This window comes from Streptomyces sp. NPDC002742, from assembly GCF_042888885.1.
Taxonomy (GTDB): Bacteria; Actinomycetota; Actinomycetes; order Streptomycetales; family Streptomycetaceae; genus Streptomyces.
Window position 1 is genome coordinate 1 of the sequence record NZ_JBIAQF010000008.1, and the last position, 88,908, is coordinate 88,908.

Here is an 88,908-nt window from a genome sequence, read left to right on the forward strand (position 1 = left end):
GACGATGTCCTGGCTGACCGGCTACCGCCGGCTCAACCACCGCTATGAGCGCAACCCCCGCAACTACCTGGCCTTTCTCGGCCTTGCCGCAGCCATCTGCTGCTACAAGCGACTCCTCAAACTCACCACATAGGACACCGTCTAAGGGCTGTCCCGGTGCGCGCCACGAGTCGCGACGCGCCCCGCGCTCGACATCCCGGCACGTGAAGGAGCGCGGCCCGCACCGAAGTACGGGCCGCGCCGTCTCGCAGGCCCGGGGGACCTCACAGTCGGCCCTCAGGCCCACGGAGCCTCACTTGTCCCCCAGATCCCGGAAGCCTCAGCCGCCCCCCAGGCCCAGCGGGGCGCACGGACCCCTCAGGCCCACGGCCACTCCGCGTCCCGCACCGACTCCAGAAGCGGCACCATCCTGAAAGCCGCGTCGGAGAGCCCGCCGAAGGTGTGCCTGTTGCCCTTTCCGGACGGGCCGTGGCCCGCGCGGTAGCCGGCGAGGTTCCAGGTGTAGACCGGTACGTGCGCCGGGACCTGCTCGGTCGGGTCGCCGTAGTGGCTGTACGAGGCCTGCTCGTCGGTGACGATGAGGACCCGGTCGTGCTTCTTGTAGTGCTCGCGGACCGCCTCGCTCGTATTGGTACCGCCCAGGTCGCCGAACCGGCCGAGGACCTTGAGCACCGACTCGCCCCCGCTGAACTCCACCCGCTTGCTGGTGGAGCCGAACTCGACGAGATCCGCGTCCGCCGCCCGCAGCGCGAGCGCCGTGCCGAAGATCGCCGCAGCGTCGGCCCGGTTGAGCTCGGAGCGCTCCGACAGCCGCGAGTAGAACATCGAACCCGAACGGTCCACGAGCACCAGGGTCCGGCCGGGCAGCGCGGGCACGTTGGCCAGCGAGTGGCCGAGTGCCTGCTCCAGCGGGTACGACCAGCGCAGCGACGGCGCGTGCTGGTAGGCCGCGAGGTAGCGGAACGGGAACTGCCGCGAACGCGCGACCTCCGCCGGGTCGCTGATCTTCGCGGCGACCTGCGCCGCCACCTCGTCGCTGACGCCCGCCTCGTCGAAGTTGCGCAGGTTGCGGACGAGCGCCATCGCGCCCATGGAAGGTATGACGGCCTCCCATGCCGCCTTGTCCATCGGCCCCTGCAGCCAGCCGGCCAGCGCCTCCCAGGTCATGCCGGCGTCCGCCAGTCGCCGGGCTCCCTGCGCGCCGGTGACGACCTTGCGCCGCTTGGCGGGGCGCAGCGCCATCAGATCGCGGTGGGCGACGACCATGGGCAGCGACTTGGGGACGACGGCCGTGTCCGGGTTGTGGCGCCGGTCCAGCGCGTACTGGAACAGGTCGCCCTGCCACGGCTTGGCGGGGTCCGGCGCCGCGTGCACGAGGTTGAGGATGTCGCCGAAGCGGTAGCCCTTGGACGCGGTGTCGTACTTCAGCAGCGACTTGCCGCTGTAGAGACGTCGTACCGCGTCGGCGATGCCCCGCTTGACGGGCTTGGGCACGTTGCGGCCGTACTGGGAGGTCCAGTAGGCGAGCAGCTCGCCCGGCTCGTCCGGACGGCGCAGCACGGAGGCGATGACCTGCCGGTTGGCGGGGCCGTCCGTGGCGCCCGCGTCCAGGCGTGCCTTCACGTACTCGGCGGCGCCCACGAGCGCGGCGGTGCGCAGGTTGCCCTCGCCGCGGAGCCAGCCGAGCAGGGCGGCGGTCCAGGACGGGTCGGCGACGGCGAGCTCGCGCACCAGCGCGGCGAACCGGTCGTCGCGGGCCGCGCCGGACTCGTAGAAGGTCTGCTGCGACACGAAGTTGGCGATCGACAGGAGGAAGAGCTCGGAGCGCGCGTCGCGCTCCTGGCCGCGGCCGCCCTGGTGCGTCCGCAGCACACGGCCGGTGGACGTGACGCGGGAAGTGGGCTGCGCCTTGGCCGCCTTGGTGTTGAATCGTGCCATGGTGAATTCCCCCGAATTCGTTCTACGACGGTGAAGTCGTGTTTCGGAGGGAGGCACAGCAAATGGAGGGTGCCCGAGGTCAGAAGTCGGCGACGGGCTTACGCAGATGCTCTACCGATTGAGCTACACCGACCCGAGGTCGATGACGGGATTTGAACCCGCAACCCTCTGATCCCAAATGAAGTATCCGTCGCCTGCGCACCGGGCACCCACCATGAGCTGCGCCTCCCGAGATCAATTCGGCTGCGGCGTGGTTTCTTCGAAAGAGAAGTAGCCGCGGCCCGCGCACCGGGAGGTGCATGAAGTTGTGGTGTCCAGAGTTCAGGTCGGCGGAACCGACGTAGGTGCTCTGACCCCTGAGCTACACCGGCGCGTTGTGCCGGTGGCGGGACTCGAACCCGCGGCCGCCCCATTATCAGTGGAAGTAGGTCCTGCCTTCGCACCTGGACATGCATCACTTTAGGAGGGCGGCCGCGCGTCGGGCGAGCGAATTAAATGCGATGGAACCGGCGGGAGTTCAGCCGCGCTTCTGGCGCTTCCAGGGACCGGTGATCGCGAGCATGATGCCCGGTTCCTGGATGTTGGCGAAGAGGGTCCGGCCGTCGGGCGAGAAGGTGACGCCGGTGAACTCGCTGTACTCCGGGGCCTCGGCGGTGCCGTTGTTGAGCTCGTTGCGGGCGATCGGGTACGTACGGCCGCTCTCGGTGGCGCCGAAGAGGTGCTGGATGCCCTCGCCGTCCTCGGCGATGACGAGGCCGCCGTACGGGGAGACGGTGATGTTGTCGGGGCCGTCGAAGGCGCCGTCCGCGGAAGGGCTGGGGTTCACTCCGATGAGGACCTTCAGCGTCAGGGTGCGGCGCTTGGGATCGTAGAACCAGACCGCTCCGTCGTGCGCCTGGCCGGGGCTCTCGGTGCGGGCGTAGGAGGAGACGATGTAGACGCCGCCGTCGCCCCACCACATGCCTTCGAGCTTGCGGGCGCGGGTGACCTGGCCGTCGGTGAACTGCTTGCGGACGGAGACGCTCTTGGCGTCACGGTCCGGGACGTCGACCCAGTCCACGCCGTACACCGTGCCGGTCTTCGTGGCGCGGGAGAGGTCGTCGACGAACTTGCCGCCGGAGTCGAAGCACTTGAAGGCCTGGAGGGCCCCGGCGTCGTCGGCGAGGGTGGCGAGCCGTCCGTGGCCGTGCTCGAAGCCCTGCGGAGGCGTCCAGCGGTACAGCAGGCCGTTGGGGCCCGAGGCGTCCTCGGTGAGGTAGAGCCGGTCACGCTTGGGGTCGACGACGACGGCCTCGTGGGCGTACCGGCCGAGTGCCTTGACGGGCTTGGGGTTCTTGTTGCGGCGGCGGTCCTGGGGGTCGACCTCGAAGACGTAGCCGTGGTCCTTGGTCATGCCGTTCTGGCCGGCCTTGTCCTCGGTCTCCTCGCAGGTGAGCCAGGTGCCCCAAGGGGTGTTGCCGCCGGCGCAGTTGGTGGAGGTGCCCGCGATGCCGACCCACTCGGCGACATGCTCGTGGCGTACCTCGACGACCGTGCAGCCGCCGGAGGCGGCCGGGTCGTAGACCAGGCCCTCGGTGAGCGGCACGGGATACGTCCAGGCCGCCCGGGGGCCCTTGAGCTCGTGGTTGTTCACGAGGAGGGTGGCGCCGCGCGGGCCGTCGAAGGTGGAGGTGCCGTCGTGGTTGGACGGCGTGAACTCACCCGAGTCCAGTTTGGTGCGGCCGCTGTAGGTGATGACGCGGTAGGAGAACCCGGCGGGCAGCGAGAGGAGGCCCTTCGGGTCGGCGACGAGCGGACCGTAGCCGACTCCACCGTGCCGGGCCTCCGCCGAGTCCTCGCCCGCGCCGTCGGTCTCCGTCTCCGTGGCGGCGAGCGCGTTGGGGGCGGTGGCGAGGGCGCCCACGCTGCCGACCAGGACGACGCCTGCACCGGTGATCGCGGACTGCCTGGCGAAGTCCCTGCGAGTGAGCGACATGTGATGTCTCCTGTGACGGTGGACTCGGACTGTCGTGCGGGGCGAGTGGCGACCTCGGCTTGCGGCCACACCGTCCCGCCCCCGCTTGAACGTGAGTTGAACGCGCGCCGACTTCAGAGGTCCCGCTTGCGTGAATCCACCCGACCGGCGCAGGGGAACGCTCCGCTCCGCGGAACAGTCCGCCCGCGCCCCGGCACCCGGGTCACCTCCTCACCGATGCCCCCAGCCCGGCGCGCGAGTCACCCCACCGATGCCCCGCCCCAGCCCGGGGTCACCTCGCCTGTGCCCGCTCACCCTCCCTGCTGCGACCTGGCCTTGAACGCCGCCTTACGGGCTTCCTTGGCGACCTTCTTGTCGGGGTGCAGACGGCCCATGGCCTCCAGGACGTCAGGGGCGGCGGGGTGCTCGACCCGCCAGGCCGTGTCGAAGAAGCCGCTGTGCTGCTGGGCCAGCCCCTCGACCAGGGCCTGGAGTTCGTCGGAGTTGCCCTCGGCCGCGAGCTGTGCCGCCACCGTGTCGATGGTGAGCCAGAAGACCATCGCCTCGGAGGGCGGGGGCACGTCGGACGCGCCGCGCTCGGAGAGCCAGACCCGGGCGAGACCGCCCAGCTCGGCGTCGTCGAGCACTTCACGCAGCGCGGGCTCGGCCTCCATGCCGACCAGCGCGAGAGCCTGCTGGCAGTGCAGGCGGCGCAGTGGGGCGCCCGGGTCGGCGCCGCGCGCCGCGGACAGCAACTCCCGTGCTGCGGGCAGCGGTTCACGCCGGGCGAGCCACTGCTCGATCTCGGCCTGCGCGGCCGTCGGGGGGAATCCGGCCGTGCCGTCCAGCAGGGTGTCCGCGCCCTTGTCCGTCAGCTCGCCCACCGCGGGGGCGGAGAAGCCCGCCTCCATCAGCCGGGCGCGCAGGCCGTACAGGCCGAGCGGCGTCAGGCGCACCACCCCGTAGCGTGACACGTCCATGTCGGCGGCGGCCGGCTCCTCGGCGGCGTCCGCCATCAGGGTCTCGTCGACCGGCTGGAAGGCGACGAGACCGATGGGCTCCAGCAGCCGGAACTGGTCGTCGAGCCGCATCATGGCGTTCGAGACCTGTTCCAGGACGTCGTTGGTGGGCTCCCCCATGTCGTCGGGCAGGATCATCGAGGCGGCGAGCGCGGGGAGCGGCACCGGCACCTCGCCGAGCGCGTCCTCCCCGACGGTCAGCAGGTACAGGTTGCCGAGCACCCCGTCGAGGAACTCGGACTCCTCCTCCGGGTCCCAGTCCAGGGAGGAGAGGTCGATCTCGTCTTCGTCGTCCATGGCGTCGACGAGATCGCCGAGGTCGGGCACGCTCGCGTCGGCGAGCACGATGTCGAGCGCGCCGAGCCAGACGCCGAGGACGTCCTGCGGGGCGCCGGAGGTGAGCAGGGCGAAGTCCTCGCCCGCGGTGACGGTGCCCTCTTCCTCGTCCACGATCTCGACGAGCCCGGTGTCGACGGCCAGCCGCCAGGCCTCACTGGCGAGTGCGGCCGCTTCCTCGCCCGACAGGCCGAGCACACCGGCCGCCTCGGGGAGCTGTTCCTCGACGAGTTCGCCCCCCGCGCCGACCCGGGTGCCGGGGCCCGCCCAGCGGGTCAGTCGCGCGGCGCGGGAGAGCAGCGGCGCGGCGAGCGCGTCCCGCGCGAGCTGCGCCTCGGAGTGCAGCCGCACGGGCGGCAGGGAAGAGCTGTCTGACATCGGCTGAGTTCTCCTCCGAACAACCACGACGAGCAGAGCTGGCAGGGAAAGCGGTTCAGGCGGGGCTTTCGCCCGCAGCCGCGCCGGACGGTGGCGGGCACCTTCGGCCGCGGCAGGCACCGGACCCCGCCGGGCGCCGGCGGACTCGGGAATCCGAAGGCGGCCCGGGAAATCCGTGCCAACTGCTCAGCCTAGACGGATTTCCACCCATGCCGCCCGGTTCATGTTTCCGACAGGTCTCGTACACCGCCGAAACCTTGACAACTCCCCTTGCTACACACGAGATTGACGCGCGTAGAAGTTCAACGGCCCAGCGGTCCATCATCTTCTACGCGCGTCACTGGCCCGCAAGCAGGTCGCGCTCCCCCCACCAGTCCACCCTCGTCCCGACGCTCATGAACGTCCCCGGAGGGATTCCCTTGCCGAGCAAGAGAACCGCGCGCATCGGCGCGCTGACCGTCGCCGCGGTCTGTTCCACCGTCTCCGCCGTGGTGTTCACCACCCCGGCCCGGGCGGACACCGTCCACATCCACGACATCCAGGGCACCACCCGGACTTCGCCCCTCGCGGGTACGAAGGTCACGGACGTGGCCGGCATCGTCACCGGTGTGCGGACCTACGGTTCGTCCAAGGGCTTCTGGTTCCAGGACCCCACCCCGGACGCCGACCCCGCCACCAGTGAGGGCGTCTTCGTCTTCACCAGCTCCGCCCCCAAGGTCGCCGTCGGCGACTCGGTCACGGTGACGGGCACGGTCTCGGAGTTCGTCCCGGGCGGCGTCTCCACCGGCAACCAGTCAGTGACGGAGATCGGCAAGCCGACGGTCACCGTCGTCGCCGGCGGCAACGCCGTCCCGGCCGCGACGGTCGTCGACGCGAAGTCCGTGCCGGACGTCTACGCCCCCGCGGGCGACACGGCCGCGAGCGGTTCGGTCAACGCGCTCACCCTGGAGCCGACGAAGTACGCCCTGGACTACTACGAGTCCCTCGAGGGCATGAACGTCCAGGTCGCGGACACCCGTGTGGTGACCGCCACCGACCCGTACACCGAGCTGTGGGTCACGGTGAAGCCGCACGAGCACGCCACCCGCCGCGGCGGCACGGTCTACGGCTCGTACACCTCGCAGAACACGGGACGGATACAGATCCAGTCCCTCGGCGCGACCGCCGACTTCCCGACCGCGAACGTCGGCGACAAGCTCTCCGGCACGACCGTGGGTCCGCTCGACTACAACCAGTTCGGCGGCTACACACTCGTCGCCAACACGCTGGGCACCCTGGAGAAGGGCGGCCTGGAGCGGGAGACCACACGCAAGCAGTCTCGCGGCGAGCTGGCGGTGGCGACGTACAACGTCGAGAACCTGGACCCGGGCGACGCGACGTTCGCGGCCCACGCGTCCGCGATCGTGAACAACCTGCAGTCGCCCGACGTCGTGTCCCTGGAGGAGATCCAGGACAACAACGGCGCGAAGGACGACGGCACGGTCGCCGCCGACCAGACGGTGAACAAGCTGATCGACGCGATCGTCGCGGCGGGCGGCCCGAAGTACGACTGGCGCTCCATCGACCCCGTCAACGACCAGGACGGCGGCGAGCCCGGCGGCAACATCCGCCAGGTCTTCCTCTTCAACCCCCAGCGGGTCTCGTTCACCGACCGCGCGGGCGGCGACTCGACGACCGCCGTCGGTGTCACGAAGGTGCACGGCAACGCGCAGCTCACCGCGTCCCCCGGCCGCGTCGACCCGGCCAACACGGCCTGGACGAGCAGCCGCAAGCCGCTCGCGGGCGAGTTCGTCTTCCGCGGCCACACGGTCTTCGTGATCGCCAACCACCTCAACTCCAAGGGTGGCGACCAGGGGCTGACCGCGCAGTACCAGCCCCCGTCGCGCAGCTCGGAGACCCAGCGTCATCTGCAGGCGACGGCGGTGAACTCCTTCGTCAACCAGATCCTGAAGACGCAGAAGAACGCCGACGTCATCACGCTCGGCGACATGAACGACTTCGAGTTCTCCGAGACGGCCAAGATCCTGGAGGGCGACGGCGAGCTCTGGTCGGCGATCAAGTCGCTGCCGAAGCGCGAGCGTTACACGTACGACTACCAGGGCAACGCCCAGGTCCTCGACCAGATCCTGGTCAGCCCCTCGATCCGCCGGGGCTGCGACCTGCAGTACGACAGCGTGCACATCAACTCGGAGTTCTCCGACCAGATCAGCGACCACGACCCGCAGGTGCTGCGGTTCCGCCCGTAGTCGCTCAGGTACGCGAGAGCCCGGCCCTTTCGTCCGGGGGGCCGGGCTCTTCGCCTGCGCGGGCCTCCCGCCGGGCCGGGCTCTCTCCGCTAGCGAAGACCCCCATGGCACCGGGCTCGTGACCCTGCGTGCGAATCAGCCGGTGAAGACCCCGTCGAGCCAGCCCTTCCAGGCGGTCTCGTCGGCCTTGGCGTCGGCGCCGGGCGCGAAGTCGTGGACGCTGATGCCGACCGGCGCTCCCCAGCGGCCACGCCCGAAGAAGCGGATGAGCGCGTTGTCGGTGCGCAGCCCGATGAAGTACGGGTCGCGGTAGTCGAGCACGGCGTCGAAGGCCTCGCCGCCGGGCCCCTCGGCCCGGACCCGCGCGCCCTCGGCGGTGTCGTCCGCGAGGCCGAGCGCCCGCCCGACGGCGGCGAAGGCGTCGGAGGCCGTGGACGCGCCGGGGCCCTCGAAGGTCGCGAAGGCGACCGGACGGCCCGCGAAGTGGGTCACGTACTCGCGCAGGGTGTGCAGATAGAAGTCGGTGTGCTTGTCGGCGCCGTCGTACTGGTTGTCCCAGTCGTCGGTGAAGATGCCGCTGTGCACATACCGCGCCCAGGAACGCCGGCCGTCGTCGCGGGATTCGATGGTGTGGTCGATCTGGTTGAGGCTCTGCGTCGGGAACGGCACGTCCTCACTGCGCACGGTCAGCCGGTGCGGCGGGTCCCAGGCGGTGATGGTGCTGCCGAAGGGACCGGCGCCGCCCTCCCTGGCCTCGTACTCCATGGGCCAGAGCCAGCCGCCGCTGCCGCTGGTGATCGCGTCCCACACCTGGCCGGGCGGCACGTCGACCTCGTACTCGCGGGCGATCTCGAATTCCCTGGACATGATGACGACTCCTTGGTGATCAGTGGGCGGCTTCGCGGCCCGCGGGAGCTTCCACGGCCTCGGTTCCGGCCGCGGTCTCGGATCCGGTCGCGGCTTCGATTCCAGCCGCGGCTTCGATGCCGGTTGCGGCTCCGGATCCGGTTGCGGCTCCGGATCCGGTTGCGGTTTCTGCTTCCGCCACGGCTTCGGGTCCGGCCGCGACTTCCGGTTTGACCGTGGGGTGGACGGCGACGACGATCCGGTGCGGGCGCCCGTCCTCCGCGTCGCCGTCGTGGTACTTGCGGATGAGCGCACCGACCCCGGCCGTCAGCTCCTCGATGAACGCGGCCCGGTCGGCGGCCGACGCGAAGGTCACCTCGCCGTCGAGCGCGTACGTCGCCAGTCGCTTACGGGCCTTCGCGGCGCCGGTGATCAACGAGCCGACGTCCCGCACGAGCCGGGCGCCGAGCGCGAGCAGCCAGCGGGCGGACAGCTGGTCCCGGAAGCGGTCCGGATCGGGCTGTACGGCGGCCAGCGCGAGCGGCGAGATGACGTACGACGCCGCGGTCGCGCGCATCAGCCGTTCGGTGACGTTGCCCTTGCGGCGCTCGCCCGCCAGCTCGACCAGGCCGTGCCGCTCCAGCGTCTTGAGGTGGTAGTTCACCTTCTGCCTGGGGAGGCCGACCTTGCCGGCCAGCATGGCGGCCGACGCGGGTCCGGCGGCCAGCTCGGCCAGCAACCGGGCCCGTACGGGGTCCAGCGACACGGCGGCGGCCTCGGCGTCCTCGATCACGGTCACGTCCAACATGACTCCACCGTGCCACCGAAAACTTTTTTTGTCCAGATGGTTTCAGTCGTCGGTGAGTCGCGCCGGCCTGTGGGCCGGGGTTCCGGGGAGGCCGGATTCCAGGGAGGCCGGATTCCACGGGGGCCGGGGTTCCGCGGGGGCCGGGTTCCCCTCGATCAGGGTTCCCTGCGACCGGGATGCCCAGGCGGGCTTCAGCGGCGCGATCCGGGCAACACGGCGGTCATGGACGAGAAGCGACCGGAATCGAAGCAGCGAGCTCTTCCGGACACGGACACGGACACGAGCGCGGGCGCGGGCGCGGGCGCGGTCACCGGTGACGGCACCCGTGACGGCACCAGGACAAGCACAGGTGCAGGCACGAGCACGGCAACGAGCGCGGGCACGGGCACGGGCGGGGTGACGGCTGAGCCCGCCGGGACCCGTGATCCCGCCAGACTGCCCGTGCGAGCGTGGGGGGCCGTGGCGTGGCGCACGGCGAAGGAGTTCCGGGACGACGAACTCGCCGACCGCGCGGCCGCGTTGACCTACTACGGCGTGCTGTCGCTGTTCCCCGCGCTGCTGGTGGTGGTGTCCCTGCTGGGCGTCATGGGACAGCGCGTCACGGACAGACTCCTCGACAACGTAGGACGTCTGGCGCCGGGCCCGGCACGGGAGATCCTGCGTGACGCGGTGGCGCAGCTGGGCGACAGCGGCGGTACGGGCGGGGTGCTGGCGATCGTCGGACTGCTCACGGCACTGTGGTCCGCGTCCGGGTACGTCGGCGCGTTCATCCGTGCGTCCAACGCGGTGTACGACCTGCCGGAGGGCCGTCCGGTCTGGAAGGTCACACCGTTGAGGCTGGTGCTCACCGTCACGCTGATGGTGCTTCTCACCGGGAGCGCGATCATCGTGGTGTTCACCGGGCCGCTGGCCGAACGGGCCGGCACCGCGATCGGGCTGGGCGACGCGGCGATCGCGGCGTGGTCGATCGTCAAGTGGCCCGTCCTGCTGGTGTTCGTGGAGCTGATGATCGCGCTGCTGTACTGGGCGGCTCCCAACGTCTCCGGCCGCGGCTTCCGTTGGTTCAGTCCGGGCAGCGTCGTCGCCACCACGATCTGGCTTACCGCGTCCGCGGGATTCGCCGTCTACGCTGCCGGCTACGGCTCGTACAACAAGACGTACGGCACGCTCGCGGGCGCCATCATCTTCCTCGTGTGGCTCTGGCTCACGAACCTGGCCATCCTCCTGGGCCTGGAGTTCGACGCGGAACTCGCCCGCCAGCGCGCCATCACCCGCGGCCGGCTCCCGACCGAGGAGCCGTACGTCGAACCGCGCGACACCCGCAAGTGGCCCCCACGTCTGCAGGCGCTGCGCGCGGCCCGGGAGAGGGTGGAGACGGGAATCGTGCCGACGCGCAAGAGGGCCGAGCGGGGCACCGCCGAGCGGGTGTGACGCCAGGCACTGCGGCATCAGGACCGTGGCGCCGGGACCGGGCTCCCAGAACCGGGCTCCGGGACCGGGCTCCGGGACCGGGCTCCCGGGCCGCGCTGTCAGGACCATGGCACACGGGCTGCCCGTCGGGCGCGCAGCGCGGCACACGGTGCGAGCGCGTACGCATCCCGCGCAGGCGGCCGCTGGCGCGCCGGCCCGGACGCGCCCCCCAGCCGGCGTCGGCCGACGCCGCGGGCACGGCACCGCAGCCACGGGGGCCGACGGTGGCGCCGCGCACCCGCCGACGGGCATAGCGGAAACCCCGCTCGAAGCAGATGCGGGCGCCGACCATGAAGGGCGGAACGGTGCACAGGGCCCCGGGCCCAGGGCCCGGCAGCACGTCTCAGCAGTGCTTATCGATATGCCGTAGAAGATTTAAGTGGAGCTGTACGGTCATCGCGCCGAGACTGCTCGTATGACGAACTCCGACCGGCCCCCGGCACCCTTCGGCCGGGCACTCTGCGCGATGATCACACCGTTCACCGATGCGGGCGCGCTCGACCTCGACGGCGCCCGGCGCCTCGCCGACCTCCTGGTGCGCAAGGGCTGCGACGGCCTGGTGCTGAACGGCACCACGGGCGAATCGCCGACCACCTCGGACGCGGAGAAGTCCGCGCTGGTACGCGCGGTCCGCGAGGCGGTCGGCGACCGGGCCCGCCTGGTCACGGGCGTCGGCTCGTCCGACACCCGGCACACGGTCGATCTCGCTCTGGCGGCCGGGGAGGCGGGCGCGGACGGCGTACTCGTCGTCACCCCGTACTACTCGAGGCCGCCGCAGGACGCGCTGGAGGAACACTTCACCGAGGTCGCGGACGCGTCCGAACTGCCGCTCATGCTCTACGACATCCCCGCCCGCACCGGCACCCGCATCGAACCCGACACGATGATCCGGCTCGCCGCGCACCCCCGGATCGTGGCCGTGAAGGACTGCGCGTACGACCTGCTCGGCACACAAAGGGTGCTGGCCCGAACGGAGTTGGCGTACTACGCGGGCTGCGACGAGCACGCGCTCGCCCTGTACGCGGTGGGCGGCGCCGGGTACGTCAGCACGGTGGCGAACGTCACGCCGGGCCTGATGCGGGCCGTGCTCGACGCGTTCGACGGCGGCGACACGGCGGGGGCGGCCCGCCTGATGCGGCGGGCCCTGCCGCTGATCGAGGCGACGACGGGGGCGGGACTGCCGGGCACGGTCACCGCGAAGGCGCTGCTGGCCGAGCTCGGGCTGCCGGCGGGGCCGGTCCGGGCACCGCTGCGGCCCGCCGGCCGGGAGACGGCCGACGGACTGCGGGCGGTGCTCGCCGAGGTCACGGACGAGTTCGCCGTGGTCTAGCGAGCAGCGGGCGAGGGAGGTTCAGCGCTCAGCGCTCAGCGAAGACGGGCTCCCAGCGCCCCGCCGAGCCGTCGGTGCCCCGGAGGAAGCCGCTGAGCGGCACCTCCTTGTCGCTGCCGATGGTGACCAGCACCAGCCGATTGTGGAACTCGTTCTTGTCGCCCTTGGCGATGTCCCAGGCGATCAGGGATTTGTCGTCGGCCCAGGCGAGCAGCTGCTGGCCGTGGACCTCGGACAGGTGCTTGCCGGTACGCGGGTCGAGGATCCACGAGGACGTGTACCACTTCTCGCCCGCGAACTCCCCGGCGAGCCGGGTGCCGTCGGGCGACAGGCCCGCCGTGACGAACCAGGTGCGGTACCGCTCCGCGTCGGGCACGCTCACCTCTCGGCCGGACGCGTCGTAGAAGCGATCGGTGGGCGCGCCCGACTGCCTGCCCGTGATGGTCCTCCCGTCACGGCAGAACTCGAAGTCCTGGCGCAGGTTGATCTCGTGGCCCTGTTTGTCCCGTTTCACCCCCACCGCGGCCCACGGACCCTTCCCCGACGCCACGTCGAAGACGTAGAAGCCGGTGCGGGAGGACATCACCGGCACGGGGATGCCCTCGGCGCCCGTCCTGGTCATGATGTCGGGATTCTCCTCGTAGGTCGTCGCGACGAGTTTCGTGCCGTCGTGCGAGAACTCCAGCCCGCCCACCGGGTGGTCGACCGGGATCCACCGCTCGACCTTGCCGCTCGCGAGGTCGAGCAGGCCGATCCGGCGCACGGGCAGGTGCTGCTCCAGTACGGCGGCGGTCCGCAGGCCGGGGGCCACCGCGACCCACGACCACCGGGTGTCCTTCTCGTAGTGGCCGGACTTCGGGTCGAGCAGCCAGTAGGTGCGCGTCCTGACGCCCTTGTGGGCGGTCCGCCAGTCGGTCTTCCGGGTGTAGTACGCGGCCATCGCGATGTGCCCGGCCGCGACCAGCGAGCGCACCGGCGACTGCGCCGGGTGCGCGGCCGTCGGGGCCTTCGGCGCCTTCGGTTTGGGGTCCACCCGTCCCAAGGGCCGTACGTCGTGTCCACCGGACTCCAGCCGCGGCACCCCGATCACGGCGGTGATCGCCGCCGCGACGGCGACCGCGACGGACGCGATGCGCCGGGTCCGGCGGCGCCTGCGCACGGTCAGGGCCCGGTCGGCGAGGCCGGGGCCTGGTGGCGGCTGTTCGGCGGCCTGCTCCCGCAGCGCCTCGCTCATCAGTTCCTCGATGTTCACGGCCGTACCTCCACGGGCGAGTAGTCACGGGACGACGGCCGTTCACCGGCGACGGGGGCGAGCGCGACGAGTTCGGGCGCGAGGGCGCGCAGCCGGGCCAGGGAACGGTGGGTGGTGGACCGCACGGTGCCCACGGAGCAGCCCAGCAGCCGGGCCACGTCGGCCTCCGGCAGGTCCTCGAAGTAGCGCAGCACAAGGACGGTGCGCTGGCGCGCGGTGAGCCGGGACAGTGCCTCGCGCATCACCAGGCGCAGGTCGGCGGCGGCCGCCGTGTCGGTGCCCGGCGGGCCGGTCTCGGGCGGATGAGCGACGCTGACCTCGCGTCGCCGCCACTTCAGTCGCCAGCGGCTGATCTGCTGACGGTAGAGAATCTGCCTTACGTACGCCTCGGGTTCGTCGATGCGGTGCCAGCGACCGGCGGCCTTGGCCAGGGCGCCCTGCAACAGGTCCTCTCCCGCGTGCCGGTCACCGCCGCTGAGCAGCACGGCGGTCCTCAGGAGGGCTGCGGACCTACCGGCCACGAACTGTCTGAAGCTTTCGAGCCCTTCGGCATCCATCGTCACCTTCTCTTTTTCGACGGGCCTCGTGTCCCGCCCTGTACCTGCTGTGACGTGTGTGGCCGCCCGGTGCTATGCCTGCGCCGCGGGAAAACTCCGCGGTTCTCGCGGCTGCCGCTGCCGTACGGTGACCAGGTGCGCGACGCGAACCGGGCAAGGCCGACGGACTCCTCCTTGCCGCTGCTGTTCCTCGACGTCGACGGTCCGCTCAATCCGTTCGCGGCCCAGAAGGAGCGTCGGCCCGCGGGGTACACGACGATCCGGGTGGCCCTGGAGCCCGGTCGGCCGCTGCGCGTCTGGCTCCACCCCGACCACGGCCGCGCCCTCCTCGGTCTCGGCTACGAGCTGTGCTGGGCCACGACGTGGATGGACGCCGCCAACCGCTGGATCGCGCCCGTGATCGGTCTGCCGGCACTCCCCTACGTCGACTTCACCGGCGCCCTCTTCGCCGAACGCCCCGACGGGGTCCACTGGAAGACGGAACGCATCGTGGCCCACGCCGAGGGCCGCCCCTTCGCCTGGGTGGACGACGAACAGAGCCCGGCCGACGAGACGTTCGTCGCCGCCCGCCATCCCGCGCCCGCACTCCTGCGGCACGTGAACCCCCGACTCGGCCTGGGTGAGACCGACTTCGAGGCCCTGAGGAAGTTCGCCACGAGCCTGGGCACGTAGGGCGACCGTCCTCCAGAACGTCCTGGAGCGGCGAACCCCCGTGCTCTCAGAAGGTCATGGTCTTCCGCTTCCTCCTGCCGGGGCGAACACGCGGCGGCCCGGCCGGTGGGCCTTCGGGCGGCGGACCCGGTCTCGGTCCCGTCGATCCACAAGGTCACGCCTCATGGCCGGCGGGCAGGACGGACGCCCTCCTCCAGGAACGCCGAAACCGCCTCGGTGAACGCCTCCGGCGCCGAGTGGTGGATCAGGTGTCCGACCGGGATGGTGACCACCTCGGCGCCGGGGATGCGGCGGGCCAGCTCGGCGAGGCCGTCCTGGGGAACATGACTGCGTGGGCCTCCCGCCAGCACGAGGGTCCTGGCGGTGATCCGGCCGAGTCGCTCCAGCCACCTGGGGTCGGGCGCATCGATCTGCCGCCGGACGGCCCGCACCATCTCCCAGTCGAAGGTCAGGACGCCGTCCGGCCTGGTCGGGGTGGTCCGCTCCCGGGGACGTGGGAGGGGAACGTCCTCCAGGACGAGCCGGCTCACGCGCTGCGGCTGGTCCTCCGCGAGCAGGTAGGCCACGATCCCGCCCATGGAGTGCCCGATCAGATCCACTGGGCCGAGTCCCAGTGCGTCCAGGAACCGGAGCACATCGGCCCGCATGAGTTCGAGCGAGTAGTCCCCCGGCCAGTCGCTTCGGCCATGACCGCGAAGATCGAGGGCGTACGCCCGTCGACTCCGGGCGAGGGCGGGCAAGACCGCCGCCCAGTCGGCGGCGTCCTCGCCCAACGCGTGCAGCAGAACGAGCGGCGGAGCATCCGGCGGACCCGATGACTGATAGGCCAGCCTGACCCCGCCGACGTCGACCGAGAGTTGATCAACCATGTCCGGAGAATATGCGGACGGGTCCCGCGGACGATCGGCGTTCACCAGCGGCGAACCCGTCACGTCGGAGGATCCCCGACATCAACGGCGGCGTGCTCACGCACGAGCGCCCTCCCCGGCCGTCCATGGACCGTGGAAGGGCGCTCGACGATGACCGATTCCGGCAACCGCCCACAGATCGGCGGAAGTCCGGAGCGGCGATCAAGCAGGCGGCCGCGACTCCCGGCCGCCGATGATCAGTTGTGGCTGTGCAGGATCTCGTTCAGGCCGCCCCACACCGCGTTGTTCGGGCGGGCCTCGACGGTTCCGGTGACCGAGTTGCGGCGGAAGAGGATGTTCGAAGCCCCGGACAGCTCGCGGGCCTTGACGATGTCGCCGTCGGGCATCGTCACGCGCGTGCCGGCCGTGACGTACAGCCCGGCCTCGACCACGCACTCGTCGCCGAGGGCGATGCCGACGCCCGCCTCCGCGCCGACGAGGCAGCGCTCGCCGATGGTGATACGGACGTTGCCGCCACCCGAGAGGGTGCCCATGGTGGACGCGCCGCCGCCGATGTCCGAACCGTTGCCGACGACGACACCGGCGGAGATGCGGCCCTCGACCATGGAGGTGCCGAGCGTGCCCGCGTTGAAGTTCACGAAACCCTCGTGCATGACGGTCGTGCCCTCGGCGAGGTGCGCGCCGAGACGGACCCGGTCGGCGTCGGCGATACGGACGCCCTTGGGCGCGACGTAGTCCGTCATGCGCGGGAACTTGTCGATGGAGGTCACCTGGAGGTGCAGGCCGGCTGCGCGCGCGTTCAGCCGGACCTTCTCGATGTCGTCGACGGCGACCGGGCCGAGCGAGGTCCAGGCGACGTTGGCGAGCAGGCCGAACACGCCGTCCAGGTTCTGGCCGTGCGGCTTCACCAGTCGGTGCGAGAGGAGGTGCAGGCGCAGGTACGCGTCGTGCGCGTCGAGCGGCTTGTCGTCCAGCGACGCGATGACCGTACGGACCGCGACCACCTCGACGCCCCGGCGGGCGTCCGGGCCGATGGCCTGCGCGGCTCCCTCGCCGAGCAGTTCGACGGCCCGCTCGGCGGACAGCCGCTCGGTGCCGGCCGGGCCGGGCTCGGCGGAGAGTTCGGGCGCGGGGAACCAGGTGTCGAGAACGGTGCCGTCGGCGGTAAGGGTGGCGAGCCCGGCGGCGACGGCGCCGGTGGTACGAGAAGCAGTCGTGTCGGTCATGGGTGAAACCTAACTTGGCGGGGGCCGCCCGAGCGAACCGGTGCGCGGGGCGTCTCGGCCACCGGGCGCCCGGACCAACTCCGGTCACCACCCAGGCCCGCCTCCGGTCACCACCTCCGGCCCGCTCCGGGCACCACCCGGCCTCCTCCGGGCACCATCCCGGACCGCCCCGGACCGCCTCCGATCACCACCTCCGGCCCGCCCTGGGCCCACCCCAGGACCGCCTCCAGCCTCCTCCGTGCGCCGCCTCCGGCCCGCCCCGGACCGCCTCCGTGCGCCGCCTCCGGCCCGCTCCGGGCACCACCCCGGGCGACACCCGGCCACCGCCTCCGGGCACCACCCCGGGCCACACCACCCGGTCACCGCCTCCGGCCTTCCCCGGCTCGCCCCGAGCCCCACCCGGTCACCGTCCCAGTCGGCTCCGGTCACCGTCCCAGTCGGCTCCGGTCACCGTCCCAGCCGGCTCCGGTCACCGTCCCAGCCGGCTCCGGTCACCGTCCCAGCCGGCTCCGGTCACCGTCCCAGCCGGCTCCGGTCACCGGAGGCCGGCCGGCTCCGGTCACCGTCCCGGCCGGCCTCCGGTGGGGTCGCCGTGCGGCAGGATCCGCGCCAGCACCTCCCGCGCGTACCCCTCGTCGTACGACGTCCCCGTCAGCAGCACCTGGAGACAGATCCCGTCCAGCAGGGCGACGAGCGCCCGCGCGGTTACCGGATCCGTGCGGCGGGCCAGCGGCTCGACGAGGCTGTCGATCCACTCGGCGGCGACCGGGCGCAGGGCGGGTCTGCGGAGGGCGGCGAGATAGAGCTCGTACTCCAGCTCCACACCCGTACGATCCCCGGCGAGCCATTCGCCGATCAGTCCGGCGAGTTCGGCGGCCAGGTCGGCCCGGGTGTCCTCCAGGGTGCCGCGCGCGGCGAGCACCTTGGCGAAGCCCTCGTTCGCCTGGCGCAGGGCGGCGACCATGAGTTCGTCGAGGGTCTTGAAGTGGTACGTCGTGGAGCCGAGCGGCACATCGGCCTCGGCGGCGACGGAGCGGTGACTGAGCCCGGCGATGCCCTTGGCGCCGACGACACGGATCGCCGCTTCGATGATCCGCTGCCGCCGCTCGGGGTCGTACCGGCGCGCCATCACGAGCCGCCGTCCGCCGTGCCGGGCGCGGCCATCAGTGCGCCCCGCCCAGGTTCAGCAGCACGACCCCACCGATGATCAGGGCGATCCCGGCGGCTTTCGCGGCCGTCAGCCCCTCGCCCAGGAACAGCATCCCGATCGCCGCGATGGCGGCCGTGCCGACGCCGGCCCAGATCGCGTAGGCCGTGCCGACCGAGACGGTCTTCAGTGTCTGCGCGAGCAGCGCGAAGGCGACGACGTATCCGAGGACGGTCAGCACGGATGGCCACAGCCTGCTGAAGCCCTGTGTGTACTTCATCGCGGTGGTCGCGCCGACCTCCGCCGCGATAGCCCCGGCGAGCAGTACGTATCCCATGCGTACGACTGTACACACGGGAGCTACGCGATGCGTACGGGCGTACGTATCGATGGTGCGCCCACGCGCAGGCGATCCCGCACATCCCTCGGGCACCACGCGTGATCCGCTCCGGGGTCGCCCGGCGGGCCGTAGGAGCCGGGCGACCCCGGCCCGCCCCGATCAGTCCACCAGCGACTTCTTCGGGCGCAGGACGCAGAACTCGTTGCCCTCCGGATCGGCGAGGACGACCCAGCTGACGTCCTCGCCCTGCCCCACGTCGGCCCGGCGCGCACCGAGGGTGAGGATCCGCTCGACCTCGGCGGCCTGGTCGTCCGGCGTGAGATCGATGTGGAGCCGGTTCTTGACGGTCTTGCGTTCGGCGACCGGCACGAAGCAGAGTCCGGGCAGCGCGTGCGCGTCGGAGCCGATGACGATCTCGTCCTCGGCCTCGAACAGCACCCGCCAGTCGAGGACTTGACACCAGAAGCGGGCCAGCGCGGGCAGGTCGTGGGCGTCGACGACGAGGTGGTGGAAGGAGACAGCCATGAACGGCAGTCTCCCCCGGCGCGAGGAGGCCCGCCACCGCCACGGGCCCTCACCACACCACACCGGGCACTCGACACCCGCACCTCGACACCCGCACCTCGGCACCCGGCACCCGCCACCCGGCACCCGCCACCCGCCACCCGGCACCCGCACCAGCACCAGCACCAGCACCAGCACCAGCACCAGCACCGCCCAACTCCCGTACCTCTGTCAGCGATTGCCCGAAAACGCTGCACACGATTCCTGGTATCGCAGCGGGAAACACCTGCTCAGAAGTCACCTGTTCCACTACTGTTTCACCAGTCGCACACCGGGTCTCCATGACCGTCCGCTCCGTGTGCCACACCCTCCACTCCTCGCTTCACCCCCTCGCTTCACCCCCTCGCTTCACCCCCTCGCTTCACCCCCTCGCTTCACCCCCTCGTTTCGCCCCCTCGCGCGCTCGCCCTCCCGCTTAGGAACGCGTATGCCAGAAGTGACGCCCGGATCCGGGGCCGACGGTCCCGACGGGCCCGCCCTCTCCAGGGAGATCGTTCCCTGGCGCCCCACCCCGCACGGCACGCCCTACCCGGTGTCGACCGACCTCGTCCCCGTGTCCCCGGCGCCCTGGGAGGCGGTCGGGCAGGGTGACGAGGGCCGGCTGCCCGGGACGCGGCGGCTCTGGCTGGCAGGCGGCCTCGCGGTGGCCGCGACCATCGCCGTCGTGGCCGTGATTGCCGTACAGGCGAACCATTCTGACGATCCATCACAGAATCGGGCGGACAACAGGACCACGGCCGACACGGCGAATCCCTTCCTTCTCGGCGCCCCCGCCGGAGTGACCACGGCCCCGGCCGGGAAGAACGCCCTGGCGTCACCGGGGACTTCACTCCCGGCCTCACCCGATTCCGCGTCAGCTGGTTCAGCGTCAGCTGACTCCCCGTCGCGGGATTCCGTGTCGCCCGGACCGTCGGACCAGGGTTCCGGAAACCGGCCCCACCCCGGAGCGTCGACAACCGCCGGGTCCGGCACCGCTTCCTCGCAGCGGCCGGCCTCTGTGTGGAAGTCGGTCCAGGCGGTCAACTATCCCGACCGCTTCTGGCACCTGAGCGGCGGACAGGTCCGGCTCGACCCGGTGGGTCCGGGCAGCCCGGCCGCGACCCGGCGCACCGCCAGCTTCAAGGTGGTCCAAGGACTGGCCAAGTCCTCCTGCTACTCCTTCGCCACCGCCGACGGCTCCTACCTGCGCCACCGCGACTTCGTCCTGCGCGCCGACCGCTACGACGGCTCCGACCTCTTCCGGAAGGACGCCACCTTCTGCCCCCGCGCGTCCTCCTACTCCGGCGCCGTCATGCTGGAGTCGGTCAACTACCCGGGCCGCTTCCTGCGCCACCGCGACTTCCAGCTCCGCCTGGGGCGGAACGAGCGCGGCAGGCTCTACCGGGCGGACTCGGCGTTCCGCCTTGTGCGGGGCTTGGTCTGAGTTCCGGGCATCCCCGGGGAAAACGCGACGGGGCGGCACCCGAAGGTGCCGCCCCGCGCCAAGGCCTGCCGAAGTACCGAAGTGCCGAAGGCTCAGACGTTGAAGCCGAGCGCGCGAAGCTGCTCGCGGCCGTCGTCCGTGATCTTGTCCGGGCCCCACGGCGGCATCCAGACCCAGTTGATGCGCAGCTCGTTGACGAGGCCGTCCGTGGCGGACTTGGCCTGGTCCTCGATGACGTCGGTGAGCGGACAGGCCGCGGACGTCAGGGTCATGTCGATCGTCGCGATGTTCGCGTCGTCGATGTGGATGCCGTAGATGAGGCCGAGGTTGACGACGTCGATGCCCAGCTCGGGGTCGACGACGTCGTAGAGCGCCTCGCGGACCTCTTCCTCCGACGCCGGCTTCGTCGTCAGGCTCTCGCCCGACGCGACGGCGGTCTCGCCGGACGTCACAGCGGTCTCGCCCGCCGCCACGACGGACTCGTCCGACGTCACAGCGGTCTCGTCCGACGTCACAGCGGTCTCGTCCGATGTCACAGTGTTCTCGCTCATGCCGTCTTCCTCTCGGCGCTGTCGCCCAGAGCCTGGGCCGTCGCGTCCTTCCACGCCATCCAGCTGAGGAGGGCGCACTTGACCCGGGCCGGGTACTTGGAGACGCCGGCGAACGCGACCGCGTCCTCCAGCACCTCCTCCATCGCGTCGTCGGGCTCGATACGGCCCTTGGACTGCATCAGTTCCAGGAAGGTCTCCTGGATCTTCTGCGCGTCGGACACGTCCTTGCCGACCAGCAGGTCGTTCAGTACGGAGGCGGAGGCCTGGCTGATCGAGCAGCCCTGGCCCTCGTACGAGATGTCCTCGATCCGCTCGCCGTCGTACTTCACGCGCAGGGTGATCTCGTCACCGCACGTGGGATTGACGTGGTGCACCTCGGCGTCGCCGTCCCGGAGACCGCGCCCGTGCGGGTGCTTGTAGTGGTCCAGGATGACTTCCTGGTACATCGAATCCAGCTTCACGTTCCCAGCCAGCCCCTCAGCCGAAGAAGTTCCGTACGTGCTCCAGGCCGTCGACCAGAGCGTCGATCTCGGACGGCGTGGAGTACAGATAGAACGACGCCCGCGTGGTCGCAGGAATTCCGTACCGCAGGCAGACCGGACGGGCGCAGTGGTGACCGACCCGGACCGCGATGCCCTGCTCGTCGAGAACCTGGCCCACGTCGTGCGGGTGGATGTCGCCGAGCGTGAACGAGATCGCCGCGCCGCGGTCCTCGGCCGTGGTGGGGCCGATGATCCGGAGGTCGGGGACCTCCGCGAGCCGCTTCACCGCGTACTCGGTGAGCGCGTGCTCGTGGGCGAGGATCTTGTCCATGCCGATGCCGGAGAGATAGTCGATCGCCGCGCCCAGACCGACCGCCTGCGCGATCGGCGGGGTGCCCGCCTCGAACTTGTGCGGCGCCGGCGCGTACGTCGACGAGTGCATCGACACGGTCTCGATCATCTCGCCGCCGCCGAGGAACGGCGGAAGGTCCTCCAGGAGTTCCTGGCGGCCCCAGAGGATGCCGATGCCCGTCGGACCGCACATCTTGTGACCGGTGAAGGCCACGAAGTCGGCCTGGAGGGCCTGGACGTCGAGCGGCATGTGCGGCGCGGCCTGCGAGGCGTCGATCAGGACCAGGGCGCCGACCTCCTGGGCGCGGCGCACTATCGCCTCGACCGGGTTCACGGTGCCCAGGATGTTCGACACCAGCACGAAGGAGACGATCTTCGTCTTCTCCGTGATGATCTCGTCGATGTTCGACAGGTCGAGGCGGCCGTCGTCGGTGAGGCCGAACCACTTCAGCTTCGCGCCGGTGCGCTGCGACAGCAGCTGCCACGGGACGATGTTGGAGTGGTGCTCCATCTCCGTGATGACGATCTCGGTCTCGTGGTCGACGCGGTAGGGCTCGTCGGCCCAGCCCAGCATGTTGGCCACGAGGTTGAGCGACTCGGAGGCGTTCTTGGTGAAGATCACCTCGTCGCGGCTCGGCGCGTTGATGAACGCGGCGACCTTGTCGCGCGCGCCCTCGTACAGCGCCGTGGCCTCCTCGGCGAGCACATGCACACCGCGGTGGACGTTGGCGTTGTAGCGCTCGTAGTACTCGTTCAGGGCGTCCAGGACCTGGCGCGGCTTCTGCGAGGTCGCCGCGTTGTCCAGGTACACCAGCTTCTTGCCGTCGTGGACCTGACGGTCCAGGATGGGGAAGTCCTTGCGGATCGCCTCGGTGTCGAGGAGGCCCGGCAGCTGCGTCACGCGGATACGCCACCCTTCACGTCGACTGCGTACGACTCGTAGCCCTCGTTCTCCAGCTTGTCGGCGAGCTCGGCGCCGCCGGACTCGACGATGCGGCCGCCGGAGAAGACGTGCACGAAGTCGGGCTTGATGTAGCGCAGGATGCGCGTGTAGTGGGTGATGAGCAGGGTGCCCACCTCACCGGTCTCGCGGACGCGGTTGACGCCCTCGGAGACGACGCGCAGGGCGTCGACGTCCAGGCCGGAGTCGGTCTCGTCGAGGATCGCGATCTTCGGCTTGAGCAGCTCCAGCTGAAGGATCTCGTGGCGCTTCTTCTCACCGCCGGAGAAGCCCTCGTTGACGTTGCGCTCGGCGAAGGCCGGGTCCATGGAGAGGCGCGCCATGGTCTCCTTGACCTCCTTCACCCACGTACGCAGCTTGGGTGCCTCGCCGCGGACGGCGGTGGCGGAGGTGCGCAGGAAGTTGGAGACCGAGACGCCGGGGATCTCGACCGGGTACTGCATCGCCAGGAACAGGCCCGCGCGGGCGCGCTCGTCGACGGACATCTCCAGGACGTCCTCGCCGTCGAGGGTGACGGTGCCGCTGGTGATCGTGTACTTCGGGTGGCCCGCGAGCGAGTAGGCGAGGGTCGACTTGCCCGAGCCGTTGGGGCCCATGATGGCGTGCGTCTCGCCCTGCTTCACGGTCAGGTCGACGCCCTTGAGGATCTCCTTCGTGGCGTTGTCGGCCTCGACGGTGACGTGCAGGTCGTGGATTTCAAGCGTTGCCATGGGTTCCTCAGGACTCCTGGTTGAGGGAGACGAGCACGTCGTCCCCTTCGATCTTTACGGGGTAAACGGGGACGGGGCGCGTCGCGGGAAGGCCGGACGGCTTGCCGGTGCGGAGGTCGAACGCGGAGCCGTGCAGCCAGCACTCGATCTGACAGTCCTCCACCTCGCCCTCGGAGAGCGAGACGTTCGCGTGCGAGCAGATGTCGTTGATCGCGAACACCTCCCCCTCGGTCTTCACGACCGAGACCGGCGTGCCGTCGAGTTCCACCCGCTTCGGGGTGTCCTCCTCCAGCTCGCTCAGCCCACAGACGCGCACGAAGGTGCCGGGCATCAGAGCGACGCCTCCAGCTCCTCGTCGATCTTCACGAGAAGGCGTTCTTCGATGTCGTCGACGCCGATCTGCTGGACCAGTTCGGCGAAGAAGCCGCGGACCACCAGACGGCGGGCCTCGTCGGCCGGGATGCCGCGGGCCATCAGGTAGAAGAGCTGCTCGTCGTCGAAACGGCCGGTCGCGGAGGCGTGGCCGGCGCCGACGATCTCACCGGTCTCGATCTCCAGGTTCGGCACGGAGTCGACGCGGGCGCCGTCGGTCAGAACCAGGTTGCGGTTCATCTCGTAGGTGTCCGTGCCCTCGGCCTTGGCCTCGATGAGGACGTCGCCGATCCAGACCGCGTGCGCGCCCTCGCCCTGGAGCGCGCCCTTGTAGGCGACGTTGGACTTGCAGTGCGGGGTGTTGTGGTCGACCAGGAGGCGGTGCTCCTGGTGCTGGCCGGCGTCGGTGAAGTACAGGCCGAAGAGCTCGGCCTCGCCGCCGGTGCCCGCGTAGGTGACGCGCGGGTGGAGGCGTACGAGGTCGCCGCCGAAGGTGACCACGAACGACTTGAAGGTGGCGTCGCGGCCGATCAGCGCGTTGTGCTGGCCGACGTGGACCGCCTTGTCGTCCCAGTCCTGGACGGAGACGACGGTCAGCTTGGCGCCGTCGCCGAGGACGTAGTCGACGTTGGCGGCGAGCACCGCGTCACCGGTGTGGTCGATGACGACGACGGCCTCGGCGAAGGCTCCCAGTTCGATGACCTGGTGGCCGTAGGCGACCCCGCCCTGGCCGTGCACGGCGATCCGGACGGGCTCGGTGAGCACCGTCTCCTTGGGGACGGTGATGACACCGGCCTTCTCGAACGCCGAGTACGCCTGGGCGGCGACGCGGTCCACCGGGGTGCCGGCCTTGCCGATCCGCGCGTCGTCGCGGGTGACGGTCTCGACGGTGACGCCCTCGGGGGCCTCTACGTCGATCCGTACACCTTCGCCGGTCGCGACGGCGGTGCCGTCGTGCAGCCCGCGCAGGCGCTCCAGCGGGGTGAACCGCCACTCCTCCTCGCGGCCGTGGGGGACCGGGAAGTCCGCCACGTCGAAGGAGGGGGGCGCGCTCATGCGCGTGGCGACGGTCGACTCGGCGGCCACCGCGATCTGGCCGGCGGTCGTGCTGCCCACCGGGATGTTAAGAGCCTCAGCCATGGCTGTCGGTCTGCTCGCTTTCTTGCGTGAGTGGCTTGATGGATACGGCGGCCGGCGCTTAGCCGACCGAGCCTTCCATCTGGAGCTCGATCAGCCGGTTGAGCTCAAGGGCGTACTCCATGGGCAGTTCCTTGGCGATCGGCTCGACGAAGCCGCGCACGATCATCGCCATCGCCTCGAACTCGGTCAGACCGCGGCTCATCAGGTAGAAGAGCTGGTCGTCGGAGACCTTGGAGACGGTCGCCTCGTGGCCCATGGACACGTCGTCCTCGCGGACGTCCACGTACGGGTACGTGTCGGAGCGGGAGATGGTGTCGACGAGCAGCGCGTCGCAGAGCACGTTCGACTTCGAGCCGTGGGCGCCCTCGCCGATCTCGACGAGACCGCGGTAGGACGTACGGCCGCCACCGCGCGCCACGGACTTCGACACGATGTTCGAGGAGGTGTTCGGCGCCATGTGGACCATCTTGGAGCCGGCGTCCTGGTGCTGCCCCTCGCCCGCGAAGGCGATGGACAGGGTCTCGCCCTTGGCGTGCTCGCCCATCAGGTAGACGGCCGGGTACTTCATGGTGACCTTGGAGCCGATGTTGCCGTCGATCCACTCCATGGTCGCGCCCTCGTACGCCACGGCGCGCTTGGTGACCAGGTTGTAGACGTTGTTCGACCAGTTCTGGATGGTCGTGTAGCGGCAGCGGCCGCCCTTCTTCACGATGATCTCGACCACCGCGGAGTGCAGGGAGTCCGAGGAGTAGATCGGCGCCGTACAGCCCTCGACGTAGTGCACGTAGGCACCCTCGTCGACGATGATCAGGGTCCGCTCGAACTGACCCATGTTCTCCGTGTTGATACGGAAGTAGGCCTGGAGCGGAATCTCGACGTGCACGCCCTTCGGCACGTAGATGAACGAGCCGCCGGACCACACCGCGGAGTTCAGCGACGCGAACTTGTTGTCACCCACCGGGATGACGGTGCCGAAGTACTCCTTGAAGAGCTCCGGGTGCTCCTTGAGCGCCGTGTCGGTGTCCATGAAGATGACACCCTGCGCCTCGAGCTCTTCGTTGATCTGGTGGTAGACGACCTCGGACTCGTACTGGGCCGCGACACCGGCGACGAGGCGCTGCTTCTCCGCCTCCGGGATGCCGAGCTTGTCGTACGTGTTCTTGATGTCCTCGGGCAGGTCCTCCCAGGACTCCGCCTGCTTCTCCGTGGAGCGCACGAAGTACTTGATGTTGTCGAAGTCGATGCCCGACAGGTCGGAACCCCAGTTGGGCATGGGCTTCTTCTCGAAGAGGCGCAGGCCCTTGAGGCGGAGCTTGGTCATCCACTCGGGCTCGTTCTTCTTCGAGGAGATGTCGCGGACGACGTCCTCGTTGATGCCGCGCTTGGCAGAGGCACCGGCCGTGTCGGAGTCGGCCCAGCCGTATTCGTACTTGCCCAGGCCATCGAGTTCGGGGTGGGCAGTCTCCGTGGGGAGCGTCATGCGGGGTTCCTCCCGGCCGTGCTTGCAGATGCGTTATGAGTGGTTTGCGAAATCTTGGGGATGAACGTCGTGCACACCCCGTCGCCATGGGCGATGGTGGCCAGTCGCTGGACATGCGTGCCGAGCAGCTGGGAGAAGAACTCCGTCTCCGCCTCGCACAGCTGCGGGAAGCGCTCGGCGACATGCGCGACCGGGCAGTGGTGCTGGCAGAGCTGCTCGCCGACCGGTGCGCTGCGCGCCGTGGCAGCGTACCCGTCGGCACTCAGTGCCTTGGCCAGCGCTTCCGTGCGTTCCTCGGGGGTCGCGGCCTCGATGGCCTCGCGGTACGCCCCGGCCTGCGCGGCGATCCGGGCGCGGGCGAAGGAGAGGATCGCCTCGTCGCCGCCCTCGCGCTCGGCGATCCAGCGCAGGGCGTCCTCGGCGAGCTTGTCGTAGGACTGGTCGAAGGCGTCCCGGCCGCAGTCGGTCAGGGCGAACACCTTGGCGGGACGTCCGCGCGTACGCGCTCCGTAGACCCGCTGCTCACGTGCTTCCACGACGTCGTCGGCGGCCAGCGCGTCGAGATGACGGCGTACGGCGGCCTGGGTCAGCCCCAGCCGGCCCGCCAGGTCGGCGACGGTCGACGGGCCGTGGTCCAGGATGGACCGCGCGATCCGGTTGCGCGTCGAGCGCTCACCGGTCGCGAGTTCCTCCTGCGGGGCCCCCGTGGGGGTCTCCCGAGCCTCGCCAACGTTTTTCACAACACCATTGTTGCGTAATTCCTCAGGGCCTGACAAGCCGCCCCCCTCCGGGCGGCCGGTGCGCTGCATCACTTAGGTATACCTAATGTGACCTGGGCGAACGATCTTTGATCGATCAATTCGCTGGTGTACGGACCGTCTCTCGGGGAGACTGCCGAACCATGCCGACACCCCCTCCGACCGGCCCACTCGTAACTCGGGACACCCTCGCCGGGGACCTGCGCGCCCTGGGCGTACGACCGGGAGAAACGCTTCTCGCGCACTCCTCGCTCAGTGCTCTCGGATGGGTCAACGGCGGCCCCGTGGCCGTCGTACAAGGCTTGCTCGACGCCCTCGGTCCGCACGGCACCCTGGTGGTCCCGACGCAGTCCGGCGACCTCTCCGACCCGGCTCTGTGGAGCCGCCCGCCGGTTCCCGAGGAGTGGTGGGCGACCATTCGGGCGACCATGCCCGCCTACGACCCCCGAGTGACGCCCTCCCGCGGGGTCGGCGTGATACCCGAGACCGTCCGCAACTGGCCCGGCGCCCTGCGCAGCGCGCACCCGGAGACCTCCTTCGCGGCGCTCGGCCCGCGCGCGGCGGCGATCGTGGACGGGCACGCGCCCGACTGCCGGCTCGGCGAGCGGAGCCCGCTGGCCCGCCTGGAGGCGAGCGGTGCGCGCGTCCTGCTCCTCGGCGCGGGCTACGGCACCTGCACCAGCTTCCACCTGGCCGAATACCGCATCCCCTCGCCCGTCGTGGAGGTCGGACGGCCGTCCCCGAGGGGCTGGGAGAAAGTGCGGGAGGTGTCGATCACCTCAGAGCTGTTCGAGGAGCTGGGAGCCGACTTCGAACGGGACCGTCCCGTCGTACGGGGCACCGTGGGCGCGGCCGGGGCTCGGCTCTTCCCGGTGGCCGACGCGGTGGCGTACGCGGAGCGGTGGCTGCCGCTGCACCGGCCACGGGACCTCTACGCGGATGTCGCCCCCGGCGGTTCCCGGCCGCGCGGACGTCCCTAGACTTGCTCCTCATGCGAAGCGAGCCCGTGGTCCAGGTCCAGGCCCTGGTGAAGCGGTACGGCACGAAGACCGCGGTGGACGGCCTCGACCTGGTGGCCACGGCGGGCATCACCGCCGTACTCGGACCCAACGGCGCGGGCAAGACGACCACGGTCGAGACCTGCGAGGGATACCGCAGGCCTGACTCCGGCACGGTGCGCGTCCTGGGCCTCGATCCGGCGAGACAGTCCGGGGAGCTGCACTCCCGTATCGGCGTGATGCTCCAGTCCGGCGGCGTCTACTCGGGCGCCCGCGCGGACGAGATGCTCCGCCATGTCGCGAAACTGCACGCCCATCCCCTGGACGTGGACGCGCTCATCGAACGGCTCGGTCTGGAGGGCTGCGGCCGGACGACGTACCGGCAGCTGTCGGGCGGCCAGCAGCAGCGCCTCGCGCTCGCCATGGCGGTCGTCGGCCGCCCCGAGCTGGTCTTCCTGGACGAGCCGACCGCCGGTCTCGACCCGCAGGCCCGCCGCGCCACCTGGGACCTGGTCCGCGACCTGCGGTCCGACGGTGTCTCCGTGATCCTCACCACGCACTACATGGACGAGGCCGAGCAGCTCGCCGACGATGTCGCGATCATCGACGCGGGCCGGGTCGTCGCCCAGGGCTCCCCCGAGGAGCTGTGCCGCGGCGGCGCCGAGAACACCCTGCGCTTCACCGGCCGCCCCGGGCTCGACGTGGGCTCCCTGCTGAAGGCCCTCCCCGCGGACTGCACGGCGGCCGAGCTGACACCGGGGGCCTACCGGATCGGCGGCAAGGTCGACCCGCAGCTGCTGGCGACCGTGACGTCCTGGTGCGCCCAGCACGGCGTGATGCCGGAGAAGATCTCGGTCGAACGCCACACCCTGGAAGACGTCTTCTTGGAACTGACCGGCAAGGAGCTGCGCTCATGAGTCAGGCCCAGCTTGGAACCGACCGGCAAGGAGCCGCGCTCGTGACCACCGCCGGTACGTACACCCCGAAGCCGGGCGCCGCCCCGCTGCCCCGCATGATCCGCGCGCAGGCCGCGCTGGAGACGAGGATGCTGCTCCGCAACGGCGAGCAGCTCCTCCTCACCGTCGTCATCCCGACGCTGCTGCTCGTCCTGTTCAGCTCGGTCGACATCATCGACACGGGTGCGGGCAAGGCGGTCGACTTCCTGGCGCCGGGAATCCTGGCGCTCGCCGTGATGTCGACGGCGTTCACCGGCCAGGCGATCGCCACGGGCTTCGAGCGCCGGTACGGCGTCCTGAAGCGACTGGCCGCCTCCCCGCTCCCCCGCTGGGGCCTGATGACCGCGAAGACGGCGTCGGTGCTGGTCACGGAGATCCTTCAGGTGATCCTGCTCACCGTGATCGCCTTCGCGCTGGGCTGGTCGCCGCACGGCAACCCGCTCGCCGTCCTGCTCCTGCTGGTCCTCGGCACAGCGGCCTTCTCCGGGCTGGGTCTGCTCATGGCGGGCACGCTCAAGGCCGAGGCGACACTGGCCGCCGCCAACCTCGTCTTCCTGCTGCTCCTGGTCGGCGGCGGGGTGATCGTGCCGATGGACAAGTTCCCCTCCGGCGCCCAGGACGTGCTCGGTCTGCTGCCCATCTCGGCGCTCTCCGACGGTCTGCGGGACGTGCTCCAGCACGGAGCCGGGATGCCCTGGGCCGACCTGGGGATCCTGGCGGTCTGGGCGGTCGTGGGGCTGGGCGCGGCCGGCCGGTTCTTCCGCTGGGAATGACCGGATGGTCCGCCGCGCGGCCGACCCTCGTGAAAGCGTGCACAAGCGGCCCCCTACGATGGTGCGCGTGCAGAACCTGACCCGAGCCGACGCCCTCAGCGCGGTGCGCAACCCGCTCGCCTTCATCGCCGAACGCTGGACCCCGACCTCCCGGACGGTGCAGCGCGCGGCCCTCGCCGCGCTCGTCATGGCGGTCGTCATCGTGGTCACCGGCGGTGCCGTGCGGCTCACCGGCTCCGGCCTCGGCTGCCCGACCTGGCCCAAGTGCACCGACGACTCGCTCACGGCGACGAGCGCGATGGGCCTGCACGGCGCCATCGAGTTCGGCAACCGCATGCTGACGTACGTGCTGTGCGCCGCCGTCGGGTGGGCGATCATCGCCGCCCGCTCGCAGAAGCCGTGGCGGCGGAGCCTCACCCGGCTCGGCTGGGCCCAGTTCTGGATCGTGATGAGCAACGCGATCCTCGGTGGCATCGTCGTCCTGGTCGGCCTCAACCCCTACACGGTCGCCGCCCACTTCCTGCTCTCCACCGCGCTCATCACCGTCGCCGCGCTCATGTGGCAGCGCACCCGCGAGGGCGACGCGGCGGCGCGTCCGCTCGTCGGCAAGTCGGTGCGGCAGCTCGTGTGGTTCCTGGTGGCCGCCGCTGTCCTGCTGATCGCGGTCGGCACGGTCGTCACCGGCGCCGGCCCGCACGCGGGTGACTCCAGCAAGGTCGACCGCATCCACGTCAGCTGGGAGAACGTCGCCAAGCTGCACGCCGTACTGGCCTGGATCGTCGTCACACTGGCCTTCGCCCTGTGGTTCGTCCTCAAGGCGGTCGACGCTCCCCAGGGTCCGCTGCGGCGTACCCGCGACCTGTTCCTGATCCTCCTGTCCCAGGGCGTCATCGGCTACGTCCAGTACTTCACCGACCTGCCCGAGGCCCTGGTCGCCCTGCACATGCTCGGCTCCTGCCTGGTGTGGATCGGCGTGCTGCGCGTCCTGCTGGCCCTGCGCGAACGTCCGGAGGCCGTGGCGGATCTGCCGGGTCCCGCGACGAAATCGGCGCTCACGCGCGCGTAGCGCCTGGGCGGGGCACCCTCGCGCCGTACAACGGCACCTTCACGCGTGCGTGCGCCTCTCCACGCGTGCGTGCGCCGCGCGCGGGTCCGCGTCCCGTGCGTGGACGGATTCACTCCACCGAGTACACCCGACGGGCGTTCCCCGCCGCGATCAGGGCCGCCACCCGCTGGGCGTCGGCCGGCGACCAGGCCCCTTCGGCGACCCAGTCGCCGAGCACCCGTGCGAGCGCCTCACGGAAGGTGTGTGCTCCGATCACATGGAGTTCGGGCAGGCCATGTGCTCCGCTGGAGAAGAGGAGTTTGCCGAAGGGGGCGAGTTCCAGGATCTCGGCGAGGACGGCCGCCGCCCGTGCGCCGGTGCGGACGAGAGCGGCGCCCAGGTCCGCGTACACATGCGGGAAGACCCAGGCGAGGTGGGCCGCGTGCCGGTGGTACGGGTAGCCGTGCAGCAGGACCAGGTCGGTGCCGAGGCCGGCCGTGGCGCGGGCGAAGTCGGTGAGCAGCACCGGATCGGCTCGGTCGATGCGCTGTCCGGGCTCGCCGTGTCCGGCGTGCAACTGCAGGGGCAGGCCCGAAGCGACCGCGATCCACAGCAGATGGCGGAGCAGGACGGGGTCGGTGAGCGTGGCGCCCACCCGGCGGCCGGCGAGCCAACGGCCCGCCGCTCCACGTACCTCCCCCGGCCCCGGCGGTTCGGGGGCCAGTGCCAGACCGTGCCGCACGCCCGCGACGGAGGTGAAGGCCACGGCGTTCGCGGCGGCTCCGTGGACGGACTCGGCGAGATTGGCGAGAAAGCACTCGACGGTCCCGGAGGTGTCGGCGACCTGTTCGGCGAGCAGTTCGAGACGGACGATCTCGTGTGCCCTGGCGGCTCCCGTGGAGGCCATCTCGCCCGGCCCGGTCAGATCGCCGGGCAGCCCGGTGTCGACGAGATAGGTGGTGATGCCGCTGCCGCGCAGCAGTCTGCGGCCCGATTCCAGTACGCCGAGTTCGCGGCGCCGGGCCAGATAGCGGGCGGGCGTGCAGTGCGGTTCGAGCCCGAGCAGGGGTGGGCACCAGCGTCGTACGGCGAACCCGGTCTGGGTGTCGAAGAAGGTGGTGCCGGCGGCCGGTGGCCCCTCGGTTCCGGCGAGGTGGGCCTCGAACGTGCCGAGGCCCAGCTCCGTCCGCAGTACGCCGTGGCAGTACTGGTCCACCAGGGACGGCGTTTCGATCATCCGGACTCCCCGCGAATGGACCGTTGCTTTCCAGGTCCTAACGGCTGAGCCGGGTGTCAGGTGTTGGTCGCGCACACCCCGTGCGAACAGCCGACGATTGTCGGCCGTCCGTGCGACGGGTGACCCGTCAGTCGTTGGCGGGGCCACCGAGCTGGATGCCGGCCATGCGCTTCCACTCGTAAGGACCGGTCTTGACCTTGGCCGCGAACTCTCCGTCGAAGGCCTCGTGGACGGTGATCCCGGCCTTCTTCACGGCGTCCTCGGCGATCTCGTAGCTCGTCGCCACGAGGTCGCCCCAGCCGCCGTCCTCGCCGACGAGCACGATGCGGGCGCCACGCTGTCCGATGTAGGCGACCTGCGCCTCGGCCCCGCCGTGCGCCTTGGAGAAGGCGGTGATCCGGTGCGCGAGCTTGGCGGCGGCACGCTCGGCCTTGGGGTCGTGCACGGTGCCGGGGGTCTCGTCGATCTGCTGGGTGTCTGCCATGGCCAGGATGCTACCGACGGGTAGATCAGACGGCGACGGGAGGGGTGCGTGGCCTTGGCCACGCACCCGGGGCTTTCGGCTCCGAAGCCCTCGGTTTCGCTCCGGCGGATGGCGGGGAGCGGGCGGTCTAGCGGAGGAAGGGGTCCACCGCTACGGCCACGAAGAGGATCGACACGTAGGTGATCGACCAGTGGAACAGCCGCATCTCCTTGAGCTTGCCGCCGGTCACCTCGGCCTTGGCCCGGTTCTGCAGGCCGTGGGCCTCCCACAGCCAGAACCCGCCCGCGCCGAGCGCGACCACGGTGTAGAACCAGCCCGTGTACCCGAGCGGGGTGAGCAGCAGCGAGACCGCGACCATCACCCAGCTGTAGATGACGATCTGGCGGGCGACCACCTTGTTGCTCGCGACGACGGGCAGCATCGGCACGCCCACGCGCGCGTAGTCCTCGCGCACCTTCATGGACAGCGGCCAGTAGTGGGGCGGCGTCCAGAAGAACATGACGAGGAAGAGGATGACCGGCGCCCACGACATGGAGTTCGTGACGGACGACCAGCCGATGAGGACGGGCAGACAGCCGGCGATGCCGCCCCACACGATGTTCTGCGAGGTACGGCGTTTGAGGATCATCGTGTAGACGACGACGTAGAAGAGGAGCGCTCCGAGCGACAGCCAGGCGGACAGCCAGTTGACGGCCAGACCGAACAGCAGGGTCGACACGACGGCCAGCGTGACGCCGAACGCGAGGCACTCACGCGGGCTGACCATGCCGGTGACGAGCGGGCGCTGCGAGGTGCGCTCCATGAGGGCGTCGATGTCGCGGTCGATGTACATGTTCAGCGCGTTGGCGCCGCCCGCGGACAGGTAGCCGCCGAGGCAGGTGAGGAGCACCAGCTTCAGGTCGGGCACGCCCTGCTGGGCCAGGAACATCACCGGAACGGTGGTGATCAGCAGCAGTTCGATGATCCGCGGCTTGGTCAGCGCCACGAACGCCTTCAGACGGGCCCCGAACGGCCGCCGGCCCCGGCTGCTGCTCGTCCCGAGCTCCCCCACAGCCCTAACGGCGTGGGAGGTGCCCCCAGCCGCTGGACGGGATTCGACGGCCGTCACGCACACCCCTGACAGAGACATCCCAGCAAGCCCCGGGAATGAATTCCCCGTAAAGGCTCACGCGTACCACGCCACTGTAGACGTTGCCCAGACCCCGGCATTCGCGGGGGTGTGCTCGTGTTGAGGAGTGCCGCTGGAAGAGCTGATCGACACTCGATTGAGCACTCGGACGAGCGGCTCCGTATTCACGTGTCGAACCAGGAACATCCCAGTCGGGAGGCGGATCCCGACGAGTCCCGGCAGTCTGGAATGACTCGAAAAAACGCACGTACTCACGGGGGTAGGCTCGACAACGGCCGGGGCGCCCAGTGCACCGGCATATCGACATGTGTGACATGTGGAGAGGAGCCCTGACCCAGGGTGAGCACCAAGCCGACCACCACAGACCTCGAGTGGACCGAGCTGGACCAGCGGGCGGTCGACACCGCCCGCGTCCTGGCCGCCGATGCCGTACAGAAGGTCGGCAACGGCCATCCCGGTACGGCCATGAGCCTGGCGCCCGCCGCCTACACCCTCTTCCAGAAGGTGATGCGGCACGACCCGGCGGACACCGACTGGGTTGGACGCGACCGCTTCGTGCTGTCCGCCGGCCATTCTTCCCTGACCCTCTACACCCAGCTCTACCTGGCCGGGTTCGGCCTGGAGCTGGACGACCTCGAGTCCTTCCGGACCTGGGGCAGCAGGACCCCCGGTCACCCCGAGTACGGGCACACGCCGGGCGTGGAGACCACGACCGGGCCGCTCGGCCAGGGTGTCGCCAACGCGGTGGGCATGGCGATGGCCGCCCGCTACGAGCGCGGTCTGTTCGACCCGGACGCGCCGCAGGGCGAGTCCCCGTTCGACCACTTCATCTACGCGATCGCCGGTGACGGCTGCCTCCAGGAGGGCATCTCCGCGGAGGCCTCCTCCATGGCCGGGCACCAGAAGCTCGGCAACCTCGTGCTCCTGTGGGACGACAACCACATCTCGATCGAGGGCGACACCGAGACCGCGGTCTCCGAGGACACCGCCAAGCGCTACGAGGCGTACGGCTGGCATGTCCAGCGCGTCGCCCCGAAGCCGGACGGCGACCTCGACCCGCACGCCATCTACAACGCCATCGAGGCCGCGAAGAAGGTGACGGACAAGCCGTCGTTCATCGCGATGCGCTCGATCATCGCCTGGCCCGCCCCGAACGCGCAGAACACCGAGGCCGCGCACGGCTCGGCGCTCGGCGACGACGAGGTGGCGGCCACCAAGCGCGTCCTCGGCTTCGACCCCGAGAAGTCCTTCGACGTCGCCGCCGAGGTACTGGCCCACACCCGCCAGGCCCTGGACCGGGGTGCCCAGGCCAAGGCCGAGTGGGAGAAGGGCTACGCCGCCTGGCGTACCGCCAACCCGGAGCGCGCGGCGGAGTACGACCGCATCGCGGCGACCGAGCTGCCGAGCGGCTGGGAGGAGAAGCTCCCCGTCTTCGAGGCGGGCACGGGTGTCGCCACCCGCGCCGCGTCCGGCAAGGTGCTGCAGGCGCTCGGCGCGGTCATCCCCGAGCTGTGGGGCGGTTCCGCCGACCTGGCCGGCTCGAACAACACCACGATCGACAAGAACAGCTCGTTCCTCCCGGCGGACAACCCGCTGCCGGAGGCCGACCCGTACGGCCGCACGATCCACTTCGGCATCCGCGAGCACTCCATGGCCGCGGAGATGAACGGCATCGCGCTGCACGGCAACACCCGTATCTACGGCGGCACCTTCCTGGTGTTCTCCGACTACATGCGCAACTCGGTCCGTCTGTCGGCCCTGATGCACCTGCCGGTGACGTACGTCTGGACGCACGACTCGATCGGCCTCGGCGAGGACGGTCCGACGCACCAGCCGGTCGAGCACCTCGCCTCGCTGCGCGCCATCCCCGGCCTCAACGTCGTCCGTCCCGCGGACGCCAACGAGACGGCCATCGCCTGGCGCGAGATCCTCAAGCGCTACACCAAGGTGTACGGCAAGGGCGCCCCGCACGGTCTCGCGCTGACCCGTCAGGGCGTTCCGACGTACGAGGCGGACGAGAACGCCGCCAAGGGCGGCTACGTGCTGTTCGAGGCCGAGGGCGGCTCGCCCGAGGTCATCCTGATCGGCACCGGCTCCGAGGTGCACGTGGCCGTCGAGGCGCGCGAGCAGCTCCAGGCCGCGGGCATCCCCACGCGCGTCGTGTCCATGCCCTGCGTGGAGTGGTTCGACGAGCAGGACCAGGGGTACCGGGACAGCGTCCTGCCGCCTTCGGTGAAGGCCCGTGTCTCGGTCGAGGCAGGAATCGGCCTCACCTGGCACCGGTTCGTCGGGGACGCCGGACGCATTGTTTCGCTGGAGCACTTCGGTGCTTCGGCCGACGGCAAGGTGCTCTTCCGCGAATTCGGTTTCACTGCCGAGAACGTCGCCGAAGTCGCCCGGGAATCGATCGCCGCAGCCCAGCGCTGACGCCGACAAACGACACGTAGGAGATGCAATTTCCATGACAGACGCACTCAAGCGCCTCTCCGAGGAAGGCGTCGCGATCTGGCTGGACGACCTTTCGCGCAAGCGGATCACGTCCGGCAACCTTGCCGAACTGATCGACCAGCAGCACGTCGTGGGCGTCACCACCAACCCGTCGATCTTCCAGAAGGCGATCAGCAGCGGAGACGGTTACGAGCAGCAGGTTTCCGAACTCGCCGCCCGCAAGGTCACCGTCGAGGAAGCCATCCGCATGATCACGACGGCGGACGTCCGCGACGCCGCCGACATCCTGCGCCCCGTCTTCGACGCGACCGGCGGCCAGGACGGCCGGGTCTCGATCGAGGTCGACCCGCGTCTTGCGCACAACACCCCGGCGACCATCGCCGAGGCCAAGCAGCTGGCCTGGCTGGTGGACCGCCCGAACACCCTCATCAAGATCCCGGCCACCAAGGCGGGTCTGCCGGCGATCACCGAGGTCATCGGCCTCGGTATCAGCGTCAACGTCACGCTGATCTTCTCGCTGGAGCGCTACCGCGAGGTCATGGAGGCCTTCCTCCTCGGCCTGGAGAAGGCCAAGGAGCGCGGCCTGGACCTCTCGAAGATCCACTCCGTGGCGTCCTTCTTCGTGTCCCGTGTGGACACCGAGATCGACAAGCGGCTCGACGCCCTGGGCACCCCCGAGGCCAAGGCCGCCCGCGGCAAGGCGGGCGTCGCCAACGCCCGGCTCGCCTACGAGGCGTACGAAGAGGTCTTCTCCACCGACCGCTGGGCCGTCCTCGACCGGGCGCAGGCCAACAAGCAGCGTCCGCTGTGGGCCTCGACCGGTGTCAAGGACCCGGCGTACAAGGACACCCTGTACGTCGACGAGCTGGTCGCGCCCAACACGGTGAACACCATGCCGGAGGCCACGCTGGAGGCCACCGAGGACCACGGTCAGATCACCGGCAACACCATCGCCGGTACGTACGAGCAGTCCCGCGCCGAACTCGACGCCGTCGAGAAGCTCGGGATCGCGTACGACGACGTGGTCCAGCTCCTTGAGGACGAGGGCGTCGAGAAGTTCGAGTCCGCCTGGAACGACCTGCTCAAGTCGACCGAGGCGGAGCTCCAGCGCCTCGCCCCTTCGGAGGGCTGAAATCTTGTCGAGCAGCAACCCGCTGCGTGACCCCGCAGACCGACGGCTCCCGCGCATCGCGGGGCCGTCGGGCCTGGTCATCTTCGGCGTCACGGGCGATTTGTCACGTAAAAAGCTGATGCCCGCGGTGTATGACCTCGCCAACCGGGGACTGCTGCCGCCGGGCTTCTCCCTCGTCGGGTTCGCCCGTCGCGAGTGGGCCCACGAAGACTTCGCCCAGGAGGTCCACGACGCGGTCAAGGAGCACGCCCGTACGCCCTTCCGCGAGGAGGTCTGGCAGCAGCTCGTCCAGGGCATGCGCTTCGTCCAGGGCACCTTCGACGACGACGACTCCTTCGAGCGGCTGCGCTCCACGATCGACGAGCTGGACAAGGCACAGGGCACGGGCGGCAACTTCGCCTTCTACCTGTCCGTGCCGCCGTCCGCGTTCCCGGTGGTCATCCAGCAGCTGAAGAAGCACCGGCTGGCGGACCAGTCGAACGGCTCCTGGCGGCGCGCGGTCATCGAGAAGCCCTTCGGTCACGACCTCAAGTCGGCCGAGGAACTCAACTCGATCGTGCACGAGGTCTTCGCCCCGGACCAGGTCTTCCGCATCGACCACTACCTGGGCAAGGAGACGGTCCAGAACATCCTGGCGCTGCGCTTCGCCAACACGATGTTCGAGCCGATCTGGAACCGGTCCTTCGTCGACCACGTGCAGATCACCATGGCCGAGGACATCGGCATCGGCGGCCGGGCCGGCTACTACGACGGCATCGGCGCCGCCCGTGACGTCATCCAGAACCACCTGCTCCAGCTGATGGCGCTGACCGCCATGGAGGAGCCCTCCTCCTTCGACGCGGACGCGCTCGCCGCGGAGAAGACCAAGGTGCTCGGCGCGACCCGGCTGCCGAAGGACCTGGGCAGGAGCACGGTCCGCGGCCAGTACGCGGCGGGGTGGCAGGGCGGCGAGAAGGTCGTCGGCTACCTCCAGGAGGACGGCATCGACCCCAAGTCGAAGACCGACACCTTCGCCGCGATCAAGGTGGAGGTGGACAACCGCCGCTGGGCGGGAGTCCCGTTCTACCTGCGCACCGGAAAGCGTCTGGGCCGCCGTGTCACCGAGATCGCGGTCGTCTTCCAGCGCGCCCCGCACTCCCCCTTCGACCACACGGCGACGGAGGAGCTGGGCCAGAACGCGATCGTCTTCCGCGTCCAGCCCGACGAGGGCGTCACGGTCCGCTTCGGCTCCAAGGTCCCCGGCACCTCCATGGAGATCCGGGACGTCTCGATGGACTTCGCGTACGGCGAGTCCTTCACGGAGTCGAGCCCGGAGGCGTACGAGCGCCTGATCCTCGACGTGCTGCTCGGTGACTCGAACCTCTTCCCGCGCACCGAGGAGGTCGAGCTGTCCTGGAAGATCCTCGACCCGATCGAGCAGTACTGGGACAAGCACGGCAAGCCCGCGCAGTACCCCTCGGGCACCTGGGGTCCCGTCGAGGCGGACGAAATGCTCGAGCGAGACGGACGGAGCTGGCGTCGCCCATGAAGACCGATCTCACGGACACCACGGCCAGCAAGGTCAACAAGGCACTCGTCCAGGGCCGCCGCGCCATCGGCACGCCCGCCGTCGGCATGGTGCTCACCCTGGTCATCGTCACCGACGAGGAGAACGCCTACGACGCCCTGAAGGCCGCCAACGAGGCCTCGCGCGAGCACCCCTCGCGCACCCTCGTGGTCATCAAGCGCGTCTCCCGATCGCCCCGCGACCGCACGAAGTCGCGCCTCGACGCCGAGGTACAGCTCGGGGCGGAGGCCGGCACCGGCGAGACGGTGGTGCTGCGCCTGTACGGCGAGGTGATCAACCACGCCCAGTCGGTCGTCCTGCCGCTGCTGCTCCCGGACGCGCCCGTCGTCGTCTGGTGGCCGGTGAACGCGCCGCTCGACCCGGCGAACGACCCGCTCGGCTCGCTCGCCCAGCGCCGGGTCACCGACACCTACGCCGCCGAGGCCCCGGTACGGGAGCTCAACGCCCGCGCCGATGCCTACACCCCCGGCGACACGGACCTGTCGTGGACCCGCATCACGCCCTGGCGTTCGATGCTGGCCGCGGCCCTGGACCAGGTCACCTGCGACGTGGACGCGGTCGAGGTGGAGGGCGAGGAGTTCAACCCGAGCTGCGAGCTGCTCGCGATGTGGCTCGCGGACCGGCTGGAGGTCCCCGTCAAGCGGTCGCTGTCCTCGGGCCCCGGCCTCACCGCGGTGCGGCTGGAGACGAGCTGCGGCCCGATCGTCCTGGACCGCGCCGACGGCACGCTCGCCACGCTGTCCATCCAGGGGCAGCCCGACCGCGCGGTGGCGCTCAAGCGCCGCGACACGGCCGAGCTGATGGCGGAGGAGCTGCGCCGTCTCGACCCGGACGACACCTACGCCTCGGCGCTGCGCTACGGGGTGAACCGGCTGAACACGGCGGCGGACGCCGCCGGAGCCGGATCCTCGGGCGGTACCGCCACCGCCACGAAGGCGGCCCCGGCCGTCAAGGAGACCCCCGCGGACGTGGCCGAGAGGGCGCTCGCCAAGAAGGCCGCGGCCGACAGGGCGGCCGCCGAGTGAACACTCCGCAGCTCGTCGTCCACCGCGACAAGGAACTGATGGCCCAGGCCGCGGCGGCGCGGCTGATCACGAAGATCGTGGACGCGCAGGCCTCGCGCGGCTACGCGTCGATCGTGCTCACCGGCGGGCGCAACGGAAACGGGCTCCTCGCGGCGCTCGCGTCCGCGCCCGCCCGGGACGCCGTCGACTGGGCGCGTCTCGACCTGTGGTGGGGCGACGAGCGCTACCTCCCCGAGGGCGATCCCGAGCGCAATGACACCCAGGCCCGCGCGGCCCTGCTCGACTCGGTGCCGCTGGACCCGGCCCGGGTGCACTCGATGCCCGCGTCCGACGGTCCGCACGGCGCCGACGTGGAGGCGGCGGCGGAGGCGTACGCGGCGGAGCTCGCGAAGGCCGCCGGTCCGGAGAACCACGGCCCGGTCCCGTCCTTCGACGTCCTGATGCTGGGGGTCGGCCCGGACACCCACGTGGCCTCGCTCTTCCCTGAGCTGCCCGCGGTGCGGGAGACGGAGCGGACGGTGGTCGGCGTGCACGGAGCGCCCAAGCCGCCGCCGACCCGGATCTCGCTGACGCTGCCCGCGATCCGCTCCGCCCGCGAGGTGTGGCTGCTCGCGGCCGGCGAGGACAAGGCGGAGGCGGCCGCCATCGCCCTGTCCGGCGCGGGTGAGATCCAGGCCCCGGCCGCCGGCGCGTACGGCCGCTCACGCACCCTGTGGCTCCTGGACGCGGCGGCGGCATCCCAGCTGCCGCGCTCGCTGTATCCACCGGCTTCCGCCTGAGCGGGGAGCGAAACAGCGTTACGGGAAGCGGGCGGACTCCCACCGCCCGCTTCCCCGCATTCAGGGCCTAACGGCCGCGCAGCGTCCGGTACTTGGCGACCAGGGCCTTGGTCGACTCGTCCAGTCCCGGCACGTCGGCGCCGTCGGTCAGGGCCGGCTCGACGCGCTTGGCGAGCACCTTGCCGAGCTCGACGCCCCACTGGTCGAAGGAGTCGATGTTCCAGATCGCGCCCTGGACGAACACCTTGTGCTCGTAGAGGGCGATCAGCTGGCCGAGGACCGAGGGGGTCAGCTCCCTCGCCAGGATCGTGGTCGTGGGGTGGTTGCCCTGGAACGTCTTGTGCGGCACCAGTTCCTCGGGCACCCCCTCGGCACGCACCTCGTCGGGAGTCTTGCCGAAGGCCAGGGCCTGCGTCTGCGCGAAGAAGTTCGCCATCAGCAGGTCGTGCTGGGCGACCAGCCCCGGCAGCAGGTCGGCCACGGGCTCGGCGAAACCGATGAAGTCGGCGGGGATCAGCTTCGTGCCCTGGTGGATCAACTGGTAGTACGCGTGCTGGCCGTTGGTGCCGGGCGTGCCCCACACCACCGGGCCGGTCTGCCACTCGACCGGGCGGCCGTCACGGTCCACGGACTTGCCGTTCGACTCCATGTCGAGCTGCTGGAGATACGCGGTGAACTTCGACAGGTAGTGCGAGTACGGCAGCACGGCGTGCGACTGCGCGTCGTGGAAGTTGCCGTACCAGACCCCCAACAGACCCAGCAGCAAAGGGACGTTGGCCTCGGCCGGGGCGGTGCGGAAGTGCTCGTCGACCAGGTTGAAGCCGTTGAGCATCTCGCGGAAGCGGTCCGGACCGATCGCGATCATCAGCGAGAGGCCGATCGCCGAGTCGTAGGAGTAGCGTCCGCCGACCCAGTCCCAGAACTCGAACATGTTGGCGGTGTCGATCCCGAAGTCGGAGACCTTCTCGGCGTTCGTCGACAGCGCCACGAAGTGCCGCGCCACCGCCTCCGGCCCGGCCTTCAGACCGGTCAGCAGCCAGTCACGCGCGGAGGTGGCGTTCGTGATCGTCTCGATCGTGGTGAACGTCTTCGAGGCGATGACGAACAGCGTCTCCGCCGGGTCCAGGTCCCGCACGGCCTCGTGCAGATCGGCGCCGTCGACGTTCGACACGAACCGGAGCGTGAGGTCGCGGTCGGTGAACGAGCGCAGCACCTCGTACGCCATCGCGGGGCCCAGGTCGGAGCCGCCGATGCCGATGTTGACGACGTTCTTGATGCGCCTGCCGGTGTGCCCGGTCCACTCGCCCGAGCGGACCCGCTCGGCGAAGCCGGCCATCTTGTCGAGCACGGCGTGCACGGCCGGCACGACGTTCTCCCCGTCGACCTCGACCACCGCGTCCCGCGGCGCCCGCAGCGCGGTGTGCAGCACCGCCCGGTCCTCGGTCGTATTGATCTTCTCGCCCCGGAACATCGCGTCCCGCAGCCCGAACACATCGGTGGCGGTGGCCAGCTCGCGCAGCAGTCGCAGCGTCTCGTCGGTGATCAGATGCTTGGAGTAGTCGACGTGCAGATCGCCGACCTGGAGCGAGTAGCCGGAGCCGCGCGCGGGGTCGGCCAAGAACAGGTCGCGCAGATGGGTGTCCGCGAGCTCCTCGCGGTGCTTGGCCAGAGCTGTCCACTCGGGTGTCTGGTTGAGCCGGGTACGGCTTTCTGCGTTCATCTCGGACTTCCGCCTTCTTTCCTGCCTGTGCTGCTGCGTACCTTGCCCCGCTGCCGGTCCCAACCTAATTGATCAGGGCTGGACACGAGCTGTCGTAGTGCGTCCTCCGGCTCAACAACAGATACGTCGTGCTTGACCTCAGGTGTCAGCGCGATGACGGCGAACGTGAAGACCCGGGCCGCGAACCGTGCCGCTCCGTTCGGCCCGCGGGCCGCCGCGCCCGGCCGCCCGGCGGTGCCCGGGGCGGGGTGCCCGAGGCCGAGGCCGTGCGGAATGCCGGGCTGACGCGCTCAGCGTGAATTCCGGGGCGCGCTGCTGCATCGGCGTGACCCGGCTGTCGCTCCGCGCCGCCCGGCCGCGGGATCCGGGCGCGATGCGTGAACCCGGCGCCCGGTACGACGATTCAGGCACGGTACGACGATCGGGCGCGGCGGGGAATCACTCCGCGGCACGGCTACCCGCACGGTGGGCCCGCGAACCGGGCATCCCGGAACCGGCGACGGGGCGGTGTCCCGGCCGCGAAGTCGCCGTGAAACGGTTCCGGCCAGACACCTGTGGGTGCCCGGCCGGCTCTCAACTCCTAGATCTCGCCCCGCAGTTTGGCGAGCGCCTCGGCGAGGATCGCCTCGCCGTCCGCGTCGCTGCGCCGCTCCCGTACGTACGCGAGGTGCGTCTTGTAGGGCTCGGTACGCGGCGGGTCCGGCGGGTTGTCCCGGTCCTGTCCGGCGGGGAAGCCGCAGCGCGGACAGTCCCAGGTGTCGGGAACCTGCGCGTCGCTGGCGAAGCTGGGCTGCGTCTCGTGCCCGTTGGAGCACCAGAAGGAGATGCGCAGCCGCGGCGCGGACTCGCCGCGCTCGGCCTCGCCCATCGGCCCCGCCCCGACCCGGCTTCCTCGGATCGCGTTGCCACTTGCCACGGTCGTAACTCCCTGCGTGATGGTGCCGCGAAGCGAGTCGGCGTGACGCTTCGCTGCGAGCCGCCTCAGTCTACGTAAGGCCCAACGCGCGTCCAGTGATTGGAGTTACCTCCCCACCCCTAGACGCAAGCCCCATGATAGGCGGCGCTTGGAGGCGCGTACCGGACATGGGGCCTTACGTACGGAATGTGCTTGCGTAATGAGCAGGTGTACTGCCGTACCGATGTCGATCGGCGATCAGTTGTTGATCTTCATCAGGACACCGAGCACGACGATGCACGCGAACCAGAGCAGACCGATCATCAGCGTGATGCGGTCCAGGTTGCGCTCGGCGACCGAGGAGCCGCCGACGGACGACTGCATGCCGCCACCGAACATGTCGGACAGGCCGCCGCCCTTTCCCTTGTGCATCAGCACCAGCAGCATCAGCAGCAGGCTGAAGACGATCAGGGCGATCGAGAACCCCAAAACCACGGCTGGACCAACTTCCTCGGAACTGGATGGACGACGGGGGCCCGGTGCAACGGCACCAGACCCCCGCAAGGGTACGACGAATCGCCGCTACCGCATACTTACTGGTCGCGGAACCGGACGATCTTGACGAACTCGTCGGTGTCCAGCGACGCGCCACCGACCAGAGCGCCGTCGATGTCGGGCTTCGCCATGATCTCGGCGACGTTTCCGGACTTCACCGAGCCGCCGTACTGGATACGGACCTGGTCGGCCAGCTCCTGCGAGTACAGCTCGGCGAGCTTGGCGCGGATCGCGGCGCAGACCTCCTGCGCGTCGTCGGCACCGCAGACCTTGCCGGTGCCGATGGCCCAGACGGGCTCGTACGCGATCACGACGGACTCGGCCTGCTCGGCCGGGAGGTCCTTCAGACCGCCCTCGACCTGCGCGAGCGTGTGCGCGACGTGGTTGCCCGCCTCGCGGACGTCCAGCTCCTCGCCCACGCACAGGATCGGGGTCAGACCGTGCTTGTAGGCGGCCTTGACCTTCGCGTTCACGATCTCGTCGGTCTCGTTGTGGTACTGACGGCGCTCGGAGTGGCCGATCGCCACGTACGTGCACTTCAGCTTGGCCAGCATCGAGCCGGAGATCTCGCCGGTGTAGGCACCGGAGTCCTGCGCCGAGAGGTCCTGGGCACCGTACTTGATCTTGAGCTTGTCGCCGTCGACCAGGGTCTGCACGGAGCGCAGGTCGGTGAAGGGCGGAAGGACGGCGACCTCACAGGCCTCGTAGTCCTTGTCCGCCAGGGCGAAGGCGAGTTTCTGGACGTGCGCGATGGCCTCGAGGTGGTTGAGGTTCATCTTCCAGTTGCCCGCCATCAGCGGCGTGCGCGTGCTCATCTAGGTCAGTCCTCCAGTGCGGCGAGGCCGGGGAGCGTCTTGCCCTCGAGGTATTCGAGGGAGGCGCCGCCACCGGTCGAGATGTGGCCGAATGCGTTCTCGTCGAAACCGAGGGTGCGCACGGCGGCGGCGGAGTCGCCACCGCCGACGACGGTGAAGCCCTTGGAGTCGACCAGGGCCTGGGCGACCGCTTTGGTGCCCTCGGCGTAGTCGGGGTGCTCGAAGACGCCCATGGGACCGTTCCAGAACACGGTCTCGGCGTCGGCGAGCTTGGCTGCGTACAGGGCGCCGGTCTTCGGGCCGATGTCCAGGCCGAGCTGCCCCTCGGGCATCCGCTCCGCGTCGACGACGGTGTGCTCGGTGGGCGCCTTGGCCTTCAGGTCCGGGAATCCGGGGGCGACCACGACGTCGACCGGGAGCACCAGCTCGACGCCCAGCTTCTCGGCGCGCTCCATGTACTCGGTGACGGCCGGGATCTGGTCCTCCTGCAGCAGGGAGGTGCCGACCTCGTAGCCCTTGGCCTTGAGGAAGGTGAAGGCCATGCCGCCGCCGATCAGGATGCGGTCGGCCTTGCCGAGCAGCTGGTCGATGACGGCCAGCTTGTCGGAGACCTTGGAGCCGCCGAGCGCGACGACGTAGGGCCGCTTGACGTCCTCGGTGAGCTTCTTCAGGACGCCGACCTCGGTGGCGATGAGGTAGCCGGCGTAGTGCGGCAGACGGGCCGGGAGGTCGTACACGGAGGCGTGCTTGCGGTGCACCGCGCCGAAGCCGTCGCCCACGTAGACGTCGGCCAGGGCGGCCAGCCGGTCGGCGAACTCGCCGCGCTCGGCGTCGTCCTTGGACGTCTCACCGGCGTTGAAGCGGAGGTTCTCGATGACCGCCACCTGGCCGGGCTGGAGGCCGTTCACCGCGTCGTGGGCGGCCGGGCCGACGGTGTCCTGCGCGAACGCGACCGGCGCGCCCAGCAGTTCACCGAGTCGCTCGGCGGGCTGGAGCAGCGAGAACGCCGGGTCCGGGGCGCCCTTGGGGCGGCCCAGGTGCGAGGCGACGATGACCTTGGCGCCCGCCTCGGCGAGAGCCTTGACGGTGGGCAGGACGGCGCGGATGCGGCCGTCGTCGGTGATGAGGTCATTGGCCAGCGGCACGTTGAGGTCGGCGCGGACGAAGACCCGCTTGCCGGCCACGCCTTCGGCGAGAAGCTCGTCGATCGTCTTCATAAAGGGACTCCTAGGAGGGCTCTTCAGATCCGAGAGGGCTGATCGATCACTACGTAGCACAGGGCTCGGACAGCGCGGCGTCGCGCTGCCCGAGCCCTGGCTCACATCGAGGTGCCTGCTCTGGGAGTTAGAGCTGGCCGCCGACGAAGACCGTGAGGTCGACGAGGCGGTTGGAGTAGCCCCACTCGTTGTCGTACCAGCCGAGGATCTTCACCGTGTTGCCCTCCTGGACCATGGTCAGGGAGGAGTCGAAGGTGCAGGAGGCCGGGTCGCTGACGATGTCCGAGGAGACGATCTCGTCCTCGGTGTACGCCAGGTAGCCCTTGAGGTCGCCGTCCTCGGAGGCCTTCTTGAACGCGGCGTTGACCTCGTCCTTGGTGACCTCGCGCTGCAGCGTCACGACCAGGTCGGTGGCCGAACCGGTCGGGACCGGGACGCGCATGGCGATGCCGTCCAGCTTGCCCTTGAGCTGCGGGAGGACCAGGGCGGTGGCCTTGGCGGCACCGGTCGTGGTCGGGATGATGTTCTCGGCGGCGGCGCGGGCGCGGCGCAGGTCCGAGTGCGGGAAGTCCAGGATGCGCTGGTCGTTCGTGTACGCGTGAACCGTCGTCATCAGGCCCTTGACGATGCCGAAGTTCTCGTCGAGAACCTTGGCCATCGGCGCCACACAGTTGGTGGTGCAGGAGGCGTTGGAGATGATGTTGTGGTTCGCCGGGTCGTACTTGTCCTGGTTGACGCCCATCACGATCGTGATGTCCTCGTCCTTGGCCGGAGCCGAGATGAGGACCTTCTTGGCGCCGCCGGCGATGTGCTTCTCGGCGTCGGCCTTCTTCGTGAAGATGCCGGTCGACTCGATGACGATGTCGACACCGAGCTCGCCCCACGGGATGTCGGCGGGGTTGCGCTCGGAAAGGACCTTGATCGTGTGCCCGTCGACGGTGATCGTGTCGGCGGTGTGCGACACCTCGGCCTTGAGGCGGCCCAGGATGGTGTCGTACTTGAGCAGGTGGGCGGTGGTCGCGGTGTCACCCAGGTCGTTGACAGCCACGATCTCGATGTCAGCACCCTGCTCCAGCAGCGCGCGGAAGTAGTTACGACCGATGCGGCCAAAGCCGTTGATGCCTACGCGGATCGTCACGAACCGATCTCCTCGTTAGGTACGCCGACTCAGATGTCGGCGAGTTGTATGGGATGTCCCCGACCGAGTCCGACCCTACCTCCCTGGAGCCCCCGGAGTGACATCGAGTAGGGCCATACACGGCAGGGCGATCCGTACCCGCCAGTAGGGGTACGGATCACCCGCGCTGTTCATGCGATTGTCACGCACAGTCAGCTGTTGAGTGCCGAGAGCGCCTTTCCGATCAGGGCCGCGCGGTCGGCCGCCGAACCGACGTGTTCGAGGCCGAAGCCCAGCAGTACGGAGTCGTCCGTGGTGACCGCTCCGTATGTCTTGAACAGTTCTCCGGTGCGTGCCCAGTCCCGCAGGACGGCCGGGCTGCCCGCGGGCGGGCCGGCGACGCTCCAGGGACCGAGGGAGGACTCGAAGCCCTCCGTCTCGGTGGCGGCGCCGCCGACCACGAGGGAGGCGTTGTCGACAAGGAGGCCGTGGCCGCCCGAACCCGGGTCGGTGACGTAACTGAACGAGACCTCGATCGACTTGCCGGCGTACGCGCTCAGGTCGAAGGCGACCTGCTGCCAGCCGCTTGAGGCGCCGGTGAAGCTGTTCCACGCACCGCTGGTACCCGTGGCGGTGCAGCCGGCCGCGCCCACCGTCAGATAGTGCTTGATCCACGGGTGTTCCCGGGCGAGGAAGCCGGCCTCGCACTCGGTCGGGACCGTGGCCGAGGTGGCACCGCCCGCCTCGGGAAGCGTGGTCCAGTCGTCGGCCCCGGTCGTGTGGACCTCGACGATCGCGTGGTCGTAGCCGGGCTCGGTGTCCCAGAGCAGCTGGGAACGGAGCGTCGGCTTGTCGGCGGCACCGACCCCGGTGAGGTCGATGGTGCGGGTGAGGCGCTTGTAGGCGTCGTCGGTGTGGACCGCGGCGGCCATGTACGAGCCCGCGTACGGCCCGTACGGGTTGACGGTCCCACTGAACTGGCCCGCTCCCGCGCCGGAGGCGAACTGCGGGTACTGCGCGGCGGCGAGCGAGTCCGAGGTGACGCCGTAGGTGCCCGCCGCGTTCAGCGGGTTGCCGGGCGTGTCGCCGAGCGTTCCCGTGGCGCCGCCGAGCTTCCCCGAGCCGGTGAAGCCGCTCGCGCCGGGAGTGGACGTACGGGAGTAGGCGCCCAGGTAGTACTGGCTGAAGTCGTTCGAGAGGGTGCCGCCGCCGAGGTCGACGTTGCCGCCGGCCAGCTCGCCCGCCTCGACCAGCTTGCCGCCCTCGTTGAGGAAGGCCCGCAGCTGGAGCTGGGTGGCGTTGCCGGGCCGCAGGGCACCGGTGTAGTGGACGACGGTCCCGAAGTGGTCGAGGACGCCGAGCGCGTCCGGCGCGCCCTGGGTGGCGACGTCCCAGACGAGGGCCTTCCTGCCGTTGGCCTTCAGCGCGTCGACGTAGGTCTGCGCCTGGGTGGCGGCCGCCCCCTCCTCGGCGACCACGAGCACGTCGGCCCGGGGCCGCTGGGCCACGGTGTACGTGAAGTGGGTGCTGGAGGTGGGCTTCCCGCTCCTGGTCTCGCCGGTGAACCAGACCTCGACCTTGTCTCCCGGGCCGCCGTCCTCGACCTTGGCGCGGTACTCGTCGAAGTAGAGGTTGTCCGTGCCGCCGTAGGTCTCGCCGCCCCGCCAGGGCCTGAGCGCCATGTCGAGCGTACGGCCGCCGTTGACGCGGTACTTGAGTTCCTTGTCGCGTACGGACTTGCGGACGACGACGGAGACTTCCTGGTCCGCGCCGCGGGAGTACGAGGTGGAGAAGGCGGCGGGGGTGAAGTCGGGGGCGTCGAGACCGACCGATGACGACGGCTGGTCGGGGTGGGCCGCGGTCTCGGCGACGGAGAGTGCGAACGGGACGTTCTTCTCGAACTCCTGCTCGATCAGCTTCTCGTCGTCCGGGAAGGTGAAGACGGAGGCACAGTCCGCCGCGTTCCAACCGTCGTTCGGGTCGAGGTCCGACGCGGTCTGACAGGTCGACATCTCGGGAGTGAACATCGCCATGCCGTTGACGTTGCCCGCGTGGCCGTCCGCCTCGCCGTTGGTGGTGTACAGCTCCGAGGAGACCTGCGGGTGATACCCCGGGACAGCGGACTTCTCAGGGGTTCCGGCGAGCGCCTTGTAGAGAACGTCGTCCGGGGTGGGTGTCGCCACCTGCCAGCCGACTCCGTAGAGGAGCAGTTCGGCGGCGGAGTGGTAGTTGATGCCGTACGTGAAGCCGACGCGCTTCTCGAAGGCGTCCAGCGCCTTGGTCTCGGGCTCGGAACCGGGGCTCGCGCCGCGGTAGGTCTCGCTGGTGGGGTTGGGGGACGAACCCTCGTCGTCGTAGCCCCACTTGTAGGCGAAGTTGCGGTTGAGGTCGACGCCGTCCCCGGTGGAGATGACGCCGTCGCCGTTCACGTCCCGCATGTTCTTGCGCCACTGGCGGGCGTCGGCGTCCTTGAACGTGTAGTCGTAACCGTCGGGGTTGGCCGAGAGGACGAACCACAGCTCGGTGGAGTCGACGATCTTCTTGACGCGTTTGTCCGTGGCGTAGTTGTCCAGGTAGTAGTGCATCAGCCGCCGCGTCATCTCCGGCGTGATCCACTCGCGCGCGTGCTGGTTGGACATGTACAGCACCGACGGCTTGGCGCCGTCCCTGGTCTTCTTCGCGCCCTTGGTCAGTTTGAGCGCGAGGATGTCCTGGCCGTTCACGGTCTTGCCGATGGAGACGACCTTGGTCAGGCCGGGGTTGGCCTCACCCGTCCTGATGATCTCCTCCTGGAGGTTGCCCTTCCCGCTGTACGGGCGGAACACTCCCTGGGCGGCGCCCTCGACCCGGTTCTCGGCCTTGGCGGAGAGCGTGTGCTCCTTCAGGTCGACGCCCTGCTTCTCCAGCTTCCTGGCCTGCTGGTCGGTGACGTAGACCTCGACCGTGCTCCTGCCGTTCTTCCAGGTCGTGTCGCCGAGCTCGTGACCGTCCTGGCCCGCCGCGAGCAGCAGGGGTACCTGCTGCTTCGTGACCTCGGCGCGGAACACCTTCACGGCGTTCGCGCCGGGCTCGGGCGAGCTGTCGTTCTGCGCCTGGGCGATCGGCGCCACGGCCGCACCGCCCAGCAGGAGCGCGCCGGTAGCGAGGATCGCGCTCGCTCTTCGTCTCATGAGCCCCCCTTGCACTGGTTCGCCACAGCAGCGAACAGATGCCAGGCTCATGACACTTCAAGGTCAAGTCAAGGGTGCCTCGCGGGCGGACGGACACGGGTGCCGACGCCCCAAGCGGACGTCGGCACCGGCATATTGAGCTTCTGTCAGGTAATCCCGCACGTTTTTCACACCGTCCCGCGGTCCGGGTCAGCCCGCGAGGTTGTCCGCCATCTCCTCGGACAGACTCGACTCCGTCCCGGGGATCCCGAGATCCTGCGCCCGCTTGTCGGCCATCGCCAGCAGCCGGCGGATACGGCCCGCGACGGCGTCCTTGGTCAGCGGCGGGTCGGCGAGAGCGCCCAGCTCCTCCAGGGAGGCCTGCTTGTGCTCCATGCGCAGCCGCCCGGCGGCCGCGAGATGCTCGGGCACCTCGTCCGCGAGGATCTCCAGGGCGCGCTGGACCCGGGCCCCGGCCGCGACGGCGGCGCGTGCCGAGCGGCGCAGATTGGCGTCGTCGAAGTTGGCGAGCCGGTTCGCCGTGGCGCGGACCTCGCGGCGCATCCGCCGCTCCTCCCAGGCCAGCACCGACTCGTGCGCACCGAGACGGGTCAGCAGCGCGCCGATCGCGTCGCCATCGCGGACGACCACCCGGTCCACCCCACGCACCTCGCGGGCCTTGGCGGCGATCGAAAGCCGCCGGGCGGCGCCGACCAGCGCGAGCGCGGCCTCCGGCCCCGGGCAGGTCACCTCGAGGGACGAGGAGCGGCCGGGCTCGGTCAGCGAGCCGTGGGCCAGGAAGGCCCCGCGCCAGGCCGCCTCGGCGTCGCAGGTGGCCCCCGAGACCACCTGCGGCGGCAGCCCCCGGATCGGGCGGCCCCGCCCGTCCACGAGCCCGGTCTGGCGGGCCAGCTGGTCACCGCCCGCGACGACGCGCACCACATAGCGCGAGCCGCGGCGCAGCCCGCCGGGCGCCATCACGATCAGTTCGGAGGTGTGGCCGAAGATCTCCAGGACATCCCGCTTCAGGCGGCGCGCCGCCATGGCGGTGTCCAGCTCCGCCTCGATCACGATCCGGCCGCTCACCAGGTGAAGGCCGCCGGCGAACCGCAGAACGGCGGAGACCTCCGCCTTCCTGCAGCAGGTCCGGGTGACGGGGAGCCGGGAAATCTCATCCTTCACCGCTGCCGTCATCGCCATGGGCCGATCCTTCCATGCATCCGAAAAATACGGTCGTACGCGGCGGCCAACAGTTCCGGGTCGTGCCGCGGAGATCCGTCGGTCCGGGCCACCGGCGCCAGCTCGACCGCGGCACCGAACCGCTGGGCGGCGTCGGCGAGAGAGTCGCGGTCGGGCACGGCGGCCTCGTCGGCCAGCACCACGTCCAGGGCGAGTTTAGGGGCGTGTCGTCCCAAAACCTCCAAATGACGCTGCGGGGAGAAGCCTTCGGTTTCTCCGGGCTGCGGGGCGAGGTTCAGGGAGAGTACCCGGCGCGCCCTCGTCTGGATGAGGGCGTCCAGAAGTTCGGGCACCAGAAGGTGCGGTATGACCGACGAGAACCAGGAGCCGGGGCCGAGAACCACCCAGTCCGCGTCGAGGACCGCGGCCACGGCCTCGGGCACGGCCGGCGGATCGTGCGGTACGACGTGCACGGACTGGACCTCGCCGGGCGTGAGCGCCACATTCGCCTGGCCCCGGACCGTCTCGACCCCGTCGGGCCGGTCCGGGTCGTGCCCCCTGACCAGGGCCTGGAGCTCCAGGGGCACGGCGGACATGGGCAGCACCCGTCCGTGCGCGCCCAGCAGCTTGCCGACCAGGTCCAGGGCCTGGACATGGTCGCCGAGCTGCTCCCACAAGGCGACGATCAGCAGATTGCCGACCGCGTGTTCGTGCAGTTCGCCCTTGGACTGGAAGCGGTGCTGGATGACGCGGGCCCAGGTCTGACCCCAGTCGTCGTCGCCGCACAGCGCCGCCAGCGCCTTGCGCAGATCACCGGGCGGGAGGACGCCGAGCTCGTCGCGCAGGCGGCCGCTGGAACCGCCGTCGTCGGCCACGGTGACGACAGCGGTGAGGTCGCCGGTGATCCGGCGCAGCGCGGCGAGCGAGGCGGACAGCCCCATGCCGCCGCCGAGGGCGACGACCTTGGGCTGGGCGCCGCGGCGGCGCGGCCTGGCGCCGCGCGCCGCGACCGGCTGGGTGGCTCGGACCCCGGGGATCTCCCGGCGCAGCCGGCTCAGCCGCAGGGTGGTACGTCCGGTCACTCTCGCCCCATGTCCCGGTGCACGAGCACGGTCTCCACGCCCTGGGAGACAAGGCGGGCGGCGAGCTTCTCGGCGGTCGCCACCGAGCGGTGCTTGCCGCCGGTGCAGCCGACCGCGATGGTCACGTAGCGCTTGCCCTCGCGGCGGTATCCGGCGGCGATGAGCTGGAGCAGTTCGGCGTAGCGGTCGAGGAACTCCTTGGCTCCGGGCTGGTTGAAGACGTACGCCGAGACCTCTTCGTTGAGGCCGGTGAAGGGGCGCAGCTCGGGAACCCAGTGCGGGTTGGGCAGGAAGCGCATGTCCACGACCAGGTCGGCGTCGACCGGGAGGCCGTACTTGAAGCCGAAGGACATGACGGTGGCCCGCAGCTCGGGTTCCTCGTCACCGGCGAACTGGGCGTCCATCTTGGCGCGCAGTTCGTGCACGTTCAGGCTGGAGGTGTCGATGACCAGGTCGGCGTCGCCGCGCAGCTCGCGCAGCAGCTCGCGCTCGGCGTCGATCCCGTCCACGATGCGGCCGTCGCCCTGGAGGGGGTGCGGCCGGCGCACGGACTCGAAGCGGCGCACCAGGGCCTCGTCCGAGGACTCCAGGAAGACGATCCGCCGGGTGACGCCCTTGGACTCCAGGTCTGCGAGGGATTCGCGGAGGTTGTCGAAGAACCGCCGGCCGCGTACGTCGACGACGACCGCGATCCGTGCCACATTGCCCTGGGAGCGGGCGCCGAGCTCCACCATGGTGGGGATCAGGGCGGGCGGCAGGTTGTCGACGACGAACCAGCCGAGGTCCTCCAGACACTTGGCGGCCGTGGACCGGCCGGCTCCGGACATGCCGGAGATGATCACCAGCTCGGGAATGACGGCATCCGGAACTCCCGTTCCGGCCGTCTCGATGCCCGTACCCACCTGTTCTCCGTCTTCCCGTGGTGCTTCCCGCTCCGCGTGGTCTTCGCCGGCTTCCGTGCGTTCTTCCTGGCCCCGCGCCGGGCGTTCCTCTTCACGCGCGTCGTTCTCGGTCATGTCTCCTGCCCCCGTCGCTCGTCCGAGGCGCCCGCGGTCACGGGCTCCTCCGCGGGGCCCGCCGTCGTTTCGGGCGCCGCGTGTTCGTCGTCTTCCATGATCTCTCCAGTCGCCGTGTTCACGGCGGGTACGGCCGGAGCCGCCTCGGCGAGGGCCACGGCGATGGTCTCCGCCGTCTTTCGTCCTATGCCGGGAACCTCGCAGATCTGGTCGATCGTCGCGGACCGGAGCTTCTTCACGGAACCGAAGTGTTTGATCAGTGCCTGCTTGCGGGACTCGCCCAGGCCCGGCACGTCGTCCAGGGGGCCCGACCTGAAGCGCTTTGCCCGCTTGGCGCGCTGGTAGGTGATCGCGAAGCGGTGGGCCTCGTCCCGGACCCGCTGGAGCAGATACAGGCCTTCGCTGGTGCGCGGCAGGACCACCGGGTCGTCCTCGCCCGGCAGCCACACCTCCTCCAGGCGCTTGGCGAGTCCGCACACGGCGATGTCGTCGATGCCCAGCTCGTCGAGGGCCCGCTGGGCGGCGGCGACCTGCGGCCGGCCGCCGTCGACGACGACGAGCTGCGGGGGGTACGCGAAGCGCTTGGGCCGGCCGTCGTCCTCGGAGAAGGGACTCACGGAGAGGGGGGTCCCGGAGGCGTCGATCTCGGAGGGTGAGGTCCCGGAGGGTGAGGTCCCGGAGGCAGCGGTCCCTGAGTCGAGGGTTCCGGAGGCAGCGGTCTCCGGCAGCGGGGTCCCGGAGGCGAGGCTCTCGGAGGCGAGGCTCTGGGAAGCACCTGAAACGGCGTTCTCGCCGTCCGTCCACTCCCCTGTCCTCTCCTTCTCCACGAGGTAGCGCCTGAAGCGGCGGGTGATCACCTCGTGCATGGAGCGAACGTCGTCCTGGCCGGCGAAGCCCTTGATCTGGAAGCGCCGGTACTCGCCCTTGCGCTGGAGCCCGTCCTCGAAGACGACCATCGAGGCCACCACGTCGTCGCCCTGGAGGTGCGAGATGTCGTAGCACTCGATCCGCAGTGGCGCGCTGTCCAGGCCGAGCGCCTCCGCGATCTCCTCCAGGGCCCGCGAGCGCGTGGTCAGGTCGGAGGCGCGCCGGGTCTTGTGCAGGGCGAGCGCCTGGAGCGCGTTGCGCTGCACGGTCTCCATGAGCGCCTTCTTGTCGCCGCGCTGCGGGATGCGGAGCGACACGTTCGATCCGCGGCGCGCGGTGAGCCACTCCTGAACGGGCTCCACCGGCTCGGGCAGCGCCGGGACCAGCACCTCCTTGGGGACGGAGTCGCCCGTCTCCTCGCCGTAGAGCTGCTGGAGGGCGTGCTCGACGAGGCCACCCGTGGTGACCGCCTCCACCTTGTCCGTGACCCAGCCCCGCTGGCCGCGCACGCGTCCGCCGCGCACGTGGAAGATCTGCACCGCGGCTTCCAGCTCGTCCTCGGCGACGGCCATGAGGTCGGCGTCGGTCGCGTCCGCGAGGACGACCGCGCTCTTCTCCATGGCCTTCTTCAGCGCCTCGATGTCGTCGCGCAGCCGGGCCGCGCGCTCGTACTCCATCTCCTCGGCCGCGTCCATCATCTGCTGTTCCTGCCGGCGGATGTACGTCCCCGTACGCCCCGCCATGAAGTCGCAGAACTCCTCGGCCAGGTCGCGGTGCTCTTCGGCCGAGACCCGGCCGACGCAGGGCGCGGAGCACTTGCCGATGTAGCCGAGGAGGCAGGGCCGGCCGGTGCGGGAGGCGTTCTTGAAGACACCGGCGGAGCAGGTACGGACCGGGAAGACGCGCAGCAGCAGGTCGACGGTGTCGCGGATGGCCCACGCGTGCCCGTAGGGACCGAAGTAGCGCACACCCTTCTTCTTGTGGCCGCGCATCACCTGCACGCGCGGGAACTCCTCGTTCATCGTCACGGCGAGGTAGGGGTAGCTCTTGTCGTCGCGGTACTTGACGTTGAACCGGGGGTCGTACTCCTTGATCCAGGAGTACTCCAGCTGAAGGGCCTCGACCTCCGTGGACACGACCGTCCACTCCACCGACGTGGCCGTGGTGACCATGGTGCGGGTGCGCGGGTGGAGATTCGCCAGGTCCTGGAAGTAGCTCGCCAGGCGCTGGCGCAGGCTCTTCGCCTTTCCGACGTAGATCACCCTTCGGTGCTCGTCGCGGAATTTGTACACCCCGGGGGAGTCCGGGATCTGTCCCGGCTTGGGGCGGTAGCTGGAGGGGTCGGCCATGTCACACACCCTACTGGCGTGGGCCGACAGCGCGGTCGGCTCCCGGCCCCCCTGTGGACAGAAGGTGGGAGACCGCGCCGGTGCGACTTCGGGAACATCGACCGACGGTGACGACGACGGTCGTCCGGCCCGCACGACGGTGTTCTCACGGCCCGCCGGGGGGCGGACTCCGCGCCGAACGCTCCGGTCCGGCTCTCGGCGGCCCCTCGCGGTGTCAGCCGCGGCGTCTGCGCAGGGCCCGCGAGACGCTCAGGACGAGCGCGACGAGGGCGCCCACCCCGGCCGTCGCCGACGCCACCACGACGAAGGGGTCGGCCGGATCCGTACCGCCGGTACGGACGCCTCCGCGCCCGGGTCCTCGGTCCCCGCCAGGGCCCCGGCCGTCTCTGCCAGGGCCCCGGCCGTCCCCGCGCTCTCCGCGCTCCACCCGGGTTGCGCCGGGTCCGGCCACCCGGAGCGCGTCGGGTCCGGCCGCCGCGCCGAGCCGCGTGAACGCTGACCCCGGAAGCCGGCCCGCGTGCACGGACGTGCCCAAGTGGCCGGCCGCGCGGCCGACGGCCGCGGTCGCCGGGGTGGCGCCCAGGGCGGCCAGAACCGCGGTGAGAGCGACGAGTCGTCGTCTGTGGCGCATCGTGTCTGCTCCCGAGTGGGGGTCGAGGAGGGAAGGAGCGCGTCCGGGGGGCTGCGGTGAGCCATGTTGAGCATCAGGTGTTGTCGGGACTTGGTCAACACGCTTCAATGCGGGGGAACTCGGGGCGTGAACGGCGAAACCCGCCTGTGAACAGCCCCCGCGCGCCCACCGGGCAGCGCCGACGAACCGCTCGAACGGCCTGACCAGCCGTAGTGAGCATCCACAGAGAGGCCCCTGCATGCGGCATGGCACACAGCACGCGGACGTCGCCACGGCGGAACTGGAAACGGCCCTGCGGGGCGGGCCCTTCCATGTCGCTCTGCGCGCCGCGATCACCGCCCGCGGGCTGCCTCTGCAACGCGTCCAGCACCATCTGTCTCGGTACGGCGTCAAGGTCGGCGTGACGAGCCTGAGTTACTGGCAGCAGGGCGCCCGGCGCCCCCAGCGCCCCGAGTCGCTGCGAGCCGTCCGCGCCCTGGAGGAGATACTCCAGCTGCCCGACGAGTCCCTGATCAGACTGTTGGCCGAGGCCGAGGAGCGCTCGGATCCGGAGCGCCCCACGAGGCGTTCGTACCGCTCCCTGGTGGAGGCCTCCGGTGTCCTGGAACGGCTGCTGGCGGAACTGGAATCCCCGCTCGACGGCGGTCTGCACACAATCGGCCATCACGAACGGGTCCGCATAGGCGCCCATCGCGAACTGCTGGGCCGCGATTCGCACCACATAGTGCGTGCCCACAAGGACGGCGTGGACCGCTATGTGGCCATCCATCACGGCGACCCGGGATGCGCACCGGAGCGGACGGCGGTCCGGGCTCTGGAGAACTGCCGTACGGGCCGGGTGCGCTGGCACCGCGACACCGGCGTGCTCGTCGCCGAACTGCTCTTCGACACCAGGCTGCGGGCAGGCGATACGTTCCTCTTCCGCTATGCCTTCGAGGACGGTACCGCCGGGGCGTCGAGCGAATACGTCCGCGGGTTCGGCTTCGCGGGCGGACAGTACGCGCTCCAGGTGCACTTCACCGAGAACGCCCTGCCCGTGCGCTGCCACCGCTTCTCCCAGCACTCGGCGGCCGCGCCGCGCAGTGGCCGCCAGGAACTGACGCTGAGCGGTCGGCACCGCTCGGTGCATCTGGTCGAGCCGCGCGTGCGGTCGGGGATCGTGGGGATCGGATGGGACTGGGAGTGATCGCACACGCGGGCACGGGCGCGGCCGCCTGGCCGGTCCGGCCCGCACTCGGGCACAGACACCCGGCCGGCAGGTGAGCTCAGGCACCCGGCCCGGCGACGATCTTCCCGTCCTTCTCCTCGACGGACAGCTCGTGGAGCGGCACGGTGGCCGGTGCCCGCGGCACCTCGCCCGTCGCGGCGTCGAACTCACTGCCGTGGCACGGGCACACGAGCGTCGTCCCCTCCAGCTTGTCGATGGCGCACCCGGCATGGGTGCAGATCGAGCCGAACGCCTTGAGCGAACCGTTCCCGGCACGGCTGACCACGACGTTCCGTTCCTGGTACAGCTGAGCCCCGCCCTTGGGGACCTCGCCGTCCGCGCCCAGCACGACGGGAGCGGTCTGCGTCTGCGGGGTTCCGCCGCCACCACCGGAACACGCGGCGAGGCCCAGCCCGGCGACCGGCGCGAGCGCGGCTCCCCGCAGGACGGTACGACGGCTCGCGGACGGCCGGCCGGACATGGCATCTCCACCGGTCCAGGGTGCTCACCGAAACTCCGCCGAGCGCGACGAGGCCGAACACGGCAAGGGGCGTCGCGCACCGACGATATCGGCACAGACCGTTCCGCTCCGATGCCGGACGGGTCGGTCCGATGATCGACACAAACGCTTGCGCGGTCGTCGGCGTAAGCGTTTACGTCAATCGTCGGCTGGGGTACGTTCGCCCTCGAACGGCCGATTTCCGTTCGCCGGCCAGTACCCGGTTTCCGTTCGCCGGCGAGCGCCCAGGGCCTGTTCAGCGGCGAGCGCCCGAGATCCAGGAGAAGCGGAGCCATGGCGACGATGATCGATGTGGCCCGGCGGGCGGGCGTGTCCATCGCGACCGTCTCGCACGTCCTCAACGACACCCGTCCCGTCCTGCCCGGGACACGCCAGGCCGTTCTCGACGCGATCGACGAACTGGGCTACACGCCCAACACCCTCGCCCGTTCGCTCGTCACCTCACGTACGCGGTCCGTCGGGCTCGCGGTGTCGGCGATCAGCAACCCGTACTTCACACAGATCCTCCAAGGCGTCGAGGCCAGAACCCTGGAACACGGCTACGGCCTGCTGCTCGCCGATCCGCACGACGACCCCGGGCACGAGCGCAAAGTCGTCCGACTGCTGCACGAACGACGCGTGGACGGAATGATCATCGCGCCGTCGGCGACCCCGGACGCGCTTGTGCGCTACCTCGGGCAGCACGACGTACCCACCGTCTTCCTCGACCGGCTCGTGGACCCTCCCGCCGGGAGCGACTTCCGCCACGACCAGGTCTGCGCCGAGAACACCGGACCCATGGCGAGCCTGGTCACGCACCTCGCCGAGCGAGGACACCGGCGTATCGGACTGGTCGCGGGCCTGCCCGGACTCAGTACGACGGCGGAGCGGATGACCGGCTACCGGCACGGCCTCGCGCACGCCGGACTCCCCTACGACGAACGGCTCGTCGCGCACGGCGACTCCCGTGCGGAGACGGCCGAGGAGGCCACTCACCGGTTGCTGTCCCTCGGGGCACCGCCCGGCGCGCTGGTCACCGCCGACAACGCCATGACCGTCGGCGCGCTGCGGGCCCTGCGCGACCGGGGCCTGTCCGTGCCCGACGACATCGCGCTGTGCTGCTTCGACGACTTCTCCTGGGCGGATCTGTTCACGCCCCGCCTCACCGTGATCGCCCAGGCCGGCAGGGAGCTCGGCGCCACGGCCGTCCGACTGCTCCTGGAACGACTGGCGTCACCGCGCCTGGAGAGCCGCACCGTCCGGCTTCCCTCCGCCTTCGTCCACCGCACCTCGTGCGGCTGCCCCGAGAGCGCCGGACACCCCGAAACCCCCGAGACACCGAGGAAAGGACCCGAGTCGTGATCGTCGTCGCCGGTGAGGCCCTGATCGATCTGGTGCCGCAGGGCGCGGGCGCCCTGGCGGGCCTCCTGCCTCGTCCCGGCGGCGGTCCCTACAACACGGCGGTGGCACTCGGCCGCCTCGGCTCCCCCACCTCCTTCTGCTCCCGCGTCTCACGGGACGCGTTCGGCGAGGCACTCCTGGCCGGGCTGGGCGACGCGGGCGTCGATGTGGCGTGCGTGCAGCGCGGCGGCGAGCCGACGACCCTGGCCCTCGCCACGGTCGGCGCGGACGGCTCGGCCGCGTACTCCTTCTACGTCGAGGGCACGGCGGACCGACTCTTCACTGCTCCGGACCGACTCCCCGACACGGCGCGGGCCGTGTCGTTCGGCACCTGTTCACTCGTTCTGGAACCGGGCGCCGGCGCGTACGAGGAGCTGATGCGGACCGCCGCCGCGCAGGACGTCTTCACGGCCCTCGACCCGAACATCCGCGCCGGTCTGATCCCCGACCCGGACGCCTACCGCGCCCGGTTCAGGAGCTGGCTGCCGTCGGTGTCCCTGCTCAAGCTGTCCGAGGAGGACGCCCGGTGGCTCGGCGGCACCCCGCGCGAGTGGCTGGCCGCCGGACCCGCCGCCGTGGTGATCACGCAGGGCGGCGACGGTCTCACCGCGTTCACCCGGGACGGCTCGGTCCACTCCGTGCCCGGGGAACCGGTCGACGTCGTGGACACCATCGGCGCCGGCGACACCGTGAACGCGGCGCTGCTGCACGGTCTGGCCGCCCGGAACGCCCTGTCCCCGGCCGCACTTGCGGAACTGGGCCCCATGGGCTGGACCGAAATCCTGCGCTTCGCGGCCCGTGCCGCGGCCGTCACCTGCTCCCGCGCCGGAGCCGAACCCCCGTACGCCCACGAACTCGGCGGACTCGCCGCACCACGCGACTTGTAAGAACGCCCGGCCGGCACACCTCGGTCCTCGAACCGTGACGGGCGGGGCCGCCCCCTTCACAACGGAGGGCGCCCCGGAGGGAGTTCCTCCGGGGCGCCCTCCGTTGCGGAGTTGCCGGGCCGACGCGTCGGACCGGTCGGGTCAGGCCTTGCGGGCCCGTGTGGTCCTCTTCGCGGGGGTCGCCTTCTTGGCGACCGACTTCGTGGCCGTCTTCTTCGCCGCGGCCGCCTTCTTCGTGGCCGTGCTGTTGACGGACTTCGTCGCCGTCTTCCTCGCCGTCGCCCCCGCCGCGACCGTCTTCTTGGCGGCCGTCTTGCGAGGTGCCTTCACAGGTGCCGCGTCGCTGATCCGGTCGGCGCCGAGGATCTCGCGCAGGAACTTGCCGGTGTGGCTGGCCGGAACGCCGGCGACCTCCTCGGGCGTGCCCTCGGCGATCACGAGACCGCCGCCGTTGCCGCCCTCGGGACCCATGTCGATGACCCAGTCCGCGGTCTTGACGACATCGAGGTTGTGCTCGATGACGATGACCGTGTTGCCCTTGTCGACCAGACCGGACAACACCGTGATGAGCTTGCTGATGTCCTCGAAGTGCAGACCGGTGGTCGGCTCGTCGAGCACGTACACGGTGCGGCCGGTGGAGCGCTTCTGGAGCTCGCTGGCGAGCTTGACGCGCTGCGCCTCACCGCCGGAAAGCGTCGGCGCGGACTGGCCGAGCCTGACGTAGCCGAGGCCGACGTCGTTGAGCGTCCTGAGGTGGCGGGCGATCGCCGGGACCGCCTCGAAGAAGCCGAGCGCCTCCTCGATCGGCATGTCCAGGACCTCGGAGATGGACTTGCCCTTGTAGTGGACCTCCAGGGTCTCCCGGTTGTAGCGCGCTCCGTGGCAGACCTCGCAGGGGACGTACACGTCCGGCAGGAAGTTCATCTCGATCTTGATGGTGCCGTCGCCGGAGCAGTTCTCGCAGCGGCCGCCCTTGACGTTGAAGGAGAAGCGGCCGGGCAGATAGCCCCGCACCTTCGCCTCGGTGGTCTCGGCGAACAGCCTGCGGACGTGGTCGAAGACTCCGGTGTACGTCGCCGGGTTGGAGCGGGGCGTACGGCCGATGGGCGACTGGTCGACGTGCACGACCTTGTCGACCAGGTCGTCGCCCTCCACGCGCGTGTGCCGCCCCGGTACGTTCCTCGCGCCGTTCAGCTCGCGGGCCAGGTGCGTGTACAGGATGTCGTTGACCAGCGTCGACTTGCCGGAACCCGATACACCGGTGACGGCCGTGAGGACGCCCAGCGGGAAGGACACGTCGATGTCCTGGAGGTTGTTCTCGCGGGCGCCGTGCACCGTGAGCCTGCGGCCCGGGTCGGCGGGGCGGCGGATGTCCGGGGTCGGGATCTGCCTCTTGCGCGACAGGTACTGGCCGGTGATCGACTCGGGGTTGGCGAGGAGTTCCTTCAAGGGTCCGCTGTGCACGACCTTGCCGCCGTGCTCGCCCGCGCCGGGGCCGATGTCGACGACCCAGTCGGCGACCTTGATGGTGTCCTCGTCGTGCTCGACGACGATGAGCGTGTTGCCCATGTCACGGAGTCGGACCAGGGTCTCGATCAGCCGGTGGTTGTCGCGCTGGTGCAGACCGATGGAGGGCTCGTCGAGGACGTAGAGGACGCCGACGAGTCCGGAGCCGATCTGGGTGGCCAGGCGGATGCGCTGGGCCTCACCGCCGGAGAGGGTGCCGGCCGCGCGGTTCAGCGACAGGTAGTCGAGGCCGACGTCGACCAGGAAGCGCAGTCTTTCGTTGACCTCCTTCAGGACGCGCTCGGCGATCTTCTTGTCGCGCGCGTTGAGCTTCAGCTGCCCCAGGAAGTCCGCGCAGTCGCTGATGGACATGGCCGCGACCTCGGCGATCGACTTCTCCATGACGGTGACCGCGAGGACGAGCGGCTTGAGGCGCGTGCCCTGACAGGTGGGGCAGGGCACCTCGCGCATGTAGCCCTCGAAGCGCTCACGGCTGGCGTCGCTCTCGGACTCGCCGTGCCGCCGCTTGACGAAGGGGACGGCCCCTTCGAAGGGCGTGGTGTACACGCGCTCGCGTCCGTACCGGTTGCGGTAACGGACCTCGATCTGCGTCTTGTGGCCGTAGAGCAGGGCCTTCTTGGCGCGCTGCGGCAGCCCGGCGAAGGGGATGTCGGTCCGGAAGCCCAACGCGTCCGCGAGGGCGCCGATCAGCCGGCCGAAGTAGTCCTTGGTGTGCCCGTGCGACCACGCGTGGATGGCGCCCTCGTCGAGGGACTTCTCCTCGTCCGGGACGATCAGCTCGGGGTCGACCTCCATCCGCGTGCCGATACCGGTGCACTCGGGACAGGCGCCGAACGGCGAGTTGAAGGAGAAGGAGCGGGGCTCCAGCTCCTCGAAGGAGAGGTCGTCGTACGGGCAGTACAGGTGCTCCGAGTACATGCGCTCACGCTCGGGGTCGTCCTCGGGGAGGTCGACGAAGTCGAGCACGACCATGCCGCCGGAGAGGCCGAGGGCGGTCTCCACGGAGTCGGTGAGACGGCGCTTGGCGGAGTCCTTCACCGTGAGGCGGTCGATGACCACCTCGATGGTGTGCTTCTCCTGCTTCTTCAGTGTCGGCGGCTCGGTGAGCTGGATCGTCTCGCCGTCGACCCGGGCACGGCTGTACCCCTTGGTCTGGAGATCGGCGAAGAGGTCGACGAACTCTCCCTTGCGCTCGCGCACCAGCGGCGACAGGACCTGGAAGCGGCTCCCCTCCGGGAGCTCCAGAACCTTGTCGACGATGGCCTGCGGCGACTGACGGGAGATGGGACGGCGGCACTCGGGGCAGTGCGGCTTGCCGATGCGCGCGAAGAGCAGCCGGAGGTAGTCGTAGACCTCGGTGATGGTGCCGACCGTCGAGCGCGGGTTGCGCGAGGTCGACTTCTGGTCGATGGAGACGGCCGGGGAGAGACCTTCGATGAAGTCCACGTCCGGCTTGTCCATCTGACCGAGGAACTGCCGGGCGTACGAGGACAGGGACTCCACGTAGCGCCGCTGGCCCTCGGCGAAGATCGTGTCGAAGGCGAGGGAGGACTTGCCCGACCCCGACAAGCCCGTGAAGACGATGAGCGAGTCGCGCGGGAGGTCGAGCGAGACATTCTTCAGGTTGTGCTCGCGCGCTCCACGGACGATGAGACGGTCGGCCACGCCGGTCCGCACCTTTCTTGAGAGAAGTGACAGGGGCCGCAGGCCCCCGTCTTCTCAGACTAGGGCGAGCCACTGACAACGCCGGTTGCTTTCGCTGGTTCACAACAATCCCGGACCATCCAGCATGCCCGACGCCACCGACGAGCGTATAGCACGTGCATTCGATTTACGGGGGCGGCCGACCAGCTTCACCCGAACGTGTGGCGGGGCTAGGGTCGACCTCATGATTGATCATGTGCGCGACCTGGCGTCTGTACGTGACGCGACGGAACGACTGCTCACCGCAGTCACCAAACTGGACAACGCCGCCGTGGCCGAGCCGTCACGGCTTCCCGGCTGGAGCCGCGGGCACGTGCTCGCCCACCTGTCCCGCAACGCGGACGCTCTGGTGAACGTTCTGGAGGGGCGCCCCATGTACGCCTCCGCGAGCACCCGGGACGCCGACATCGAGCGGGACGCGCCGCGCCCCCTGGACGTACAGCTGGCGGACCTTCGCGAGAGCGCGGCCCGTTTCGGGGAGACGGGAGCCACCCCCGCGGACTGGTCCCGCACGGTGGAGCTGCGCAACGGGGTCACGGACTCCGCGGCCCGGGTGCCGTTCCGGCGGTGGGTCGAGGTCGACCTGCACCATGTGGATCTGGGAATCGGATACGAGCTCGAGGATCTGCCGGAGGAGTTCGTGACCCGGGAGATCGACTTCCTCGCGGAGCGGTTCGGCGGCCACAAGGACGTACCCTCCACGGGGCTCGACGCCGGTGACGGCCAGGTGTGGACCACCGGCGGGGGCGCCGAGGGCGGACCGGTCGTGGTCCAGGGCTCGGCGGCCGATCTGCTCGGCTGGCTCTGCGGCCGCCGCGACGGCACCGCTCTGACGGTTCACGGCGGCCCGCTTCCGGCCCTCCCTCCGCTATAGGCTGCCGTCATGACGTACAGCGGAGCGGTGACGGTCGGCGGCCCTGCCGACGTGCACGAACTGCAGGACCTGATGATCTCCAAGGTCGCGGTCGGTCCGATGGACAACAACGCGTATCTGCTGCGCTGCCGGGCCACCGACGAACAACTCCTGATCGACGCGGCGAACGACGCCTCGACCCTGCTCACCCTGATCGGTGACGACGGCATCGCGTCCGTCGTGACCACGCATCAGCACGGTGACCACTGGCAGGCGCTGGCCGAGGTCGTGGCCGCCACGGGTGCGCGCACCTACGCGGGCCGGGACGACGTCGACGGCATCCCGGTACCGACCGACGTCCCCCTCCAGGACGGCGACACGGTCAAGGTGGGGAACGTGGAGCTCACCGCGCGCCACCTGGTCGGGCACACGCCGGGCTCGATCGCCCTCGTCTACGACGATCCGCACGGTCACCCACACGTGTTCACGGGCGACTGCCTCTTCCCCGGCGGGGTGGGCAACACGCGCAAGGACCCGGAGGCCTTCGCCAGCCTCATCCACGACGTCGAGACGAGGATCTTCGACGTACTGCCGGACGAGACGTGGGTCTACCCCGGCCACGGCGACGACACGACGCTGGGCGCCGAGCGCCCGCATCTGCCGGAGTGGCACGCGCGCGGGTGGTGAACTCGACGCCGGGCAGTGCGCGGGCGTGACGCCTCGCGCACACCCGGCGCGCGAGGCAGCCTTGGCGGCCCTGGCAGCTCGTAACCCTGCGGCTCCGCAGCTGCTCCGCAGCTCCGCCGGAACCCTTCCCGCTGCCCGTGGCTGACGAGTCCGAGGCGCGCGCCTGAAGCCGTCGCGTCCAGGGTGTTCACAGGACTGCAACACACGTTCCCACCATGCGGACAATTGTTGCCGTGACCTGGACAAACAGCATGGTTCGCTGTCACTCTCCCGCCATGCATCTCGCCCAACACGCCCTGCGCCGCGCCGCGTCCGCCAGCACTGTCGCCCTGCTCGCCCTCGCCGTGGGCTGTGCCCCGCAGCCGGAGGAGAAAGCGTCCGGCAAGGCGTCGGGGAGCACCGCCGCGACCTGTGCCAAGGGCGCGTTGAGCACACAGACCTCGGGCAAGCTCACCATCGCGACCGACGAGCCCGCCTACGAGCCGTGGTTCAAGGACGACAAGCCCGCCAACGGCAAGGGCTTCGAGTCCGCGGTGGCGTACGCCGTGGCGCGGCAGCTCGGCTACGCCGAGGGTGATGTCGTCTGGCAGAGCGTGCCCTTCAACAAGGCCTTCGCTCCCGGTGCGAAGACCTTCGACTTCGACATCAACCAGGTGTCGATCAGTGCCGAGCGCAAGAAGGCCGTGGACTTCTCGTCCGGCTACTACGACGTGCGCCAGGCCGTCATCGCGCTGAAGGGCTCCAAGGCCGCGAAGGCGAAGAGCCTCGCGGACCTCAAGGGCCTGAAGCTGGGCGCCCAGGTCGGCACCACCAGCCTGAACTACATCGACGACGTGGTGAAGCCGGCCCAGCAGCCGGCCGCGTACGCGAAGAACGACCAGGCCAAGTCGGCGCTGAAGAACGGCCAGGTGGACGCCATCGTCACCGATCTGCCGACCGCCTTCTACATCACGGCCGCCGAGGTGACCGACGCGAGGATCGTCGGACAGTTCGAGAACCAGGGTGGTACGCCCGAGCAGTTCGGGCTCGTCCTCGACAAGGGCAGCGCGCTGACCTCCTGCGCGACGAAGGCCGTGGACGCCCTGCGCGCGGACGGCACGCTGGCGAAGATCGAGAAGCAGTGGCTGTCCGAGGCCGTCGACGCCCCGGTGCTCAAGTGACGGAGATGACGGAGGAGTCGGGAGAGGACACCGCCGAGGGCGACATGCCCGGCGGGGGCGAGGTGTACGTCCCCTCCCGGCGGAGGATCGAGCGCGAGCGCCATCGGCGCGCCCGCGCCCGCCGTTCGGCGGCCGTCGCCGCGCTCTCCACGCTCGCCACGGCCGTGGTGCTGTACCTCGTCGTCGTCGACGCGCCGGGCTGGCCGCGCACGAAGGAGACGTTCTTCGACGCGTCCTTCGCGCGTGAGGCCTTCCCGAAGGTCCTCGAAGGCCTCTGGCTGAACCTCCGGCTGTTCGTCGTGTGCGGCGTCGTGGTGCTGGTGCTCGGCACGCTGATAGCCGTCGCCCGTACCCTGCGGGGCCCGATGTACTGGCCGGTGCGCGCCCTCGCCACGGCGTACACGGACTTCTTCCGCGGTCTGCCGCTGATCATCTGTCTGTCGATCGTCGTGTTCGGCGTCCCTGCGCTCCAGTTGCAGGGCGTCACCAACGACCCCGTCCTGCTCGGCGGCACGGGCCTGGTCCTGACCTACTCGGCGTACGTCGCCGAAGTCGTCCGCGCCGGCATCGAATCCGTCCATCCCTCGCAACGGGCCGCGGCGCGTTCGCTGGGCCTCACCACGCGACAGACCCTGCGCCATGTGGTGCTGCCGCAAGCCGTACGCCGTCAGGTGCCGCCGCTCCTCAACGACATGGTGTCCCTGCAGAAGGACACCAGCCTCGTCTCCATCGGCGGCGCGGTGGAGGCGATGCGCTCCGCGGACATCATCGTGGGCCGCAGCCTCAACTACACCGCGTACATCGTCGCGGCGCTGCTCTTCGTGGCCCTGACCATCCCCATGACCCGCTTCACCGACTGGGTCACCGCCCGTATGGACCGGCGCCGCAGCCAGGGAGGCACCGTATGAGCAAGGCCCCAGTCCCCGGCGGTCCGATACTGCGGATGGAGTCCGTCCGCAAGACCTTCGGTGACTCCGTCGTACTGCGGGACGTCGATCTGGAGGTCGCCCCGCACACGGTGACCGCGCTGATCGGCGCCTCCGGGTCCGGCAAGTCCACGCTGCTGCGCTGCGCCAACCTCCTGGAGGAGATCGACGACGGCGCGATCTGGCTGGACGGCGAGGAGATCACCGACCCACGGGCCGACCAGGACGCGGTACGACGGCGGATCGGCGTCGTCTTCCAGGCGTACAACCTCTTTCCGCACATGACCGTCCTGGAGAACATCACCCTCGCCCCGCGGCGGGTGCACGGCGTGAGCCGCGCGGAGGCCGAGGAACACGCGCGTGAGCTGCTCGAACGGCTCGGGCTCGGCGCCAAGGCGGGCGAGTATCCGGACCGGTTGAGCGGTGGCCAGCAGCAACGGGCCGCGATCGTCCGCGCCTTGGCCGTGCGCCCCAAGCTGCTCCTCCTGGACGAGATCACCGCCGCCCTGGACCCCGAACTCGTGGGCGAGGTCCTCAGCGTCGTCCGTGATGTGAAGGAGGACGGCATGACCATGGTCCTGGCCACGCACGAGATGGGCTTCGCCCGCGAGGTCGCGGACCAGGTCTGCTTCCTGGACGGCGGGGTGATCCTTGAGCGCGGCACGGCCGAGCAGGTCTTCGGCGACCCGCGGCAGGAGCGCACGCGACGCTTCCTCAAGCGGATCGTGGCGGCCGGACGCCTCTGACCTCAGGCGTCCGCGACCTCGGGCGGACGCCTCCGCACGACGGTCAGGTGTCCGCCCGTCCCGTCCCCGCGAGCGCCGCCACCCGTTCCACAGCGAACGCGTACCCCTGCACGCCGCAGCCCGCGATGACCCCGTCGGCGCGCAGCGACACGTACGAGTGGTGCCGGAACTCCTCACGCTGGTGGATGTTGGAGATGTGGACCTCCACCACCGGAAGTCCGTCACAGGTGTTGAGCGCATCCAGGATGGCGACGGAGGTGTGCGAGTAGGCAGCCGGGTTGATCACGATCCCGGCGTGGTTCTGACGGGCCTCGTGGATCCAGTCCACCAGCTCGCCCTCGTGGTTGGACTGCCGGAAGTCCACCGTGCCGCCGTGCGCTGCCGCCGCCTTGGCGCACAGCGCCTCCACGTCCGCGAGCGTGTCGGAACCATAGATCTCCGGCTGCCGCTGCCCGAGGAGGTTCAGGTTGGGCCCGTTGAGAATCATGATCGGGGCGTTGGCGAGGGTGCGGGGCACGGTTCCTCCGGTCCTTCAGGTCTGCCGGCCCGTCAAGGACCGCTGCTCGGACCCGGTTTATCACGATGCACCGAAAGGGTGACGGCTCGTACGCTCGCGCCATGACGACACCCGCGTACCCTCCCAAGCCCGCACCCGGCGACCGGGTGGCCGTGATCTCGCCGTCCAGCGGTCTGCCCGGCCGCTTCCCGCTCCCCTACGAACTGGGCCTGGAGCGCCTGCGCGAGGACTTCGGTCTGGAACCGGTCGAATACCCGGCGACCCGGAAGACGGGGTCGACTCCACGGGAACGGGCCGACGACGTCCACGCGGCGTTCGCCGATCCGGCCGTCAAGGCGGTCATCGCGTCCATCGGGGGCGACGACCAGATCACCGTGCTGCCGCTGCTGGACCGCGAGTTGATCCGCGCGAACCCGAAGCCGTTCTTCGGGTACAGCGACAACACGAACCTCCTCGCCCACCTGTGGAACGCCGGGATTGTCGGCTATCACGGCGGAACGGTGATGTGCGAGCTCGGCCGCCCTGGCGCCATGGACCCGCTGACCGCGGAGTCGCTGCGGGCCGCGCTGTTCACCTCCGGGCCGTACGAACTGCGTCCCGCGGACCGGTTCCGTGAGGTCGACCTGCCCTGGGACGCGCCGGAGAGTTTCCTCGCCGAGCCGCGGACCGAGCCGGGCACCGGCTGGACCTGGGTCCGACCGGACCGGGTGGTCGAGGGCCGCTCCTGGGGCGGCAACATCGAGATCCTGTCGTGGCTGCTGATGGCCGACCGCGAGATCGCCCGCGATCCTTCCGTGTACGACGGGCACGTGCTGTTCCTGGAGACCTCGGAGGACATGCCCGGGGCCGACGACGTCTTCTGGATCCTGCGCAGCATGGGCGAACGCGGCCTGTTGCGACGCTTTCCGGCCCTTCTCATGGGCCGACCGAAGGCCTGGTCGTTCGAACGGCCCCTCGATCCGGAGGCCAGGACCCGATACGCGCGCGACCAGCGCGAAGCAGTCCTCCGGGCCGTCGACCTATATGCCCCGGACATGATGGTCGTCTTCGATGTGGACCTCGGTCACACCGATCCGCAGATCGTCATCCCCTACGGAGGGGCCGTCCGGGTCGACGGACCGGCCCGGCGCATCACTGTCACCTACTGACGCACGCCGCGCTCCCGCACGCCCCCGTAACCGCCGGTCACTGTGGGTAGTTGTTCCGGCATGCACGACGTACGCACCGTAAGGGCACCCTCCATGCTGCGGCTCGCGGCCGCCTCGCTCGCCGGGACGGCCATCGAGTTCTACGACTTCTTCGTCTACGGGACCGCGGCCGCGCTGGTTCTCGGACCACTGTTCTTCCCGACGTTCTCGCCGCTGGCGGGGACGCTGGCGGCCTTCGGGACGTTCGGTGTCGGTTTCCTCGCCCGGCCCCTGGGCTCCGTGCTGTTCGGGCACATCGGGGACCGGCGCGGGCGGCGGCCGGTTCTGCTGGCCTCGCTGCTGCTGACCGGCGCGGCGACCGTCGCCGTCGGCTGTGTTCCGACGTACGACCGCATCGGCGCCGCCGCTCCCGTGCTTCTTCTGGTGCTGCGTTTTCTGCAGGGGCTCGGACTCGGCGGCGAATGGGGCGGGGCCGTGCTGCTGACGGCCGAGCACGCGCCCGCCGAACGGCGCGGGCTGTGGTCGAGCTTCCCCCAGATCGGTCCGTCCTTCGGGTTCGTACTGGCCAATGGCGTGATGCTGGCGTTGTCGGCGACGTTGTCCGACGCGCAGTTCGCGCAGTGGGGGTGGCGGGTGCCGTTCTGGGCGGCGGGGGTGCTCGCGGCGGCGGGACTGTGGCTGCGCGGTTCGCTCGAGGAGAGCCCGCGGTTCCTGGAGATGGGGGACCACGCGCGTGTGCCGCTCGTCGAGGTGGTGCGTGAGCACTGGCGGATGGTCCTGCTGACGGCCGGCGGACTCGCCGTCGGATACGCCGTGTTCTACGCGGTGACGACCTGGGCGCTCGCCTACGGCGTCGAACGGCTCGGCGTCGCCCGCACCGTCATGCTGACCTGCATCATGGCCGCCGTGGTGGTGCAGGGAGCCCTGACACCCCTGGTGGCCCTGCTGGGAGACCGCTACGGACGGCGGCCCCTGTGCATGGCGGGCTGCGCGGGCGCCGCGCTGTGGATGTTCCCGATGATCGGGCTTCTCTCGACCGGCGAACCCCTGCTGATGTTTCTCGGCTTCCTCGGGGCACTCATCGCGTTCGTCACCATGTTCGCGGTGATCGCCGCGTATCTGCCGGAGTTGTACGAGCCGCGGGTGCGCTGCACGGGCGCGGCCGTCGGATACAACCTGGGCGGGGTTCTCGGGGGCGCGCTCACCCCGGTCGTGGCGACGGCGGTGGCGAGCGGGGAGCGCGTGCCGTGGGGCGTGGCCGCCTATCTGACGGGGATCGCGCTGCTGAGCCTCGGGTGCTTCGCGCTGCTGCCGGAGACCCGGCCGGTGCCCCGGCTGACGGTCGTACCTGTCGCCGAGTGACTGTTGGTCAGGGGTTGATGGCCAGTTCCAGGTAGGCGGCGAACACGACCAGATGGACACCTCCCTGGAGCGGGGTGGCCCGCCCAGGAACGACCGTGAGAGAGCTCACCACCACGGTCAGCACGAGCAGAACCATCTCGGTGGCACCCAGACCGAGCACGAGTGGCCCGGAGAGCCACAGTGACGCCAGGGCGACGGCGGGGATGGTCAGTCCGATGCTCGCCATCGCGGAGCCGAGGGCGAGATTCAGGCTGGTCTGCACCCGGTCGCGGCGGGCGGACCGCAGGGCCGCGATGGTCTCGGGGAGCAGCACGAGCAGCGCGATGATCACACCGACCACGGAATGCGGCATGCCGGCCGCCTCGACCCCGGACTCGATGGTGGGCGACACGCCCTTGGCGAGGCCGACCACGCCGACCAGGGCCAGGCCGAGAAGTCCCAGACTGATTTTGGTCTCACGGGCGGACGGGGCGTCGGCGTGGTCCGCCACGTCGATGACCTGGCCCTGTCGGGTGATCGGCAGGAAGTAGTCACGGTGCCGCACGGTCTGGGTCGTCACGAACAGGGCGTACAGGACCAGGGAGGCGACCGCGGCGAAGGTGAGTTGCGCGGTGGAGAACTCCGGGCCCGGCTTGCTGGTGGTGAAGGTGGGAAAGACGAGGCTGAGTGTGGCCAGCGTGGCAACGGTGGCCAGGGCGGCTCCGGTGCCTTCCGCGTTGAAGACGGCCAGCCCGTGTCGCAGGGAGGCGACGAGCAGACACAGGCCGACGATCCCGTTGCAGGTGATCATCACGGCCGCGAACACCGTGTCGCGGGCCAGTGTCGAGCTCTTGGCGCCGCCGTCCGCCATCAAGGTGACGATGAGGGCGACTTCGATGATCGTGACCGCGACGGCGAGGACCAGGGATCCGAAGGGTTCACCCACCCGGTGGGCGACCACCTCGGCGTGATGCACAGCGGCGAGCACGGATCCCGCGAGGACCAGCGTCACCAGTGCGACAACCGCGGCGGGCAGATCGCGCCCCCAGGTGAACGCGAGCAGCACCACCGCGATCACGGGCACCGCGGTGGTCCACCGCGTCGCGAGTGACCGGAGGCGAACGATCATGCCGCGATCGTCGCAGTCGGAGGCGTGCCCCGCACTCCGGCGGCGCGGGGCACGCTCCAAAACCCGCGGCGGACGAGCCGCCCCCGGGAGCGGACCGCACTGTTTCAGCTCAGGACCGCTACTTCAGCTCGGTCATCTCCTGGACGTCACAGTCCGTGAAAGACGGCGGCCTCGTGCACAGCGCGGCCAGTTGCTCCGCCATCCTTCCCGTCTCCGGGTCACTGCTGTTGCGCATGGCGTCCTCGTAGGACTCGAACTCGATCAGTACGAGGTAGCGGTTGGGCGTGTTGCGGTCCTTCAGGACGAGCCGGTGGGTAGGGCCGCCCTCGCGGCCGGCGTTGCGCTTCTCAGCCTCCTGGACGAGCTGACGCATCTCGTCCATCCGCTCGGATTCGATGTCGATGATCTGCACGAACTTCATGGATTCCTCCACCCGTCCCGGGCGCTCCCGGGACGGGAGACGCTCGGGATCCAAGCAAGCACCGGGAGCGATGGCCGGCAATTCGCCACGCACCGCTCCCGGGGGTGGTTGTTGCTACGTTCGACGTGGTCAGACGTCGATGCTTTCCTTCGGAGCGCTCTCGGTCTGCTCGCGCGCCGCCCGCCTTCTGGTGGCGGTGAGGCTGGTGATCGTGGTGACCACGAGGACCGCGCAGATCACGCCGAGCGAGACCGGGATGGATATCTCGGGAACATGGACGCCGGACTCGTGCAGCGCGTGCAGAACGAGCTTGATGCCGATGAAGCCGAGGATGACCGACAAGCCGTAGCTGAGGTGGACCAGTTTCTTGAGCAGGCCGCCGATGAGGAAGTACAGCTGCCGCAAGCCCATCAGCGCGAACGCGTTGGCCGTGAAGACGATGTACGGGTCCTGGGTCAGACCGAAGATCGCGGGGATCGAGTCGAGTGCGAAGAGCACGTCGGTGGTGCCGATCGCCAGCATCACGACCAGCATCGGCGTCATGACGCGCTTGCCGTTCCGCCGGATCCACAACTTGGTGCCGTGATAGCGGTCGGCCACGCCGAAGCGCTGCTCCGCGGCCTTCAGCAGCCTGTTCTCCTCGAACTCCTCGTCGTCCTCGTCGGCACGGGCCTCCTGGATCAGCTTCCAGGCGGTGTAGATGAGGAACGCGCCGAAGATGTAGAAGACCCAGGCGAAGTTCGCGATGATCGCGGCGCCGGCGGCGATGAATATCGTGCGCAGGACGAGGGCTATGAGGACGCCCACGAGGAGCACCCGCTGCTGGTACTTCGAGGGCACCGCGAACTTCGCCATGATCAGGACGAAGACGAAGAGGTTGTCGACGCTCAGCGACTTCTCGGTGATGAAGCCGGCGAAGAACTCTCCGGCCGGCTCTCCTCCGGCGAAGAGGAGCAGCCCGAGTCCGAACAGCCCGGCGAGGGCTATCCAGACGACGGTCCAGACTCCGGCTTCCTTGATCGATACGTCGTGCGGCTTGCGGCCGATGAAGAAGTCGACCGCGATCAGTGCGGCCAGCCCCACGATGGTCAGGACCCACAGGGTCAGGGAAACATTCACTGCGCCTCCGGCAGTACGTAACGGCAGATTTCAGCGTCGTTCGCCACCGGAGGTCTCTTCCACCCGAGGCCGACGGGGCGCTGGGTGCGCCCCGGAGCCTGCGGGCCGACGTCCCGGGATCAGACTCGATCCGTATTGACGGGTGCGTCGCAGCAGGTAGGGAGTACTCCCCTCCGTATGGAAAAAGAGTACCCGAATCACCAAGAAAAGGTAAAGGGATCAGTAAAAGAAAGGCCAAGTTGCCTGGTCAGTGCGCTTTACGGATGCTTGGCAAAGCAGCTTGGACTCTGCGCTCGTGCCGGTCCCACGGAGAGGCCGAAGGAGGCTGGGTCAGCGGTTCCACGACCGGCGGGCCGCCGCGACCTGCGCGAGGACCTGCTGGAGCACCTGGCTGTTCGCGGGAACGAGCGAGGGCTCATAGGTCCACGCATGTCCGACCCATGGGTCGGCGAGATTGTCGTCGGGAACCGGCGTGATCCGCAGCAGTGACCGCCAGAGGGCGTCGAGCAGCGGTCCGTACGCAGCCGCGTCCTCCCGGTCGGCCACCATCATCAAATGGACGCCGACGGCCGGCCCTTCGTCCGCCAGATAGCGGAGCTGGGTCACGGCGCGATCGTCGAAGCCGTGCGGGAAGTCGTTGACGATCAGCAGCTGTTCGGCGGTGTCGAGACCGGGCGGCAGCGAGTCGGCCGCTCCCCCGCGCAACGCCATCTGCACCAGGTCGACGCGCTGGGTGAGACGGGTCAGGACGTCCGACACCCCCGCGGCACCCGCGGCCGGAGGGCTGCCTAGCACCCCGGACCGGGTCAGGGGCGCCAGGGACGAGGCTCCGGCGCCGGCCGGGTCGATGACGTGAACGGTGAACTCACCCGCGGGGTACACGGCGAGCAGCCGGGCGGCGTGCGCGACGGCGGTGTCCATGGCGAGGCGGCGCACTTGGTCGGAGTCGGCGAGCGTGCCCTCCAGGGAGGCGCGACCGCTGTCGATCCACAGGCCGCGCTCCAGCGGCAGGCGCACCAGCATCGGAATGCTCAGGTTCTCGCTCTCGGGCAGCCGGAGGTCGCCGAGCCGTAGCGCCATAGGGATTTCCATGGGCGCGCGGTAGCCGTGCCAGACCGGGTTGTCCCAGCTCGCGTAGGCCATCGGCAACGCGGGCTCCACGACCTCGACCTCGGCGGTGAGCTGGGCGAGATCCCGGTCGAGGACGGCCCGGGCCTGGTCGACCAGGTGTGCGTGTTTGGCGCGGGCGGCCTCGCGTGCGGCGTCACCCTCCCCGCCGATCCGGCTGCGCGGGTCGGACAGAACGTGGTCGAGCTCCTTCTCCATGCGCGAGTCGGCGAAGTCGACGGCGCTGCGGTACGCGGCGACGGTCCGGGCCAGGTCCTCGAACATTCCCCACACCTGGTTGTACAGGCGCTCCTCCATGGACCAGCCGGTCGCGTCTCCCGCGACGGGCAGGGCGGGCTGTCCGGGCTGGGCCGGCGGGGCGGTCGGCGGGGGCGGCGGCGGGGCGGCGGTCTGCCGGCCGGGGTGGCTGTAGTTGATCGTGCCACCGGCGGTGGGCTGCGGCTGTGCGACCGCGGAGGGGTCGGGTTGCGCAGAACCCCCCGGACGTCCGCTCAGCGGAGCGGTGGCTCCTTGCGGACCGGGCAGGTCGTACGGGGACTGCTGCGGCGTCACGGTCCCGGGGGTGCCCTGCGGTCCAGGTCCGGCGTACGGCTGGTCCGGCCCCGGCGCCGAGGCGGCCGCCTGTCGTGACCGGTCCGCTTCCGGGGTGCGCGGCGGAGGTGCCGCCACCGACCGCGCCAGGCCCTGGGCCACCGCTTCGTTGATAGTGCCCGCGAGCTGCCGGGCCTCGGGAAGCCCCTGGTCGGTGAGGAGTTCGGCGAGGCCGCCCGCGTAGCCCTGGCCGACCGCGCGGACCTTCCAGGCTCCCTGCCTGCGGTAGAGCTCCAGGGCCACGACGGCGGACTCGGCGTCCAGGCCGGTGAGGGTGTAGGTGACGACCTCGGAACCGTCTAGGCCGGTGACCGCGACGAAGGGGGCGGCGACGGCGCCGAACCGGACCGGGCCGCCGACCCCGGTGGGCAGCGCGAGCAGCACGCTGACCCGATGCACGGTCGGGGGCAGGGCGTCGAGGTCGAAGGCCAGGCGATGATCGGCCGCCGCCTGCTTGGAGACCTCGAGCCCGGGAAGCGTGGGCGCGCCCGGGTGGGCCACCCACTCGACGCCCCGGACCCTGCCCTGCTCGTCGCCGAGCGTGGCCCCTGCCACGATCGGCTTCCCGGCCGAGACACGGACCTCGAGACGGACGTGGGAGAGCGGGTGGTTCTGCCCCCTGACCAGCTCGGCCGTCATCGTCTTGTCCCCCTATGTCGCTGCGTGCGTGTGCGCCGACCGCTTACAGGTGCGGCAGGATCGCGGGCATCAGGTCCTGGAACGTGCGGCCGTTTGCCGGAGTACCGAGGGCCGTCATCTGCCAGCCGGTTCCGGAACGGTGCACCTTCGCCATGATCTGGGCCGTGTACTGGCCGCCGCCGGCCAACGTGTAGCGGGCGAGTTCCTGGCCGTTGGTCTCGTCGACCAGCCGGCAGAACGCGTTCTGCACTTCCTGGAAGGTCTGGCCCGTGAAGGAGTTCACGGTGAAGACGATCTGATCGATGTGGACCGGGATGCGCTGCAGGTCGACGAGGATGGCCTCGTCGTCGCCGCCCTGGCCCACGCCGCCGACCAGGTTGTCACCGGTGTGCCGCACCGAGCCGTCGTCGCTGACCAGGTGACGGAAGAACACCACGTCGACGGGCTGCTTGTCCGCGAACAGCACGGCGGAGGCGTCGAGGTCGATCTCCCGGGTGCGCGAGCCGAACAGGCCGCGCCGGGGGGCCGCCTGCCAGCCGAGTCCCATACGGACCGCGGTCAGCGTGCCCCCGTCGTTCTTCTGCAGACTGATGGCCTGACCCTTGGTCATGTTGACCGTCACGCGCTGTTCCCCTCTCGAACTGTCCCCTGTTGCCGCGGAGTCCGCGGATGAACAGAACCCTACGCAGCGGCACTGACAGCGCCGACCCCTGGGGCATGCTTTGTGTCGGTCTTGCAACACACCGAGCGTCGGCCGAGGTCCGGGCTCCACCAGCGTGACCGTCAGGCGATTCCCGCCTCCTTCATCTGCCGCAGCTCCTTCTTCATCTCGGACACCTCGTCGCGCAGACGGGCCGCGATCTCGAACTGGAGGTCGGCCGCCGCTGCGCGCATCCGCTCCGTCATCTCCTCGATCTGCCCCGCCAGTTCGGCCGCGGGGCGGTCGGTCGGTACGGCGTCCTTGCCCTTGGCGGACTTGGCGGCCCGGGTCGCCTTGCCGCCCAGCGCGGGGACGGGGGCCTTGGCGCCCTTGCCGTCCTTCGTCTTGCGGTAGCCGGAGCCGAGCAACTGCTCGGTGTCGACGTCCTCGCGGGCGATCTGCGCCACGATGTCGTTGATCTTCTTGCGGAGGGGCTGCGGATCGATGCCCCTCTCCTTGTTGTAGGCGATCTGCTTCTCCCGGCGGCGGTTGGTCTCCTCGATGGCCTTCTCCATCGCCGGGGTGATCTTGTCGGCGTACATGTGGACCTGGCCGGAGACGTTGCGCGCCGCGCGGCCGATGGTCTGGATCAGGGAGGTTCCCGAGCGCAGGAAGCCCTCCTTGTCCGCGTCGAGGATCGCCACCAGGGAGACCTCGGGGAGGTCGAGGCCCTCGCGCAGCAGGTTGATGCCGACCAGGACGTCGAACTCGCCTGCGCGCAGTTCGCGCAGCAGCTCGACACGACGCAGGGTGTCGACGTCGCTGTGCAGGTATCGCACCTGGATGCCCAGTTCCAGGAAGTAGTCGGTGAGGTCCTCGGCCATCTTCTTGGTGAGCGTGGTGACCAGGACGCGTTCGTCCTTCTCGGTACGCTGCCGGATCTCGTGCACCAGGTCGTCGATCTGGCCCTCGGTGGACTTGACGACGACCTGGGGGTCGATGAGGCCGGTGGGACGGATGATCTGCTCGACAAAGCCGTCCGAGCGGGAGAGCTCGTACTTCCCCGGGGTCGCCGAGAGATAGACGGTCTGACCGATGCGCTTCTGGAACTCCTCCCACTTCAGGGGGCGGTTGTCCAGGGCGGAGGGCAGCCGGAAGCCGTGGTCGACGAGGGTGCGCTTGCGGGAGGCGTCACCCTCGTACATCGCGCCGATCTGCGGAACGGTGACGTGCGACTCGTCGATGACGAGCAGGAAGTCGTCCGGGAAGTAATCGATCAGCGTGTTCGGCGGGGAGCCGGGTTCACGGCCGTCGAAGTGCATCGAGTAGTTCTCGACACCGGAGCAGGAGCCGATCTGGCGGAGCATCTCGATGTCGTACGTCGTCCGCATGCGCAGGCGCTGGGCCTCCAGGAGCTTGCTCTGCTTCTCCAGCTCGGCGAGACGCTCCCCGAGCTCCTTCTCGATGTCGTTGACGGCGCGCTCCATGCGCTCGGGACCCGCCACGTAGTGGGACGCCGGGAAGACGTAGATCTGCTCGTCGTCGCTGATGACCTCGCCGGTGAGGGGGTGCAGCGTGGACAGGGCCTCGATCTCGTCGCCGAACATCTCGATGCGGACGGCGAGCTCCTCGTAGACCGGGAAGATCTCGATGGTGTCGCCCCGGACCCGGAAGGTGCCGCGCGCGAAGGCCACGTCGTTTCGTGTGTACTGGATGTCGACGAAGCGGCGCAGCAGGTCGTCGCGGTCGATCTCGTCGCCGACCTTCAGGCTGACCATCCGGTCCACGTACTCCTGCGGAGTGCCGAGGCCGTAGATGCAGGACACCGAGGCGACCACGACGACGTCGCGGCGGGTCAGCAGCGAGTTGGTCGCGGAGTGGCGCAGGCGCTCCACCTCCTCGTTGATCGAGGAGTCCTTCTCGATGTAGGTGTCCGACTGCGGGACGTACGCCTCGGGCTGGTAGTAGTCGTAGTACGAGACGAAGTACTCGACCGCGTTGTTCGGCAGCAGCTCGCGGAACTCGTTGGCCAGCTGGGCGGCCAGCGTCTTGTTCGGTGCCATGACGAGCGTGGGGCGCTGGAGCTTCTCGATCATCCACGCGGTGGTGGCGGACTTGCCGGTGCCGGTCGCACCCAGCAGGACGACATCCTTCTCACCTGCGCGGATGCGCTTCTCCAGGTCGGCGATGGCCGTGGGCTGGTCACCGCCCGGCTGGAAGGAGCTGACGACCTCGAAGGGCGCCACCGAACGTTCGATCTTGGATACGGGCCGCATGGAATCCACCGTACGACCCCGCACTGACAACCGGGCCCGATCACCTGCTCTGCGGGGCGCGGGAGCGGCGGTAGGCACGCTCCTGCACGGGACGGACAGCCGGACGACGGCCGGCGTGCCCGGCGACGTGATGGGCCGGGATGCCCGGTCGCCTGATCTCCGCGGGACGCCGGTCGGGCCGGCCCATGACCATCTGCGGATCGAACATCATGACGACGCCCGCCAGACACAGGAAGGCCAGGGGGCCGATCATCATGGGCGCGAGCAGCGCCGCCGCCGAGTCCCCGGCAGGGGCCGCGCCGGTCGAACCGTGCAGATGGACGCTGAGCGCGGCCATGCCCGCGTAGTGCATACCGCTGACGGCCAGCCCCATGACAAGGCTCGCGCCCACGCTCCAGAGGAATCCGCGGACCTGTCCCGCTGCCCAGAGGGCGGCGGTGGCGGCCACGACGGCTATGACGACCGAGGCGGAGACCGTGAGGGTGTTGTACGCGAGCTTCCCGTTGAGCCTCATTCCGGCCATGCCCAGGTAGTGCATCGAGGCGATGCCCAGGCCGGTGACGGTCCCTCCGGTGAAGAGCGCCGTCCCGGTGGCGCCCTGGTAGCCGACGATGAAGATCCCGGCGCCGACCATCAGGACGGCGACGCCCAGACTCGCGAACGTCGTCGGCTTGTCGTAGTGGACGGGGGTCTCCTCGACCGTGAATCCCATCATCGCGATGAAGTGCATCGTCCATATGCCGGACGCGATCGCGACCGAGCCGAGCGCCAGCCACCCGGCGCGCCAGGAACCGGCGACGAGCAGGGATCTGGTGGTGCAGCGAAGTCCCAGCGCTCCGCCCAGACAGGCCATGAAATACGCCACCAGCGGTGTGACGAGCCCGTAGGTGAAGCCGTCGACCGTGCCCTGCATACGCGGCTGCCTTTCCCGCCTGTTACTCCTGGAACTGCCCGGAACGCCCCCGCCCTCCGGACCGCCGGAGCGGACCGGGCTGAGGCGAGAGTATGACCCCCACCGGAATGGTCGAACGATAATCCGGCAAAGAATCACGACCTCTCCCCACTTCTGCGGCGCCAGTGAGCGGACTTGGACAACTCCATTCAATCCGCGGCCATCTCGCTTCACCCCTCCGTCGACTCTCTGCTGTCAATCTTGTGCTGTCCGTGATCGTCCGACGCGAGGAGAACGCATGCACGCGCGCGTTGCCGCCGCCACGACCGCCGCGCTTCTTGGGGGAGCCGTTTTGATACTGCCCAGCCCGCATGCCAAGGCCGGCGGCCGAATCACGGCACCGCTGGTCGTAGCCCACCGCGGCGCCTCGGCCGATGCGCCCGAGAACACCCTGGACGCCATCGACCGCGCGGCCGAGCTGGGGTTCGAATGGGTCGAGAACGATGTCCAGCGCACCAGCGACGGCCGGCTGGTCGTCCTGCACGACGCATCGCTGGCACGCACGACCGACGTCGAGGAGGTCTACCCCGGGCGAAGCCCGTGGAACGTCAGGGACTTCACCGCGGCCGAGATCGCCCGCCTGGACGCCGGGAGCTGGTTCGGCCCCCGGTTCGCGGGCGCGAAGGTGCCGACGCTGCGGGAGTACATGGAACGCGTCTCGCGCAACCACCAAAAACTCGTCCTGGAGATCAAGAACCCGGAGCTCTATCCGGGCATCGAGCGACAGACGCTCAGGCTCCTGAGCAACGAGGGCTGGCTCGACCCGGTGCACCTCAGGGACAGGCTGATCGTCCAGAGCTTCAGCGCGCACAGTGTCCGGACGGTGCACCGGCTGCGGCCCGGCATCACGATGGCCTTCCTCGGGACGCCTCCGGTCGCGCGGCTGCCCCGGTACGCGGAGTTCGCCGACCAGATCAACTCGGATCACCGGTCGCTGTCGTCCGACTACGTCTCCGCGGTCCACGCCCTCCACGGTCCGCACGGCCCGATGAAGGTGTTCGCCTGGACCGTGGACGAGCCGGCCACCGCGCGGCGCCTGGCGGGCTTCGGGACCGACGGCGTCATCACGAACGTGCCCGACACGATCCGCCGGGCTCTGCGCTAGCACGCCATCGCCCGGGGCGCGGACGGATGCCGTTGTGGGCGCCCCGGGCGTTGTCAGTGGCGGGCCGTACGGTGGATCGCATGAACAGCCACACGCGGTACGAGCAGCGGGTCGTGTGGTCCGTCGTCGGCACGGACATCGGTCCGCTGCTCCTCGCGGCGACGCCCCACGGCCTGGTCAATGTCGTCTTCCACGCGTCGGACGCGGTACGCGACAAGGCACTCGACAGGCTCGCGTCCCGTCTGGGCGGCGAGCTCGTCGAGGCGCCGGAGTCCCCTCTGCTGGCCGAGGCGATACGCCAGGTCGAGGCGTACTTCGCGGGCGAGCGGCAGGATTTCGACCTGCCGCTCGACTGGTCGCTGATCTCGGGGTTCAACCGCCAGGTGCTGCGCGAGTTGCACTCGGGCGTGCCGTTCGGTTCCGTCGTGGCCTACGGCGACCTGGCCGGGCGGGTCGGCGAGCCCCGGGCGGCGCAGGCCGTGGGGGTCGCCATGGGCTCGAATCCACTGCCGGTCGTGGTGCCCTGTCACCGGGTGGTCGAGAGTGACGGCGGGATCGGTGGTTTCGGCGGCGGCCTGGAGACCAAGCGGAAGCTGCTGGCGCTCGAAGGAGTCCTCCCGGAACCGCTGTTCTGAGGTCGCGGAGGGAGCTGAAGGGGCCTCGTACGCATCGCGGCCTCCCGGGCACAGCCCGCGCGGGAGACCGACGGCGCGGAAAGGCGGCCCCGCGGGAGAACAAGCCCGCGTGAGTACGCCCCGAAGAGCGGCTCACGGCCGCCTCCCGGCCTTCGGGCGGAAGGCGGGGACGTGCGCTGTGCGCGTGCCGTGGAGCGTCCGCTCCTGAGATCCTCAGAGGCTGATGTGGTAGGCCTTGCGCAGCGTCTCGTGGACGGTCCACGTCGTACGGTCGCCCTCGCGCAGGAAGGCCGCGTCGCCGGGGCCCACTTCGATGACGTCGCCGCCCTCCACCGCGATCGTGGCGCGGCCGCTGACGACGACGAAGAGCTCGTTCGCCTCGGTGTCGGTCACCACGCCGGGCGTGATCTGCCAGATGCCGCGCAGCTGCTTGCCGTCGGCGGACTCCCACAGCACCTTGCCCGTCACAGCGGGGTCGCCGGAGACGATCTGGGCCGGGTCCAGCGGCTCGGGTTCGAGTTCGGCGTCTGGAATGTGCACGGCGAAGGACGGTGTGGCCTGGGAGTTCATGGTCATGAGCGGACACCCTAAAGGCTTGCCCGCCCCCGGGGCGACGAGGGTCCACTCGTTGTGCGGGGCCTCGAAGACATTCCGCGCCAGGGTTTGGCCGGGCGCGCCGCCCGCCAGAGATCCAGGGACGGGGAACGTCGACCGACAGCAGGAGGCAGGCACGTGATCGTGGTGTCCGAAGAGGTACGGGAGGCGCTCGACGCGCACCGGCCGGTGGTGGCCCTGGAGTCGACGATCATCGCCCACGGGCTGCCCCGCCCGCGCAATCTCCAGGTCGCACTCGAACTGGAGGAGGTCGTCCGGGAGGAGGGCGCCGTACCCGCGACGATCGCCGTGCTCGACGGCCGGCCTCACGTCGGTCTGGGCAAGGACCAGCTGGAGCGGGTCGCGAACGAGGACGGCATCCGCAAGCTGGGCCACCGTGACCTGCCGCTCGCGGTGGCCGCAGGGGCGAGCGGAGCGACGACCGTGTCCGCGACGGCCCTGCTGGCGGCGCGCGCGGGGGTACGGGTGTTCGCGACGGGAGGGCTCGGCGGTGTGCACCGCGAGTGGACGGTGACCCAGGACGAGTCCGCTGATCTGGGCCTGCTGGCACGTACCCGGATCACGGTGGTGTGCGCGGGCGTCAAGTCGATCCTGGACGTGCCGGCGACGCTCCAACGCCTGGAGACGCTGGGCGTGGCGGTGGCCGGGTACGGCACGGAGCGGTTCCCCGGCTTCTATCTGTCCGACTCGGGGCACCCCGTGGACTGGACCCTGGAGTCTCCCGAGCAGGTGGCGGAGGTGATGCGCGCCCAGGACGCGCTGCACGCCCCCGACTCGTCGCTCATCGTCGCGAACCCCGTCCCCGAGGAGGACCAGCTCGATCCCGCGCTCCACGCGCGCGTGCTGGCCGACGCGCTGCGCGCGTGCGAGGAGGAGGGGGTGACCGGACAGGCGGTGACACCGTTCCTGCTCGGTTATCTGGTCCGGCACACGGACGGTGCCTCACTCGGCGCCAATCTGGCGGCGGTCCGCGGCAACGTACGCCTCGCGGGGCGGATCGCGGCAGCCTGGGCGGGGGCGTGAGCGACGCGGACCGAAGCACCCTGGTCGGCAGCGCCGTAACGGCTGATCGCGGCGACCTGGCCGAAGGCGCTCTGCTCGTCGTCGGGGACGTGGTCACGGATGTCGTCGCCCGGCATCGCGGACCGCTGGCGGCCGGTACCGACACGGTCGCCGCCGTCCGGACCGTACCGGGCGGCGCCGGTGCCAACGTCGCGTGCTGGGCCGTGTACGACGGCTGCGCCGAGGTGCGGCTGCTCGGCCGGGTGGGCGTCGACTCCGCGGCGTGGCACGAACGCGAACTCGCGGCGAGCGGCGTACGGCCCCTCCTGGTGACCGATCCGCAGACGCCGACCGGAACGGTGATCTGCCTGGTGGACACCGGCGCGTCGGCGGAGCGGACGTTCCTCACGGACAGTGGGGCGTCACTGCGGCTCGCACCGGGCGACTGGTCGCCCGCGCTGCTCGACGGGGTCGCGCGGCTGCATCTGTCGGGCTATCTGTTCTTCTCCGAGCCGAGCCGGGCGCTGGTCTCGGTGGTACTGGAGTCGACGCGCGCGCGTGGTGTGCCGGTGAGCCTCGACCCGGCGTCGGCGGGGTTCCTGACGGAACTGGGCGTGGACCGCTTCCTCGAACTCTGCGCGGGGGTGGACGTCCTGCTGCCCAGCCGTGACGAGGCCTGCCTGCTGACCGGGCTGCCCGATCCGGCCGACGCGGCGGCCAAGCTGAGCCGCCACTTCCCCTTGGTCGTCGCCAAGCTGGGGAGTGACGGGGCCCTGGTAGCCCGTTCCGGATCCGTCCGGGCCCGTGTCCCGGCGCTGCCCGCGACGCCGCGTGACACGACGGGCGCCGGCGACGCGTTCACCGGCGCGTTCCTCGCCGCACTGCTCGCGGGCGCCGAACCCGAGGAGGCGACGACAGCGGGGTGCGCGGCGGGGGCGAAGGCCGTGGAACGGGTCGGCGGAAGACCGCCCGCGGGAAGCCGACGGCTGCACGAAGGAGAGACGCGGGTCCGCTGAACACCTCGGCCCCATGGCTACGTACCCGTGGCACCCGATTGCCGGTATCCCACTCTCATTCAGTTCTTGCGCCCCCAGGCCGAGATCATCGGCGCCGTCGCCAGGTCCATCGACCCTGCGGCGACGTTGGCCAGGTGCTGGTCGATCTCCTCCTGGGTGGCCAGGCCCGCGGTGACGAGCTGGTCGCGGATCTGCCGGACCGTCGCGGATTCCAGCGTGTCGCAGGCGGGTGAGGTGACGGGGAAGTACGCGTCGGCCTCCACGCCACGCAACCCGGCTTCCCGGAGCAGCCGCGGGAGTTTGCGGCCGTACGCGAGGTCGGCGCCGCGATCGGCGAGCAGTTTGCGAAAACCCTGGCGCAGTCGGTTCGCGAGCTGCTGCTCGGGGCCGTACTCGTCGGGGCAGAGCAGAGGCTGCAGTGCGGGGTCGGCGTCCTCGACGAGAAGCCGGCCGCCGGGCCGCAGGGCCTTGACCATCGACCGCAACGCCCTCTCCCGGTCCGGCACATGGACCAGTACGAGCCTGGCGTGCACGAGGTCGAAGCCCTCCCCCGGCGGTTCCTCGGCACCCACGTCGTGGACGCGGACCTCGACCGGCGAGCGTGCGACGGAGGCCGCCCATGAGGTGTCGATGTCGGTCGCGACGACCTTCCCCGTCGGGCCCACCTTCTTGGCCAGCCAGGACACGACGGACGTGCCGCCCGCCCCGACCTCCCAGCAGCGCCAGCCGGACCCGACGCCCAAGCGCTCCATGTGCCGGAACGTCGTGGGGTCGAAGAGAGCGGCGAGGGCGTCGAAACGCTGTCCCGCCTCGGACTGCTGGTTGTCGAGGAGATACCCGTCGGCTCGCGTCATGAGGAGATCATCCCAGTCGACCCGCTGTCGGGAATCGTTGACGCTCCCGTTGTCGGCACCCGCGTCGCCCGCAGGTCCACCCGGCGGTACCGGGCGCCGGACGAGTGACGCCGTGCGGCGTCGAGCCGGCGGAGCACTCCGCATCACGGAACGGAACGTTCCGTTCCCACAGCCTTTTCCGGTGTCCGACCAGGCCTGGCAGACTGGCGCGCCAGGCGCAAAGTGCGGCCCGAGGAGATCCACGCGAGGAGATCCAGATGTCCATGGCAGGGAATTTGCGGAGGGTGACGGCTCTCGGTGCGGTCGACGGCCTCCGCAGAGTGGCACGGCTGACGCGGCGCCGGCGCCGTGTCGACCTGAGTCACCCCGCCCGGTCGCCGTTGGGCTCCGCGGTCGTGAACTGCGTGGCGTACCGGAACGGCACCCGGATCCCCGAGGGCCGCGATCTGGTCGACACCGTGCAGCGGATCCGCAAGCGGGACGAGGGATTCGTGTGGCTCGGACTGCACGAACCGACCGACGTCGAGTTCGCGGACATCGCCGAGCTCTTCGACCTGCATCCGCTGGCCGTCGAGGACTCGGTGGAGGCGCACCAGCGTCCGAAGGTGGAGCGGTACGGCGACACGCTGTTCGCGGTGTTCAAGACCGTCTGCTACGTGGAGCACACGGAGTTGACAGCGACCAGTGAAGTGGTGAACACCGGCGAGATCATGGTGTTCGTCGGGCCGGACTTCGTCATCACCGTGCGGCACGGACGGCACGGCTCCCTGGGCCCGCTGCGCGAGGAACTGGAGTCCGATGCGCAGCAGTTGTCCAAGGGGCCGGCCGCGGTGCTGCACGCGATCGCGGACCATGTGGTCGACGACTACATGAGCGTCACGGACTCGGTCCAGGCGGACATCGACCAGGTCGAGGCCGATGTGTTCGCCGACAACGGCGCCCGCACCGACGCAGGCCGCATCTACCAGCTCAAGCGTGAACTCCTCGAACTGAAGCGGGCCGTGGTCCCGCTCGCCCGGCCCGTCCAGGAGCTGGCGACCCGGCCGACCCGCGTGGTCGACCCGGAGATACAGGCGTACTTCCGGGACGTCTCCGACCATCTGCTGCGGGCCACCGAGCAGATAGCCGCCTTCGACGAACTGCTCAACTCGATCCTGCAGGCGCATCTCGCACAGGTGACCGTGGCGCAGAACGAGGACATGCGGAAGATCACGGCATGGGCGGCGGTCATCGCCGTACCGACCATGGTCTGCGGCGTGTACGGCATGAACTTCGACAACATGCCCGAGCTGCACTGGAGGTTCGGCTACCCCATCGTCATCGGCGCCATATCCATCGGCTGCCTCGTCCTCTACCGAGGGTTCAGGCGCAACGGCTGGCTCTGACGCGTCTCACGCCCGGTGCACCGGCCGGACGAGAGCGCGCCGCGTATTCGGCACGGACCGAAGAGCGGGAGCGGGTGATGCGACGTGGTCAGCCTCGGGTCGCAGGTGCGGCCCGGTTGTCCGCTCTCTTCAAGTGCGCTCCCTTCGAGTCGGATCGCTTGGGACCCGGTCACTTCGAGCCCGGTCACTTCGAGCCGGGTCGCTCGGGTCGGATCGCCCGGGTCGCTGCGCAGGGCTTTTCGGTCGGTCGGATCGGGCCGGTCGGGAAGGTCGGGGAATCGACGGGGGTCAGCCCGTCGCGCTGCCCGCGCCCCTGGCGTAGACACTCTCGACCCAGGAGGCGAGTTGTTCGTCGCTGACGTGCTGGGCGAGGTCGGCCTCGCTGATCATGCCGACCAGCCGCTTGTCCTCGATCACCGGAAGCCGGCGGATCTGGTGCCCCTTCATCTCCTGGAGCACTTCGCCGACATCGGCGCCGGCGTCGATCCAGCGCGGTGTGCCCTGGGCCATCTCTCCCGCGGTGACCTGTGCCGGGTCATGGCCCATGGCCACACAGCCGACGACGATGTCGCGGTCCGTGAGGATGCCGCAGAGGCGTTCGTTCTGGTCGCTGATGGGCAGGGCACCCACGTTGAGCTCGCGCATCAGCTGGGCGGCGCGGTCCAGGGTCTCGTGGGCGGGGATCCACTGGGCACCACGGTGCATGATGTCTCCGGCGGTGGTCATGTAGTACCTCCCGGTGCCGGACGGCCGGCGCGGCGCGGAACACACCGCTAGTCCCGGCGCCCTATATTCTCGCCGCGCCCCAGGGGCCGCGCACCTGGAAGTACGCGTATCCGGGCGGGCGGCGGACCGGGCGAGGGCTGTCGGACCGGGGAAGGTCGAGGGGACGGGCCATGGGGCGACGGGGCGACGGCTGAGAGGAAGCGGACGGCAGTCGTGGGGAACCGTTCCATGCCGGTCAGCCGTTCCACGCCGGGTGGCGGGGGTCGTCGGCTCGGACCAGGACGTCGGCCGTGATGGCCGGGTCCACCTCGCTCACGTAGCGGGCGAACGCGGGGAGGGTCCAGTGCTCCGCCTCGGGGGTACGGCGGCGGAGGGCACCCGGGGAGAGAAGTACGTGGACGCTGAGGTCGAACGGGAACCAGTGGCGCAGGAGGAGGGGGCCATGGAGCAACAGGATTCCGCCGGGCGGGAGTTGGACATAGGGGCTGCGGGTGGCCCGGTCCTTGGCGGGGTCCCAGAGGTCGGGCAGGACCCTGCCGTCGCCGCCGGGTTCGAGGGGGCCGAAGACCTCGCGCCACAGAGCACCGGTGTCGACCCAGCCGTCGTAGTACGCCTCGACGTCCTGGTGACCGTATTCGAGCCGGAGCGAGGCGGGGCGCAGGAAACCCTCCGCGCCGACGACCAGCGAGGAACGGCCGCGTATGCGCAGCGCCTCGAAGACACGGTGCGCGAGTTCGCCGGGGCGGGCGGCCGGGGCTCCGTCGAAGGCGACACGTGGCCAGGGGCTGCCGTTCTCCGGTTTCAGATCGAGCAGACGGTCGGCGAGGAGGTCGCCGAGCCGTTCCCAGGTGATCGCTTCAAGTCGCACAGGGCCCATGATGCCGCGAGCCCGCGGAGACCTGGTCGGCGCGGCGGACCACGAGCGGGCGCGGGAGGCATCCTGCCACCGGGGCGCGGGACGTGCGGGGGCATCGCCCGACGACGTAGATGTGGCACCGGTCCGGGGAATGAACCGCGTATGGCACCGATCGCTGATCCCCCGCACCGGGGCGGGCTTCTCGTCGTCCAGCCGCTCAAGAAGCGGCGCTGTGTCGAGTGCGGGAGCGGGCCGCTCGCGCTGCTGGTGCTGGAGGAGGGGGCACCTCGGTGTCTGGACTGTGCGGATCTGGGGCACCTGGTGTTCCTGCCGCGGGGCGACACCGCGCTGACGCGCAGATCGCGGGAGGGCAGCACGCTGTCGGCCGTGGTGGTGCGGTTCAACCGGCGGCGGGGCCGGTACGAACGGCAGGGGGTCATGGTCGAGGAGATGGCGCTCGCCCTGGCCGAGGAGCGGTGTCTGGCGGACGCGGAGGCACGGCGGCGACGCCGGGCCCGGGACGCGCGACGCCGGGAGGCGGAGGACGTCCGCTTCACGGACGAGTTCGCGCGGGAGATACGCCGGCTGTTTCCGTACTGTCCGGCCGACAGGGCGCGAGCGATCGCCGCGCATGCCTCGGTGCGCGGCAGCGGGCGGGTGGGGCGGAGCTCGGCGGGCCGCGCGCTGTCCGAGGCGGCCGTCACCGCTGCGGTCCGCGCGTCCGTACGGCACACGGAGACCCCGTACGACCAACTGCTGATGAGCGGCGTTTCGCGGTACGAGGCGCGCCGCAGGATCGCGGCCACAGTGGACACAAGGCTCTGGGAATGGCGGGACGACATCACGGCACGGGCGTAAGCGAACGCTCGCG

At 70.2% G+C, this 88,908-nt stretch carries 79 protein-coding genes, 1 tRNA gene and 1 pseudogene; 31 read left to right on the forward strand and 50 right to left on the reverse strand.

Annotated elements, in window-relative coordinates; genetic code table 11:
- Positions 1 to 133 (forward strand): annotated as a pseudogene (locus ACFYW8_RS15820) (IS5/IS1182 family transposase); the annotation flags it as partial.
- Between the two features lie 224 nt (positions 134 to 357).
- Here the strand turns inward: ACFYW8_RS15820 and ACFYW8_RS15825 are convergent.
- From ACFYW8_RS15825 to ACFYW8_RS15840, 4 genes are all read right to left on the reverse strand, one after another.
- On the reverse strand, positions 358 to 1,938 hold the full coding sequence (locus ACFYW8_RS15825) for a TROVE domain-containing protein (protein ID WP_365877735.1): 1,581 nt from the start codon (positions 1,936 to 1,938) through the stop codon (positions 358 to 360).
- 380 nt (positions 1,939 to 2,318) lie between these two features.
- A tRNA-Ile gene (locus tag ACFYW8_RS15830) sits at positions 2,319 to 2,388 on the reverse strand.
- Positions 2,389 to 2,455: 67 nt separating this feature from the next.
- Positions 2,456 to 3,913, reverse strand: coding sequence for an alkaline phosphatase PhoX (locus ACFYW8_RS15835; RefSeq protein ID WP_389074060.1), 1,458 nt, complete (start codon positions 3,911 to 3,913; stop codon positions 2,456 to 2,458).
- A 290-nt stretch (positions 3,914 to 4,203) separates the two neighbouring features.
- Positions 4,204 to 5,625: a hypothetical protein gene (locus tag ACFYW8_RS15840; protein WP_389074065.1), complete on the reverse strand. Its 1,422-nt coding sequence runs from the start codon at positions 5,623 to 5,625 to the stop codon at positions 4,204 to 4,206.
- A 419-nt stretch (positions 5,626 to 6,044) separates the two neighbouring features.
- On the opposite strand from ACFYW8_RS15840, the gene ACFYW8_RS15845 reads away from it, so the two are divergent.
- Positions 6,045 to 7,871 (forward strand): endonuclease/exonuclease/phosphatase family protein, encoded by a 1,827-nt coding sequence (locus ACFYW8_RS15845; protein WP_389074070.1) that lies wholly within the window; start codon positions 6,045 to 6,047, stop codon positions 7,869 to 7,871.
- 135 nt (positions 7,872 to 8,006) lie between these two features.
- Here ACFYW8_RS15845 and ACFYW8_RS15850 read toward each other — a convergent pair whose 3' ends face one another.
- Both ACFYW8_RS15850 and ACFYW8_RS15855 read right to left on the reverse strand, forming a co-directional pair.
- Positions 8,007 to 8,738 (reverse strand): SRPBCC domain-containing protein, encoded by a 732-nt coding sequence (locus ACFYW8_RS15850; RefSeq protein WP_389074075.1) that lies wholly within the window; start codon positions 8,736 to 8,738, stop codon positions 8,007 to 8,009.
- Positions 8,739 to 8,757: 19 nt separating this feature from the next.
- The gene (locus ACFYW8_RS15855) at positions 8,758 to 9,525 is read right to left on the reverse strand and encodes an ArsR/SmtB family transcription factor (protein WP_389074080.1); all 768 of its coding nucleotides are present in this window, start codon (positions 9,523 to 9,525) and stop codon (positions 8,758 to 8,760) included.
- Between the two features lie 222 nt (positions 9,526 to 9,747).
- Here ACFYW8_RS15855 and ACFYW8_RS15860 point away from each other — a divergent pair, with 222 nt between their 5' ends.
- On the forward strand, positions 9,748 to 10,956 hold the full coding sequence (locus ACFYW8_RS15860; protein ID WP_389074085.1) for a YihY/virulence factor BrkB family protein: 1,209 nt from the start codon (positions 9,748 to 9,750) through the stop codon (positions 10,954 to 10,956).
- A 454-nt stretch (positions 10,957 to 11,410) separates the two neighbouring features.
- Positions 11,411 to 12,325, forward strand: a complete 915-nt coding sequence (gene dapA, locus ACFYW8_RS15865) for a 4-hydroxy-tetrahydrodipicolinate synthase (protein ID WP_389074089.1) — start codon at positions 11,411 to 11,413, stop codon at positions 12,323 to 12,325.
- Between the two features lie 28 nt (positions 12,326 to 12,353).
- On the opposite strand, the gene ACFYW8_RS15870 is transcribed toward dapA, so the two are convergent.
- Both ACFYW8_RS15870 and ACFYW8_RS15875 read right to left on the reverse strand, forming a co-directional pair.
- On the reverse strand, positions 12,354 to 13,577 hold the full coding sequence (locus ACFYW8_RS15870; protein ID WP_389074094.1) for a WD40 repeat domain-containing protein: 1,224 nt from the start codon (positions 13,575 to 13,577) through the stop codon (positions 12,354 to 12,356).
- On the reverse strand, positions 13,574 to 14,134 hold the full coding sequence (locus ACFYW8_RS15875; protein ID WP_389074099.1) for a SigE family RNA polymerase sigma factor: 561 nt from the start codon (positions 14,132 to 14,134) through the stop codon (positions 13,574 to 13,576). The genes ACFYW8_RS15870 and ACFYW8_RS15875 overlap by 4 nt, the downstream gene beginning before the upstream one ends.
- A gap of 135 nt (positions 14,135 to 14,269) precedes the next feature.
- Between ACFYW8_RS15875 and ACFYW8_RS15880 the strand changes: the two genes are divergently transcribed.
- Positions 14,270 to 14,806, forward strand: a complete 537-nt coding sequence (locus tag ACFYW8_RS15880) for a hypothetical protein (RefSeq protein WP_389074102.1) — start codon at positions 14,270 to 14,272, stop codon at positions 14,804 to 14,806.
- A gap of 161 nt (positions 14,807 to 14,967) precedes the next feature.
- Here ACFYW8_RS15880 and ACFYW8_RS15885 read toward each other — a convergent pair whose 3' ends face one another.
- The 5 genes from ACFYW8_RS15885 to ACFYW8_RS15905 all read right to left on the reverse strand — a co-directional run bounded on the left by ACFYW8_RS15885 (position 14,968) and on the right by ACFYW8_RS15905 (position 18,913).
- Positions 14,968 to 15,675, reverse strand: a complete 708-nt coding sequence (locus tag ACFYW8_RS15885; RefSeq protein ID WP_389074105.1) for an alpha/beta fold hydrolase — start codon at positions 15,673 to 15,675, stop codon at positions 14,968 to 14,970.
- Between the two features lie 236 nt (positions 15,676 to 15,911).
- Complete coding sequence (dapD, locus tag ACFYW8_RS15890) at positions 15,912 to 16,901, reverse strand: 2,3,4,5-tetrahydropyridine-2,6-dicarboxylate N-succinyltransferase (RefSeq protein ID WP_365874451.1); 990 nt, start codon at positions 16,899 to 16,901, stop codon at positions 15,912 to 15,914.
- Positions 16,902 to 17,460: 559 nt separating this feature from the next.
- Positions 17,461 to 18,030 carry a TetR/AcrR family transcriptional regulator gene (locus ACFYW8_RS15895; RefSeq protein WP_389074109.1) on the reverse strand — a complete coding sequence of 190 codons (570 nt, stop codon included), beginning with the start codon at positions 18,028 to 18,030 and terminating at the stop codon, positions 17,461 to 17,463.
- A gap of 34 nt (positions 18,031 to 18,064) precedes the next feature.
- Positions 18,065 to 18,385, reverse strand: coding sequence for a multidrug efflux SMR transporter (locus ACFYW8_RS15900; RefSeq protein WP_365874447.1), 321 nt, complete (start codon positions 18,383 to 18,385; stop codon positions 18,065 to 18,067).
- A 162-nt stretch (positions 18,386 to 18,547) separates the two neighbouring features.
- Positions 18,548 to 18,913, reverse strand: a complete 366-nt coding sequence (locus tag ACFYW8_RS15905; protein WP_389074116.1) for a VOC family protein — start codon at positions 18,911 to 18,913, stop codon at positions 18,548 to 18,550.
- A gap of 466 nt (positions 18,914 to 19,379) precedes the next feature.
- On the opposite strand from ACFYW8_RS15905, the gene ACFYW8_RS15910 reads away from it, so the two are divergent.
- Positions 19,380 to 20,375: an AbfB domain-containing protein gene (locus tag ACFYW8_RS15910; protein ID WP_389074121.1), complete on the forward strand. Its 996-nt coding sequence runs from the start codon at positions 19,380 to 19,382 to the stop codon at positions 20,373 to 20,375.
- Positions 20,376 to 20,467: 92 nt separating this feature from the next.
- On the opposite strand, the gene ACFYW8_RS15915 is transcribed toward ACFYW8_RS15910, so the two are convergent.
- Genes ACFYW8_RS15915 through ACFYW8_RS15950 form a run of 8 tightly spaced genes read right to left on the reverse strand, consistent with a single transcriptional unit; the run spans position 20,468 to position 27,162 of the window.
- The gene (locus ACFYW8_RS15915) at positions 20,468 to 20,926 is read right to left on the reverse strand and encodes a metal-sulfur cluster assembly factor (RefSeq protein WP_389074124.1); all 459 of its coding nucleotides are present in this window, start codon (positions 20,924 to 20,926) and stop codon (positions 20,468 to 20,470) included.
- Positions 20,923 to 21,387 carry a Fe-S cluster assembly sulfur transfer protein SufU gene (sufU, locus tag ACFYW8_RS15920; protein WP_365874441.1) on the reverse strand — a complete coding sequence of 155 codons (465 nt, stop codon included), beginning with the start codon at positions 21,385 to 21,387 and terminating at the stop codon, positions 20,923 to 20,925. Before sufU ends, ACFYW8_RS15915 begins: the two co-directional genes overlap by 4 nt.
- A 16-nt stretch (positions 21,388 to 21,403) precedes the next feature.
- Complete coding sequence (locus ACFYW8_RS15925; protein ID WP_365874439.1) at positions 21,404 to 22,660, reverse strand: cysteine desulfurase; 1,257 nt, start codon at positions 22,658 to 22,660, stop codon at positions 21,404 to 21,406.
- Entirely contained in the window at positions 22,657 to 23,430 is a 774-nt protein-coding gene (sufC, locus tag ACFYW8_RS15930) for a Fe-S cluster assembly ATPase SufC (RefSeq protein ID WP_365874437.1), read from the reverse strand. The genes ACFYW8_RS15925 and sufC overlap by 4 nt, the downstream gene beginning before the upstream one ends.
- Before the next feature lie 7 nt (positions 23,431 to 23,437).
- On the reverse strand, positions 23,438 to 23,761 hold the full coding sequence (locus ACFYW8_RS15935; protein WP_389074132.1) for a bifunctional 3-phenylpropionate/cinnamic acid dioxygenase ferredoxin subunit: 324 nt from the start codon (positions 23,759 to 23,761) through the stop codon (positions 23,438 to 23,440).
- Positions 23,761 to 24,942 carry a Fe-S cluster assembly protein SufD gene (sufD, locus tag ACFYW8_RS15940; RefSeq protein WP_389074137.1) on the reverse strand — a complete coding sequence of 394 codons (1,182 nt, stop codon included), beginning with the start codon at positions 24,940 to 24,942 and terminating at the stop codon, positions 23,761 to 23,763. The genes ACFYW8_RS15935 and sufD overlap by 1 nt, the downstream gene beginning before the upstream one ends.
- A 58-nt stretch (positions 24,943 to 25,000) precedes the next feature.
- Positions 25,001 to 26,422 (reverse strand): Fe-S cluster assembly protein SufB, encoded by a 1,422-nt coding sequence (gene sufB / locus ACFYW8_RS15945; protein WP_389074142.1) that lies wholly within the window; start codon positions 26,420 to 26,422, stop codon positions 25,001 to 25,003.
- Positions 26,419 to 27,162 carry a metalloregulator ArsR/SmtB family transcription factor gene (locus tag ACFYW8_RS15950; RefSeq protein WP_365874431.1) on the reverse strand — a complete coding sequence of 248 codons (744 nt, stop codon included), beginning with the start codon at positions 27,160 to 27,162 and terminating at the stop codon, positions 26,419 to 26,421. Before ACFYW8_RS15950 ends, sufB begins: the two co-directional genes overlap by 4 nt.
- Before the next feature lie 161 nt (positions 27,163 to 27,323).
- Between ACFYW8_RS15950 and ACFYW8_RS15955 the strand changes: the two genes are divergently transcribed.
- The 4 genes from ACFYW8_RS15955 to ACFYW8_RS15970 are packed head-to-tail and all read left to right on the forward strand — an operon-like array spanning position 27,324 to position 30,973.
- The gene (locus ACFYW8_RS15955) at positions 27,324 to 28,160 is read left to right on the forward strand and encodes an aminoglycoside N(3)-acetyltransferase (RefSeq protein WP_389074149.1); all 837 of its coding nucleotides are present in this window, start codon (positions 27,324 to 27,326) and stop codon (positions 28,158 to 28,160) included.
- Between the two features lie 11 nt (positions 28,161 to 28,171).
- Positions 28,172 to 29,095: an ABC transporter ATP-binding protein gene (locus ACFYW8_RS15960; protein ID WP_389074154.1), complete on the forward strand. Its 924-nt coding sequence runs from the start codon at positions 28,172 to 28,174 to the stop codon at positions 29,093 to 29,095.
- The gene (locus tag ACFYW8_RS15965) at positions 29,092 to 29,907 is read left to right on the forward strand and encodes an ABC transporter permease (RefSeq protein WP_389074159.1); all 816 of its coding nucleotides are present in this window, start codon (positions 29,092 to 29,094) and stop codon (positions 29,905 to 29,907) included. Before ACFYW8_RS15960 ends, ACFYW8_RS15965 begins: the two co-directional genes overlap by 4 nt.
- A gap of 58 nt (positions 29,908 to 29,965) precedes the next feature.
- The gene (locus ACFYW8_RS15970) at positions 29,966 to 30,973 is read left to right on the forward strand and encodes a COX15/CtaA family protein (RefSeq protein WP_365874423.1); all 1,008 of its coding nucleotides are present in this window, start codon (positions 29,966 to 29,968) and stop codon (positions 30,971 to 30,973) included.
- Between the two features lie 109 nt (positions 30,974 to 31,082).
- Here ACFYW8_RS15970 and ACFYW8_RS15975 read toward each other — a convergent pair whose 3' ends face one another.
- The 3 genes from ACFYW8_RS15975 to ACFYW8_RS15985 all read right to left on the reverse strand — a co-directional run bounded on the left by ACFYW8_RS15975 (position 31,083) and on the right by ACFYW8_RS15985 (position 33,787).
- The gene (locus tag ACFYW8_RS15975; protein ID WP_389074166.1) at positions 31,083 to 32,189 is read right to left on the reverse strand and encodes an amidohydrolase family protein; all 1,107 of its coding nucleotides are present in this window, start codon (positions 32,187 to 32,189) and stop codon (positions 31,083 to 31,085) included.
- A gap of 127 nt (positions 32,190 to 32,316) precedes the next feature.
- Positions 32,317 to 32,673, reverse strand: a complete 357-nt coding sequence (locus ACFYW8_RS15980; RefSeq protein ID WP_389074171.1) for a hypothetical protein — start codon at positions 32,671 to 32,673, stop codon at positions 32,317 to 32,319.
- Between the two features lie 127 nt (positions 32,674 to 32,800).
- Entirely contained in the window at positions 32,801 to 33,787 is a 987-nt protein-coding gene (locus ACFYW8_RS15985) for a heme o synthase (protein WP_389075093.1), read from the reverse strand.
- 354 nt (positions 33,788 to 34,141) lie between these two features.
- Between ACFYW8_RS15985 and tkt the strand changes: the two genes are divergently transcribed.
- From tkt to pgl, 5 genes are read left to right on the forward strand one after another with little or no spacing between them, the layout of a single operon-like run.
- Positions 34,142 to 36,229 carry a transketolase gene (tkt, locus tag ACFYW8_RS15990; RefSeq protein ID WP_365874415.1) on the forward strand — a complete coding sequence of 696 codons (2,088 nt, stop codon included), beginning with the start codon at positions 34,142 to 34,144 and terminating at the stop codon, positions 36,227 to 36,229.
- Positions 36,230 to 36,263: 34 nt separating this feature from the next.
- Entirely contained in the window at positions 36,264 to 37,382 is a 1,119-nt protein-coding gene (gene tal / locus ACFYW8_RS15995) for a transaldolase (RefSeq protein WP_389074178.1), read from the forward strand.
- A gap of 1 nt (position 37,383) precedes the next feature.
- Positions 37,384 to 38,910, forward strand: coding sequence for a glucose-6-phosphate dehydrogenase (zwf, locus tag ACFYW8_RS16000; RefSeq protein ID WP_365874472.1), 1,527 nt, complete (start codon positions 37,384 to 37,386; stop codon positions 38,908 to 38,910).
- On the forward strand, positions 38,907 to 39,974 hold the full coding sequence (opcA, locus tag ACFYW8_RS16005; RefSeq protein ID WP_365874412.1) for a glucose-6-phosphate dehydrogenase assembly protein OpcA: 1,068 nt from the start codon (positions 38,907 to 38,909) through the stop codon (positions 39,972 to 39,974). The genes zwf and opcA overlap by 4 nt, the downstream gene beginning before the upstream one ends.
- The gene (pgl, locus tag ACFYW8_RS16010) at positions 39,971 to 40,753 is read left to right on the forward strand and encodes a 6-phosphogluconolactonase (RefSeq protein WP_389074182.1); all 783 of its coding nucleotides are present in this window, start codon (positions 39,971 to 39,973) and stop codon (positions 40,751 to 40,753) included. The genes opcA and pgl overlap by 4 nt, the downstream gene beginning before the upstream one ends.
- Positions 40,754 to 40,820: 67 nt before the next feature.
- Here pgl and pgi read toward each other — a convergent pair whose 3' ends face one another.
- From pgi to ACFYW8_RS16070, 12 genes are all read right to left on the reverse strand, one after another.
- A complete protein-coding gene (pgi, locus tag ACFYW8_RS16015; RefSeq protein WP_389074187.1) occupies positions 40,821 to 42,473 on the reverse strand; it encodes a glucose-6-phosphate isomerase in 1,653 nt (550 codons plus the stop codon).
- 580 nt (positions 42,474 to 43,053) lie between these two features.
- Positions 43,054 to 43,389: an RNA polymerase-binding protein RbpA gene (locus ACFYW8_RS16020; RefSeq protein ID WP_003957010.1), complete on the reverse strand. Its 336-nt coding sequence runs from the start codon at positions 43,387 to 43,389 to the stop codon at positions 43,054 to 43,056.
- 237 nt (positions 43,390 to 43,626) lie between these two features.
- Positions 43,627 to 43,863: a preprotein translocase subunit SecG gene (secG, locus tag ACFYW8_RS16025; protein WP_261703385.1), complete on the reverse strand. Its 237-nt coding sequence runs from the start codon at positions 43,861 to 43,863 to the stop codon at positions 43,627 to 43,629.
- Positions 43,864 to 43,961: 98 nt separating this feature from the next.
- Entirely contained in the window at positions 43,962 to 44,738 is a 777-nt protein-coding gene (gene tpiA / locus ACFYW8_RS16030) for a triose-phosphate isomerase (protein ID WP_365874405.1), read from the reverse strand.
- 5 nt (positions 44,739 to 44,743) lie between these two features.
- Positions 44,744 to 45,955 (reverse strand): phosphoglycerate kinase, encoded by a 1,212-nt coding sequence (locus ACFYW8_RS16035; RefSeq protein ID WP_389074199.1) that lies wholly within the window; start codon positions 45,953 to 45,955, stop codon positions 44,744 to 44,746.
- Positions 45,956 to 46,082: 127 nt separating this feature from the next.
- Positions 46,083 to 47,093 carry a type I glyceraldehyde-3-phosphate dehydrogenase gene (gene gap, locus ACFYW8_RS16040; RefSeq protein WP_365874401.1) on the reverse strand — a complete coding sequence of 337 codons (1,011 nt, stop codon included), beginning with the start codon at positions 47,091 to 47,093 and terminating at the stop codon, positions 46,083 to 46,085.
- A 191-nt stretch (positions 47,094 to 47,284) separates the two neighbouring features.
- Complete coding sequence (locus ACFYW8_RS16045; protein WP_389074203.1) at positions 47,285 to 50,242, reverse strand: M14 family zinc carboxypeptidase; 2,958 nt, start codon at positions 50,240 to 50,242, stop codon at positions 47,285 to 47,287.
- Between the two features lie 189 nt (positions 50,243 to 50,431).
- Positions 50,432 to 51,421, reverse strand: coding sequence for a DNA-binding protein WhiA (gene whiA / locus ACFYW8_RS16050; RefSeq protein ID WP_365874397.1), 990 nt, complete (start codon positions 51,419 to 51,421; stop codon positions 50,432 to 50,434).
- Positions 51,412 to 52,482, reverse strand: coding sequence for a uridine diphosphate-N-acetylglucosamine-binding protein YvcK (gene yvcK / locus ACFYW8_RS16055; protein WP_365874395.1), 1,071 nt, complete (start codon positions 52,480 to 52,482; stop codon positions 51,412 to 51,414). Before yvcK ends, whiA begins: the two co-directional genes overlap by 10 nt.
- Positions 52,479 to 53,498, reverse strand: a complete 1,020-nt coding sequence (gene rapZ, locus ACFYW8_RS16060) for an RNase adapter RapZ (RefSeq protein WP_365874393.1) — start codon at positions 53,496 to 53,498, stop codon at positions 52,479 to 52,481. Before rapZ ends, yvcK begins: the two co-directional genes overlap by 4 nt.
- A complete protein-coding gene (uvrC, locus tag ACFYW8_RS16065) occupies positions 53,495 to 55,744 on the reverse strand; it encodes an excinuclease ABC subunit UvrC (protein ID WP_389075100.1) in 2,250 nt (749 codons plus the stop codon). Before uvrC ends, rapZ begins: the two co-directional genes overlap by 4 nt.
- 184 nt (positions 55,745 to 55,928) lie before the next feature.
- Positions 55,929 to 56,345 (reverse strand): hypothetical protein, encoded by a 417-nt coding sequence (locus ACFYW8_RS16070; protein ID WP_389074212.1) that lies wholly within the window; start codon positions 56,343 to 56,345, stop codon positions 55,929 to 55,931.
- A gap of 238 nt (positions 56,346 to 56,583) precedes the next feature.
- On the opposite strand from ACFYW8_RS16070, the gene ACFYW8_RS16075 reads away from it, so the two are divergent.
- The gene (locus ACFYW8_RS16075; RefSeq protein ID WP_365874387.1) at positions 56,584 to 57,531 is read left to right on the forward strand and encodes a hypothetical protein; all 948 of its coding nucleotides are present in this window, start codon (positions 56,584 to 56,586) and stop codon (positions 57,529 to 57,531) included.
- A 79-nt stretch (positions 57,532 to 57,610) separates the two neighbouring features.
- Here ACFYW8_RS16075 and ACFYW8_RS16080 read toward each other — a convergent pair whose 3' ends face one another.
- Positions 57,611 to 58,033 carry a Rieske (2Fe-2S) protein gene (locus ACFYW8_RS16080; protein ID WP_389074215.1) on the reverse strand — a complete coding sequence of 141 codons (423 nt, stop codon included), beginning with the start codon at positions 58,031 to 58,033 and terminating at the stop codon, positions 57,611 to 57,613.
- Positions 58,034 to 58,345: 312 nt separating this feature from the next.
- Between ACFYW8_RS16080 and ACFYW8_RS16085 the strand changes: the two genes are divergently transcribed.
- Together ACFYW8_RS16085 and ACFYW8_RS16090 are read left to right on the forward strand one after the other, a co-directional pair.
- Positions 58,346 to 59,413, forward strand: coding sequence for a LacI family DNA-binding transcriptional regulator (locus tag ACFYW8_RS16085; protein WP_389074218.1), 1,068 nt, complete (start codon positions 58,346 to 58,348; stop codon positions 59,411 to 59,413).
- Positions 59,410 to 60,339 carry a carbohydrate kinase gene (locus ACFYW8_RS16090; protein WP_389074221.1) on the forward strand — a complete coding sequence of 310 codons (930 nt, stop codon included), beginning with the start codon at positions 59,410 to 59,412 and terminating at the stop codon, positions 60,337 to 60,339. The genes ACFYW8_RS16085 and ACFYW8_RS16090 overlap by 4 nt, the downstream gene beginning before the upstream one ends.
- Before the next feature lie 141 nt (positions 60,340 to 60,480).
- Here ACFYW8_RS16090 and uvrA read toward each other — a convergent pair whose 3' ends face one another.
- Positions 60,481 to 63,531, reverse strand: a complete 3,051-nt coding sequence (gene uvrA, locus ACFYW8_RS16095; RefSeq protein WP_389074226.1) for an excinuclease ABC subunit UvrA — start codon at positions 63,529 to 63,531, stop codon at positions 60,481 to 60,483.
- Between the two features lie 223 nt (positions 63,532 to 63,754).
- Between uvrA and ACFYW8_RS16100 the strand changes: the two genes are divergently transcribed.
- The 5 genes from ACFYW8_RS16100 to ACFYW8_RS16120 all read left to right on the forward strand — a co-directional run bounded on the left by ACFYW8_RS16100 (position 63,755) and on the right by ACFYW8_RS16120 (position 67,942).
- Positions 63,755 to 64,444, forward strand: a complete 690-nt coding sequence (locus tag ACFYW8_RS16100) for a maleylpyruvate isomerase family mycothiol-dependent enzyme (RefSeq protein ID WP_389074229.1) — start codon at positions 63,755 to 63,757, stop codon at positions 64,442 to 64,444.
- A 9-nt stretch (positions 64,445 to 64,453) separates the two neighbouring features.
- Positions 64,454 to 65,110 (forward strand): MBL fold metallo-hydrolase, encoded by a 657-nt coding sequence (locus ACFYW8_RS16105; protein WP_389074233.1) that lies wholly within the window; start codon positions 64,454 to 64,456, stop codon positions 65,108 to 65,110.
- A gap of 275 nt (positions 65,111 to 65,385) precedes the next feature.
- A complete protein-coding gene (locus tag ACFYW8_RS16110; protein WP_389074239.1) occupies positions 65,386 to 66,270 on the forward strand; it encodes an ABC transporter substrate-binding protein in 885 nt (294 codons plus the stop codon).
- A 5-nt stretch (positions 66,271 to 66,275) separates the two neighbouring features.
- Positions 66,276 to 67,178 (forward strand): amino acid ABC transporter permease, encoded by a 903-nt coding sequence (locus ACFYW8_RS16115; RefSeq protein ID WP_389075105.1) that lies wholly within the window; start codon positions 66,276 to 66,278, stop codon positions 67,176 to 67,178.
- Positions 67,175 to 67,942: an amino acid ABC transporter ATP-binding protein gene (locus ACFYW8_RS16120; RefSeq protein ID WP_389074244.1), complete on the forward strand. Its 768-nt coding sequence runs from the start codon at positions 67,175 to 67,177 to the stop codon at positions 67,940 to 67,942. The genes ACFYW8_RS16115 and ACFYW8_RS16120 overlap by 4 nt, the downstream gene beginning before the upstream one ends.
- A gap of 43 nt (positions 67,943 to 67,985) precedes the next feature.
- Here ACFYW8_RS16120 and aroQ read toward each other — a convergent pair whose 3' ends face one another.
- Positions 67,986 to 68,459, reverse strand: coding sequence for a type II 3-dehydroquinate dehydratase (gene aroQ / locus ACFYW8_RS16125; protein ID WP_266757495.1), 474 nt, complete (start codon positions 68,457 to 68,459; stop codon positions 67,986 to 67,988).
- 101 nt (positions 68,460 to 68,560) lie between these two features.
- Between aroQ and ACFYW8_RS16130 the strand changes: the two genes are divergently transcribed.
- Both ACFYW8_RS16130 and ACFYW8_RS16135 read left to right on the forward strand, forming a co-directional pair.
- Entirely contained in the window at positions 68,561 to 69,607 is a 1,047-nt protein-coding gene (locus ACFYW8_RS16130; RefSeq protein WP_389074249.1) for a S66 peptidase family protein, read from the forward strand.
- 60 nt (positions 69,608 to 69,667) lie between these two features.
- Positions 69,668 to 70,969 (forward strand): MFS transporter, encoded by a 1,302-nt coding sequence (locus ACFYW8_RS16135; protein WP_365874351.1) that lies wholly within the window; start codon positions 69,668 to 69,670, stop codon positions 70,967 to 70,969.
- A 7-nt stretch (positions 70,970 to 70,976) separates the two neighbouring features.
- On the opposite strand, the gene ACFYW8_RS16140 is transcribed toward ACFYW8_RS16135, so the two are convergent.
- The 7 genes from ACFYW8_RS16140 to ACFYW8_RS16170 form a co-directional block, all read right to left on the reverse strand.
- Positions 70,977 to 72,077 (reverse strand): calcium:proton antiporter, encoded by a 1,101-nt coding sequence (locus ACFYW8_RS16140; protein WP_389074257.1) that lies wholly within the window; start codon positions 72,075 to 72,077, stop codon positions 70,977 to 70,979.
- Between the two features lie 118 nt (positions 72,078 to 72,195).
- Entirely contained in the window at positions 72,196 to 72,498 is a 303-nt protein-coding gene (locus ACFYW8_RS16145; RefSeq protein WP_365874347.1) for a hypothetical protein, read from the reverse strand.
- 129 nt (positions 72,499 to 72,627) lie between these two features.
- Positions 72,628 to 73,617, reverse strand: a complete 990-nt coding sequence (locus ACFYW8_RS16150; protein ID WP_365874345.1) for a TerC/Alx family metal homeostasis membrane protein — start codon at positions 73,615 to 73,617, stop codon at positions 72,628 to 72,630.
- A gap of 330 nt (positions 73,618 to 73,947) precedes the next feature.
- The gene (locus tag ACFYW8_RS16155) at positions 73,948 to 75,975 is read right to left on the reverse strand and encodes a TerD family protein (RefSeq protein WP_389074267.1); all 2,028 of its coding nucleotides are present in this window, start codon (positions 75,973 to 75,975) and stop codon (positions 73,948 to 73,950) included.
- Positions 75,976 to 76,018: 43 nt separating this feature from the next.
- The gene (locus ACFYW8_RS16160) at positions 76,019 to 76,597 is read right to left on the reverse strand and encodes a TerD family protein (RefSeq protein WP_261703411.1); all 579 of its coding nucleotides are present in this window, start codon (positions 76,595 to 76,597) and stop codon (positions 76,019 to 76,021) included.
- A gap of 161 nt (positions 76,598 to 76,758) precedes the next feature.
- Positions 76,759 to 78,891, reverse strand: coding sequence for an excinuclease ABC subunit UvrB (uvrB, locus tag ACFYW8_RS16165; RefSeq protein WP_365874340.1), 2,133 nt, complete (start codon positions 78,889 to 78,891; stop codon positions 76,759 to 76,761).
- A 40-nt stretch (positions 78,892 to 78,931) separates the two neighbouring features.
- Entirely contained in the window at positions 78,932 to 79,804 is an 873-nt protein-coding gene (locus tag ACFYW8_RS16170; RefSeq protein WP_365874338.1) for an MHYT domain-containing protein, read from the reverse strand.
- A gap of 277 nt (positions 79,805 to 80,081) precedes the next feature.
- Between ACFYW8_RS16170 and ACFYW8_RS16175 the strand changes: the two genes are divergently transcribed.
- Together ACFYW8_RS16175 and ACFYW8_RS16180 are read left to right on the forward strand one after the other, a co-directional pair.
- Complete coding sequence (locus ACFYW8_RS16175) at positions 80,082 to 80,948, forward strand: glycerophosphodiester phosphodiesterase (RefSeq protein WP_389074278.1); 867 nt, start codon at positions 80,082 to 80,084, stop codon at positions 80,946 to 80,948.
- Between the two features lie 80 nt (positions 80,949 to 81,028).
- A complete protein-coding gene (locus tag ACFYW8_RS16180) occupies positions 81,029 to 81,583 on the forward strand; it encodes a methylated-DNA--[protein]-cysteine S-methyltransferase (protein ID WP_389074281.1) in 555 nt (184 codons plus the stop codon).
- A gap of 213 nt (positions 81,584 to 81,796) precedes the next feature.
- On the opposite strand, the gene ACFYW8_RS16185 is transcribed toward ACFYW8_RS16180, so the two are convergent.
- On the reverse strand, positions 81,797 to 82,159 hold the full coding sequence (locus ACFYW8_RS16185) for a cupin domain-containing protein (RefSeq protein WP_389074285.1): 363 nt from the start codon (positions 82,157 to 82,159) through the stop codon (positions 81,797 to 81,799).
- A 156-nt stretch (positions 82,160 to 82,315) separates the two neighbouring features.
- Here ACFYW8_RS16185 and ACFYW8_RS16190 point away from each other — a divergent pair, with 156 nt between their 5' ends.
- Both ACFYW8_RS16190 and ACFYW8_RS16195 read left to right on the forward strand, forming a co-directional pair.
- Positions 82,316 to 83,221, forward strand: a complete 906-nt coding sequence (locus ACFYW8_RS16190; RefSeq protein WP_389074290.1) for a pseudouridine-5'-phosphate glycosidase — start codon at positions 82,316 to 82,318, stop codon at positions 83,219 to 83,221.
- 20 nt (positions 83,222 to 83,241) lie between these two features.
- Positions 83,242 to 84,216 carry a carbohydrate kinase family protein gene (locus tag ACFYW8_RS16195; protein WP_389075109.1) on the forward strand — a complete coding sequence of 325 codons (975 nt, stop codon included), beginning with the start codon at positions 83,242 to 83,244 and terminating at the stop codon, positions 84,214 to 84,216.
- Between the two features lie 59 nt (positions 84,217 to 84,275).
- On the opposite strand, the gene ACFYW8_RS16200 is transcribed toward ACFYW8_RS16195, so the two are convergent.
- Positions 84,276 to 85,070, reverse strand: a complete 795-nt coding sequence (locus tag ACFYW8_RS16200; protein ID WP_365874328.1) for a methyltransferase domain-containing protein — start codon at positions 85,068 to 85,070, stop codon at positions 84,276 to 84,278.
- A gap of 257 nt (positions 85,071 to 85,327) precedes the next feature.
- On the opposite strand from ACFYW8_RS16200, the gene ACFYW8_RS16205 reads away from it, so the two are divergent.
- Positions 85,328 to 86,455 (forward strand): magnesium and cobalt transport protein CorA, encoded by a 1,128-nt coding sequence (locus ACFYW8_RS16205; RefSeq protein ID WP_365874326.1) that lies wholly within the window; start codon positions 85,328 to 85,330, stop codon positions 86,453 to 86,455.
- 288 nt (positions 86,456 to 86,743) lie between these two features.
- On the opposite strand, the gene ACFYW8_RS16210 is transcribed toward ACFYW8_RS16205, so the two are convergent.
- The gene (locus tag ACFYW8_RS16210; RefSeq protein ID WP_365874324.1) at positions 86,744 to 87,181 is read right to left on the reverse strand and encodes a CBS domain-containing protein; all 438 of its coding nucleotides are present in this window, start codon (positions 87,179 to 87,181) and stop codon (positions 86,744 to 86,746) included.
- A 235-nt stretch (positions 87,182 to 87,416) separates the two neighbouring features.
- Positions 87,417 to 88,058, reverse strand: a complete 642-nt coding sequence (locus ACFYW8_RS16215; RefSeq protein ID WP_389074299.1) for a uridine kinase — start codon at positions 88,056 to 88,058, stop codon at positions 87,417 to 87,419.
- A 141-nt stretch (positions 88,059 to 88,199) separates the two neighbouring features.
- Between ACFYW8_RS16215 and ACFYW8_RS16220 the strand changes: the two genes are divergently transcribed.
- Positions 88,200 to 88,895, forward strand: coding sequence for a DUF2293 domain-containing protein (locus ACFYW8_RS16220; protein WP_389074303.1), 696 nt, complete (start codon positions 88,200 to 88,202; stop codon positions 88,893 to 88,895).
- Positions 88,896 to 88,908 lie beyond the last annotated feature (13 nt).

Coding starts and splice junctions, on each gene's coding strand:
- ACFYW8_RS16115 (WP_389075105.1), top strand. CDS start 66,276: ATGACGGAGGAGTCGGGAGAGGACACCGCCGAGGGCGACATGCCCGGC.
- ACFYW8_RS15885 (WP_389074105.1), bottom strand. CDS start 15,675: ATGGTTGATCAACTCTCGGTCGACGTCGGCGGGGTCAGGCTGGCCTAT.
- sufB (WP_389074142.1), bottom strand. CDS start 26,422: ATGACGCTCCCCACGGAGACTGCCCACCCCGAACTCGATGGCCTGGGC.
- ACFYW8_RS16130 (WP_389074249.1), top strand. CDS start 68,561: ATGACGACACCCGCGTACCCTCCCAAGCCCGCACCCGGCGACCGGGTG.
- ACFYW8_RS15850 (WP_389074075.1), bottom strand. CDS start 8,738: ATGTCCAGGGAATTCGAGATCGCCCGCGAGTACGAGGTCGACGTGCCG.
- ACFYW8_RS16155 (WP_389074267.1), bottom strand. CDS start 75,975: ATGACGGCCGAGCTGGTCAGGGGGCAGAACCACCCGCTCTCCCACGTC.
- ACFYW8_RS15915 (WP_389074124.1), bottom strand. CDS start 20,926: ATGAGCGAGAACACTGTGACATCGGACGAGACCGCTGTGACGTCGGAC.
- ACFYW8_RS15960 (WP_389074154.1), top strand. CDS start 28,172: ATGCGAAGCGAGCCCGTGGTCCAGGTCCAGGCCCTGGTGAAGCGGTAC.
- ACFYW8_RS16220 (WP_389074303.1), top strand. CDS start 88,200: ATGGCACCGATCGCTGATCCCCCGCACCGGGGCGGGCTTCTCGTCGTC.
- ACFYW8_RS16035 (WP_389074199.1), bottom strand. CDS start 45,955: ATGAAGACGATCGACGAGCTTCTCGCCGAAGGCGTGGCCGGCAAGCGG.
- sufC (WP_365874437.1), bottom strand. CDS start 23,430: ATGGCAACGCTTGAAATCCACGACCTGCACGTCACCGTCGAGGCCGAC.
- pgi (WP_389074187.1), bottom strand. CDS start 42,473: ATGAACGCAGAAAGCCGTACCCGGCTCAACCAGACACCCGAGTGGACA.
- ACFYW8_RS16205 (WP_365874326.1), top strand. CDS start 85,328: ATGTCCATGGCAGGGAATTTGCGGAGGGTGACGGCTCTCGGTGCGGTC.
- ACFYW8_RS15855 (WP_389074080.1), bottom strand. CDS start 9,525: ATGTTGGACGTGACCGTGATCGAGGACGCCGAGGCCGCCGCCGTGTCG.
- ACFYW8_RS16180 (WP_389074281.1), top strand. CDS start 81,029: ATGAACAGCCACACGCGGTACGAGCAGCGGGTCGTGTGGTCCGTCGTC.
- ACFYW8_RS16080 (WP_389074215.1), bottom strand. CDS start 58,033: ATGTCCGGCCGGCCGTCCGCGAGCCGTCGTACCGTCCTGCGGGGAGCC.
- ACFYW8_RS16105 (WP_389074233.1), top strand. CDS start 64,454: ATGACGTACAGCGGAGCGGTGACGGTCGGCGGCCCTGCCGACGTGCAC.
- sufD (WP_389074137.1), bottom strand. CDS start 24,942: ATGGCTGAGGCTCTTAACATCCCGGTGGGCAGCACGACCGCCGGCCAG.
- tpiA (WP_365874405.1), bottom strand. CDS start 44,738: ATGAGCACGCGCACGCCGCTGATGGCGGGCAACTGGAAGATGAACCTC.
- ACFYW8_RS15935 (WP_389074132.1), bottom strand. CDS start 23,761: ATGCCCGGCACCTTCGTGCGCGTCTGTGGGCTGAGCGAGCTGGAGGAG.
- ACFYW8_RS15840 (WP_389074065.1), bottom strand. CDS start 5,625: ATGTCAGACAGCTCTTCCCTGCCGCCCGTGCGGCTGCACTCCGAGGCG.
- dapA (WP_389074089.1), top strand. CDS start 11,411: ATGACGAACTCCGACCGGCCCCCGGCACCCTTCGGCCGGGCACTCTGC.
- ACFYW8_RS16045 (WP_389074203.1), bottom strand. CDS start 50,242: ATGAGACGAAGAGCGAGCGCGATCCTCGCTACCGGCGCGCTCCTGCTG.
- rapZ (WP_365874393.1), bottom strand. CDS start 53,498: ATGACCGAGAACGACGCGCGTGAAGAGGAACGCCCGGCGCGGGGCCAG.
- ACFYW8_RS15905 (WP_389074116.1), bottom strand. CDS start 18,913: ATGGCTGTCTCCTTCCACCACCTCGTCGTCGACGCCCACGACCTGCCC.
- ACFYW8_RS15825 (WP_365877735.1), bottom strand. CDS start 1,938: ATGGCACGATTCAACACCAAGGCGGCCAAGGCGCAGCCCACTTCCCGC.
- ACFYW8_RS15900 (WP_365874447.1), bottom strand. CDS start 18,385: ATGGGATACGTACTGCTCGCCGGGGCTATCGCGGCGGAGGTCGGCGCG.
- ACFYW8_RS16170 (WP_365874338.1), bottom strand. CDS start 79,804: ATGCAGGGCACGGTCGACGGCTTCACCTACGGGCTCGTCACACCGCTG.
- ACFYW8_RS16185 (WP_389074285.1), bottom strand. CDS start 82,159: ATGACCATGAACTCCCAGGCCACACCGTCCTTCGCCGTGCACATTCCA.
- ACFYW8_RS16100 (WP_389074229.1), top strand. CDS start 63,755: ATGATTGATCATGTGCGCGACCTGGCGTCTGTACGTGACGCGACGGAA.
- ACFYW8_RS16175 (WP_389074278.1), top strand. CDS start 80,082: ATGCACGCGCGCGTTGCCGCCGCCACGACCGCCGCGCTTCTTGGGGGA.
- ACFYW8_RS16070 (WP_389074212.1), bottom strand. CDS start 56,345: ATGCGCCACAGACGACGACTCGTCGCTCTCACCGCGGTTCTGGCCGCC.
- ACFYW8_RS15965 (WP_389074159.1), top strand. CDS start 29,092: ATGAGTCAGGCCCAGCTTGGAACCGACCGGCAAGGAGCCGCGCTCGTG.
- ACFYW8_RS15910 (WP_389074121.1), top strand. CDS start 19,380: ATGCCAGAAGTGACGCCCGGATCCGGGGCCGACGGTCCCGACGGGCCC.
- ACFYW8_RS15835 (WP_389074060.1), bottom strand. CDS start 3,913: ATGTCGCTCACTCGCAGGGACTTCGCCAGGCAGTCCGCGATCACCGGT.
- ACFYW8_RS16145 (WP_365874347.1), bottom strand. CDS start 72,498: ATGAAGTTCGTGCAGATCATCGACATCGAATCCGAGCGGATGGACGAG.
- ACFYW8_RS16075 (WP_365874387.1), top strand. CDS start 56,584: ATGCGGCATGGCACACAGCACGCGGACGTCGCCACGGCGGAACTGGAA.
- ACFYW8_RS16215 (WP_389074299.1), bottom strand. CDS start 88,058: ATGGGCCCTGTGCGACTTGAAGCGATCACCTGGGAACGGCTCGGCGAC.
- ACFYW8_RS15970 (WP_365874423.1), top strand. CDS start 29,966: ATGGTGCGCGTGCAGAACCTGACCCGAGCCGACGCCCTCAGCGCGGTG.
- ACFYW8_RS16210 (WP_365874324.1), bottom strand. CDS start 87,181: ATGACCACCGCCGGAGACATCATGCACCGTGGTGCCCAGTGGATCCCC.
- ACFYW8_RS16140 (WP_389074257.1), bottom strand. CDS start 72,077: ATGATCGTTCGCCTCCGGTCACTCGCGACGCGGTGGACCACCGCGGTG.
- ACFYW8_RS16200 (WP_365874328.1), bottom strand. CDS start 85,070: ATGACGCGAGCCGACGGGTATCTCCTCGACAACCAGCAGTCCGAGGCG.
- ACFYW8_RS16120 (WP_389074244.1), top strand. CDS start 67,175: ATGAGCAAGGCCCCAGTCCCCGGCGGTCCGATACTGCGGATGGAGTCC.
- ACFYW8_RS15895 (WP_389074109.1), bottom strand. CDS start 18,030: ATGGCGCGCCGGTACGACCCCGAGCGGCGGCAGCGGATCATCGAAGCG.
- uvrB (WP_365874340.1), bottom strand. CDS start 78,891: ATGCGGCCCGTATCCAAGATCGAACGTTCGGTGGCGCCCTTCGAGGTC.
- ACFYW8_RS15975 (WP_389074166.1), bottom strand. CDS start 32,189: ATGATCGAAACGCCGTCCCTGGTGGACCAGTACTGCCACGGCGTACTG.
- tal (WP_389074178.1), top strand. CDS start 36,264: ATGACAGACGCACTCAAGCGCCTCTCCGAGGAAGGCGTCGCGATCTGG.
- ACFYW8_RS15955 (WP_389074149.1), top strand. CDS start 27,324: ATGCCGACACCCCCTCCGACCGGCCCACTCGTAACTCGGGACACCCTC.
- opcA (WP_365874412.1), top strand. CDS start 38,907: ATGAAGACCGATCTCACGGACACCACGGCCAGCAAGGTCAACAAGGCA.
- whiA (WP_365874397.1), bottom strand. CDS start 51,421: ATGGCGATGACGGCAGCGGTGAAGGATGAGATTTCCCGGCTCCCCGTC.
- ACFYW8_RS15980 (WP_389074171.1), bottom strand. CDS start 32,673: ATGGCAGACACCCAGCAGATCGACGAGACCCCCGGCACCGTGCACGAC.
- ACFYW8_RS15875 (WP_389074099.1), bottom strand. CDS start 14,134: ATGGATGCCGAAGGGCTCGAAAGCTTCAGACAGTTCGTGGCCGGTAGG.
- ACFYW8_RS15860 (WP_389074085.1), top strand. CDS start 9,748: ATGGACGAGAAGCGACCGGAATCGAAGCAGCGAGCTCTTCCGGACACG.
- ACFYW8_RS16110 (WP_389074239.1), top strand. CDS start 65,386: ATGCATCTCGCCCAACACGCCCTGCGCCGCGCCGCGTCCGCCAGCACT.
- dapD (WP_365874451.1), bottom strand. CDS start 16,901: ATGACCGACACGACTGCTTCTCGTACCACCGGCGCCGTCGCCGCCGGG.
- ACFYW8_RS16135 (WP_365874351.1), top strand. CDS start 69,668: ATGCACGACGTACGCACCGTAAGGGCACCCTCCATGCTGCGGCTCGCG.
- ACFYW8_RS16085 (WP_389074218.1), top strand. CDS start 58,346: ATGGCGACGATGATCGATGTGGCCCGGCGGGCGGGCGTGTCCATCGCG.